Genomic DNA, 113,678 nt, shown 5'->3' on the forward strand with positions numbered 1-113,678 from the left:
CCTGCAGGCACACCGCTCTCCGCTCTATGGCACCTGATCCTCGACAGTTCAGGAACCTAAGCGGGAGCGGCGTGCCGCCTACACAGGCGCGCCCCGCGACCCACGGATCAGTCAGGAGCGCCCACTATGGCTCCATAGTGCTGTCTGCAGCACCCTCAAAACAGCACTATGGAGCCATGACGCGGGTCGGGCGTTCCGCCAGTACCCGGCAGTTGTTTTTTACGATCACCTGCGGGGCTTGTAGCGCGGGGGCGTCCACACCTGTCGGGACCACCGTGAGGCGCCAGTCCGCCGCGCCGGGCCTGCCCGCCGCGATCCAGGCGTCCAGGGCCGCCAGCAGCCGGTCGGCCTGCGCGGCGCCGCCCGGACCGAACACGCGCACGGCCACCGCTCCCGGGCCGGGCCCCGCCGGCTCGTCCGACACCACCGCGGCGAGCCCCGGCTCATCGGCCGGGTCCGTCAACGCCACCGTGCCGCCCGTGGAGCCGAGGGGGAGCAGGTCGTCCGGCAACCCGGTCTCGGGCTCCACCGCCAGCAACCGGCACGTGCCCGCCTCCGTCAGGGCGAGCCACAACCCGAAGCCGTCCCAGACGTCCACCGCGCCCAGCGGGACCGGCGCGGCGCGGCGCTCCCGGGGGTCGGCCAAGGCGGAGGCGACCGCCGCCAGGTCCGGCTGCGGGATGTCGTCCGGGGTCTGGAGCGCGACGCCCAGGTCGTCGAGCAACCGGCTCGCGTCGCCGCCCGCCGCCGCCCCGCGCAGCCGGATGAACGCGCAGCTGCGCACCGAGTCGCTACGCAGCACGCCGTCCGGGCCAAGGTCCAGCGCGACCGACAGCTGGCTGCCGCGCACCGCGAGCGGCAGCAGCAGCCGTCCACCCGGCGCGAGCTGCGCCACCCACTCGGGTCGCACGTCGTCGCTGCCCACCGTGAGCACGATCCGGTCGTACGGGGCGCCGGGCGGGTGGCCGTGGGCACCGTCCGCCGCCACCAGGTCGACGCCGTACAGCTGCGCGGACGCCAGGTGCACGGCGGCGCGGTCGACCAGCTCCTCGTCGATGTCGACGGAGGTGACCGAACCGGCAGGTCCCACGATCCGCGACATCAGCGCGGCGTTGTAGCCCGTGCCGGCCCCGATCTCGAGAACCTGATGGCCGGGCCGCAGGTCCAGCTGCTCGAGCATGATCGCCATCATCGAGGGCTGCGACGCCGAACTGGTGGCCACGCCCTCGGTGAACTGCACGGCGACCGCCTCGTCGACGTAGGCGTCCGGCACGGCGAGTCCCGGCAGGAACAGGTGGCGCGGAACGGCGCGGAACGCCTCTTCCACCGCCGCCGAGCGCACCCGACCCGCCCCGCGCAGGGCGTCGACCATCCGGCTACGAGCCCGCTCGGCGTCCACACCGACGAGTCTGGTGGCCGGAGCGCGCCCCGCCAACCCGGCAGCCGATCGTCAGGGACCCGCCATCGGCACGAGGTCGTCTGCGTGCACGACCTCGCGGCGCTGCTCGGGGGCGAGGTCACGGCTGCGCCTGCCGATGAGCTCGGGGAGCTCGGTGGCGTCGAAGCCCACCACCCCGCGCGCGACGACCACGCCGTACGGCCCGACGAGGTCGACGACGTCACCCGCGACGAAGTCGCCCGAGATGCCGTGGATGCCGGCCGCGAGCAGCGAACGCCTGCGGTCGATCACCGCGGCGACGGCGCCCGCATCCAGGTCGAGTGCGCCGCGCACGTCAGCGGCGTGGCGCAGCCAGAACCTCCGCGCCGACATCCGCCTGCCCGACGGCCGGAAGGCGGTGCCGATCTTCGGGCCGGCCTCCGCCACGTCGAGCGACGCACCGACGTCCTCGGCCGCGGCGAGCAGCACGGGGATGCCCGCCGCGGCGGCCATCGCGGCCGCCGTGATCTTGGTGGCGATGCCACCGGTGCCGAGCGAGCCGGCCCGGGCGCTCACCACCTGCACCGCCTCCAGGTCGGCCGGGGCGTCCACCTCGGACAGCAGCCGGGAGCCGGGCCGGCGTGGATCGCCGTCGTAGAGGCCGTCGACGTCGGAGAGCAGCACCAGGCCCTCGGCGCCGATCAGGTGCGCCACCAGCGAGGCGAGCCGGTCGTTGTCGCCCACCCGGATCTCGTCGGTGGCGACCGTGTCGTTCTCGTTGACGACCGGCAGCACGCCGAGCCCGAGCAGCCGCTCCAAGGTGCGCTGGGCGTTGCGGTAGTGCGCGCGGCGGATCATGTCGTCGGCGGTGAGCAGCACCTGTCCGATCGGCTGCCCGTGCCTGCCGAACGCCGACGCGTACGCCTCCGCGAGCAGCAACTGCCCCACGGCCGCGGCGGCCTGCTGGGTGGCGAGGTCGCGGGGCCGGCGCGTGAGCCCGAGCGGGGCGAGCCCCGCCGCGATCGCGCCCGACGAGACGAGCACCACCTGGCTCCCGCTCTCCCGGCGCGCGGCGAGGGCGTCGACGAGCGCCGAGAGGCGCGCCGGGTCGATCCCCCCGTCGAGGCTGGTGAGCGAGGAGGAGCCGACCTTGACGACGATGCGCCGCGCGGCGGCGAGCCGACGCCGCGCGTTCACCCCACGCCCCCAGACCGCAGCATGGTGGCCATACTCCGGTTGAACCGGAGTATGGCCACCATGCTGCGGTTCGGGGTGGGGGTGCGCCGGGTCATTCGGCCTCGTCCTCCGCCGACCACAGTTCCTCGTCCGTGTGGTGCCTGCGGCGTTCCGCCTTGGCTGTCTTGCGTTCGGCGGCCGACACCCGACCGTTCTGCTCGAGGCGCCGGTCGGTGCCCCGGCCGGACATCATCACCGCCACCCCGGACGGGGTGCTCGGCTCCCAGTCGAACGTGACGTCGCCGATCGTGACCGGGCAGCCCGGCTCCGCGCCGGACTTGGCCAGGGCGTCCTCCACGCCGAGGCGGGCGAGGCGATCCCCGAGGTAGCCGACGGCCTCGTCGTTGTCGAAGGCGGTCTGCCGGATCCAGCGCTCCGGCCGGGCGCCGCGCACGATGAAGCCGCCGGGCAGCTCCGGGTCGGGCTCGACCGTGAAGCCTGCGTCGTCCACGGCCCGCGGGCGCAGCACGATCCGCGTGGGCTCGGCCACCGGCTGGGCCGCCCGGTGGGCGCGGACCTGCTCGGCCATCGCGAACGACAGCTCCCGCAGCCCCGCCCGGGACGCGGTGGAGATCGGCAGCACCGGCCAGCCGTAGCGCTCCCTGAGCTCATCGGCGACGATGTCGGCCAGGTCGGCGGCGTCCGGCACGTCGACCTTGTTGAGCGCGACGAGCCGGGGCCGGTCGGCGAGCTCGCCACCGAGGGCGGGCGTGTACTGGGCCAGCTCGTCCTCGAGCGCCTGGACGTCCGACACCGGGTCGCGGCCCGGCTCGTAGGTGGCGCAGTCGACGACGTGCACCAGCACCGAGCAGCGCTCGATGTGGCGCAGGAAGTCCAGCCCGAGGCCGCGCCCTTCCGAGGCGCCCGGGATCAGGCCCGGCACGTCGGCGACGGTGAACACGTTCTCCCCCGCCGTGACCACCCCGAGCTGGGGCACGAGCGTGGTGAACGGGTAGTCGGCGATCTTCGGTCGCGCCGCGGACAGCGCCGCTACCAGCGACGACTTCCCGGCCGACGGGAAGCCGACGAGCCCGACGTCGGCCATCGAGCGCAGTTCGAGCACCAGGTCGCAGGACTCCCCCGGCTCGCCGAGCAGCGCGAACCCGGGCGCCTTGCGCGCCGAGGAGGCGAGCGCGGCGTTGCCCAGGCCACCACGGCCCCCGGACGCGGCGACGTACCGGGTGTCCGCGCCGACGAGATCGGCGACGATCTCGCCGTCCGGGCCGAACACGACCGTGCCGTCGGGGACACGCAGCTCCAGGTCGTCGGCGTTGGCGCCGGCCCGGAACCCGCCCTGCCCCTGCTTGCCGTTGCGGGCGGCGGCGTGCGGGCGGTGGTGGAAGTCGAGCAGGGTGTGCACCCCGGGATCGACGACCAGCACGACGGACCCACCACGACCGCCGTTGCCGCCGTCCGGGCCGCCCAGCGGCTTGAACTTCTCCCGGTGCACGGAGGCGCAGCCGTTGCCGCCCGCGCCCGCGGTGGCGTGCACCACCACGCGGTCAACGAACTTCGACATCGACTCTCCTCACACGACAACGGCGGGCCACCCCTCGGGCGGCCCGCCGTTGACAGGTTCTGCTGCAGGCCTCAGGCCTGCGCCGGCACCACGTTGACGACCTTGCGGCCCTTCGCGTAGCCGAACTCGACCGATCCCTCGACCAGCGCGAACAGCGTGTCGTCGCCGCCCCGGCCGACGCCGAGACCCGGGTGGAACTTGGTGCCGCGCTGGCGGACGAGGATCTCGCCCGCGTTGACGGCCTGACCGCCGAAGCGCTTCACGCCGAGGCGCTGTGCGTTGGAGTCGCGGCCGTTGCGCGAGCTGGACGCACCCTTCTTGTGAGCCATGGAGGCGTCCTCCTCAGTAGTTGAATGTCACAGCGAGATGCCGGTGACCTGGACCCTGGTGAGGGGCTGCCTGTGCCCCTGACGCTTGTGGTACCCGGTCTTGTTCTTGAACTTGTGGATGCGGATCTTCGGGCCCTTGGTGTGCTCGACCACCTTGGCGGTGACCGAGGCGGCCGAGAGCGCCGCGGCGTCGGTGGTGACGTCGTCGCCGTCCACCAGGAGCACAGCCGGCAGGCTCAGCTCGGCGCCGGGCTCCCCGTCGATCTTCTCGACGGTGACCACGTCGTCGACGGCCACCTTGTACTGCTTACCGCCGGTCTTGACGATCGCGTACATCGACGCACTGCTCCTGAAGCTCGAGGGTCGTGTCACAGGGATTCCCTGCGCGGGCCGCGACTGCTTCGGAGCGCGGCGCTGATTTGCCAGGTTACCCGACGGGTTCGAGGGCCGGTCACGCCGGGTCTCCCTCGGCCTCGGCCGCGGGCGGGCCGGCCGGCCGCGACGCCGCCCTCCGGGCCCGGCGTGGCCGGGCGGGCGGGGTGGGCTCGGGCTGCGGCGGCACCGACACGGGTGCCGCCGCGGGCTCCGCCGCACTCGGCACCGTGAGCACGGCCGCGACGGGCGCGTCGCCGGCAGCGGCCGAAGGGGCACCACCGGTGCGGGTGACGCGGCCACGGCGACGGCGAGGGCGCTCCTCGGGCGCCTCCGCGGCCGCGACCGACCCGGTGTTCGCCTGTTCGGCGCCGGACCGTTCGGGGGCGGCGGCCCCGGGTTGCGCCGACGCGACCGAGCGTTCGACGACCACCTCCTCGACCGCGTCGGCCGCGACGTCCACCGGGCCGGCCGCGGGCGAGGTCTCGACCACGCCGCGGCGGGCGCTGCGCCGCACCCGCCTGTTGGTGGGCGCCGCGGGCTCGTCGGCGGCCGGGGTCTCCGACGCCGGGGCCGGTGCGGCCGGCACCGGGTCGAGCACCGCGGGGGTGACGACCGGGTCGGGGGCACCGACGTCGACGGAGGCATCGGCGGTGACATCGGCCGAGGCATCGACGGAGGCATCGGCGCTGACCGCCTCGGCGTGGCTGCCGTTGCGGGCGCCGTTGCCGTTGCCGTTGCTGGCCACCGCCGGCTCGGGCTTGCGCACGTCGTGACCGTTGCGGTCCTCGCCGTCGCGCCGACCGCGGCCACCGCGGGAGGACCGGCGGCCCTCCCGTTCGGGCCGCTCGGCGCGCTCGGGGCGCTCCTGCCGGCTGCCGCCCGGCGCGGGCTCGGCGTTGACGATCACCCCGCGTCCGCGGCAGTGCTCGCACGGGGTGGAGAAGTGCTCCAGCAGCCCGCCACCGACGCGCTTGCGGGTCATCTGGACGAGCCCGAGCGAGGTGACCTCGGCCACCTGGTGGCGGGTGCGGTCGCGGGCGAGGCACTCGGTGAGCCTGCGCAGCACGAGATCGCGGTTGGCCTCGAGCACCATGTCGATGAAGTCGATGACGATGATGCCGCCGATGTCGCGCAGCCGGAGCTGGCGCACGATCTCCTCGGCCGCCTCGAGGTTGTTGCGGGTGACGGTCTCCTCGAGGTTGCCGCCGGAGCCGGTGAACTTGCCGGTGTTGACGTCGATGACCGTCATGGCCTCGGTGCGGTCGATCACCAGGGTGCCCCCGGAGGGCAGCCACACCTTGCGATCGAGCGCCTTGAGCAGCTGGTCGTCGATCCGGTACTCGGCGAACGCGTCGTTCGGCCCGATGTGCCGGTGCAACCGGTCGGCGAGCTCGGGCGCGACGTGCCCGACGTAGCCCGCGAGCGTGTCCCACGCGTCGTCGCCCTCGACGATGAGGCGGGAGAAGTCCTCGTTGAACTGGTCCCGGACGACCTTGATGAGCAGGTCCGGCTCCTCGTAGAGGAGCACCGGCGCCTTGGGCTTGCTCGGGCCGGTGGTCTCCGCCTTGTCCTTCACGACCTCCCACTGCGCCTGCAGCCGGCGGACGTCGCGCTCGAGGGCCTCCTGGCTCACGCCCTCCGATGCGGTACGGATGATCACCCCGGCCTCGCTGGGGACGATCTCCTTGAGCATGTCCTTGAGCCGCTTGCGTTCGATGTCGGGGAGCTTGCGGCTGATCCCGGCGGCGCCGCCGCTCGGCACGTAGACGAGGAACCGGCCCGCCAGGCTGATCTGGGTGGTGAGCCGGGCTCCCTTGTGACCGATGGGGTCCTTCGTGACCTGGACGAGCACGCTGTCGCCGCTGGAGAGCGCCTGCTCGATCCGGCGCTGCTTGCCGCCGAGCCCCGCGGCGTCCCAGTCGACCTCGCCGGCGTAGAGCACGGCGTTGCGGCCGCGGCCGATGTCGACGAACGCGGCCTCCATGCTCGGCAGCACGTTCTGGACGCGGCCGAGGTAGATGTTGCCGACCAGGGACTTCCCGGTGCTGCCGTCGCGGCCACCGGTGCTGTTGACGAAGTGCTCGACGAGGACGTCGTCCTCGAGCACCGCGATCTCGATGCGGTCGCCGCGCTCGCGCACCACCATCGAACGGTCCACCGACTCCCGGCGGGCCAGGAACTCGGCCTCCGACAGGATCGGCGCCCGCCTGCGCCCGGCGTCGCGCCCGTCGCGGCGGCGCTGGCGCTTGGCCTCCAGCCGCGTGGAGCCGCGGACGCTCTGCACGCCGTCGCCCTCGTCGTCGCGCGCCTCACGCGGCGCCCGCACCTTGGTGACCGTGTTGGGCGGGTCGCCGTCGTCGGCCGGGTCGGCCGAGTCGTCGCCCGAGCCGCGGCGGCGGCGCCTGCGCCTGCGCCTGCGCGAGGAGCCCCCGTCGCCCTGGGCGGCCTCGTCCTGGTCGCCCTCGTCGTCGGGTTCGTCCTCGGTGTCGGCCTCGGCCGGCTCGTCCCCCTCGTCGGAGGTGCTATCCCCCGACTCGCCGGCGCCGTCCTCGGCGGTCTCGTCGTCGGTGCCGTCCACGCCGCGGCCCCGGCCGCGTCCGCGGCGACCGCGCCGCCTGCGCCGGCGACCGCTGCCGTCGTCGGGGTCGTCGCCCTCGTCGTCGGCAGCCGCCGCGGGGGCGGTGTCGGCGGCGGACTCGGCCGCCGGCTCGGCGGCCGGCTCCTCGGCCGGGCGTTCGGCGGGCTCGGCCTGCGCGCGCTTGCGGCTCGGCCGGGTGGGGGCCTGGAACACCGGGGTGGGTGCGGCGAACACCGGCGCCAGCGCGGCGCCGGACTCCGCGGCCGGCTCGCCCTCCTCCGGCTCGCCCGCGTCCTGCTGCTCCTTCTGCGGGTCGAGCGTGGCGGCTACCTGCTCGGCGACCTTCTTGTCGACGCTGGACTGGGCACTGCGCACCTCGACGCCCAGCGAAGCCAGTGCCGCAAGCACTTCGCGGCTGGTACGTGCGAGCCTTCTGGCGAGCGCGTGCACCCGCATCCTTTCGGGGAGATCGTCCAGCGCGGGTACGGTGACATGCCCGCCGGGCGTACCGGCGGGCGTTTCGGTATTCGACATCCAGCTCCTCCGCCCCCGGGCGCCTCCGGTCCGGAGGCGGCCGCGCAGGGGCCACGTGCAGTTCTCTCTCGCCGCGCTGCGCGACGAGCAATCCTCTGGTCTCGCTCCGCCCCGGAGGGCGGTACTCCTCGACGGCGAGCCGGTTGCCGGTTGCCCGGTACGGGCACCGGTGCACCCGGTGCCGGCCCACCGGATCAGGCCCGGGCGGTGACCCGGCCTTCAGCCGAGTGGGTCGGCCAGGTGGCCCTGATGGTCGAGCAGTCCCTGGGCCGTCCGGGTCGCCCTGGCGGGCGATGGCGGCCTGAGGCCCGCGACAACATCGAGTGCACCCAACACGTCGTCGGGTCGAACGGCGGGTGTCGTCTGCCGCACGACCGCCGTCAGTATCGCACAGACTCCCGCCCGATCGGGGGGTATCGGCATCGCGCCACCCGACGGTGCGGCACCTTCCCCGGCCGAATCCCGCACGTGGGCACGTACGAGAGCGGCCCTCACGTCGATCATGCGGCGGCCCGACGGTGTGACGCGTTCGACGACCACCGACTCCCGTTCGAGGAGTGCGGACAGCGCGGCCCGCAGCTCCGCGGGGTCGACCCCGGGCAGCTCGACGACCCAGCTGCTGGCCTCGATCCGCTCCGCCAGCGACGCACCCTCCGCGACGGCGGCCGCGAGCACGTCGAGCCCCTCGGGCAGGGCGGCGTCCAGGGCGGCCACGAGCACCTGCGGGTCGACGGGGCGCGTCAGCCCGATCTCCACGTACTCGGCCTCGCTGGCCGTGCCGGTGGGGGCCGCACCGACCCACGACAGCCTCGGGTGCGGGCTGAACCCGTGCGAATGCGACACCGGCACCCCGGCCCGCCGCACGGCCCGCTCGAAGCTGCGGGCCACGTCGCGGTGGGAGAGGAACCGCAGCCGTCCCCGTTTGGCGAAGCGCAGCCGCACCCGTTGGACGGTGGGCGGGGCGGGGTTGGCGGCCTCCCCCGGGCGGACACGAGCCATGGCGGGAAGTCTAGGCAGCACTCGATGCATGCCGAGCCGGTGGACGGTCGGGGCCGGTTCCGGAACACCCCGCGTCCCGACGCGTGGCGACCGTGACCGTCGAGTGCGGTCACAGAGCCGCACGGATGCGGCCTGAGGACCGCATGCGCTGATCAAGCCTGGGCAGCGCACCCGGTCTCGCACGACGCGACCGTCTGCAGCGGCCTTCAGCGGCGCGAGCGCCGTACCCGCAGCCGGTCGAACGCCGCCGCCAAGATGATGATCAACCCGGTGCTGAGCACCTGCAGGAAGTTCGACAGGTGCAGCAGGACGAAGGCGTTCTGGATCAGCCCGAGGAGTACCGCGCCGAGCAGGGCACCGGTGACGCTCCCCCGCCCGCCCGACAGGCTCGTGCCTCCGATGATCACCGCGGCGATCACGCTCAGCTCGAGCCCGACCGCGGCGTTCGGCTCGGCCACACCGAGTTGCGCGCCGCGGATGAGGCCGGCCAGGCCGGCGAGCAGGCCCACCAGGACCAGGCAGGCCACCTTGATCCGGGCGACGGGGATCCCGGACAGCCGGGCGGCCTCGGGGTTGTCGCCGACCGCCTGGACCTGGTTGCCGAACACCGTGCGGGTCAGCACCAGCTGACCGACGACCGCGATCACCAGCAGGATGATCACCTGCACCGGGACCGGACCGAGAGCACCCTGTCCGAGCGCCTGCAGCGCGGGCGGTCCGTCGACGGGCAACCCGCCCGTGACGAGGAGGGCGAGACCCCGCGCCACCGACAGCATGCCGAGCGTGACGATGAAGGAGTTGACCCGGATCCTCGTGACGACGAGACCGGACACGAGGCCGGCCAGGGCGCCGGCGATCAGGCCGACCGGGATGGCGAGCAGCGACGACGTCTCGGCTGCCACGGTGAAGGCGGTGACGCCCGAGAGCGCCACGACCGACCCGACGGACAGGTCCAGCTCGCCCGCGATCAGGACGAAGGTCATCCCGACCGCGACGATGCCGGTGATCGCGATGGAGCGGAGCAGGTTGAAGAGGTTGGCGCTGGTGGCGAAGTTCGGGTTCCCGATCGCGATGCAGACGGCGAGCGCGAGGATCACCAGCGCCACCCCGAACTCGGGCTTGCGGCCCGTCCGGCGCAGCCAGGAGTCCGCGGTCGGGCCGGTGGCCACCGCGGACCGCGCGTCGATTTCAGTCGTGCTGCTCATGCTGCTTCTTCTCCGAACGACGCGGCCATGATCGATCTGACATCGGTGGGCTCCGGGACCTCCGCCGCGATCCCGCCCCGCCGCATCACGACGACCCGGGTCGCGAGCTCGCCGATCTCCTCGACCTCACTGGAGATCAGCAACACGCCCATGCCCTCGGCGGCGAGGCCGCGGACGACGCCGTAGATCTGGTCCTTCGCTCCGACGTCGATGCCGCGGGTCGGTTCGTCGAGGATGAGCACCCTCGGCCGGGCCATCAGCCAGCGCCCGATCACGGCCTTCTGCTGGTTGCCCCCGGAGAGGCTGGAGATGGGGTCACCGAGCGAGTTGGCCTTGATGCCGAGCCGATCGGCGAGCTCCTCGGGTGTGGGTGCCTGCCCAGCCCCCGTACGCCGCAGGCCTGCCGCCGCGGCGCGCAGGTTCCACCGCACGCTCATCCCGGAGAACACACCCTGCTCGGCGCGGTCCTCGGGGACGAACGCGATCCCCTTCGCGATGGCGTCGCGGGGTCCGCGCCACCGGACCGGTTCACCCAGCACGCGGATCGTGCCGCGGTCGGGCCGGCTGAGCCCGAACAGGCAGCGGGCGACCTCGGTGCGGCCCGCGCCGACCAACCCGGACACGCCGACGATCTCACCGGCCCGCACCTCGAGCGAGACGTCGGAGAACTCGCCGCGGCGGGTGAGCCCCTCGCACTCGAGCAGCGGCTCGTCGGCGGGCCGGTCGGATGCCGGGACGCCGGCCGTCGCCACTCCTGGCCGCCCGCGCCCGGTCACCGACTGGTGGCCCTCCGAGATCGTGGCGATGGCCTCCGCGGGGGTCGTGTCGGCGATCGAGCCCGACCACACGCTGTGGCCGTTGCGCAGGATCGTCGCGCGGTCGGCGATCGCGAACACCTCGCTGATCCGATGGCTGATGAGCACGACCGCGGCGCTCGAGGAGCACAGCCGCCGCACGACGTCGAACAGGCGAGTCGTCTCCGCCGGTGAGAGGGCCGAGTTCGGCTCGTCGAGGAACAACACGCGGGGTTCGGCCGACAACGCCTTCGCGATCTCGACCAGCTGGCGGGACGACACCGAGAGGTCGGCGACCTTGGCGCCGAGGTCCAGGTCGAGGCCGGCCTCGCGCAGCGCGGCGGCCACCTCGGTCCGCCGCCGCCGCGGCCGCCAGGGCCGGTGCCATCCGGAATGTGCCAGCTCGGGGAGGAGCAGGTTCTCCAGCACGGTCAGGCTCGGCGCGAGCGCCGGTTCCTGGTGCACGACGGCGATGCCTGCCTGCGCGGCCTGGTGCGGCCCGGCGAACTGGGCCGGGGCACCGTCGAGGAGGATCTCCCCGCCGTCCGGGGTGATGGCCCCCGAGCAGGCCGCCACGAGCGTGGACTTCCCGGCTCCGTTCTCCCCGAGCAGGGCGTGGACCTCACCGGGGCGGAGCGCGAGGTCGACCCCCGCGAGCGCTGCGACCCCGCCGAACGACTTGCGCAGCGAGCGGACGGCCAGGAGCGGCCCCGTCACTCCGTCCCCTGGGACTCGAGCACCTCGGCGACGTTGTCCTTCGTCATCACCGCGACGTTGACCGGCTGGAAGTACTCGGCGGGCCCCGCCTGGCCGGCAAGCATGTTGAACAGGTCGACGGCGGTGTCGTAGCTGGAGCCGTACGGGTCCTGGCCGATCGCCGCCTGCATCACGCCGGAGCGGATGAGGTCCACGTTCTGCGGGACGAAGTCGTAGGCGACCACCGCGACCTGCCCGGTCCGGCCGCGCTGCCGCACGGCCTGGGCCGCTCCGAAGGGGCCGCCCGCCGTCACGTAGATGCCGCGCAGGTCCGGGTTGGCGGTCATGAAGTCGTTGGCCTGGCTGAGCGCGGTGCCGGCGTCGTCGCCGTTCTCGACGGTGCCCACGACCGGCGAGTCCGGGCACGCTGCGGCGTATGCGTCGACGAAGCCCTGCCGCCGCTCCTCGTGCTGCTGCACGGAGAACGACCCGGTGATGATGCCGACGCTGCCGGTGCACCCGGTGGCCTGGGCCATCGCCGTAGCCGCCTTCGCCCCGGCGTCGACGGCCGGCTGGCCGCGGAAGAACACCGAGCCCGACTCCTGCGAGCAGTTCCCCTCGGCGATGAACGTCGCGACCGGGACCGACGCGGCCGCCCGGCCGATCGCCGGGCACGCCCCGTCGGCGAGCGAGACCACGCCGATCGCGTCATAGCCCTGGCCGACGGCGGAGTTGAGCGCGTTCTCGACGGTCGGGACGTCCATGGTCGCGCCGGCGGTGATGTAGTCGACGGTCACGCCGTGCGCGGAGAGGTCCCGGTTCGCGGCCTCCGCGCCCTGGATGACCGCATCCCAGAACGGGTTGTTGGCGAAGGCGATCAGAGCGATGCGCTTGCCGGGAAGATCCACATCGGCTGGAGTCCGGTGCTCGACCGAGCTCCCCGGGTCGCCCTGGACCACGCCGAGCGCGGGCTGCCCGCCGGAGTCGGCGGCCCGTTGGGCGTCACTGGTGCTGCACCCCGCGGCGGCGACGGCGGCCACTGCCGCGAACGCCACCACACGGATCGTCGATCTCATCGTCCACACAGGCCTCTCCCTCACACGACGTTGTTGAGCGGCCTGCACCGATCGGCGCGACCGGTGGGGTGCGGGGCACCCCGGTCAGCAGATGTTAGCGCTACCGATAGCGCTAACATAACGCGGCGCGCAAACCCGGGCAATCCCTCCGGTCGATCAGCGGGCCGATGCGGCGCTCAGGACGGGCCGGCGGGCCGCCTCACCGGTCCAGCACGTCGAGCGCGGCGGCGCCACCCGCCCAGACGTGCGCGTCCCAGCCGTGGGCCCGCGCCGCCTCGACGTTCTCCACCTTGTCGTCGAAGAACACGACCTCGCCCGGCTCGGTGCCGTACACCGAGTCGGCGTGGGTGTAGATCTGCGGGTCGGGCTTCACCAGCGCGACGTCGGCCGAGAACACGAGATGCGCCACGCCCGCACTCCACTCGGCGGCGCGCACGGCCGCCGCGAGCGGACCGGGGGCGTTGGACAGGACACCGATCCGCTCGTCCCGGCCCTGCAGGTGCGCGAGCAGATCCGCGCTCGCCTGCGGCAACGTCGACCACTTCACCGAGTCCGCCTCCGTGAGCCGGTCCAGCAGCCGCGCCTCCGGCGCGCGACCGAGCGCCGCCAACACGGCCGTCCAGTACTCCTCGGCACTGCCGCCCAGGTCGTAGGCCGCCCGGCCGGACCAGTAAGCCGGGGCGAGCTCGGCCTCGGTGATCCCCAGCTCGGCCGCGAGCAGCGGCATCACCCCGGTCGACGGCACGAGCACCTCGCCGAGATCGAATACAACGGTGCGGGAAGGTTCCACGCCGATCACGGTAGCCAGCGGCGGCAGACCGGTGCTCAGCCCTCGCCCGCCCAGGTCCAGCGGGGAACCTCGCGCAGCGGGTGCAGCTCGTCGTCGGTGCTCGCGTGCGAGTTCTGCATGGCGACGCGGGAGCCGAACTCGACGTGCTCGCGCACGGCCTCCCGGAACGCGGGGTCCGTCGACATCCCGGCCGCGTCGAGCGCGGCCATGTAGAGCTCGACGAACCGCAGGCGCTGCTCCTCGGCGATCTTCAGTCCGCGGCCCCCGCCGGCTACTACCGGGGCGCCGTCTACCACGGCGTCGTACAGCTTGTCCTCGATCCCACCGGGCGCTCCATGAGCGGCCGCTGGCTCGGCCCCGACCGGAGTTTCGAGATCGACTCCGGCCGGTGGTGGCTCCAGCGGGCAGCCTGAGCGGCCGCTGTCCCGCCGTTACCCGGCGTGGTCCGGTTCGAGCACCAGGAACCCGTCCCCCGCCGGCACGAAGCCGGCCCGCCGGTAGAAGGGCGCGCTCCCGGCCGTCGGGGCCAGGAGGAGGCGGCGGTAGCGGCGGGTGTGGGCGTGCTCCACCACCGCGTTGAGGAGGGCGCCGGGCACGCCGCGGTCGGCGAAGGAGGCGAGGACGAAGGCGTTGCCCACGTGCCCGATCCGCCCGCCCCGGGCGCCGGGGCGGGGCATGTGGACGATCTCCAGCACGTTGATCGAGCCGACGGCCGTGTAGCCGCTGCGGGGCGAGCCGACCTCGGCGAGCCAGAACGTGCGGCGCGGCAGCTCCACCCGCCACCACTGCGCGAACGCGGCCTCGAACCCCGGGTCCTCGACCGGGTACCCGAGGCGCTCCTCCAGCCAGGAGCGCCGCAGCCCGGCGAGCACGGCGATGTCGCGTTCGTCGGCCACGCGAATGGCGATCTCCTGCCCGAACTCGGTCCCGGTGACCTCAGCCACCCGCGCCCGCGTTCCCCTGGATGGGGTTCACCACGGTGAGCGGCAGCAGCGTGGTGCCGCTCGGGCCCACCTCGATGTCGGTGCCCGTGGCCGGGCACACGCCGCAGTCGAAGCACGGGGTCCACCGGCAGTCGTCCTGCTCACGCCCGGCGAGCGCGTCCTGCCAGTCGTCCCAGAGCCAGTCGCGCTCCAGCCCGGAGTCGAGGTGGTCCCACGGGAGCACCTCGTCGCGGTCGCGTTCCCGCGTGGTGAACCAGTCGAGCGAGACGCCCAGCGGCTCCAGTTCGGCCGCGGAGGCGTCCACCCAGCGCTGGTAGGAGAAGTGCTCGCTCCACCCGTCGAACCGGCCGCCCTCGCGCCACACCCGCTCGATCACGCGCCCGACGCGGCGGTCGCCCCGCGCGAGCAGGCCTTCGATCAGCGACGGCTCGCCGTCGTGGTAGCGCATGCCGACGTTGCGGCCGAGCTTGCGGTTGCTGTTGACCTTCTCCCGCAGCTTGCGCAGCCGCGCGTCGACGACGTCGGGGTGAGCCTGCGCCGCCCACTGGAACGGCGTGTGCGGCTTGGGCACGAACCCGCCGATCGAGATGGTGCAGCGCACGTCGTTGCGGCCCGACGCCTCGCGGCCGGCGCGGATCACGTTGTGCGCCATGTCCGCGATCTGCAGGACGTCCTCGTCCTCCTCGGTGGGCAGCCCGCACATGAAGTAGAGCTTCACCTGCCGCCAGCCCTGCCCGAACGCCTCGGACACGGTGCGGATGAGGTCGTCCTCGGACACCATCTTGTTGATCACGCGCCGCATCCGCTCCGATCCGCCCTCCGGGGCGAACGTGAGCCCGGAGCGGCGGCCGTTGCGCGAGATCTCCTTGGCGAGATCGATGTTGAACGCGTCGACGCGGGTGCTCGGCAGCGACAGCGAGGTGTTGGAGCCCTCGTAGCGGTCGGCGAGGCCCTTGGTGATCTCCGCGATCTCGGAGTGGTCGGCGCTCGACAGCGACAGCAGGCCGACCTCGTCGAAACCGCTCGCGCGCACGGCGGAATCGACCATCTCACCGATGCCCTGCAACGACCGCTCCCGCACCGGGCGCGTGATCATCCCGGCCTGGCAGAACCGGCAACCCCGCGTGCACCCGCGGAAGATCTCCACGCTCGCGCGCTCGTGCACGGTCTCGGCCAGCGGCACCAGCGGCTGCTTCGGGTACGGCCACGCGTCCAGGTCGCTGGTGGTGCGCTTGGTGACGGTGCGGGGCACGCGCTCGTCGACCGGGGTGACGGAGGCGATCGCGCCGTCGGCGCCGTAACTCACCTCGTACAGCGAGGGCACGTAGCAGCCGTCGACGGCCGCCAGCCGCAGCAGCAGCTCGCGCCGCCCGCCGGGGCGCCCCTCCGCCTTCCACGCCTTGACGACGTCGGTGACCTCGCCGACCACTTCCTCGCCGTCGCCGATCGCCGCGACGTCGACGAAGTCGGCCACGGGCTCCGGGTTGAACGCCGCGTGGCCACCCGCGACCACGATCGGATGGTCCGTCCCCCGATCGGCGGCGTGCAGCGGGATGCCCGCGAGGTCGAGCGCCGTGAGCAGGTTCGTGTAGCCGAGCTCGGTGGAGAAACTCACTCCGAGCAGGTCGAACGCGCCCAGCGGCCGGTGGCTGTCGACGGTGAACGCGGGGACGCCGTGCTCGCGCATCAGCGCCTCGAGATCCGGCCAGACCGCGTAGCAGCGCTCCGCGAGCGAGTCCGGGCGCTCGTTGAGGAGCTCGTAGAGGATCATGACGCCCTGGTTGGGCAACCCGACCTCGTATGCGTCCGGATACATGAGAGCCCACCGGACGGCGGCCGACTCCCAGTCCTTCACCTGCGCGTTCAGCTCGCCGCCGACGTACTGCACCGGCTTCGAGACGCGCGGGAGCAGCGGCTCGAGGTCCGGGAAAATCGACGGTGCCGTCATGTCGGTCCAGGGTAGCCCCGTGCCGGAACGGGCTCCCCCGCGGCCGGGCCGGAGGCGTCAGCCCCAGGCGGCGCGCACCGGGTAACCGGCTGTGCTGATCCGGCGCGCAATGGCCGCGAGGATTATCACGATCGCGATCGCCCCGGCGATCACGACGGCGGCCGGCGGGTCGTTCAGCGCTATGCCGACGATCGCCCACACCGCGCCGACCCCGAACGGCACGACGGCCGTGCCCGAGATCACCGCCCACGACACGATCGCGGTGACGGCGAGGAGCACCACGACGGCGGCGATCGCGGCGAGCGCCCCGGCGCCGGGCAGCCCGACCCAGACACCGGTGGCCGCGGTACCCAGCGGCGTGGCCATGGAGACCCAGCCCGCATAGACCGCGACGGTGCCACGTGCCACGACGCGCTCCACCGTGCTCTCGGCGGGCGCCCGGCTGTACCGGCCGAAGACGAGGGCGATGCTCACCAGCAACCCGATGATCATCAGCTCCGCCAGCGGTAGCCACCGGGACCCGAACGACAGCACCCAGCCGATGTTGAACACGGCCGAGGCCGCCATCCACCACCCCGTGTGACGGTGGATCTGGCGGGCCCGCTGCGCTGGCAGGGCCTGGTAGACCGCGTAGCCGATGAACCCGGCGTAGATCGGCAGCCACACCACGAACGCCCAGTCCGCGGCGAGGAGCGGGCTGGCGTACGCGCGCGCGACCACTCCGACCGCGTCGCCGGCCATCACCGCCACCACGACCTGCGCGATCGCGAGCAGCGCCACCACGACGTTCCGTACGAGATCGGTCCGGGTGGAGCCCGGCGAGAGGACCGTCATGCCGACATTGTCCCTCTCCCCGGGCGGTGCGGGGGGCGATGCGCCCGACCGGATCACGGCGTCACCCGCCCGGTCGTCCACCATCCCCGGAGCACGGCGCAGAACGGCCGCCGCGACGAGGAGCGCCACCCGCATCGCGGGCTACCCCACGAACAACTCGGAGGCCGATGCCCAGGCTTGATCAGCGCATGCGGTTCGCAGGCCGCACCCGTGCGGCTCTGTGACCGCATTCGTCGATCATGGTCGCCACGGGGTGGGCGCCGGGGCGTTCGGCGGAACGCGGCACCCCGGTCGTCGGCCGCGCCGAGCAGCACCTCACGGTCGCGGCAACCGCGCTGGTGTACTGCTCGAGCCGATCATGCGTTACGAGTCGCGCCTCAGCGTGGTCACGGCCGCTGTGGCTGGTCGGATCGATCATGGGTCGCACCGCTGCCGTTCCGGTCGGCGGACTACCTCAGCAGCAGTGCGTCCAGCCGCCGGGCCGCGACGACCACGCCGAACACGATCATCACCGCGAAGTAGGCGAGGTGCCCGAGCAGCCCGACGTGCACGACGCCCGTGGTGAGCCCGCGCATCAGCTCCACGGCGTGGTAGAGCGGTAGGCACTCCACGACGATCTGCAGCCACCGGGGATAGACCGACAGCGGGTAGAACGTGGTGGAGAACAGGAACATCGGCAGGATCACGAGGGTGATCAGGTCGAAGTCCTGCCAGGACCGCATGTACGAGGTGGCGGCCATGCCGACGGCCGCGAACGCGAACGCCACGAGCAGCGCCGCCGGGAGCGCGAGCAGCGCCCAGGGCGAGACCAGGAGCCCGAACCCGCCCATCACCGCGATGAAGCCGAGCGCGTAGAGGCCGCCGCGGATGAGGGCCCAGCCGATCTCACCGAGCGCGATGTCGACCGGGCCGAGCGGGGTGGCGAGCATGGCGTCGTAGATGCGGCCGTACTTCAGCTTGAAGAACACGTTGAAGGTGGAGTCGAAGACCGCGCCGTTCATCGCCGACGCCGCGAGCAGGCCCGGCGCGATGAACGCGGCGTAGCTGATGGGGGCGCCGTCCGGGCCGGGCAGCGTGCCGACCATGGAGCCGAGGCCCTGGCCCATCGCGAGCAGGTAGAACACGGGCTCGAAGAACCCCGAGACGAACGCGAGCCACGCCCGCCCGGACGCCGTGGCCGCGCGCAGCAGCAGCGCGTGCGAACGGCCCGCGTAGCTGCCGGCCGGCAGCAGGAGCCGGACCAGCGCGGCCGTGGCGCCCGCCGGCGGGGCCGCGGCCGGCTCGTCGACAGCGGTCACGGCTGGAGCCTGCTGGTGTAGAGCCGGGTGGCGAGGACCGCACCGAGCACGAGCAGCACCAGCAGGTACGCCGTGTGGCCGACGGCCGCGAGCGGCTGCCAGCGGTTCAGCGCGGCCGCCCGGGCGACCTCGGTGCCGTGCCACAACGGCGACACCCAGGCCACCGGCTGCACCCAGGCCGGGAGCCGCTCGACCGGGAAGAACGTGCCGGAGAAGAGCGTCATCGGGATGACGACGAACCGGAACAACACGCTGAACGCCGCGCCCTCGCTCTCGACGGTGGCCGAGAACGCGGTGACCAGCGCCGCCACCGCCGCGCCGGTGAGCACCGCGACGAGCAGCGACACCACGATCCCGGGGCTCGTCACCCCGCCGAACAGCGCGATCACGACGACGAACACGACGCCGGAGCCGGACATCTTGAGGACCACCCACGTGAGGTGGCCCAGCGCGACCTGCGCCGGCGAGACCGGGCCCGCCGTCATCCCGTGGTAGTGGCGCTGCCACTTGAAGCCGGAGAGCACCGGGTAGGACGACTCGAACGCGCCCGTCTGCACCGCCGACACGGCGAGCAGGGCGGGCGCGAGCCAGACCAGGTAGGGGATGCCGCCGGTGGCCGAAGCGACCCCGGTGCCGCCCTGCACCAGCGACCCGAACCCCACGCCGAACGCCAGCAGGAACAGCAGCGGCTGCAGGACCGACGACACCACCGTGGCCCGCCAGTTGCCCCGGTACCACACCCAGGAGTGCTCGACGACGAGCAGCACGCTGCGCACCGCGCCGGGCGCCCGGCCGGTGGATCGCGCGATGATCTCGGCGCTCATTCCACCAGGCTCCGGCCGGTGAGCCGGAGGAACACGTCCTCCAGGGAGGAGCGGCGCACGAGCGCCGACAGCGGGCGGTGGCCCGCGCTCGCGACCGCGGCCTGGGCGTGCTCGCCGTCGGCGGTGTAGAGCAGCAGCCGGTCGGGCAGCTCCTCGACCCGCTCGACGTGCGGTGCGAGGGCATCGGCCGGCGGCGCCGCACCCGCCGGGAACCGCAGCTCCAGCACCTCGCGCGTGGAGTAGCGCTCGATCAGCTCCACCGGCGAGCCCTCCGCCACGATCAGCCCGCCGTCCATCACGACGAGCCGGTCGCACAGCTGCTCGGCCTCGTCCATGTAGTGGGTGGTGATGATCTGGGTGACGCCCTCGCGCTTGAGCCGGTACAGCCGCTCCCACAGCAGGTGGCGGGCCTGCGGGTCGAGGCCGGTGGTGGGCTCGTCGAGCAGCAGCAGCTCCGGCTCGTTGACCAGCGCCCGCGCGATGGTGAGCCGCCGCTTCATCCCGCCCGAGAGCGGCTCGACCATCGCGTCGGCCCGCTCGGACAGCTGCGCGAACTCCAGCAGCTCCGTGGCCTTGGCCCGCACGTGGGCGCGGGACAGCCCGAAGTAGCGCCCGTACACCTCGAGGTTCTGCCGGACGGACAGCTCCTGGTCGAGGTTGTCGAGCTGCGGCACCACGCCGATCCGGGCCCGGATGCGCGGCCCGTCGGCCGTGGGGTCCATACCCAGCACCTGCAGCTCGCCGGCCGAGCGCGGGGAGACACAGGCGATCATGCGCATGGTGGAGGACTTCCCGGCGCCGTTGGGCCCCAGGAAGCCGAACACCTCACCCCGCGCGACGTCGACGTCGATGCCGCGCACGGCCTCGAACTCGCCGAACCGCTTGCGCAGCCCGCGCGCCTGGACCAGTCCGTCCCCCACGCCCAGCACGCTAGCCGGATTCCCCGACAGGAAGCGTGGACGTTCTACGCCGCCGGTCGGGACCGCCCGTGGAAGGAGCGCCGGTAGGCGTCCGGCGGGACGCCGAGGGCGCGGTGGAAGTGCCGGCGCAGCGTCGCGGCCGTACCGAGGCCGGTGCGCGCGGCGACCTGCTCGACGCCGAGGTCGGTGGTCTCGAGCAGCTCCTGTGCGCGGTGCACGCGCTGGGTGAGCAGCCACTGCAGCGGCGTGGTACCGGTGGCGGCCCGGAACCGCCGGGTGAGCGTGCGCTCGCTCATCCTCGCCGCGCGGGCCAGGTCGGTGACGGTCAGCGGTTCGTGCAGGCGCTCCAGCGCCCAGCCGAGGAGCGCACCCAGCCCGCCGTCCGCATCGGGCGGGATCGGCGCGGGGATGAACTGGGCCTGCCCTCCCGGCCGGTGCGGCGGCACGACGAGTCGGCGGGCGAGCGCGTTGGCGACGGCGCTGCCGTGGTCGTTGCGGACGAGGTGCAGGCACAGGTCGAGGCCCGCGGCCTTGCCGGCGGACGTGAGCACGTCCCCGTGGTCGATGTAGAGCACGTCCGGGTCGACCCGCACCCGCGGGTGGCGGCGGGCCAGCAGCTCGGCGTGGATCCAGTGGGTGGTGGCCCGGCGGCCGTCGAGCAGCCCGGCCGCCGCCAGGACGAACGCGCCCGTGCAGATCGACGCGACCCGCGCCCCGGCCTCGTGCGCCGCCCGGACGGCGGCGACCAGGTCGGCCGGCGGGTCCTGCTCGACGTCGTGGCTCCACGGCACGATCACGGTGTCGGCGGTGACGAGCCGGTCGAGCCCGTGCGGGGTGCTCACCCGGAACCAGCCGCCGACGCCCGCCCCGGGCGGGGCGCAGACCGCGAAGTCGTACCAGGGGTCGGCGAGGCCCGAGCGGTCCATCCCGAAGACGTCGTGGGCGACGGCCACCTCGAGCAGCGAGGAGCCGCCGGTCACGGCGAGGGCGACGGAGTGCGGCATGTCCGGAACTGTACGCATGTTGGCGTTGCCGCCACTCGTGATGCGGGCCGGGGGCGCGGAGCATCCCCGGCGTGGACGAGGTGGACGTGGGAGTGCGGCAGCGGGACCGGGTGTGGTGGGGAGCGGGTGCGGCCGTCGCGGCGGTGGGCTGGGGCGCGCAGCAGTTCGCCCCGCTGCTGCTGATGTACCGGGCGGAGCTGGGCGTGGGCGCCGCGACCGTGCAGGCGGTGTTCGCGATGTACGTCGTCGGGCTGGTCCCCGGCCTGCTGTTCGGCGGTCCCGTGTCCGACCGGTACGGCAGGCGCCCGGTCGTCCTCGCCGCGCTGGCCGCGTCCGCGGTCGCCTCGGGCCTGCTGGTCATCGGCGGTCTGGGCGTCGGGTGGCTCTTCGCCGGCCGGCTCGTCGCCGGGTTCGCGAGCGGGGCCGGCTTCAGCGCCGGCGCGGCCTGGGTCCGGGAGCTCAGCGACGGCGGCGAGCGCGGCCCGCGCCGGGCGACCGTCGCGATGACCGCGGGGTTCGGCCTCGGCCCGCTGGTCGCGGGCGTGCTGGCGCAGTGGGCGCCGGCCCGGACCGTGCTGCCCTACCTGCCGCACCTGCTGCTCACCCTCGCCGTCCTGCCGCTGGTGCGCCGCACCCCGGAGATGCACACCGCGGGCGCGGCCGGCGGCATGCTGCGCATCCCCGAGCTGTCGTCGCGGCGGTTCCGCACCGTGGTCGCGCCGCTGGCGCCCTGGGTGTTCGGCGTGGTGGCGGTAGGCATCGCCTACCTGCCCGGGCTCGTCGGCCCCCGCCTCGGCGGGTACGCGCTGATCTTCTGCACGCTGGTCACGCTGCTCGGCGCCGCCGCGGGGATGGCGGTGGTACCCGTGGCCCGCCGGGTCGCCCGGGGCGGGAGCCGCCGCCTGCTCGCCACGGCGCTGGCCAACGTGATCGCCGGCCTCCTCGTGGCGGCCGGCGCCGCGGCCGCCGCCGACCCGCTGCTCGTCCTCGTGGCGACCGTCGTGCTCGGCGCGGGCTACGGGTGCTGCCAGGTGTGCGGCCTCACCGAGGTGCAGCGCATCGCGGCACCCGGCCGGCTCGCCGGGCTCACCGCCGCCTACCAGGCGATCTCCTACCTGGGGCTCGCCGCGGCCGTCCCCCTGGCGGCCCTCGACCACCTCGTCCCGCCGGCCGTCCTGCTGCTCGGCCTCGCCGCGCTCGCCGCGCTCACGCTCGTGGTGACGACCCGCGCCGCGGGGAGCACCGGACGATGAGCGACGAGGTCGAGGCCGCGCTGGAGCGCGCCCGGGAGATCGCAGGGCTGAACGCGTTCGTCGCGATCGCCGACTCCGTGCCCACGCCGGGACCCACCGGAGGTCCGCTCGACGGCGTCCCGATCGCCGTGAAGGACAGCATCCACGTCGCCGGGTTCCCGTGCACCGGCGGAACGCCCGCCCTGCGGGACTGGCGCCCTGCGGCCGACGCCCCGGTGGTGCGGACGCCGCGGGCCGCCGGTGCCCTGGTCGTCGGGAAGACCGGCATGCACGAGCTGTCGGCCCGGATCACGTCCCACAACCTCGCCTACGGAGCCGCGCGCAACCCGCACGACCCGCGCCTCGTCGCCGGGGGCAGCAGCGGCGGCAGCGCCGTCGCCGTGGCGACGGGTGTCGTGCCGCTCGCGCTGGGCGCGGACACCGCGGGCTCCGTCCGGATCCCGGCCGCCCTCTGCGGGTGTGTCGGGTTCCGCCCCACCACGGGGCGGTGTCCCGGCGACGGCGTGATCCCGCTGTCGGCCACGCGCGGCACGATCGGCCCGATCACCCGCACCGTCGCCGAGGCGGCGCTCGTCGACGAGCTGGTGACCGGAGAGCGGTCCGCTCCGGTGGAGCTCGCCGGACGGCGTCTCGGGTCGGGTCCGGTGGAGCGCGGGTGGCTCGCCGACCAGCTCTGGGGCGAACCGGTCCCGGACACCCACCACGTCGAGATCCTGGAACGGGTGCGGCCGGCGGTCGTGGCGCGGTACGCCGAGTGCATCCGGGGAGACCGGGTCGAGGCGCTGGTGCTGCCCACGACCTCGGCTCCCGGCGCGTCCGATCGGTCAGGACGACGTGGTCGAGATCAACGGCCGTCCCGTCGGCACCCTCGACGCGTACCTGCGCAACACCGATCCGACGGCGTTCGCCGGTCTCCCGAGCATCTCCGTGCCGGCCGGCCGCACGGCGGCCGGGCTCCCGGTGGGGCTGTCCTTCGACGGCCTCCCCGGCACCGACACGACGCTGCTCGCGTTCGCCGCCGCCTTCGAGCGTATCGACACATAGTAGACCGGTCTCTATAGTTCGGCGCGTGCCGAGACGATCAGACACGCGGGAACGCGTGATCCGGACGGCGGCGAGCCTGTTCCGGGCCCAGGGCTACCACGCCACCGGGCTCAACCAGGTGCTCGCCGAGGGCGGCCTGCCGAAGGGCTCGCTGTACTTCCACTTCCCCGGCGGGAAGGAGCAGCTCGCCGTCGAGTCGCTGCGCCTGTCCGGCGAGGAGCTGGGCACCGGGATCGCGGCCGCGCTCGCCTCCACCCCGGAGCCCGCCGCCGCCCTCGAGCGCGTCCTCGCCCTGCTCGGCGAGCACCTCGTCGCCACCGACTTCCGCGAAGGCTGCCCGGTGGCGACGGTCGCGCTGGACGCCGCCGCGCAGAGCGAGCCGATCCGCGCCGCGTGCGCGGACGTCTACGGCTCCTGGCAGGAGCTCGTCGCGCGGCACCTGGGTGCGGCCGGCATCCCCGATCCCGACGGGCTCGCCACCGTGCTCATCGCCGCCGTCGAGGGCGCCATCCTCCTCGCCCGCACGCAGCGGGACGTCACACCACTGCAGACCGTGGGGACGCGCCTGAGCGCCCTGCTCGCACCGGAACGGAGACCGGAATGAGGATCCACCACCTCAACTGCGGCACGATGCGCCCGTTCGGCGGCCGCCTCGTGACCGGGAGCGGCCCACTGTTCGGGACCGCCGAGATGATCTGCCACTGCCTCCTCGTCGAGGCCGGCCACGGGCTCGTCCTCGTCGACACCGGGTACGGCACCGACGACGTCCGGAACCCGGACGCGTCGCTCACCCGGTCGTTCCGGCGGCTGGCGCGGCCGGTGCTCGCGGAGTCCGAGACCGCCATGCGCCAGGTCGAAGGGCTCGGGTTCCGCGCCGACGACGTCACGGACGTCGTCCTCACCCACCTCGACCTCGACCATGCGGGCGGCCTGCGCGACTTCCCGCACGCCCGCATCCACGTGCTGCGCAGCGAGCTGGAGGCGGCGCGCGCCGCCCGGACGTCGAAGGAACGCACCCGCTACCCGCGGGCCCAGTGGGCCCACGGGCCGCAGTGGGTGACGCACGACCCGCAGGGCGACGACTGGTTCGGGTTCACCGCGGTCCGCGAGCTGCCCGGCGTGCCGACGGACATCCGGCTGGTCCCGCTGGCCGGCCACACCGTGGGCCACACCGGCGTGGCCGTGCGCGACGGGGACGGCTGGCTGCTGCACGCGGGCGACGCGTACTTCCACCACGACGAGATGCGCGCCGACACCCCGGCGTGCCCGCCGGGTCTGCGCTACATGCAAGCGCGGATGGAGACCGCACGCGGCCTGCGGCTCGCCAACCAGGACCGGCTGCGCGAGCTCGGGCGCGAGCACGGAGACCGGGTCACGGTCTTCAGCGCCCACGACGCGGTGGAGCTGCGGGCGATGCAGCGGCAGCGGGTCAGTTGAGCCGCAGCTGGAACCAGTGCTCGTCGCGCACGTCGTCGGGTCCCATGCGCAGCGCGTCCGGGAACAGGCCGACCTGCGTCCAGCCCTGCTCGACGTAGAACTCGGGCAGGGTGGTGCCGCCGCGCGCGGAGAGCAGCAGCTGCTCCAGCCCGATCGCGGTGGCGCGCGCGACCGCGGCGTCGAGCAGGGCCGTGCCCCACCCGCGACCCTGCAGGTCGGGGTGCACCATCAGCCGGACGACGTCCGCCCGGTGCCGCATCGTGGCCTTCGCCCCGCGCCGGAGGAAGACGGCGCCGAGCAGGTCATCGCCGGAGCCGAGGGCGATGAGCTCCTCGCGCCCCGCCCGTACGTCCTCGACCACCTGCTCCGCGGACGTCCGGATCTCCTCCTCCGGCGCGTCCGCCACGAACCCGACTGCCCCGCCGGCGCGCGTCACGGCCGTCCAGAGGGTGCCCAGTGATGTCACCGTCTCCGGCCCCACCTCGACGAGGAGGCGGGGCCCGGACGTCACAGGTTCGGGAACCAGAGCTTGATCTCCCGGGCCGCGCTCTCGGGCGAGTCGGAGCCGTGCACGAGGTTGTACTGCGTCTCCAGGCCGAAGTCGCCGCGGATGGTGCCGGGGGTGGCCTTCTCGACCGGGTCCGTGCCGCCGGCGAGCTGGCGGAACGCGGCGATGGCCCGCGGGCCCTCCACCACGGCCGCGAGCACCTGGCCGGAGGTGATGAACTCCAGCAGGTCGCCGAAGAACGGCTTGCCGTCGTGCTCGGCGTAGTGCTGCTCGGCGAGCTCGCGCTCGACGGCGCGCAGCTCGAGCGCGACGACGTCGAGCCCCTTGCGCTCGATCCGGGAGATGACCTCGCCGATCAGGCGGCGCTGCACGCCGTCGGGCTTGACGAGGACCAGGGTGCGTTCAGTCACGCGGACGAGGGTATAGGCGCCTCATGCGGCCACCGGCTCCAGGTCTGCCGCCGCGAACGACACCGCGAACCGCGCGCACCAGATGCTCACGCCGGACAGCTCGGCGAGGTCGACGTCGGGCGGGAGCGGGTAGTTCGAGCTGCCGATGTTGCCCTTGAGAGCGCCGAGGTCGACGTACCGGCCGTCGTCGAAGACTCCCCACCCGTCGCGGCCCTCGATCACCGGGGCATCGGTGATCCACACGTGCAGAGCCGGCCCGTTGCTCGTGCGCAGATCTTCGAGGCGCAGCACCCGGGAGCCGTCCGGGAGCTCCAGGACGACGACGGAGCCGCTGCTGTCGTGCTCGTGGCTGATCAGCTCGCCGCGGCCGAGGACGACCGGCCCGGCAGGCGGTGCCGCGGCTGCGGGCCGCTCGGCGACCGGCGGCGCCTCGTCCACGCGGTCGTCGACCACGAGCTTCCAGGGCTCGAAGACCGCCAGCGCCACCGCGACGAGCACGGCACCGACGGTGAGGAGCGTCCAGCGGAGTGGACGCGTGCGAACGGCCATGGCTCCAGCGTGGCGGACGAAACGCCCGAAAGACCCTTACGGATCGCGGACCTGCTGGCTCGGCAGCTCGCCGCGGGCCATCTTGCCGGCGAGGTCGCGGCGCAGCAGCAGGATCCCGACCCACACCAGCGCGAACACCACGCCCATCACGCCGAGCGCCGGCACCAGCAGCCCGCACGCGATCATCGCCGCCTGCAGCCCGAGCGCGAGCCAGAGCCCCCACGGCCGCCGCTGCAACCCCGCCGCGACGACCATCGCCACGGCGAGCGCAAGGATCACCGCGACGCCGAACGGGGTGGCGCCCTCGCCGAACTTCGAGAGCACGAGCAGGGAGAGCGCCACGACGATCGCCTCGAGCGTGAGCGTGGCGGCGTACACGCCCCGGAGGCCCTTCATCGGGTCCGGCGCCGTCATGCCGGCTCCTTCCCGAAGAGCGTGCGCACCTCGCCCGCGGTGACGACCGAGCCGGTGATCACGATCCCGACCCCCGACTCGCCGCCCTCCTCCGCGAGCTCCCGCGCCTGGTCGACCGCGGCGCCGAGGACCGGCTCGACGCTCACGCGGGCCGAGCCGAACACCTCGACGGCGAGCGCGCCCAGCTCGTCGGGGTCCATGGCCCGCGGCGAGGAGTTGGCCGTGATCACGACCTCCTGCAGCACGGGCTCCAGCTCGGCGAGGATGCCGCGGACGTCCTTCTCGCGCATCACGCCGAGCACACCGACGAGCCGGGTGAAGCGGAACTCGGTGGTGAGCGCGGCCGCGAGCGCGCGGGCCCCGTGCGGGTTGTGGGCGGCGTCGGCGAGCACCGTCGGCACTCCGGCGCCGGCCGCGAGCCGCTCGAGCCGCCCCGGTGAGACCGCGCCGGCGAACGCGGCCCGCACCGCGTCGGCGTCGAGCGGCTGTTGCGGCCCGGCGCCGACCAGCGCCTCGGCGGCGGCCAGCGCCAGCGCCGCGTTGTTGGCCTGGTGCTCACCGTGGAGCGGGAGGAAGAGGTCGTCGTACGTGCCGCCGAGACCCTGGAGCACGAGGCGCTGCCCGCCCACGGCCAGCTCCCGCTCGCGCACGCCGAACTCGACGCCCTCGCGCGCGACCTGCGCGTCGACCTCGACGCAGCGCTCCAAAAGCACGTCGGCCACCGCCTTCTCCTGGGCGGCCAGGACGGCGACGGCGCCGGGCTTGATGATGCCGGCCTTCTCCCGCGCGATGCCGAGGATGTCGGTGCCGAGGTACTCGGCGTGGTCCAGGCCGATCGGGGTGATCACCGCGACCGTGCCGTCGGCGACGTTGGTGGCGTCCCAGCGCCCGCCCAGCCCGACCTCGATCACGGCGGCCTCGACGGGGGCGTCGGCGAAGGCCGAGAAGGCCATGGCCGTGAGCACCTCGAACTTGGAGAGCGGAGTGCCCTCCTTCGCGTCGACCAGCTCCACGAACGGCTTGACGTCCCGGTAGACCTGCACGTACTTCTCGGGCGTCACCGGCCGGTTGTCGATGTTGATCCGCTCGGTGGCCCGCTGCAGGTGCGGGCTCGTGTACCGGCCGGTGCGCAGCCCCACCTCGGTGAGGATGGCGTCGACCATGCGCGCGGTCGACGTCTTGCCGTTGGTGCCGGTCAGGTGCACCACCGGGTAGCCGCGGTGCGGCTCGCCGAGCACGTCGACCAGCGTGGAGATCCGGTCGAGCGAGGGCTCCATGACCGTCTCCGGCCAGCGCCGGTTCAGCTCCTGCTCCACGGCGAGGAACTCCGCGAACCCCAGCGTGGACGACTGGGCGGGCACCACGTCCGGGGTGTCGCCGCCGCGGATGGCGTCGAGGACGTGCGACACCACCGCGTCCTCGGGCGTTTCGATCTCGCCCTCGCCCTCGGGCCGCTCGACGCGCTCGTCACTCACGGGTTCGAGTCTACGAGCCGGGACCGGGTGAAACCCGGGGCGGGCGTCGCGTCCCCAGCACTACCGTTGCCGCATGACGACCCCAGCTGCCTCCCTGCCGGAGCGGCCCACGATCGACGGCCTCGAGCCGCGGTGGGCCGGCCGATGGGACGAGCTGGGCGTACACCGGTTCGACCGCACGCAGCCGCGCGAGGCCGTGTTCGCCATCGACACCCCGCCCCCGACGGTGAGCGGATCGCTGCACGTCGGGCACGTGTTCTCCTACACCCACACCGACGTCGTCGCGCGCTACCAGCGGATGCGCGGGCGGGCGGTGTTCTACCCGATGGGCTGGGACGACAACGGCCTGCCCACCGAGCGGCGCGTGCAGAACCACTTCGGCGTCCGCTGCGACCCCGCGCTCCCCTACGACCCCGCGTTCGAACCCCCCGAGAAGCCGGGCGAACACCAGGTCCCGGTGTCGCGGCGCACCTTCATCGAGCTGTGCGAGCGCCTCACCGAGGCCGACGAGGTGGCGTTCGAACAGCTCTGGCGCCGGCTCGGGCTCTCCGTCGACTGGTCCACGACCTACCGCACGATCGGCCGCCCGGCCCGGGTGGCCGCGCAGCGGGCCTTCCTGCGCAACCTCGCCCGCGGCGAGGCGTACCTGGCCGAGGCACCGACGCTCTGGGACGTCACGTTCCGCACGGCCGTGGCACAGGCGGAGCTGGAGGATCGCGAGCGGCCGGCCGCGTTCCACCGGCTGCTGTTCACCCGCGCCGACGGCACCGACCTGGAGATCGCCACCACCCGGCCGGAGCTGCTGCCGGCGTGCGTCGCGCTGGTGGCCCACCCGGACGACGAGCGCTACCGCCCGCTCCACGGCACGCGCGTGCGCACGCCCGTCTTCGACGCGGAGGTGCCGGTGCTCACGCACCGCGCCGCCGACCCGGAGAAGGGCACCGGCATCGCGATGGTGTGCACCTTCGGCGACACCACCGACGTCCTGTGGTGGCGCGAGCTGCAGCTGCCCACCCGCACCGTCGTGGGTCGCGACGGCCGGTTCCTCCCGGACCCGCCTGCGGGCCTCGACGGCGCGGCGTACGCCCAGCTCGCCGGGGCCACGGTGCACACCGCCCGGGAGCGGGTGGTCGCCCTGCTGCGGGAGAAGGGCCGGCTGGTCGGCGAGCCGGAGCAGATCACGCACGCCGTCAAGTTCTACGAGAAGGGCGACAAGCCGCTCGAGATCGTCACCACCCGGCAGTGGTACGTGCGCAACGGCGGCCGCGACGACGACCTGCGGGCGGCCCTGCTGGACCGCGGCCGGGAGCTCGACTGGCACCCGGCGCACATGCGCGCCCGCTACCAGAACTGGGTCGAGGGCCTGAACGGCGACTGGCTGGTCAGCCGCCAGCGCTTCTTCGGCGTGCCGTTCCCCGTCTGGTACCCGCTCGACGAACACGGCGAGCCCGCGTACGACCGCCCGATCGCCGCGGACGAGGCGGCGCTGCCGGTCGACCCGAGCACCGACGCCCCGCCCGGGTACACCGAGGCGCAGCGCGGCGTGCCGGGCGGCTTCGCCGGCGACCCGGACGTCATGGACACCTGGGCGACGTCGTCGCTCAGCCCGCAGATCGCGGGCGGCTGGTGCACCGACGACGACCTGTTCCGGCGGGTCTTCCCTTTTGCCCTGCGGCCGCAGGCCCACGACATCATCCGCACCTGGCTGTTCGCAACGGTGCTGCGCGCCCACACCGAGCACGGCGCGCTGCCGTGGCGGCACGTCGCGATCTCCGGGTGGATCCTCGACCCGGACCGCAAGAAGATGTCGAAGTCCAAGGGCAACGTCGTCACGCCGATGGCGCTCCTGGAGCAGTACGGCTCGGACGCCGTGCGGTACTGGGCGGCCGGCGCCCGCCCCGGCACCGACGCCGCCTTCGACCCGGCCCAGATGAAGATCGGCCGCCGGCTCGCGATCAAGGTGCTCAACGCGAGCCGGTTCGCGCTCTCCACCGGGGCCGCACCCGGCCACGTCACGGCGCCGCTGGACCGGGCCCTGCTCGCGGAGCTGGCCGACACCGTCGATGCCGCCACCGCCGCACTGGACGACTTCGACCACGCCCGCGCCCTGGAGGCCGTGGAACGGTTCTTCTGGCACTTCTGCGACGACTACCTGGAGCTGGTCAAGGCCCGCGCCTACGGCGAGCACGGGCCGGACGCCGCTGCCTCCGCCCGGGCCGCGCTGGCCACGGCACTCTCGGTGCTGCTGCGGTTGTTCGCGCCGGTCCTGCCGTTCGTCACGGAGGAGGTCTGGTCCTGGTGGCAGGAGGGCTCGGTCCACGTCGCGCCGTGGCCCGACGCCGCCGAGCTCCGCGCGCAGGCCGGCGACCCCGAGGTCCTCACCGCCGCCACCGACGTCCTCACGGCGGTGCGGCGGGCCAAGTCGGAGGCGAAGGTCTCCATGCGCACCGACGTCAGCAGGACGGTCGTGACGGCACCGGAGGCCGTACTCGCCCGGCTCGCCCTCGCCGAGGCCGACGTGCGCGCCGCGGGCCGGATCCAGGAACTCGACGTCCGGGAGGGAGCCTCCCTGGAGGTGGGCGTGAGCCTCTGAGCGATGAGTTCCGGCCCCGGGGACGGTCTCATGTGACGTGAGCGAGGAGAGCCTTGCCCCGGCGGTCGACGCCCTGCTCGACGAACTGGTGGCGTCGGGGGCAGAAGTCGGGCTGCAGGTCGCCGTCATCCGGCACGGGCGGACGATCGTCGACGCGGCGCGCGGCGTGGCCGATCCGCGCACCGGGGCGCCGGTCGAGCCGGGGACGCTGTTCTGGGCCGGTTCCACCGCGAAGGGCGTGGCGTCGACGGTGGCGCACGTCCTCGTCGAGCGGGGTGCTCTCGCCGACGACATGCGCGTCGCCGAGGTGTGGCCCGAGTTCGGGGCGCACGGCAAGGACCAGGTGACCCTGCGCCACGTGCTGATGCACACCGCGGGCGTGCCCGGCCTCCCACCCGACACGAGTGCCGCCGACCTGTGCGACTGGGACCGCATGTGCGCGGTCGTCGCCGACGAGACGCCGTGGTGGGAGCCCGGAGCGGGGTTCGGCTACCACGCCAAGACGTTCGGGTTCCTGCTCGGCGAGACCCTGCGCCGGGCGACCGGCCACCCGATCTCGACCCTGCTGCGCAGCCACGTCACCGGCCCGCTCGGCGTCGGCGACGAGGTCCACTTCGGTGTTCCGCCGCCCCTGCTGCCGCGGGTCGCCCGGCAGGTCGGTTCCACGACGGCGCGGCCGGAGCCCGGGTCGCCGCTCGACCGGGCGATGCCGCCGGGCGTCGTCCCGGACGCCGACTACGCCAACCGCCCCGACCTCCTCACCAGCGACATCCCCGCCGAAGGCACCATGAGCGCCCGCGGCGTCGCCCGCATCTACTCCGCGCTCCTGGAGCACCTCGTGTCGCCCGCCCGACGCACCGAGATCGCCACGGTCGCGTTCACGGGGACGGACCAGGTGATGGGCTTCCCGGCGTCCTGGACGTACGGCTACGCGCCCTTCCGCCCGAGCGGCCACGGCCGGCCCGGCTCGGCGTTCGGCATGGTCGGGTCGAACGGTTCCGCCGCCTTCGCCGACATCGACTCCGGTGTCGCGGTCGCGGTGATGCGCAACCACTTCGCGGCCGGCGGCGTCACCACCGCAGCCCGGATCGACCAGCTGATCGTGGATGAACTGGCATGAAAGGACCCTCGATGGGCACACCGACGACCTCGCTCGACAGCAGGTTCAGCGACCCGGCCGCCACCCCCACCCCGTGGGACGACGCCGCCCGGGTCCTCGAGACCGCCGAGCTGTTCTGGATCACCACGGTCCGGGCGGACGGCAGGCCGCACGTCACCCCGCTCGTCGCGGTGTGGCTGGACGGCGCCATCCACTTCGGCACCGGCGAGTCCGAGCAGAAGGCCCTGAACCTCCGCTCCAACCCCCACGTGATCCTGACGACCGGCAGCAACACCTGGGACCACGGGCTCGATGTGGTGGTCGAAGGTGACGCCGTCCGGGTCGCGGACGACGACACGCTGAAGCGGCTCGCCGACGCCTGGCGCACGAAGTGGGACGGCCGCTGGCAGTACGAGGCGCGCGCCGGGGCCTTCCACCACGAGGCAGGCGAAGCGTTGGTGTACGCCGTGGCCCCCACGAAGGTCCTGTCCTTCGGCAAGGGCACGTTCAGCCACACGAGCCACCGGTTCTGACCCGTTGGGCCTCCGACGGCCACTTCACGATGGGTGCCGACGGGCCATTGTGCGACGGCGCGCTGCTCGTCCCTAGGCCTCTGGCAGGGTCTCCAGTCGCCCCGTCACCCGCTCGATCTCGGCCACCGCGGCCTCCCGGCGCGTCCGGATGCCCTCGACCACCTCGGCCGGGGCCTTCTCCAGGAACTTCGGGTTGCCCAGCTTCTTGTCCGCCTGGTCGAGCTCCTTCTGCGCGGCGGCGAGGTCACGGCCGAGGCGGGCGCGCTCGGCGGCCACGTCGATCGCGCCCGAGGTGTCGATCTCGACGTGGACCCTCCCGCCGGACAGCAGGACGTCCAGGGTGGCGGTGGGGGCGAAGCCGTCGCCGGCGTCGTCGAGCCGGGCGAGCGAGCGGAGCGCGGCGGCCGCGCCACCGGGACCGGCCTCGCCGAGACCCGCGGCGGGCAGGCCCTCCACCCGAGCCGCGACCCGGCGACTGTCCGGCAGGCCCTGCTCGGTGCGGAACCGGCGCACCTCGGTGACCAGCTTCTGCACGTCGGCCAGCCGACCGCTCGCAGCGACGTCCGCCGCGGCGCCCACGCCCGTCGGCCACGACGCGACCACCACGGACTCGCGGCCCGTCAGCGCCGTCCAGAGCGCCTCGGTGACGAACGGGCTGATCGGGTGCAGCAGCCGGAGCAGCGCGTCCAGCACGTGGCCGAGCACCGCACGGGTGCCCGCGGCCGTGCGCTCGTCACGCAGCTGCACCTTGGCCAGCTCGAGGTACCAGTCGCACAGCTCGTCCCACGTGAAGTGGTAGAGGCCCTCGGTGGCCTTGGCGAACTGGAAGTCCTCCAGCAGCGCGTCGGTCTGCTCGGACACCTCGGCGAGGCGCCCGAGGATCCAGCGGTCGGCGTCGGTGCGGTCGGCCTCGGCGGGCAGCTCCAGATCCGGCGACGCGCCGTTCGTCAGCGCGAGCCGGGTGGCGTTCCACAGCTTGGTGCCGAAGTTGCGGGAGCCCGCGACCCAGTCCTCCGACAACGCCATGTCGGTGCCCGGGTTGGCGCCGCGGGCGATGGTGAACCGCAGCGCGTCGGCGCCGTAGCTGTCGACGAGGTCCAGCGGGTCGATCGTGTTGCCCTTGGACTTCGACATCTTCTTGCCGTGCTGGTCGCGGATCAGCCCGTGCAGGAACACGTGCTCGAACGGCGGCTTCCCGTCCATCGCGTACAGGCCGAACATCATCATCCGGACGACCCAGAAGAACAGGATGTCGTAGCCGGTGACCAGCACGGACGTCGGGTAGTAGCGCGCGAGGTCGGGGGTGGCGTCCGGCCAGCCCAGCGTCGAGATCGGCCACTGGCCCGAGGAGAACCAGGTGTCGAGGACGTCCTCGTCCTGGTGCCAGCCCGGGCCCGACGGCGGCTCCTCGTCCGGCCCGACGCACACGACCTCGCCGTCCGGCCCGTACCAGACCGGGATGCGGTGGCCCCACCACAGCTGCCGGCTGATCGTCCAGTCGTGCATGTTGTCGACCCAGTCGAAGAAGCGCTTCTCCAGCTCCTTCGGGTGGATCTCGGTGCGGCCGTCGCGCACGGCGTCACCCGCCATCTTCGCGAGCGGCTCGACCTTGACGAACCACTGCAGCGACAGCCGCGGCTCCACTACCGTGTCGCAGCGCGAGCAGTGGCCGACGGCGTGGACGTACGGGCGCTTCTCGGCGACGATCCGGCCCTGAGCGCGCAGCTCCTCGCGCACGGCCTCACGCGCGGCGAAGCGGTCCATCCCGTCGAAGCGGGTGCCGGAACCGCTGATGACCGCCGCTTCGTCCATGATCGAGGGCATCGGCAGGTCGTGGCGGCGGCCGATCTCGAAGTCGTTGGGGTCGTGCGCGGGCGTCACCTTCACCGCGCCGGTGCCGAACGCCGGGTCGACGTGCTCGTCGGCGACCACCGGGATCTTCCGCCCGACGATCGGCAGCACGATCTCACGGCCGATCAGGTGCTGGTAGCGCTCGTCGTCGGGGTGCACGGCCACGCCGGTGTCGCCGAGCATCGTCTCGACGCGGGTGGTGGCGACGACCACCGAGTCGTCGCCCTCGCCGTAGCGGATGGAGACGAGCTCGCCCTCGTCGTCGTGGTGGTCGACCTCGATGTCCGAGAGCGCCGTGTGGCACCGCGGGCACCAGTTGATGATCCGCTCGGCCCGGTAGGCGAGGCCGTCGTCGAAGAACCGCTTGAACATCGTCTGGACCGCACGGGACAGGCCCTCGTCCAGCGTGAACCGCTCGCGGGTCCAGTCGACGCCGTCGCCGAGGCGGCGCATCTGGCCGAGGATCGCCCCGCCGGACTCGGCCTTCCACCGCCAGACTTCCTCGACGAAGGCCTCCCGGCCCAGGTCGTGGCGGCTGCGCCCGTCGGCGGCCAGCCTGCGCTCCACGACGTTCTGGGTGGCGATGCCGGCGTGGTCCATGCCGGGCAGCCACAGCGCGTCGTAGCCCTGCATCCGGCGCCGCCGGGTGAGGATGTCGATGAGCGTGTGGTCCATGGCGTGGCCGAGGTGCAGGCTGCCCGTGACGTTCGGCGGCGGGATGACGATGCAGAACGGCGGCCGGTCCGACGCGTTGTCGGCCTCGAAGTACCCGCGCTCCACCCACCGCTCGTAGAGCACGCCCTCTACCTCGCCCGGGTTCCACTGGGCGGGCAGGTCGGCGGTGCGCGGTGGGAGGGTGTCGGTCACCTGACGAATTCTACGAGCGACCCACCGGGTGCCCGTGACCGGTCGCGAGCCCGAGCGCGAATCGGCCGGTCGGTCTAACGTCCTGTGGATGTCGGTCATGCGCACGATCTCGGTCGAGCACGTCCTGGAGCGGGGCAAGAACGAGAACCTGAAACGGATGCTGCGCGGGCGCGACCTCGTCGGGTTCGGCGTCGGCATCATCATCGGGACCGGCATCTTCACCCTGGCCGGGGTCGAGGCCAAGGACCACGCGGGGCCGGCCGTCACGCTGTCGTTCGTGATCGGCGCGGTCGTCGCCGCGCTCGCCGCGCTCTGCTACGCCGAGCTGGCGTCCTCGGTGCCGACGGCGGGCTCCGCCTACACCTACGCCTTCGCCACGCTCGGCGAGCTGTTCGCGTGGATCATCGGCTGGGACCTGCTCCTCGAGTTCGGGCTCGGGCTCGCCGTGGTCTCCCGGAGCTGGTCGAGCTACCTGGCGAACCTGTTCGGGCTGCCACAGGTGCTGTTCGGCGAGACGGCGCCGGTCAACATCGGAGCCGTCCTGATCATCGGCGTGCTCACCGTCGTGGCCGTCATCGGCATCCGCGAGTCCGCCCGGCTCACCAACGTGCTGGTCGTGATCAAGCTCGCGGTCTGCGTGCTGATCATCGGGGTCGGGGTGTTCTTCATCGACGCCGCGAACCTCACCCCGTTCATCCCGCCCGCGACGCCCGTCGCCGAGGGCGGCTCGGTGCTCGAACAGCCCGTCGTGGAGGGCGTGTTCGGGCTGCCGGCCACGGCGTACGGCATCGGCGGGATGCTCACCGCGGCCGCGGTCGTGTTCTTCGCCTACACCGGCTTCGAGGCGCTGGCCAACCTGGGCGAGGAGACCCGCCGCCCGGAACGCGACATGAAGGTCGGGCTGCTCGGCGCGCTGGGCGTGTGCGCGGTGCTCTACATCCTGGTCTCGTTCGTGCTGACGGCGATGGTGCCCTACGAGCAGATCGACTCCGGCGCCCCGCTCGCGGGCGCGTTCAACGCGGTCGGACTGCCCTGGGTCGGGGCGCTGATCTCCCTGGGCGCCGTCACGGGCCTGACGTCGGTGATGATGGTGGAGCTCGTCACGATCGGCCGGATCGGGTTCGCGATGGGCCGCGACGGGCTCCTGCCGGCGCCGATCGGCACGGCCCACCCCCGCTTCGGCACCCCGCACCGGATGACGATCATCGGTGCCGTGGTGATCGCGATCATCGCGGCCACCATCCCGATCTCCGAGCTCGCCGACATGGTCTCCATCGGGGCGCTGAGCGCGATGATCATCGTCGCGATCGCGGTTCCCGTGCTGCGCCGCACCCGGCCCGAGCTCGAACGCCCGTTCCGGGTGCCGCTGTCGCCGGTCGTGCCGGCGCTCGCCGCCCTGGCCTGCTTCTACCTCATGCTGAACCTCGACCTGCTCAGCTGGGTGCGGTTCGCCGTCTGGCTGGTCATCGGCCTGGTGATCTACCTGGCGTACGGCAGGCACCACTCGCTCCTGAACCACAGCGACTAGACGAGTCGCCCTGTCAGCACTATGGAGCCGTAGTGCTGTTTAGACGGCCTGCAGATCGCGTTGTGGCTCCATGACGCGCCCACGGTGCCAACTCCCACGCACCTAGGCCGGCAGCAGCACCGCCTGCAGCCGGTCGAAGCCCAGCACGGGCGCGAGCCTGCGCTCCCGGGCCAGGCGCAGGTCCAGCGCGCGGACCTCGCCGCTCGTCGGCTCGTACACGCGCCAGCGGCCGTCGCCCTGCACGCCGACGGCCAGCACGTAGTGGCGCGGCACCAGTGCCCCCACCAGCAGCGGCACCGGCCGGGCGGCGGCGAGTGCCGCCCGGACCTGAACGAGCGCGTCGTCGAGGTCCGCGGCGGACACGTCGTCGACCAGCCGCACGCGGTACGGGCCCGCGGCGGGGGCGTACCGGCGCAACCAGCGGACCATCCCCCACGGGGTCGTGCCCAGCGCCTGAGGCCAGAACCGCGTCGACTGCCGGTGCACCTCCCGCTGCCGGGCGTCGTAGCGCGCGCCGAACCCGATCGCGACGCCCGCCCGCGCCCCGGCGGCCGCCCCGGACCCGGCCGCGGCGGGAGTGGAGGCCCCGGCGCCGTCGAGGCGGGCCGTCTCCGCCGGGTCGGCCCACGCCGCGAGGGCGATGAGCACCGCGCTGCCGCACGTGGTTCCGTCGACCTGGTCGAGGCGCGCGCCGCCCCGCCGTTGCGCGCCGAGCCGGTCGGCGAGCAGCGGACGCCGGCCGGCCGCCAGCGGCCGAACCTGCGCCACCGGTTCCGGCTGCGGACGACGCCGGGCCGCGCGCCCGCCCGAGGAGCCGATCCACCGCGCCATCCCGACCACGGTCCGCATGCCCCCGATCCTCCCCCGGAGGTACGGGTCACGCCACGGCCGGCACGGTGGTCGACCAGAGCTCCTCCCCGCCCTGCCCGCACAGCGTCACGCGCAGCTCGCCGTCCGGCGCGACCTCGACCTCGCCGAAGTGCTGGAACCCCTCCGCCGGTGACGTGCTCGGGACCGGCGGGGCGTGCACGAACGCGGCCTCCGGGCCGAACGTCGGGTCGAGGGGGTTCGGCCCGAACGCGCCCGCGTGCAGGGGCCCCGATACGAACTCCCAGAACGGGTCGAACTCGGTGAACGCCGCCCGCTCCGGGGCGTAGTGGTTGGCGGCGGTGTAGTGCACGTCGGCGGTCAGCCACACGACGCCCCGGACCCGGCGCCTGCGCAGCTCCGACAGCACCCAGGCGAGCTCGGCCTCCCGCCCGCTCGGCGGCCCGGCGACACCGTTCGCGACGGCCTCCCACGCCGTCCCGTCCGGCACCTGCACGCCGATCGGCATGTCGGACGCCACGAACTTCCAGGTCGCCTGCGACGAGGCCAGGCCGTCGACGAGCCAGCGGGCCTGCCGGTCGCCGAGGATGCGTTCCAGGGGGCCGGTGTTCGCGCTGTTGGCGTCCCGGTAGGTACGCATGTCGATCACGAACACCTCCACGTGCGCCCCGTAGGGCATCCGCCGGTACACGCGGCCGTCCACGGCCCGGCGCGGGTCCAGCGGCACCCACTCGTGGAAGGCCCGGAACGCCCGCTCGGCGAGCACGTCCACCCGCTTCTCGGTGTAGCGGTCGTCGGCGAGCACCTCGCCCGGGTACCAGTTGTTGGTGACCTCGTGGTCGTCCCACTGGTTCACCTGCGGGACGACGGCCGTGAACGCGCGCACGTGGTCGTCGAGGAGGTTGTAGGCGAACTGCCCGCGGAACTCGTCGAGCGTCTCGGCCACCTTCAGCTTCTCCGGCGTCACCAGGTTCCGCCAGATGCTCCCGTCGGGCAGCGCGACGGTCTCGGTGAGGGGGCCGTCGGCGTAGACGGTGTCGCCGCTGTGGAGGAAGAAGTCGGGGTCGCGCCCGGCCATCGCGCGGAAGATCTGCATCCCGCCGCGGTCGCGGTCGATCCCCCAGCCCTGCCCGACCACGTCGCCGGACCAGACGAACCGCACGCCCTCGCTACGGGCCGGGGGCGTGCGGAACACACCGGTCAGCGGCTCGCTCGCGACACGGCCGTCGAGGTCCTCGGCCGTGACGCGGTAGTGCACCGTGCGTTCGTGCCCGAGCACCCGCACTTTCCCGGCGAGGCCGGTGTCCGGCGTGAGGACCGGGCCCTCGACCCGGCGTACGTGTTCGAAGCCGGGATCGTCCGACACCTCGACGATCATCCGGGACGGGCGGTCCGCCCGTGTCCAGACGAGGCCGGATCCGCGGACCACGTCCCCGGACTGGACGCCGTGGGTGAGCACGGGCCGGTCGGGCCGGACGAGTCCGGGTGCGGCGAGCGCGCCGACAGCGGCGGCGCGGAGCAGGGTGCGGCGGTCGATCCGGAGGGAGCGCATGGGCCTGGTGTAGTCCAGCCGGGTGAACGGACTCCGGTCCACAGGTGAACGGCGGCGCCCACACTACGGTGCGGACGTGTCCGACCTGACGCCCGGGATCCGGGCCTTCCTCTCCGCCGGAACGCGCACCGGCAAGCTGGGCTACGTGGCCAAGGACGGCCGCCCACTGGTGGCGCCGGTGTGGTTCGTCCTCGACGGTGACGAGCTGGTCTTCAACACCGGGGCGGCCACGCCCAAGGCACGGGCGATCGCCCGGGATCCCCGGGTGGTGCTCTGCGTCGACCTCGCCGAACCGCCGTACGCGTTCGTGCAGGTGCAGGGCACGGCGACGGTTTCCGACGATCCGGACGAGCTGGTGCGGACCGCCACCGCGATCGGCGCCCGTTACATGGGCGCCGACCAGGCGGAGGAGTTCGGGCGGCGCAACGGGGTGCCGGGCGAACTGGTGGTGCGCCTGCGACCGACCCGGGTCGTCGCCGATCTCGACGTGACCGGCTGACGATCCCGGTTTCCGGGTTCAGGCGCGCTCGGTGTCCGCACTCCAGGCGTCGGCGAGCCCGCTGATCTTCCGGGCGTGGTCGCGGGCGGCGACCGCCGGGTCGTCGGCGCGCCCGGCCGCCACGCCGACGAGGAAGGCCGTGACCGGCGCTCCCGGGCGGGAGACGCCGTGGGCCACGTCGGACGTCAGGTCGAGGACCATGTCGACGACGCCCTCGCGGTCGAGGGCGCCCTCGATCCCCAGTTCCCGCACCACGGCGGTGACCCACTCGGACAGGGCGCGTGCATCGCTGCTGTCAGCCACGCCGCGACCCTAGTGTCCCGGATTCAGCCACCGAACAGCGCGGGGATCTTGATCACCAACTGGTAGAGGCCGTACAGGAACGGGATCACGACCCACGCCCATGCCAACCAGGCGATGGGCGGCGGGCCGGTGTGGACCCCGGAGGTGTCGGGCTGCGTGCTCATGCCGCCTTCGCTCCCGTCGTGCCGATGGCCTGCTCCCCGACCGGCTCGTGGAACCGCTCGTTGACCGGCCGGATGAGCTCGTTGCAGATGAAGCCGACCACGAGCAGCCCGATCATGATCGAGAACGCCAGCGTGTACACGGCGGGGCCCTCGCGACCCGCCGCCTCCTGCGCGTCCGCGATCGCGTTCACGATCACCGGCCCGAGCACGCCGGCCAGGGACCACGCGGTGAGCAGCCGGCCGTGGATCGCGCCCACCTGGTAGGTGCCGAAGAGGTCACGCAGGTACGCGGGCACCGTCGAGAAGCCGCCACCGTAGAAGGAGATGATCAGCATCGACGCGACCAGGAACAGCGCCTGGTTGGTGTTGCCCAGCAACGTGATGAGCAGGTACAGCAGCGCACCGACGCCGAGGTACACGCGGTAGATGTTCTTGCGCCCGATGAAGTCGGACGTCGAGGACCAGATGAACCGCCCGAGCATGTTCGCGAGCGAGAGGATCGCGACGAAGCCCGCCGCGGCGGCGGCGATCTGGGTGCCGGCGTCGGGGAAGTAGTCCTGGAAGATCGGCGAGGCCCGCTCGAGGATGCCGATACCGGCCGTGACGTTGAACGTCAGCACGATCCACAGCAGCCAGAACTGCGGGGTGCGGATCGCGTTGTTCGCCGACACGTTCGCGGTGGTGATGAGCGACCCGGTCTTCGCGGTGGTCGGGTTCCAGCCGGCCGGCTTCCAGTCGTCGGCGGGCACCCGCACGAGGAGCCAGCCCACCGACATGAACACCGCGTACACCACGCCGTGGACGAGGAAGGCCAGCGCGACACCGCTCGACTGGGCGTTGTCACCGGTTGCCCCGAACGCGGACAGCATCGACGCCGACCACGGGGACGCGATCAGCGCGCCACCGCCGAAGCCCATGATCGCCAGGCCGGTGGCCATCCCCGGACGGTCCGGGAACCACTTGATCAGGGTGGACACCGGCGAGATGTAGCCGATGCCGAGCCCGATCCCGCCGATCAGCCCGTACCCGACGATGACCAGCCAGTACTGGCCGATCCAGACGCCGAAGGCCGAGACGAGGAACCCGACCGAGAAGCAGACCGTGGCGATGAACATCGCCCAGCGCGGCCCGTTGCGGTCCACCGCCGTGCCGAACACGGCGGCCGACACCCCCAGCATCACGATGCCCAGGGTGAACGGGAGCGCCGTCAGCGTGCCCGCGGCCGGGTTGCCCTCGAGCATCGTGGCGGCGAGCGGGTTCTTGAAGACGCTCCAGGCGTACGCCTGCCCGATCGCGAGATGGATGGACAGCGCAGCGGGTGGAATCAACCACCTGCTCCAGCCGGGCGGCGCGATGATGCGCTCACGTTGCAGGAAACCGACGGTCATGGCAGCTCCCTCGCCACCTCACGGGATGCGACCGCGTGACCCTAGATCAGGGTAGATGCGCGTGCAACTTCATGCGACGACCGGTCGACGAACGGCGGACGAACAGCACACACCGGCACCGGAAATGCCGCGGCGCCGGCCCGCATGGCGCGGACCGGCGACGCGTTGGGGAGTTGCTCCGTGGGTCAGGCGGACCGCTCGCGGCGCTCCCGGCGTGCCGGGGTGCGGGGAACGATCGTCGGGTTGACGTTGCTGCGCACCGTCTGGCCGGATACGACGACCTTCGCCACGTCGTCACGGCTCGGGATGTCGTACATGCAGGGCAGCAGCACCTCCTCCATGATCGCTCGGAGGCCGCGGGCGCCCGTGCCGCGCAGGATGGCCTGGTCGGCCACCGCTTCGAGCGCGTCCTCGGTGAACTCCAGCTCCACGCCGTCCATCTCGAACAGCTTGCGGTACTGCTTCACCAGTGCGTTGCGCGGCTCGGTGAGGATCTTGACGAGGGCGTCCTTGTCCAGCGAGGTGACCGAGGCGACGATCGGCAGGCGGCCGATGAACTCGGGGATCAGGCCGAACTTGATGAGGTCCTCGGGCAGGGTCTCGCCGAAGCTCTCGGCCGGGTCGACCTCACGCTTGGAGCGGATCTCGGCGCCGAACCCCAGACCACGCTTGCCCACCCGGTCGCCGATGATCTTCTCGAGACCCGCGAACGCGCCCGCCACGATGAACAGCACGTTGGTGGTGTCGATCTGGATGAACTCCTGGTGGGGGTGCTTGCGCCCGCCCTGCGGCGGCACGCTCGCGGTGGTGCCCTCCAGGATCTTCAGCAGCGCCTGCTGCACGCCCTCACCGGAGACGTCGCGCGTGATCGACGGGTTCTCCGACTTGCGGGCGATCTTGTCGACCTCGTCGATGTAGATGATGCCGGTCTCGGCGCGCTTGACGTCGTAGTCGGCGGCCTGGATCAGCTTGAGCAGGATGTTCTCGACGTCCTCGCCCACGTACCCGGCCTCGGTGAGCGCCGTGGCATCGGCGATCGCGAACGGCACGTTGAGCAGCTTGGCCAGGGTCTGCGCCAGGTAGGTCTTGCCGCAGCCGGTGGGACCGAGCATGAGGATGTTGGACTTGGCGATCTCGATACCGTCGCCGCTGTCGCCGCCACCGCGGCGTTCGCCGGCCTGGATGCGCTTGTAGTGGTTGTAGACCGCAACCGACAACGTGCGCTTCGTCTGGGACTGACCGACGACGTACTGGTCGAGGAACTCGTGGATCTCCGCCGGCTTGGGCAGCTCGTCGAGCTTGACCTCACCCGCTTCGGCCAGCTCCTCCTCGATGATCTCGTTGCAAAGATCGATGCACTCGTCGCAGATGTAGACCCCAGGACCGGCGATCAGTTTCTTGACCTGCTTCTGGCTCTTCCCGCAGAACGAGCACTTGAGCAGGTCACCGCCGTCGCCGATGCGTGCCATGAGTGCAGACCCCAAATCCTTCTCTGCGCTGCCCCGGCGGGTCCGGGAGGCGCGCTCTCTGGACGGTACCCGTCCGACCCGGTCCCCGGGGAGCTTCGCGTACCGGAGATTCGGCGACGGGTCGGCGGACGGTCGGCGCCGGCCTTCTGACCGGCGCCGACCACGCCTCTCGAATTGTCAGACCGCGGAGAGCTTGCGGCTCTGGATGATCTCGTCGACGATCCCGTACTCCTTGGCCTCCGGTGCCGTGAGGATCCGGTCCCGCTCGATGTCATCGTGCACCTGCTCGGGGGTGCGGTTGGTGTGGTGGGCCAGCGTGGTCTCCAGCAGCCTGCGCATGCGGGAGATCTCGGCCGCCTGGATCTCCAGGTCCGACACCTGGCCGTAGAAGCCCTCGGTGGCGGGCTGGTGGATCAGCACGCGCGCGTTCTGCACGGCGAGGCGGCGCCCCGGCGTGCCGGCCGCGAGCAGCACCGCCGCCGCGGACGCGGCCTGCCCGAGGCAGACCGTCTGGATGTCCGGGCGGATGAACTGCATCGTGTCGTAGATCGCCATCAGCGACGTGAACGACCCGCCCGGCGAGTTGATGTACATGCTGATCTCGCGGTCCGGGTCGGCCGACTCGAGGCACAGCAGCTGCGCCATCACATCGTTCGCGGATGCGTCGTCGATCTGCACCCCGAGGAAGATGATGCGCTCCTCGAAGAGCTTGTTGTACGGGTTGGACTCCTTGACCCCGTAGCTGGTGCGCTCGACGAAGGACGGCAGCACGTACCGCGACTGCGGCATCTCGAAACTCATCGGGTGCTCCCGTTCTGGTTCGCGTCGGGAAGCTCCCCGGCGCGGGAGATCACGTGGTCGACGAAGCCGTACTCGAGCGCCTCCTGCGCGGAGAACCACCGGTCGCGGTCGAAGTCGGCGATGATCCGGTCGACCGTCTGGCCGGTGTGCTCGGCGATGAGCTCCGCCATCTCGCGCTTGTGGCGCTTGAACAGCTCCGCCTGGATGGAGATGTCGGACTCGGTGCCACCCACACCCGCCGACGGCTGGTGCATCAGGATCTGGCAGTGCGGCAGCGCGTACCGCTTGCCGGGCGTGCCTGCCGAGAGCAGGAACTGCCCCATGGAAGCGGCCATGCCCATCCCGTAGGTGGCGACATCGCACGGGATGAACTGCATCGTGTCGAAGATCGCCATGCCGTCCGGCACCGAGCCACCGGGCGAGTTGATGTACAGGGAGATGTCCGATTCGGCGTCCTCACCCGCGAGCAGGAGCATCTGCGCCGCGATGCGGTTGGAGATCTCCGAGTCCACCTGCTGGCCGAGCACGATGATGCGCTGCTGCAGCAGCCGCTCGTACACGGAGTCGGACAGCGTCATCGACGCGGGCGCACCGCCCCGCCGCATCGCCTCTCCGACGAGTCGGTCCGCCGTACGCGGGCCGATGCCTTCTGAGCTCACTGCACCCTGCCTTCTACTGATTCGGCTCGCGTGTCCATCGATGACGACCCTACGCGGACGAACCTCTCATCCGCCGCGTCTGGCCAGGTTGTTCGCTGTGGGCGTGCCGCGGCCTCAGGAGGAGGCCGGCGCCTTCTCCTCGGTGGCGGCCGGGGCGTCATCGCCCGCCTCGGTGGCCTCCTCGGTGGCCTCCGAGGTGGTCTCCTCGGCAGTCTCCGCGTCCTCCGGCTCGTCCTCGCCCAGGACCTCGGACATGTCGACCTCGTTGCCCGACTCGTCGGTGACGCCGGCCGCGCGCACCGCGGCGATGAGCGCCTTGCTGCGCCGCACGTCGGAGTAGATCGCGCCCAGCTGGCCGGCCTCCTGGATGCGCCGCACGAACTCCTCGGGCGGCATCTGGTACTGCTGCGCCTGGAAGACGATCCGCTCGGTGAGCTCCTGGTCGTTCACGGTGGTCTGCTCGCGGTCGGCGAGCGCGTCGAGCACGAGGCGGGTGCGCACGGACTTCTCCGCCGCCTCCTTGGTCTCGGTGTCGAACTCCTCGCGGGTCTGCCCCTGCGAGACGAGGAACTCCTCGAACTTCGCCTCGTCGTGGTCGAAGGGGTGCACGGCGTCGTGCAGCGTGGAGTCGACCTCGGCCTGCACGACCGACTCGGGCAGCGGCACCTCGGTGGCGTCGACGATGGCGTCGAGCACCTTGTCCCGGGCCTGCGTGACCTGCTCCATCTTGCGGGCGCGGCCGAGCCGCTCCCGCAGGTCGGCCGTGAGCTCGTCGAGCGTGTCGAACTCGCTCGCCAGCTGGGCGAACTCGTCGTCGGCGTCAGGGAGCTGGCGCTCCTTGACGGCCGTGACCTTGACGGTGACCTCGGCGTCCTTGTCGGCGAACTCGCCGGCCACGAGCCGGGAGGTGAAGGTGGCCTCCTCGTCCGCGGAGAGACCCTCGATGGCCTCGTCGATGCCGTCGATGAGGCCACCCTGGCCCACCTGGTACGAGAAACCGGTGGTGGTGGCGTCCTCGACGGTCTCGCCGTCGACGCTGGCCGACAGGTCGATCAGGACGAAGTCGTCCTTGGCGGCCGCGCGCTCGACCCCGGTGAGGGTGCCGAAGCGGGCGCGCAGGTTCTCCAGCTGCTCGTCGACGTCGGCGTCGCTGACCTCGACGTCGTCGACGGAGACGGAGATCGACTCGAGGTCGGGCAGGTCGATCTGCGGGCGGACGTCCACCTCGGCCTTGAACGCGAGCTTGTCGCCGTCGGCGATCTCGGTGACCTCGATGTCGGGCCGCCCGATCGGGGTGACGTCTTCCGCGGTGGTGACGGCCTCGCTGTACTTGGCCGGGACCGCGCCGTTGACGACCTCCTCGAGCACGACGCCACGGCCGAGGCGGGCCTCGATGATGCGGGCCGGCACCTTGCCCGGGCGGAAGCCCGGCACGCGGACCTGCTGGGCGATCTTCTTGTAGGCCCGGTCGAAGTCCGGCTTCAGCTCGTCGAAGGGCACCTCGACGTTGATGCGGACTCGCGTCGGGCTCAGCCGCTCGACGGTGCTCTTCACGGTGGGACTACTCCTCCGTTTTGCTGGGATGTGCGCGGGTCGCAATCGACATGGGCCCGCTGGCCACGGACACCCGCGGGCATCCGGCCGGTCGTCCCCGCGAGTCTACGGGTCCGGCCGCTCGGAGCCCGGGCGGGCCGGAACCGGCTGCGTGCGGGCGTCGGCGACGGGGTGGTCCGTTGCGGCGGGCGTAGCGTGGCTCGCGTGGCGGCAAGCCAGGGGGCGGACCGGACCTCCGCGCCGGTGCCCCCTCCCGCGCCGGGCGCGGCCGGGCTGGACGAGGCCACGCTCGTGGTGCGGGCCCAGGAGGGCGACGTCCGGGCGTTCGAGCAGCTCGCCCGCCGGCACCAGGCCGCGCTCTACCGGCTGGCCGTGCGGGTGATGGGCGACCCCACCGAGGCGGAGGACGCGCTGCAGGAGGCGCTGCTCGACGCGTGGCGGCGGATCGAGCGCTTCCGGGGTGAGTCTGCGTTCACCACCTGGATGTACCGGGTGGTGACGAACCGCTGCCTCGCCATGCTGCGCCGGCGCAGGCCGGTGCCGGTCGACCGGGTCGCAGAGGTGGCCGCGCCCGACTCCCCCGAACGTGCGGCCGAGGTCGACGCCGGGATGGTCGCGTTGCGGCGGGAGCTGCGCTCGCTGCGCGCGGAGCTGCGCGTCTGCTGGGTGCTGCGGGAGCTGGAGGGCCTGGGGTACGCCGAGATCGCGCAGATCACGGGCGCGAGCGAGGATGCGGTGCGCGGGCGGATCCACCGCGCGCGGGTGCGGCTGGCGGAGGTGATGCGACCGTGGCGGTGAACCGCGATCCGGTCGATGCGCCCGTCACACCGCTCGCCTGCGGGCGCGATCCCGCCTTGCTGTGGGACCGCGCCGCCGGGGGCGCCCCCCTGGACGCGCACGAGCGGGCCTGCCCGCACTGCCGGGCCGCCTACGCCGATGCCCGGGGCCTCGACGCGGTCGTGCACCGGATGGCCGAGCAGCCGATCGAACCCCCGGGCGCGGTGCTGGACCGGGTGATGTCGGCCGTCGCCACGGACCTGCGCCCCCACGAGCTGCTGACGCTGCCGGCGCCGCACGGTCCCGCCCGGGTGAGCAGCACCGCGGCGGCCGCGGTGCTGCGCAGGGTGGTCGACGGGATGGGCGGCCTGCGGGCCCGCAGCTGCCGCATCGGCCAGCAGGGCATGCCCGGCGCCGCGCCGCACGCCGTCGAGGTCCGCATCTCGGTGGCCGCGCGGTTCGGGGTCGACCTCACCTCGGTCACCGCCCGGGTGCGGCAGATGGTGATCGCCGCGGGCGAGCAGGCCCTCGGGCTGCCCGTGCGGCGGGTGGACATCGACGTCGTCGACCTGTTCGGGGACGACGGGCCGTGACCGGCGACGGCGACCCGGGACCCGTCACGCCGGGCGCGCGGGCAGGACGCAGTCGTCGCAGAGGCCGCCACCGGGAACGCGGTAGTAGAGGCAGCAGCTGAGGCGCCGAAAGGTCCAGACCAGATCGGGGTCGCGCGGAGGGAGCAGTTCCCCCGCACCGGCGAACGAGCCGTGCGCCAGGACCGCCTCCGCCGTGGCGGCGGCCCGGTCGGCCAGCGCGGGCCGCTGCATCAGGAGCATGCGCTTGGCGGCCGCCACCGTGGACGCCGCGTTGCCCCACAGCAGCCGTTCGGACACCGGGACCTGCTCGCGCACGGCGGCGACCAGCGGCGTGAGCAGCCCGTCGAGCAACCCCGGGAGCCGGTCGGCCACGACGAGCGCGGAGGCCCCGGTGCGCGGCGCCCAACCGCCGTCCTCGGCGCGCTGCCAGCCGACGGTGGCCGGGTTCAGCGCGGGTACCGCGCCGTGCAGCACCGCCGCGGCGTAGGGCGCGGAGACCAGCCGAGCCGCGAACCCCTGGAACGCGAGCGACGCCGCCACCCGCTCCTCGCACGCCAGCGCCCCGCCGACGTGCGCGATCCGGTCCCGCACCGGCTCCGGGTCGGCCAGGGGTCGCTCACCGGGCGCGGCGGGGCCGGCGCCGAACGCGAAGAACGGGCCGACGCCGGCGACATCGGCCAGCAGCGAGCGCGCGTCCACACCCGAGAGTGTGGTCCGATCACGCCGCGCGCACGACCGCTCACGGGGCGAGTAGGGTGGGCGCCGCTGCGCGGTCACACCGACGGAACCGGCCGGACACTTTACAGGGAGCGCGGTCGATCTCGCGCGTTCAGGGCCGGTCATGGTGGTCACTGCGGCTCTAAGTGGCGAATCGCCGCTCCGACGTGCGACATTATCTCGGCGAACCGCACCCGCTGACGCGTGCGCGCTCGCATCGTGCGCGAAACCGGCCGGCGTCACACAACGGCGTGAGGTCGTCGTACCGGTGTCCGAGGCCCACCACGTCCGGACGCACGGTGCTGCGTGCTGCGCCCATAGAACACGCCAGACCCAGCGGAGCGGAACGGGGGTCCTCCCCCTTCCCAGGACGTCGACCCCCACCACACACTCGTCCGACCGTCGTCCCGGTGCTGGTGTCGGGGGTGGACCGAGCCGACAACCGACGACCAACTGGAGGCACTCTTGGCTGCGATCTCAGCGGGTACCTCGTCTGCGACTCCACTGAGGGCTGCGCGCTCGCTTCGCAGCGCGCACACCCCTCAGACAAACGTCGGGCTCTACGCCCCGGAGTTCGAGCACGACGCCTGCGGCGTCGCCTTCGTCGCCGACCTCGCCGGTCGCCGCGGCCACGGCATCGTCCGCAAGGCGCTCACGGCGCTGTTGCGGATGGAGCATCGCGGTGCGCGGGGTGCGGAGGTCAACACCGGGGACGGCGCGGGCATCCTGATCCAGGTGCCCGACGACTTCTTCCGGGCCGTCGTGGGGTTCCCGCTGCCCGCAGGGGGCGCCTACGCCGTCGGCACGGCGTTCCTGCCCGTCGACCGGGCCGACGCCGACGCCGCCGTGGCCGAGATCGAGAAGCTCGCCGCCGAGGAAGAGCTGCAGGTGCTGGGCTGGCGCGAGCTGCCCGTCGACCCCGACGCCGCCGACCTGGGCCCGATGGCCCGCGACGCCATGCCGAGCTTCCGCCAGCTGTTCGTCGCCGGTCTGGCCGGGGAGAGCGGCCTCGAGCTGGAGCGCCGCACGTTCTGCCTGCGCAAGCGCGCGGAGCACACCACGGGCGCGTACTTCCCGAGCCTGTCGCCGCGCACCATCGTGTACAAGGGCATGCTCGCCGAGCCGCAGGTCGAGGCGTTCTACCCGGACCTGTCCGACGAGCGCGTCACGAGCGCGCTCGCCGTGGTGCACTCGCGGTTCTCCACCAACACCTTCCCGGCGTGGCCGCTCGCCCACCCGTACCGGTACGTGGCCCACAACGGCGAGATCAACACGCTGCGCGGCAACCGCAACTGGATGGCCTCGCGCGAGGCCCTGCTGGAGTCCGACGTCATCCCCGGTGACCTCGCGCGCCTCTCCCCGATCGTCACCCCGGACGCGAGCGACTCCGCCACGTTCGACGAGGTGCTCGAACTGCTGCACCTGGGCGGGCGGAGCCTGCCGCACGCCGTCCTCATGATGATCCCGGAGGCGTGGGAGAACCACGACGAGATGGACCCGGCCAACCGGGCCTTCTACGAGTTCCACTCCACGCTGATGGAACCCTGGGACGGGCCGGCGCTCGTCGCGTTCACCGACGGCACCCAGATCGGCGCGGTGCTCGACCGCAACGGCCTGCGTCCGGCGCGGTACTGGATCACCGAGGACGGCACGGTCGTGCTCGCGTCCGAGGTGGGTGTGCTGGACGTCGAGCCGTCGGCAGTGGTGCGGAAGGGCAGGCTCGAGCCCGGCCGCATGTTCCTCGTCGACACGGCGGAGGGCCGGATCCTCGACGACGCCGAGATCAAGGGCGCGCTCGCGGCCGAGCACCCGTACGCGGAATGGCTGCACGCGGGGCTCATCCACCTGGAGGAGCTGCCGCCGCGCGAGCGCGAGATCTACGACCACGCCGCGATCACCCACCGGCAGCAGTCGTTCGGCTACACCGAGGAGGAGCTGGGCGTCCTCCTCAAGCCGATGGCCACCACCGGCGCCGAGCCCATCGGCTCGATGGGCAACGACGCGCCGCTCGCCCCGTTCTCGGCCCGCCCGCGGCAGCTGTTCGACTACTTCACCCAGCTGTTCGCGCAGGTCACGAACCCGCCGCTGGACGCGATCCGCGAGGAGCTCGTCACCTCGCTGCAGAGCCTGCTCGGCCCGGAGCAGAACCTGCTCGACGCCACGCCGGCGAACTGCAGGACGGTCGTCGTGCCGTTCCCGGTGCTCGGCAACGACGACCTCGCCAAGATCATCCACATCAACGACGACGGCGAGCTGCCCGGCTTCGCCTGCGTCACGGCCAAGGGCGTCTTCAAGGCCGCCGACGGCGGCGCGGGGCTCTCGCGCCGGCTCGAGGAGATCTGCACCGAGGTCTCCGAGGCCATCGAGGACGGCGCGCGGCTGATCGTGCTGTCCAACCGCGGTGTGACCAAGGACTTCGCGCCGATCCCGTCGCTGCTGCTCACCGGCGCCGTGCACCACCACCTGGTGCGGGAGAAGACCCGCAGCCGGGTGGGGCTCATCGTCGAGGCGGGCGACGCGCGCGAGGTGCACCACATCGCGCTCCTGCTCGGCTACGGGGCGGCCGCGGTCAACCCGTACCTGGCGATGGCCACCGCCGAGGACCTCGCCGCGCGCGGCGACGTCCCCGGCGTCACGCCGGAGCAGGCGGCCCTCAACCTGGTGAAGGCGCTCGGCAAGGGCGTCCGCAAGACGATGTCGAAGATCGGCGTCTCGACGGTCGCCTCCTACACGGGCGCGCAGATCTTCGAGGCGATCGGGCTCGGGTCCGACGTCATCGACTCCTGCTTCGCCGGCACCACGTCGCGCCTCGGCGGCGTCGGGTTCGACGAACTCGCGGAGGAGGTGCTGATCCTGCACCGCCGCGCGTTCCCGGCCGACGAGGTCCGCCCCAACCACCGCACGCTCGCGGTGGGCGGCGAGTACCAGTGGCGCCGCGAGGGCGAGCTGCACCTGTTCAACCCGCAGACGGTGTTCAAGCTGCAGCACTCCACGCGCCAGGGCCGCTACGACACCTTCAAGGAGTACACGCGCGCCGTCGACGACCAGGCGCAGCGGCTGATGACGCTGCGCGGGCTCTTCCGGTTCAAGGAGGGTGTGCGGCCGCCGGTCCCGATCGACGAGGTCGAGCCGGTCGAGGAGATCGTGAAGCGGTTCGCCACCGGGGCCATCTCCTACGGCTCGATCTCCAAGGAGATGCACGAGACCCTCGCCATCGCGATGAACCGCCTCGGCGGCAAGTCCAACACCGGCGAGGGCGGCGAGGACGCCGACCGCTTCACCCTCGACGAGAACGGCGACTCCCGGCGCAGCGCGATCAAGCAGGTCGCGTCCGGCCGGTTCGGCGTCACCAGCGAGTACCTGGTCAACGCGGACGACCTGCAGATCAAGATCTCGCAGGGCGCCAAGCCGGGTGAGGGCGGCCAGCTGCCCGGGGCGAAGGTCTACCCGTGGATCGCGAAGACCCGGTACTCCACGCCGGGCGTCGGGCTGATCTCGCCGCCCCCGCACCACGACATCTACTCGATCGAGGACATCAAGCAGCTCATCCACGACCTCAAGAACTCCAACCCGACCGCGCGCATCCACGTGAAGCTGGTGAGCCAGGTCGGTGTCGGCACGGTCGCGGCGGGCGTCGCGAAGGCCTACTCCGACGTCGTGCTGATCTCGGGCCACGACGGCGGCACCGGCGCCTCGCCGCTGTCGTCGATCAAGCACGCGGGTGGGCCGTGGGAGCTGGGGCTCGCCGAGACCCAGCAGACGCTGCTGCGCAACGGCCTGCGCGACCGGATCGTCGTGCAGACCGACGGGCAGCTCAAGACCGGTCGCGACGTCGTCATCGCGGCGCTGCTCGGGGCCGAGGAGTTCGGCTTCGCCACCGCACCGCTGGTGGTGTCGGGCTGCATCATGATGCGGGTCTGCCACCTCGACACGTGTCCGGTCGGCGTCGCCACGCAGAACCCGGAGCTGCGCAAGCGGTTCGACGGGCGGCCGGAGTACGTCGTCAACTTCATGCGGTTCGTCGCGGAGGAGGTGCGCGAGTACCTCGCCCAGCTCGGCTTCCGCTCGATCGCCGAGGCCGTCGGGCACGCCGAGGCGCTCGACACCGACGACGCCGTGCGGCACTGGAAGACCGAGGGGCTCGACCTCACCCCGATCTTCCACATGCCGCCGCTGCCGCCGGGCACGCCGCGGCACCGGACGAAGCCGCAGGACCACGGCCTGGAGAAGGCGCTCGACAACACGCTGATCCAGCTGTGCGAGGGCGCGCTGTCGTCCGGCGACAAGGTCCGCCTCGACCTCCCGGTGCGCAACGTCAACCGCACGGTCGGCACGATGCTCGGCTACGAGCTCACCCGGCGCTGGGGCGGCGAGGGCCTCCCCGACGACACGATCGACGTCACGCTCTCCGGCTCGGCCGGCCAGAGCTTCGGCGCGTTCGTGCCCCAGGGCATCACGCTACGGCTCGTCGGCGACAGCAACGACTACTTCGGCAAGGGACTCTCGGGCGGGCGGCTCACGCTGCGCCCCGACCCGTCGGCCCCGTTCGCGGCCGAGGAGAACGTCATCGCCGGCAACGTCATCGGCTACGGCGCCACCTCGGGTGAGATGTTCATCCGCGGCGTCGTCGGCGAGCGGTTCTGCGTGCGCAACTCGGGCGCGCTCGCCGTCGTCGAGGGCGTGGGCGACCACGGCTGCGAGTACATGACGGGCGGGCGCGTGGTCGTGCTCGGCTCGGTGGGCCGCAACTTCGCCGCGGGCATGTCGGGCGGTGTCGCGTACGTCATCGACATGACAACCGACCCTCTTTTGGGCAGCCGAGTAAACGGCGAGATGGTGGACATCGACCCGCTCGACGACGACGACCGCGCCTTCCTGCGCGACACCGTCGAACGCCATCACGCCGAGACCGGCTCGGTGGTCGCGCGAGCACTGCTGACCGACTGGGACGACGCCGTCGAACGGTTCGGCAAGGTCATGCCCAAGGACTACAAGCGGGTGCTGGACGCCCGCGCCGCGGCCGAGCGCGACGGCCGCGACATCGACCAAGCAATCATGGAGGCCGCGCATGGCTGACCCGAAGGGCTTCCTGAAGGTCCCCCGCGAGACCCCGACCCGCCGCCCCGTCCCGCTGCGGCTGATGGACTGGCGGGAGGTCTACGAGGAGTTCCCGGACGGCAGGCTCGAGCAGCAGGCCAGCCGCTGCATGGACTGCGGCATCCCGTTCTGCCACCAGGGCTGCCCGCTCGGGAACCTCATCCCCGAGTGGAACACCCTCGTCTACCGCGGCGACTGGCGCGAGGCGATCGAGCGGCTGCACGCCACCAACAACTTCCCGGAGTTCACCGGGACGCTGTGCCCCGCCCCGTGCGAGGCGGCGTGCGTGCTCGGGATCAACAGCGACGCGGTCACGATCAAGCAGGTCGAGCTGCAGATCATCGACCACGCGTTCGAGCAGGGCTGGGTCGCGCCGCAGCCGCCGGTGACGAAGACCGGCAAGACGGTGGCCGTGGTGGGATCCGGGCCCTCGGGGCTCGCCGCGGCGCAGCAGCTCACCCGCGTCGGGCACGACGTCGTCGTGTACGAGCGGGCCGACCGGATCGGCGGCCTGCTGCGCTACGGCATCCCCGAGTTCAAGATGGAGAAGAGCCGCCTCGACCGGCGGCTTTCGCAGATGCGCGCGGAGGGCACCCACTTCCGCGCCTCGGTGGACGTCGGCACCGACGTCACCGCCGACCGGCTGCGGGAGGACTACGACGCCGTCGTGCTCGCAGGCGGGGCCACCGCGTGGCGCGACCTGCCCGCCAAGGGCCGCGAGGCCGAGGGCGTGTACCAGGCGATGGAGTACCTGCCGTGGGCCAACCACGTGCAGCAGGGCGACATCGACGCCCCCGCGATCACCGCCGCGGGCAAGCACGTGGTGATCATCGGGGGCGGCGACACCGGCGCCGACTGCCTGGGCACCGCCCACCGGCAGGGCGCGGCGTCGATCACGCAGCTGGAGATCATGCCGACGCCGCCGGAGAAGCGGACCGAAGGCATGCCGTGGCCGACCTACCCGATGGTCTACCGGGTGTCCTCGGCCCACGAGGAGGGCGGCGAGCGGCTGTTCTCGGTGAACACCACCGAGTTCGTGGCCGACGAGGACGGCAAGCTGGCCGCCCTGCGGCTGGTGGAGGTCACCCGCGACGAGACCGGTCGTTTCGTGCCGGTCGAGGGCACGGAGAAGGAGATCCCCGCCCAGCTCGTGCTCCTGGCCATGGGCTTCGTCGGCCCCGAGAAGGGCAAGCTGCTCGCCGACCTCGGCGTGGAGCTGGACCAGCGCGGCAACGTCGCCCGCGACGCCGACTACATGACCAGCGTCGAGGGCGTGTTCTCCGCGGGCGACATGGGCCGGGGCCAGAGCCTGGTCGTCTGGGCGATCGCGGAGGGCCGCGCGGCCGCGGCGGGGGTGGACGCGTACCTGACGGGTCGCGACGTCCTGCCGAAGCCCATCGCGCCGACGGATCGCCCCATCACCTGAGCCGCTCGGACCGCTACTCGGGGGAGGCGCCCGGCTCGCGGTGAGCGGCGGCGATCTCCGCCATCAGCAACCGAGCGCTCCCGCCGGTGGTCGCCGGCGGGCCGCCGACGCCGCGCAGCCGGCGGAGGAGTCGCGTCTCGCCCACGTCGGCGAGTTCGTTCAGGTCGACGGCGGACGGGCCGCCCGCGAACACCGGATCGCCGGCCGCACCGCCGTGCGGGTGGAGCCGGGCGGCGAGGTCGCGCAGCCGGCGAGCGGGTTCGGTCACCGCGACGGGCAGGTGCGCCAGTGCCGCGAGCCGCCGCCACTCCGCGAGGAACACGACGGCACGGCGCGCCTCCTGCAGCCCGCGGTCGTTGTCGGTGGCTGCCGCCGGGACGCCGCTCAGCGCGTCGAAGACGTCGGCCCGCACGTCCGAGGCGCTCAGGCCACAGAGCGGAACCGTCGCCTCGAAGTGGCGCCCGGCCCGGTCGAGCAGGGCGTGACCCCGCGGGGTGGCGGATCGCCTCTCGACGAGCCGCACCACCAGCCGGGAGCGGGTGTCGGGATCCACGGCCGGCCCGAACGCCGGTGCCCTGACCACCACCGCATCACCGTCCGCGCGGTCGGGGATCCGCACCTCGAGCTCGGCGGCGGCCGGGTCGGCGGCCAGCGCGAAGACCCGCGCGGGCACCTGCCGAGGGTCGATGACGCTCGTCCGTTGCGGGTGTGTGTGGGGCGGCGCCCACGGGGTGGCTTCCGGGCACCGAGCACCGGACGCCTTGCGACCCGCCTCCTCGATCCGGGACGAGAAGCGGCGCCAGGCACGGATGACCGCGGTCAGCTCGCGGTCCGGCCCCGCGACCTCGCCGCGCAGGTCCTTGTACCCGTCCACCAGACGGCAGCAGGCCAGCACGAGTCCACCGGGGATCGGCTCGGACCGTCGCGCGAGCCCGCGCAGGAACGTCGCGAACCCGTTCGACGCCCGACGGGCGAGCTGCAACGCATCGCCGACGAGCAGCGCGCGTGCCTGCCCCGGCGGCAACGTCCGCGCCGCGCTCCCGCGGCTGACGCCCCGTTCCGCATCGACGAGCGACTGGTCCAGCGGAGCCTGCAGCCAGCGGTCCAGCGCGTCGACGAAGGCGATCCGCAGCCAGGGAGCGGCGCTCACGGGATCGACCGCGAAGCCACGCCGCCCGCCGGCGCGGACACGGTCGGCGGCGCCCGCGCCGATCAGGCACCGCAACAGCGGTCCGTCCACATCGGTCACCCCGGGCAACGACACGGATTGCCACCGGTCCGGCGTCATGAGGTCCACGGACACGTGCACACCGGCCGCGAGGTGCACGTCGTACGCCAGGGTGCACGGACCGGACGAGGACTGCGGGATCAGCTGCACGGCATGGCCGGCGCGGGCGTCACCGGCCGATCGCGCAACCGAGACCATCATCGAATCGCCTCACCATCGCAGTCCGAGACGCCGACGTCCGGGACGCAACTCCCTCCCGCGTCCCGGCATCATCGCACCTGGGCGCGCTAACTCCAACAGGCGGAGTCGGCACGCCACCGGCGGGCGTGCTCCCACGCCCGCAGCTGCCCGAGGCGCACTTTCATGCCGGACGCGTCGGCGGTCCCGCACCACCGCGCCGGTGCGGGGCGGTCCGCGAGCCGGTCGAACGCCTCCGCGCACAACCCGCGATACGCGCCGATGTCGATCCACACCGACTTGCTGAGGGCGCCCACGGTCGGATCCGCGAACTGGCGGAGCCGGGTGCTGCGGAGGCAGAGCACGGAGCGCTCGCGGCCCACGGACGTGCCGTCGTCCCATGCCGCGGCACCTGGCGGGAGCTGCGCGAAGACGAACGGGTCGAACTCGACCCAGCACAGGTGTTCGATGCACCCCTCGACGAGCTCGTCCCGAGCTCTCTGCAGACCAGGAGCGAACCTTTTCCGCAGGTCGGTCAGCTCGAACTGCTCACGCCAGACGAGCCGGGTGATCCGGCGCGCCAGCTCTTCGTCGACGGATGCGCCCCGCCGCGCGGGTCGGAGCGCAGCGCGCGCGACGTCCCCGGGAGACGTGGGTTGTCGCCGCGCCACCGGCAGGAGATCGGCGGCCTTGCCGAGATGGTCCCACGCCTCCTGCACCCGCCCCTGCGCCTGCCGCTGCATGCTCAGCGCCACCACCCGGAGCACCACGGCCCACAGGACGAGCTCTCTCGGGCCTGCGCCCGTTCCTGCCGGGCGTTCGGCGCCCGGCCGGAGGATCGCACGCCAGTGGCCCAGCTCCAGGGTGTCGGTCATGGTCTGCAGCACCCGCTGCAACTCCTCGACCGCCCTGCCGGCACACACGTCGCCTACCCGTCGGCCACACGACCGATGAACGACAGAACGTCGGCGGCGTGCCCCACGCAGCTCCGCTGCCCGCCGATCATGATCAGAACACCTTGGGGACTTGCTACGCGCGCGACCACGGATCACCGCCCGTTGCGTGTCTACTCAACTTGGGTAAACTTAGGTGAATATCTACATGAGTTCAGATCGTTATACTAGAGACCGGGCCAGCTTAGAGCAACCTGGAGCCCGTTAAGGTGGAATTTGATGGGGTTGCGGTAAACCCGAGGCAAGACCTCGGTACAGTCCCCCGGAGGTAGTGCGGCCACGAGCCCGCCGGCGGGCGTCATCGATCTTGCGAGGAGGTGACCGATGGCGTTGAAACCCGACCAGGCCGTTCAGCTGGCGCGCAGGCTCAAGGCGCTGCGTAGCGCCCACTGGCCCGACGTGGACCTGACGCAAGCGGAGCTGGCCACCGCGTTCAGCACGGAGAGCAAGGTCGCCCCGGCGACGATCAGCACCTGGGAGTCGACCGGCAGCCCCAAGACGCCGACGGCCGCACGGCTGGGTGCATACGCGCGCTTCTTCGCGACGAGGCGCTCGCTGGAGGGCGGCCCACACCTCGTCCCGGACAGCGAGCTCGCCGAGGACGAGCAGGAGCGGTTCGAAGCGCTCGAGGAGGAACTGCTCGGCCTCCTGCACGCCAAGGACACCCCGCGGCGCAGCACGTTCTCGTTCGAGGCGGGCCCGGTGACCCTCATCTGCCCCGAATCCCCGTCCGGCACGAAGGATCCGCTGGCCCGGTGGACCGACCCCAACTTCACCAAACTGCTCCAGTACGCGGACCTCGACGCGCTGGTCGAGATCCACGGGCACCTGCGCGCGTTCAACCCCACGTTGGAGGTCTTCCACCGGATCACCACCGACGTCCGCTCGGATGACCTCTCGAGCCACGTCATCCTCCTGGGCGGGATCGCCTGGAACAACGTCACGAGGCGGTTCCAGCAGGCACTCGAGCAGGTCCCGGTCACCCAGGTCGAGGATCCGGAGATCGAGACCGGGGAGATCTTCACCGTGGACGGCCGGCGGTTCCTCCCGTCCTGGGAGGATGCCGTGGGCGACAAGGCGCGAGGACCGCTGACCGAAGACGTCGCATTCCTGGTCCGCATGCCGAACCCGTTCAACAGCACGCGCACCCTCACCATCTGCAACGGGATCCACAGTCGCGGTGTGCTCGGCGCGGTTCGCTGCCTGACCGACGCCCGGGTGCGGGACGCCAACGAGGAGTTCCTCGCCGGACGGTTCCCGGACGGACAGTTCGCGCTGTTGCTGCGCGTGCCGGTGGTCGGCGGCGAGGCGCTGTCACCCGACCTGAAGAACGACAACGCCCGCCTGTACGAGTGGGCGCCCACGGAGGGCAGAGGCGAATGAGGCAACCAGGGACGGCGCAGCGGCGCGGCAGAGCCGTCGGCAAGGGTGCGTCGCCTCGGCACCTGTCCTCGCACAGGAACCTGCTGCACGACGTCTCGGCATCTCCGGCACCGTCGGGCGGATCTCGCCGTGGCCGCCCCGATGCGATCATCGTGCCCGCCACGCGCCCGGCGTCCGGGTTGACCGGGCTCATCGAGCTGGCCGCCGACCTGGGGAGCCAGCTCGTCGTGCTGTGCAGCCGGCAGACCACCATCGACCGGGTGGCCGAGCGGGTGAGCAAGGTCAACGGCGCCCGCGCCCTCGCCGTGCAGATCGACGACGGATGCCTGCCGGAGCTCGATTTCAAGACCTCATCCGACGAGTTCGCCGTGGCGAACGGCGGGCGAACGAGCGATCTGAGCCTCAAACGCAACTTCGGCCTGCTGCTGGCCCGGCTCCGCGGCTGGCGCAAGATCATCTTCGTCGACGACGACATCACGCTCCGCAGGACGGACCTCGCCCGGGTCACCGACCAGCTCGACCACCACGAGTTCGCCGGGATGAGTTGTCCGGCTTATCCGGACAACTCGGTCTTCTGCCACGCCCGCCGCCTCGCGAAGCTGCGCCAGGACATCTTCGTGAGTGGTGGGGTGCTGGGGGTGAACGGCAACGACCTGCTGTTGCCGTTCTTCCCGGACGTCTACAACGAGGACTGGTTCTTCTTCGGTGGGGCCGCCGCCCGGCGGAGCCTGGCGAAAGCGGGAGATGCCCGGCAGAAGCCGTACGACCCCTTCGCCGACGCGGCGCGGGCCCGTGGTGAGGAGTTCGGCGACCTCCTCGCCGAGGGCCTCTACGCCCTCATGGAGCGCCTCGGCACGGTGAGCGCGCTCCACGAGGTCATCAGCTGCGCGAACGAGAGCTACTGGTCGAGCTACATCGACGGCCGGCGGGAGGACCTGCGGGACCTGCAGAAGCGGTTGGGTGGCTTCACCGACTCGCTCAGCTGCAGCCCCCACGTGGCGGACGCCATGAGGTCCTTGGACGCCGCCGACCGCCTGTACACGAACGCGATCAGCGCCGAGCGCTGCGTGCAGTTCCTCGATGCGTGGCGGGACGACATCGCGGCGTGGGAGAAGACCTGCATCGACCTCGGCAGCTTCGGCACCACGCACGATTCCATGGACTGGCTGGGCGCCACGACCTGGGCGCAGGTGAGGTGACCTGCGGCCCGGCTCAGATGTCGAGTCGCAGGCGTCGCTCGAACCGCGGCCCGGCCGGGTCGATCGGCTGCCGCTCCCCCGTCGGCACGAACCCCAGCCGGGCGTACGCCTGCCACGCGGCGACGTTGTCCTCCAGCACCCAGAGCATCAAGTGGGTGAGCCCGGCCCGGCGCCCGAGGTCGGCCATGGTGTTGACGAGGATCCGGGACACCCCGCGGCGGCGGTGGGTGGGCGCGACCCACATGGACTCGACGTGATGGGCCTCCGGTGGCCGACCACCGACCAGCCCGACGAGCCCGACCACGTCGAACCGATCGACCGCCACCGCCCAGGCCGCGTCGTCGAACCGCTCCCGCCACTCGCGCTCGCTCCACCGCGACTCGGACCGGTAGCGCGCGATGTAGGCGTGTGGCGAGTCGCCGAGCGCTCGTAACCGGGTCTCCCGAAGCACCAGCCAGTCGGCCCGCGTGAGCACGCGGGTGACGAGTACCGCGTTGGTCATGGGCCCCCACCCGGTACGTCCACCCACACCATCGACGGCGGACCCCCTCCACGTCCCCACCCACGATCCATGACTCGGGACCGGATTGCGAGTTCTGGCGAGGTCAGCGGGGCAGCGTCTCCGGGGCGAAGAGCCAGCTCACGAACGAGACCGCCACGATCACCGCCGTCACGGCGAACGCGGCGGGGTAGCCGCCGGTCTCGGCGACCACGCCGGCGAGCACCGGGCCCGCGACGGCACCGACATCGCCGACCATCTGGAAACCGGCCAGCGTCGTCCCGCCGTCGACGTGGCGGCCCTTCGCCGCGATCACATCCCCGACCGACGCGTTCACCGGCGGGCTCATCAGCCCGGTGCCCGCGCCGGACAGGAGGGACGCGGACAGCAGTCCGATGAGCGTGGTGCTGAAGCCCAGCCAGACCGACGTCACCGCGACGATCGCCGACCCGATCAGGATGGGCGGCCGGCGGCCCCGCCGATCCGCCATCGTTCCGCCGATCAGCAACGTGGCCGCGGTGCCGGCGGCGAACGCGGACAGGGCCGGTCCGGCCCAGCTGCTCGGCTGTCCCAACACCTCGACGACGAACAGCGGCACGAGCGCGATCCGCACCCCGTAGACCGTCCAGCCGTTGACGAAGTTCGCCGCCAGCGCGGCGCGGAAGGCCGGGTGGCGGAGCGCGGCCGTGAAGGTCAGGGACTCGGGACCGGCCCGCTCCGGCGCGGGAGGCGCCGCGACGCGCCCACGCAACAGCAGACCGGTCACGACGAGGGTTCCGAACAGCGCACCGGCATAGATCAGGAATGGCGCGCGCAGGCTCACCGCGACGAGCGCTCCACCCACCACGGGCCCGGCGATGTTCCCGAGCAGGAATCCGGTCGCCCACGCTCCCGACGCCCGGCCCCGCATCTCCGGTGGCGAGATCCTGATCAGCATCGAGGCCGCCGACACGGTGAACATCGTCGAGCCGACACCGCCGATCGCCCGGAAGACCAGCAGCTGCCCGTAGCCGGCGGCGAACGCGCATGCCGCGCTGGACGCGCCCACGATCAACAGCCCGCAGCAGAACACCGGCAGCACCCCGGCCCGCGCCAGCATCCGCCCGCTGATCGGCGCGAACGCGAGCCGGAACACGGCGAACGCGCTCACCACGGCGGACGCGGCGGTGACGCCGACGTCGAACGTCCGGGCGAACACCGGCAGCGCGGGCGCGACGATCCCGTAGCCGATCGCGATCACGAATGCGGCGCAGACGAGCACGCGGACGTCGCGGGGCAGCCGCCTGTTCGGCCGTTGAACGCCGGCGTTCAGCGCTGCCGCCTCACTTCCATGCCGTCGCACAAGGTGTCGTGGTGCCCCCGCGGGACCATCCGCCCACCACCGCGGCAACCTGCCTCAGCCTGGATCGGAACGCGGAATCGGACCCAGGAGGTGCGATGAACAGCCTGTCGCTCGACCGCGAACGTCTCAAGCCCGACCTGCCGCCGCTCGACCACCTGCCCGGACGCGAACCGGACGCCCTGGGCGCGTTCGCGGCGCGGACGACTCCGTGGGGCCGGGTCCAGGTGCCCCTGAGCGTTCCGGTCACCTGCGCCCTCTGGGTCGTCCTCGTCGCGACCGGGGCGCTGAGCGCCTGGCTGATCGCCGTGCTCACCGGCGGCGCGCCCTGCAGCGGCCTCGTCTGCTCCGTCGCCACCCTCGGCAACCCCGGTCTCCTGCTGGTCCTCTCCGGTTCCTGCGCCACGACCCTGCTGGTCGCGGCCACGATCACCCGCTGGCTGACGCGCGCCGGCGCCCCGGAGCTCGCCGCGGTCGTCGTCGCTGCCGTCGCCGGAACCGCGTCGCTGCTCGGGGTCGTGGCCGTGCTCGTCCTCGCCGCGGGGGTGATCGGGCTGGTCGTCTTCGTGCTGGCCCTGGTCGCCGACCGATTCTGAGATGGAGAACCCGTGCTCGCACCCGACATCCGGCCCGCCGCCTCGTGCGGCGAGCTCACGCAGCTCGCAGGCAGCGTCCGCCGGAACTGGCCGCACCTGCCCGCTCCCATCGCACTCGAGTGGAGTGACCTCCCGGTCGTCGCCATGGACCGGGGCACCCCCTGGCTCTACGGACCGGCCGACCGCGACCCGCTGATGGGCGCGGGTGGGCCGGCGGCGCTCCCTCGCGGGCAGCGCCGGCGGCTCGAGGAGGTCGCCGCCTCGGGGCCGCGCTTCCAGGCGGTGGCGATCGCCCACGAGCTGGACCCCGACGGACCCGCACGTTCGCTGCTGCCGTTGCTGCGGAACGGCCCTCGGACGTGCACGGACGAGGTCGCGCGGGAGCTGGTCGGTCCGGCGCCCGCACACCCGGGGGTGGTGCGGGCCGCCGGGCTGCTCGACTCGCTGTGCAGTGGTGCCGCGCCGGCCGCCGCCGCTCGCGCTCTCGACGCGCTGCTCGACCCCATCGTGTTCGGTGTCCTCGCGACCGCACCGCTCGTCCGCGGAACGCCGAGCCTGTGGTTCCCGATCGCGGTCTGGCGGTGGTGAGCGATGCTCCAGCGATCCGCCGAGTCGCGGTCCACGCAGCAGGTACCGCTGCCGATCCGCGCCCGCCGGCTGCTCTGGGTGGTCGCGACGCTGGACGTCATGGCCGCGTCGTGGATGATCGCCGCAGGCGACTGGCTGGACCGCTACTCGCGGGTGACCTCGGTCGTCACCCTCGGCGGCCACCACGTCGTCGTGCTAGGGCTGGCGCTGGCCGGCTTCGCGATCCTCGCGGTGCTGGCTCCGTTGACGAACGGGTTCGCCATGGCGAACGGCGTCCACCTCGTCGCGCTGTCGATCGCCGGTGTCGCCTCGGTGGCGGCGTTCGCGGGCATGCTCTCCGTGGCCGCCCTCGTCGCGGGCGTCGCGGGGTTGATCTCGGTCATCGGGCGGGCGCTCATCCGTTGACCCGCTCGTACGAACGGCACTCTCGTCCCGCTCTATCGGACGAGCGTGCCGTTCGTGCAGCGGGGCGGCGGCGGAGGCGCTCCACCAGCGCGAAGGCGCCTCCTGTCAGCGCGCCCATGGCGATGCCGGCCACCAGTCCGCGCAGCGGATCGCCCCCGGTGATCGGGCCCAGCAGCAGGCCGACCGCCATCATGTAGCCGGACCACAGCGCGGAGCTGGCGAGCGAGCAGGGCAGGAACCGGCGCGGCGCCAGGCCGTAGCGGCCGGCGGCCGTCGTGCTCACCAGCCGGCCGGCCGGCACGAACCGCGCTCCGACGATCGTGACGGCGGGCCGGCGCGCGATGTTGCGCTGCACCCAGCTCGCGATGCCGCTGCTCCCCGGGCGGGCGAGGCGGCGCGAGGTGCGCCCGAGCATGAAGAGCAGGTGGTCGCCCGCCACCGATCCCGCGAACGCGGCGGCGAGGAGCCCGAGCGCCAGCGGCACGTCGTGCCGGCCGATCGCGACCGCGGACGCCGTCATCAACAGTGGCTCGCTCGGCACCACCGGGAACGGCCCGTCCAGCGTCACGAGCAGCGCCAGCGCCGGCAGCAACCATGCGCTGTGCAGCAGCAGTGCGACGTCCATCCCGCCCCCTCGATCAGGTTCGAGGGTGGTCGGCGGGGGCCGTTGGATCAGTAGCGCAGACACCCCGATCGCACCGGGGGTTGTCCCCACCCGGCGAGCGCTACGGTGACGCCGAGCGCCGGACGGGTGAGGCGTTGCGGTGGCGTTATCCGACCGTAACGGCAGCGTGTGCCCGAGGGGTTGACGCCTACCCCTGTTAGCGCTCACATTGGGTCGCCCGCCCCAGGCGGGACCCACGTTCGGTTCGGGGCAGGCATCTCGAGGAGGAGACGTGTACAGGAAGCTCGGATTGGTCGCCGCGGGCGCCGCCATGGCGCTCGTGCTGGCGGCCTGCGCCGGCGGCGGCGCCGGTGGGGGCGGCGGCGACGCAGGTGGGGACGCCCAGCAGCAGCCGGGAGACCTGCTCGTCGGCGTGGCGATGCCCACGCAGACCTCGGAGCGGTGGATCGCCGACGGCAACTCGGTCAAGCAGCAGCTCGAGGAGGCCGGGTACCAGGTCAACCTGCAGTACGGGAACGACGACATCCCGACGCAGTCGCAGCAGATCGACCAGATGATCACCCAGGGCGCGGACGCGCTGATCATCGCCGCGATCGACGGCACCGCCCTCACCAGCCAGCTGGAGACCGCGAAGTCCCAGAACATCCCGGTCATCTCCTACGACCGGCTGATCCGCAACAGCGCGAACGTCGACTTCTACGCCACGTTCGACAACCGCCAGGTGGGCGTCGCGCAGGCCGAGGCGCTCCTCACGGGGCTCGGCATCAAGAACGCCGACGGCTCGCCGGGCTCGGCCACCGGACCGTTCAACATCGAGCTCTTCGCCGGCTCCCTCGACGACAACAACGCCTTCTACTTCTACAACGGCGCGATGTCGGTCCTGAAGCCGCTGATCGACAACCGCACGTTGGTCGTCAAGAGCGGCCAGACCGAGATCGATCAGATCGCGATCCAGCGCTGGCTGCAGGAGACCGCCCAGAAGCGCATGGAGGACCTGCTGACCGCCGCCTACAACGACGGCACCAAGATCAACGGTGTCCTGTCGCCCTACGACGGGATCTCCCGGGGCATCATCACCGCCCTGCAGAACGCCGGGTACGGCCCCACGACCGACAGCGGCGCCAACCCGATGCCGGTGGTCACCGGGCAGGACGCGGAGATCGCCTCGGTCAAGCTGATCTCCGACGGCGTGCAGAGCTCCACGATCTTCAAGGACACCCGCAAGCTGGCGGAGCAGGGTGTCATCGCCGCGAAGGCGTTCCTCTCCGGCACCCAGCCGGAGGCCAACGACACCACGACGTACGACAACGGGGTCAAGGTCGTCCCGTCCTACCTGCTGCCGGTCGTGACCGTCTACAAGGACAACATCCAGTCCGAGCTCGTCGACACCGGCTACTGGACGGCCCAGGAGGTCGCCAACGGCCAGGCCGGCTGACCCGGGAACCCGAGCGCGGCGGGCCCCGGCTGCGGATGCTGCCGGGGCCCGCCGAACCACGCAGGATCCTCGGCGGCCCCGAGAGAGCGAAGAGGTCCATGGACGACTACATCCTGGAGATGCGCGGCATCACCAAGACCTTCCCCGGCGTCACCGCACTGGCCGATGTGAACTTCGCGGTGCGGCGGGGCGAGATCCACGCGATCTGCGGTGAGAACGGCGCCGGCAAGTCGACGCTGATGAAGGTGCTCTCGGGCGTCCACCCGACCGGCGACTACGAGGGCGAGATCGGCTACGACGGCGCGCCCGTCCGGTTCTCGGGCATCCGGGACAGCGAGCAGGTCGGCATCGTGATCATCCACCAGGAGCTCGCCCTCGTCCCACACCTCTCGATCGCCGAGAACATCTTCCTGGGCAACGAGCGCAGGGGCCGCAGCGGCCTCATCGACTGGAACAAGACGAACGCCGAGGCCACCCGGCTCCTCGCCGAGGTCGGCCTCGCGGAGAACGCCGTCGCCCCGGTCGGGCAGCTCGGGGTCGGCAAGCAGCAGCTCGTGGAGATCGCCAAGGCCCTGTCGAAGGACGTGCGCCTGCTGATCCTCGACGAGCCGACCGCCGCGCTGAACGACAACGACTCGGCCCACCTGCTCGACCTGCTGCGCTCCCTGAAGGAGCGCGGCATCACCTCGATCATGATCTCGCACAAGCTCAACGAGATCGTCAGCATCGCCGACCGCACCACCGTCATCCGCGACGGCCGGACCGTCGAGACCATGGACATGAGCGATCCGGACGCCACACAGGAGCGGATCATCCGCGGGATGGTCGGCCGCGATCTCGACAGCTTCTACCCCGAGCGGGAGTCGGAACCCGGCGAGGAGGTGCTGCGCGTCGAGGACTGGACCGTCTGGCACCCCACGCAGGAGCGCACGGTCGTCGAGGGTGCGAACCTCACCGCGCGGGCGGGCGAGGTCGTCGGGATCGCCGGGCTCATGGGCGCCGGCCGCACCGAGCTCGCGATGAGCATCTTCGGGCGGTCCTACGGGCGCAACATCACCGGCAAGGTCTTCGTGCACGGCAAGGAGGTGCGCACGCGCACCGTCGCCGAGGCGATCGAGAACGGCATCGCCTACGCCACGGAGGACCGCAAGCGCTACGGGCTCAACCTCATCGAGGACATCCGGCGCAACGTCTCCGCCGCGGCGCTCGGCAAGCTCTCCTCGCGCGGCTGGGTCAACGGCAACGAGGAGATCAAGGTCGCCGAGGAGAGCCGGCGCAACCTCAACATCAAGGCGCCCAGCGTCATGAGCGTCGTGGGCAAGCTCTCCGGCGGCAACCAGCAGAAGGTCGTGCTGTCGAAGTGGCTGTTCACCGACCCGGACGTGCTGATACTCGACGAGCCGACCCGCGGCATCGACGTCGGCGCCAAGTACGAGATCTACCTGATCATCAACCGGCTCGTCGCGGCGGGGAAGGCCGTGGTCGTGATCTCGTCCGAGCTGCCGGAGCTGCTCGGCGTCTGCGACCGCATCTACACGCTGTCCGCGGGCCGGATCACCGGTGAGGTGCCGGTGCGCGAAGCGACCCAGGAGAACCTGATGGCCCTCATGACCAGGGAGCGGGAGTCCGCAGCATGACCAGGACCGCACCCCCCGAGGAGAAGGCGTCCGAGGGCGCCACCACGTCGGTCGCGCTGCACACCGGCACCAGCAACATCCGCGAGCTGCTCACCCGCAACCTGCGGCAGAGCGGCATCTACGTCGCCTTCGTGGCGATCCTCGCGCTGTTCGCGATCCTCACCGACGGCGTCTCGCTCAGCCCGATCAACATCACGAACATCATCCTGCAGTACTCCTACATCCTCGTGCTGGCGATCGGCATGGTCATCGTGATCATCGCCGGGCACATCGACCTGTCGGTCGGGTCGGTGGTGGCGCTCACCGGCGCGATCTCGGCGGTCCTCGTCATCCAGCACGGCATGCCGTGGTGGGTGGGGATCATCGCCGCGCTGGCCGGCGGGGTGGTGATCGGCGCGTGGCACGGGTTCTGGGTGGCCTACGTCGGCATCCCGGCGTTCATCGTGACCCTCGCCGGCATGCTGCTGTTCCGCGGCCTCACCCAGCAGGTGCTGGGAAACATCTCGCTCTCCCCGTTCCCCGCGGAGTACCAGGAGGTGGCGACCGGCTTCCTCAACGGCCTCTTCGGCGGCCCGGGATACGACGTCTTCACGCTGGTCATCGGGGCGATCGCGGTGGCGGGCTACGCGGTGAGCGGCTTCCGCACCCGGCTGGCCCGGGTCACCTACCAGCAGCCGGTCGAGTCGTTCCCGCTGTTCGTTGCGCGGATCGTGCTGGTCGGCGTGGTCGTCATGTACTTCGCGTGGCAGCTCGCCAACGCCCGCGGCCTGCCCGTCGTGCTCATCATCCTGGCCGTGCTGGTGATGGCCTACGGCGTCGTGACGCGGCGCTCGGTGTTCGGGCGGCAGGTCTACGCCATCGGCGGCAACCTGTCGGCCGCGACGCTCTCCGGTGTCAAGGTCCGGGCCGTCAACTTCTGGATCTTCGTCAACATGGGCGTCCTGTCCGCCGTGGCCGGGATCATCTTCTCCTCCCGCTCCAACGGCGCCCAGCCGGGCGCGGGCAACATGTTCGAGCTCGACGCGATCGCGGCGGCGTTCATCGGCGGCGCGGCCGTGACGGGTGGCGTCGGCACCGTCGTCGGCGCCGTCGTCGGCGGCCTGATCATGGCGGTCATGAGCAACGGCATGCAGCTCATGGGCATCGAGCAGCCGATCCAGTCCGCGGTCAAGGGCATCGTGCTGCTCCTGGCCGTCGCCTTCGACATCTACAACAAGCGGCGGGCCGGGGCCTCGCGCTGAGCTCGGTGGCGGGTGTCCACTCGGAGGCCCACCAGCAATTCCGCGCCTTACCGCGGCGATCACCAGGGCCCAAAGCCCATGATCGGCGATTGGGCGCGTTCTCGTGCCGATTCCGCCCGTTTTCGCGCCGAAGCCTCGATCAAGTCCGCGAAACCGGCCTCCGGAGGCCCGGCAAGCCGGAGCATGCTGCTGCCCCTACCCCGGCAGCACGATCCGGTAGTCGAAGTCCCCGCCGTCCGGCGCGACGATCTCCAGGTCGTCCGTCATCACCCGGTGCAGGCGCAGCGTCGCGACCGTCGGCGGGTCGTGCGGCGCGCGAGCGGCGGCGGAGAACTCGCAGCCCGGTCCGAGCTCCAGCCGGACGGCGAGCCCGGCGTCGTTCACGACCTCGGCGCTGCGGCCGTCCGGGGCCACCGTGGCGGTCTGCCGCCTCCCCTGCATCGCGGCGGCCCAGAGGTCCACGCAGAACTCGTTCGCGACGCGGTGGCCCGGGAGGGTGCCGGCGTAGGAGACGTGCACGACCCGGCCGTCCAACCGCACGGTCTTGCGGAACCGGCCGAACGCCTCGACGTCGTGCTCCACCACGCCGCGCTCGCCGGCGCATTTGGCCCGGTGGTCCTCCGCGAGCCTCGCTTCGAGGTCGGGGAGGTTGTCCGGCGCGTCCTCCGGCGGGCTGCCCTCGCCGTACTCGAAGGTGACGGCCACCGCGTCCGCATTCTCGACCTCGTCGTAGGCGTTGAAGTTGTCCGGGTAGTACCAGTCGAAGGCGGCGTCGCCCGCCGGGCTGGTGCCGGTGGTGCCCCGGCTCGGGTCGACGTCGCAGGCGACGTAGCCGTGGTTCGGGGTCCACACGGTGTTCTGCAGCACGATGCCGTCGCACTGCACCCCGCTGTCGGACGGCCAGTCCATGTCGAGGAACTGGTAGGCCTTGCACGTCCCGCTCACCGAGTACGGATGCCCGTCGGCCATGCAGAACAGGTGGGTGATCCGGCCGCCGTTGCGGTCGAGAACCACCAGCGCCTGCGCGTTGTGGAGCACGACGCTGGGCAGCGGGTCGTGGTCCCAGTGCAGCCCCGGCGCCCGGCGCCACGCGGGCGGCGTGTCGCGGTCGACGACGTCCTCCAGCTGCGCCACGCGGCCGACGACGGGCCCGGCGTCGCGGAACGCCCCCTCCGGCCCGCGCTGCGCCCATGCCGCCCAGACCGCGGCGGCGAGGTAGACGTGGGTGTTGCGCAGCTGCAGCGACTCCGCCACCACGAAGTCCTCCGCCTCGACGCCCCCGGGCTCGTTCTCGGGCACCCGGGCGCGTTTCGACCACTGCGACTCGTGCAGGTTGAGGGTGAAGTACAGCCGGGCGAGGTCGAACAGCTGGTTCCGGCAGTCGGCGGGCCAGGCCGCGATGGCCCGCTCGGCCCGCTTCGAGACCGCCTCGAGGTCCTCCCCGAGCCACGCCACCCGCGTCCGCGCCCACGCCGCGTACCACGTGTCGAACGCGAGCCCGAAGTCGTGGCCCGCCACCGGGTCCAGGTGCAGGCGCCACTCCTTCTCGATGTACGGGTCCGACGCGCGCACCAGGTCGAGGTCGCCGACGCAGTCCGCGTCGCCGAGGTCGTCGGTGGTGACCACCTGCACCCACGGGTGGGCGGCGAGCCACGACAGCGTCGCCTGGTAGCGCTGGTTGAACTGCAGCTCGGCGCCGTGGTAGACGCCGTCGAACCAGCCGTTGCCGCTCGCCTTGTCGGCGTCGTCGGAGTAGACGAGGAGGTTGCCGCGCCGCAGCTGCGGCTGCGCGGCCAGCTCGATGAACTTGCGCCGCAGGTCGTACGCCACCTTGCCGCGGTCGGCGTCGCGGTCGTCGGCCCCGAGCAGCTTGTCCTTCATCTCCGGGTCGATGAACAGCACCTTGAGCCCGCTCGTGCGGTCGCGCCACAGGTACTGCCAGCTCACCCACCGGCCGTCGGTCTCCCGGCCCATCGGCGGGGCGGCGTTGCGGACGACGGTGGCGGTGTCCTCCTCGCCGTTCTCGCGGTGCCCGCCGTCGACGACGAGGAACTGCATGCCCGCCTTCTGCAGCGCCTGCACGACGTTGGGCCGGTCGGTGACGATCCGCGAGTCCGGGTAGTAGACGGGCCGGGTCTCCCCGAGGATCTCGCGCATCGCGTCGGAGCCGAGCGTGATCGCGTCGAGGTTCGTCGCGGCCGTGTAGTAGGGCAGCCGGTGCGCCCCGAACCCGGCGACGACCGGCACGAGGAGGCCGTCGCGGACGTCCTGGCGCATCTGCCGGAGGTCCTCGGGGCAGTCGTGGGCGAGGAGGTCGAGCAGCCCGCCGTTCATCGCCCACATCTGCGGGATCCCGTAGTGGCGGTGCGAGTCGAGGGTGAACGCGTACCCGTCGCCGGTGTTGCTCTCCTTGCTGCCGGGCCGGCTGCTGTAGCTCGCGGCGGGATCCCGCATCGTCACCTGCGCATAGGTGCGCGGCGTGGGGTAGTCGTCGTCGGCGGTGGCGAACAGGTCGTTGAGGCCCTGGATCGCGAAGTTGACGAACACGACCCGGGCGCTCCCGACCTCCGCGCGCTCGGCCAGGTCGACCTCGACGGCCCTCCCGTGGTGGGTGACGACCACCGGCGGCAGGTCATCCCCCGTGCGCGGCACGGCCACCGTGACCGAGTCGGCCGAGAGGTCGACGAGCGGCAGCGGGTCGGGCTGCGGCGCGCGCAGGTCGATCATCCGGTCGCCGATCTGCACGGCGAGGTCGGGCCGGTCCTGCCGGTGGGCGAACAGGTCCACGACGTCGACGCGGATCTCGTCGCGGTCGGGGGTGCGCCGGTGGTAGAGCACCCACGCGTCGAGCGCCGCGCCGGGCTGCGGGATGAAGATGCGCCGGATGTCGTCGCGGGTGAAGTCGGGGGCGACCGCGACGGTGGTGTAGGTCGCGGAGGTGACCTGCTCGCCCGGGGACGAGGTCACCTCGAGCGAGTAGGTGATCCGCGCCCCCGCCGGCACCGCCGGTAGCCGTGCCTCCAGGTACTGGGCCCCGCTGCGCAGCGCCTCGTCCAGGCCCGCGTAGTAGGGCAGGTGCTCGAAGCGGAACTGGCCCTGGGCCCGCATCTGGTGGCGCATCCAGTCGGCGAAGCCCTCGCGGATGTGGCGCATCCGGGCCCGGGTCGACCACGGTCGCCCGTCCACCTCGGCCTGCAGCCGGTAGGCGACGATCGGCGCGCGGCTCTCGATGCGGAACGGGAGCAGGACGTCCAGGGCGTCCGGGGGCCCGGCGAGGACGCGGGGATAGGCATCGGGCGCGAAGTGGACGATGCCGGCGTTCATTGCGTCTCCCCCTCGGGCGTTGCGACCCCGCGGGAGTCGCTCGCGCCGCGTGTCCGGTCCGTTACGCGCTGAGCGCATGAGCTGCACATCATTGACGCGGCCGCACCGTGGCCGCAACGCTTCTTCCCGGGATTTCGACTCCGGAAGGTGGAGTGGCGACAGCGGTGACCTACGGCGCGAGCACCCGGGACCCGGACGTGGTGCTGCACGTACTCGGCGATTTCACGGTTACCGTCGATAACCAGTTGATCACTCTCGGTGGCCCCCGGCAGAAGGCGGTGCTCGCGCGCATCCTGTCGGGCGCCGACGAGCCGGTCTCCGCCGAGCAGATCGTGGACGACGTCTGGGGCGAACGGTCCGCCGGGTCCACGGTCGCCTCCGTCCACGCCTACGTCTCCCGGTTGCGGAGGCTGCTGGGCGGCGCGGCGATCCCGCGGCTGGCCGGGCGGTACCAGATCGACCGCGGCGTCGTCACGGTCGACGCCGACCAGTTCGCCGATGACGTGTCGCGTGGCCGGGCGGCTCTCGCCCGTGGAGCGGACGACGCGGCGGCGGCCGTCCTCGAGGTGGCCCTCGCCCGGTGGCGCGGCCCCGCCGCGTTCGGCCCGATGCGCGAGGCGCATTTCCTGGCCCCCATCGCGACCAGGTGGGAGGAGCTTCGCGTGCTGGCCGCGGAGGCGCTGGCCGACGCGAACGCCCGCTGCGGACGGGCCGGTGACGACGTCGCCCTCCTGCACGAGCTGGCCGAGCAGGACCCGCTGCGGGAGTCCGTGGCCATCCGGCTGGTCAGGGCGCTGTACGCGGCCGGACGGCAGGCTGATGCGCTGGCGGCGTTCGAGCGGTGCCGCCACTCGCTCGCCGAGCAGCTCGGCGTCGACCCGACACCCGAGCTGCGCCGGGTGCACGCGGCCGTGCTGGCCCAGGAGCCGCTCCCCACGGCCGTCGCCTCGGTGCTCCCGACCAACCTGCCGCCGCGGAACCGTTCCTTCGTGGGGCGGGAGGACGTCCTCGGCCGGCTCGGCAACGTCCTGGACGACGACGCACGCCGCCCGCGGGCGGTGGCGCTGGTCGGCCTGGCGGGCGTCGGGAAGACCGAGCTGGCGCTGGAGCTGGCGCACCGCCGGCGCCGGAGCGGACGGGTCGCATGGTGGGTCCCGGCCGAGGATCCGGCGGGCACCGCCACCGGGCTCGCCGATCTCGCGGCGGCGCTGGGCATCGCCGCGTTCGAGCGCGGAGAGGACACCCACGCGGCGCTCTGGGCCGAGCTCGACCGGGCTCCGGGCTGGGTGCTGGTGTTCGACAACGCGGACGACCCCGCCCTGCTGGAACCGTTCCTGCCCGCCGCCCGGCACGGCGACGTCGTGATCACCTCGCGCAACCCGGCGTGGCGGCGGCTCGCCCGGCCGGTCACCGTGGCCCCGCTGAACAGGGCGGAGTCCGTTCGCTACGTGGTGGACCGCACCGGTGACGCCGACGCCGAGGCCGACACGCTCGCCGACCAGCTCGGGGACCTTCCGCTCGCGCTGGAACAGGCGTGCGCCTACATCGAGCAGACCGGGATGTCGGTGCCCGACTACGTGGAGCTGTTCCGCGAACGGCGGGAGAGCCTGCTGCTGCGCGATCCCCTCGACTCGCGGCCGACGGTCGCCACGACGTGGGGCCTCGCCTTCGACCGGCTGCACCAGCGGTCGCCGCGAGCGGCCGGGCTCCTCGAGGCGATGGCCTTCCTCGCCCCGGACGCGGTCGGCCTCGCGACGCTGCGCGGGCTCGGCCCGGAGGCCTTCGCCGACGAGCTCGACCTGCACGACGCGCTCGCGGAGCTGTTGCGGTTGTCGCTGGTCGACCGCGAGGCAGGCGCCGTGCGGATGCACCGGCTGGTGCAGGACGTCGTACGGGCCCGGATGCCGACCGGCGTGCGGCGGTGGCGGCTCGTCGAGGCTGCCCGCGCGTGCACGGGAGCGGGCTCCGAACCCGACGACGTCGCACCGCACCTGGTGTGCGTCGCCGCGCACGCCGAGGAGCTCGCCACCGTGCCCGACGGGCTGGTGGAGGCGCTGGCCGGGCTGGCGCACCGGCAGGCGACGCGGGCGCTCTACCCGGCCGCACAGCGCGTCCTGGAGGCGGCGTTGCGCCTGCAGGACGGGGCGGGCGACGCCGTGCTGCGGGGACGGCTCATGTGCCAGCTCGGAGAGGTGCTCGACGCCGCCGGGCACCTCGGGCCCGCCCTCGACCTGCACCGGCGTGCGGTGCAGGTCCTGGACTCGACCCTCGATCCCGACGACGTCGTCCTCGCGCACGCCTACAACCGCCTGGGCCACGTCCTGAACTGCGCCGACGACGCGCTGGCCGCGATCGAGGCCCACGAGCGTGCGCTGCTCGCCCTGCAGAAGGCCGCGCGGGACGACCTCGTGCCGCCGGTGCTCGTCGACCTCGGCTACACGCTGTGGGCCGCCGGGCGGCTCGGGCCGGCGGGCGACGCCCTGCGGGCGGGCCGGGAGCTGCTGGAGGGCCAGGACCGGCGCGAGGGGCGGGACTGGGCCCACGCCACCGCGGGGCTCGGTCTCGTCGAGCAGGACGGCGGCAACCTGGAGGAGGCGGTGGCGCTCCAGCGCACCGCGCTCGACGTCTTCGTCCACGCCTGCGGCACCGACCACCCGGACACCGCTCAGACCCTGGACAAGCTCGGCTACGCGCTGCGGCTCTCGGGCCGGGCCGGCGAGGCGGTCGCGGTGCACCTGCGCGCCGTGCGGCTGCTGGAGCGCGTGCTCGGCACCGACGACTCGCGCGTGGCGATGACCCTCACGAACCTCGGCCTCGCCTACGCCGACGCGGGCCGGGGGCGCGACGCGGTCGAGGCGCAGGCGCGGGCCCGGCGGGTCTTCCGCGCGGCGCTCGGGCCCGAGCACGCGAGCACGCTGCTGGCCGGCAGGCGGCTCGCCGTCGCGCTCGCCGCCGGCGGGAACCACTTCCGCGCCCGGAAACTGATGAGCGCCGTCCTCGAGGTCACCGGGCAGCGCATGGAGGGCAACCCCGCCGAGCGGGCCCGGGTCGAGGCGGACGCGGCACGGGTGTTCGGTACGGACACGGTCTAGTCCATTGCAAGGTCGCTGCAAGCGCGACCCGTAACCGTGTACCTCCCGCATGCACTGGGGAGGCAGCCATGTTCAGCCCCGATCCGGTCGCGCCCGCGCCACCGAGCACCGCCCAGCTGGTCAGAGACGCGTGCGACCGGCAGCCCGGCGCATGGCGGGAGCTCGCGTCGCGGTACGAGGGCCTCGTACGCGCCGTCGTGGGCTCCTACCGGCTCCAGGAGGCGGACTTCGCGGACGCCGTCCAGAACACCTGGCTGCGCGCCCTCGAACGGCTCCACACCGTGCGCGACCCCGACAGCCTCGGCGGCTGGCTCACCACGGTCGCCCGGCGCGAGTGCCTCGCACTGCTGGCGCGGTCGCGCCGGGAGACGCCCACGGGGGTCGAGGAGGACCGGCTCGTCGTGGAGGCCCCCGGCCCGGAGGCGGTGGTACTGGCCGAGGAGGCCCGCCGCGCCGTCGTCGACGCGGTCACGGAGCTGCCGGTGAAGCCGCGCGCGCTGGTCAGCGTGCTGTTCTCGACCCCCGAGCCCAACTACGCCGAGGTGTCCCGGCTGATGGGGCTGCCGATCGGCAGCATCGGACCGACCCGGCAGCGGGCGCTGCGGACGCTGCGGTGCGGGCTCGCGCGGGCGGGCCAGGACCTCTGCGCGAGCTGACGGTTCAACGACCGCGGAACCAGGCGTTCGCGGCCGGGCCGAACATCAGCGCCAACGCGGAGAACACGCCGACGACGTGCGCGATTCGCAGGCCGGCGGCCACGAGCGCGGGCGCGTCGGCCGTCACGAGGAAGAGGCCGGGCGATCCACCGGCCAGCAGCCAGGAGATCGGTTCGATCACGAGCGAGATCGTGCCGATTCCGCCGAGGAGCACGGCCACCGTCCAGCGGACGGCGTTCCGGCCCGTGCGCAGCGCGAGCACCAGCACGGCGAGCACGGCGTAGATCCCGAAGCGCGTGGCGAGTTCGCCGGCCGTGGGCGGCGCGGGGAGGAGCAGGTGGACGAGGGCCTCGACGGCCCCGGCGGCGATGGCGCCGAGCCAGAGCAGGACCGAGAGCTGGACGGTGGGCGGCGCGGTGCGCACGGCAACGGAGGTCATGCCTGGAGTGTTCGCCGGAACGTGGCCCAGAACCGCCCGGCGCACCCCCGCACCGGGACGGGGGAAAGCCCCAACCGCCGAGACTTCACGCGGGGGCTCGCCGACGGCGATGCGGCGGCGAGCATCAGCTGCCGGCGAGCCGCTCCACGACCGGGGCGAACTGCTCGAGGAACGAGCCGTTGACGCTCACGTAGGACACGCCGTACGCGTCCCGGCGCCGCCGCAGCTCGTCGGCCATCTCGGCGGGCGTGCCACGCACCAGGGTCTGCGAGTCGTGGGCGACGAGGGTGGCGTGGTCCGCGCCGATGAACTTCTGGGTCCACGGCGGGATCTCGTCGTCGCCCACGGCGAACAGGTTCATGGAGATCTCGATGTCGCCCGCCCGCTCCCCCGCGGCCTCGCGCAGCTGGGTGGCCATCCCGGCGAGGTGGTCGCGCCCGGCGAGCGGGGGCGCGGCGAGCGTGACGATGTCGGCGGTGCGGCCCGCGAGCGCGAGCGCCTTCGGGCCCCCCGCGGCCACCAGCACCGGCGTGTGCCGGTCGCCGTCGAGCTCCCGCAGGTGCTCGATCGACTCGGCCACGTCCCGCAGCCGCTCCCCCGCGGTGCCCCAGGGACGGCCGAGCGCCTCGGCGAACCGCCGCGCCTCCGGGCGCCCGGTCCCGATGCCGAAGTCGAAGCGGCCCTCGGTGAGCACCGAGAGCGAATGCCCGTCCCACGCGGCGGCCCGCGGCGACCGCAGCGGGCTCGCCAGCACGAACGTGGCCACTCGCAGGGTGGTGGTCGCGCAGGCCGCCACCGCGAGCGACGGGAACGGCGAGAGCAGCTGCAGGCCGTCCGGCATCAGCAGGGTGGAGTAGCCGAGCTCCTCCACCCGCTTCGCCGTGGCGCCCCACTGCCGTCCACCGCCCTCGGGCGTCGCCACCACCCCGAAGCGGAACTTCTGCTCGGACATCCCCCACCTCCAGAACGATTACAACTCTGAACGATTACTTGGAGGGTACCGTTCTGGCGCTGTACGGTCTACCCGTGCCACTGGAGAACCCGCCCGGATCGGCCTTCCTCCTCGCCGCGGTCGGCGCGCACGCCGCCGCGCGTTTCGGCGAGCGCGCGGCCGAGCTCGACCTCACGCCCCCGCAGATCGGCCTGCTCGGGCTCATCTCGGCGTCGCCGGGGCAGAGCCAGCAGGCCGTGGCCCAGGTGCTGGGCATGCCACCCAGCCGGCTCGTGGGCCTGGTCGACGCGCTCGCCGACCGCGCGCTCGTCGAGCGCAGGCGCAACCCGACCGACCGGCGCCTCCACGCGCTGCACATCACCGACGCGGGACGGGCCGTGCTCGGCAAGGTCGGCGCCATCGGCCGCGCGCACGACGACGCGCTCTGCCGCAGCCTCGACGCGGCCGAACGCGAGACGCTGCGCGGCCTCCTCTCCCGCATCTCCGCCGACCAGGGCCTGCGCCCGGGCATCCATCCGGGCTACCGCAACGTGTAGCCGGACCACATGTCTCTCATCGACTGATGTGGCCGCACCATAGGGCGGTTCGGACGTCCCGGACGTAGCGTCCAGCGGCATGACCTCCGCCCCGTCGCCGCCGCTGGCCGGGCGCCGCGCGCTCGTCACGGGCGCGGCGTCGGGGATCGGAGGCGCGCTGGCTCGGCGGCTCGCCGCCGACGGGGCGCAAGTGGTGGCCGTCGACCGGGACGAGCACGGGCTGGCCGTGCTCGCGCGGGACGCGAGCGTGGAACCCAAGGTGTGCGACCTGTCCGACCTCGCCGCCGTCGACACGGTGCCGGCCGACGTCGACGTCCTGGTCAACAACGCCGGGCTGCAGCACGTCGCCCCGATCCCCGAGTTCGACCCGGACCGGTTCTCGCTGATCCTGCGCGTGATGCTGGAGGCGCCGTTCCGGCTGGCCCGCCGCACGCTGCCACACATGTACGCCCGCGGCTGGGGCCGGGTCATCAACATCTCGAGCGTGCACGGGCTGCGCGCGAGCCCGTTCAAGGCCGCGTACGTCAGCGCGAAGCACGGCCTCGAGGGCCTGTCCAAGGTCATCGCACTCGAAGGCGCCGAGCACGGCGTCACGAGCAACTGCCTGGACCCCGCCTACGTGCGCACGCCGCTGGTCGAGCGGCAGATCGCCGACCAGGCCCGCATCCACGGGATCGACCCCGGTGCCGTGCTGGAGCGGGTGCTGCTCGCGCCCGCCGCCCTGAAACGGCTCGTCGAGCCGGGGGAGGTGGCCGAGCTGGCCGCCGTGCTCTACGGGCCGGCGTCGGCGTCGATCACCGGAGCGTCGCTGTCGATGGACGGCGGCTGGACCGCCCACTGATACGGAAACGGAGACACCGTGGTCACCGACGGACAACCCCGCGCCAACATCATCAGGGTCGTGGCGGCCAGCATGGCCGGCACGGCCGTCGAGTGGTACGACTTCTTCCTCTACGGCGTTGCGGCGGCCGTCGTGTTCCCGGCGGTCTTCTTCCCGTCGAGCGACGCGGCGGTCGGCACCCTGCTCGCGCTCGGCACGTTCGCGATCGGGTTCATCGCGCGGCCGCTCGGCGGCCTGGTGTTCGGCCACTACGGCGACAAGCTGGGGCGCAAGAAGCTGCTGGTGATCAGCCTCGTGTCGATGGGGGCGGCGACGTTCGCGATCGGGCTGCTCCCCGGGTACGCCACCATCGGGATCGCGGCGCCGCTGCTGCTCGTGGTCCTGCGCCTCGTGCAGGGCTTCGCGATCGGCGGGGAGTGGGGCGGGGCCGTGCTCATCGTCTCCGAACACGGTGACCCGGCGCGGCGCGGCTACTGGGCCAGCTGGCCGCAGGCCGGGGTGCCGGTCGGCCAGCTGCTCGCCAACGCACTGCTGTTCCTGCTCGCCGCGGTGCAGAGCGAGGCGGCCTTCCAGTCGTGGGGGTGGCGGATCCCGTTCCTGCTCTCCGCGGTGCTCGTGCTGATCGGCCTCTACATCCGGCTGTCGATCGAGGAGTCGCCGGTCTTCCGGGCGGCCCAGGCCCGCGCCGCGGAGCGTGCGGCGGAGGGCGAGCGGGAGGTCATGCCGATCGTCGACGTGTTCCGCCGCTACCCGCGCGAGGTGTTCACCGCGATGGGCGCGCGCTTCGTCGAGAACGTCTCGTACTACATCTTCACGATCGTCATCACGACCTACATGACGAAGCGGCTCGGGCTGCCCAGCTCCTTCGTGCTCGGCGCGGTGCTCATCGGCACCGCCGTGCACCTCGTCGTCATCCCGGTGTGGGGCGCGCTGTCGGACCGCTTCGGGCGCAAGCCGATCTACCTGGTCGGCGCCGCGGGCGTCGGGATCTGGGGGTTCGCGTTCTTCGCACTCATCGACACCGGCAGCTTCGCCCTCACGACGCTCGCCGTGATCGGCGGGCTCGTCTTCCACGCCGCGATGTACGGGCCGCAGGCCGCGTTCCTGTCCGAGCTCTTCGGCACGAAGGTCCGCTACTCGGGCACGTCCGTCGGCTACCAGCTCGCATCCGTCGTGGCGGGCGGACTCGCACCGATCATCGCCGTGGCGCTCTACACCTCGTTCGACAGCGGGTACGCCGTGGCGATCTACGTCGCGCTCAGCGCGCTGCTCACGATCGTGGCCGTGGCGACCTACGGCGAGACCCGCCACCGCGACCTCGCCGAGGACCACGCCGTGGAACCCGCCCGCTGATCTCGGCCGATGGCATCATCACCGCCGTGTCGCACACGGCGCTGGAGCTGCTGCGCCTGCTCGCCCAGGACGCGCCCGCCGAACGCATCGAGGAGCAGGCGCGGGTGCTCGCGGCGACCGACCCGGAGACCGGCGCGGTCGCACGCGAGCTCGCCCTGCGCGTCCGGGCCGGGATCGACGCACACCGGCGCCGGGAGACCGAGCTGTCGGCGCTCGTCGACATCGCCCGCGACCTCGCGTCCCTCCCGGAGCCGGGCGGCGTGCTCGACACGATCGTGCGCCGCGCCCGCAGCTTGCTCGGCGCCGACGTCGCGTACCTGACGCTGGCCGATCCGGAGCGCGGCGACACGTTCATGCGCGCCACGGACGGGTCGATCTCCGGCCGGTTCCAGACGCTGCGGCTGCCGCTCGGCGCGGGCCTCGGTGGCCTCGTGGCGCAGACGCGGCGGCCGCACTGGACCGCCGACTACCCCGCCGACGCCGGCTACGACCACACCGCCGAGATCGACGCGGCCGTGGACGAGGAGGGGATCGTCGCGATCTGCGGCACTCCGCTGCTCGTCGAACGGGAGTTCGTCGGGGTGCTGTTCGCCGCGCACCGTTCCCGGCGCCCGTTCACGCGCACCGAGGTGGCGCTGCTGGGCTCGCTCGGCGCGCTCGCCGCCGTCTCCCTCGTGCAGGTGCGCCGCGCCGCCGAGACGGCCGACGCGCTCGCGGCCCTGTCCGACGCGCACGCCGGGATCGAGCAGGCCGCCGCGGCGCACGACCGGTTCGCCGAGGTCGTGCTCTCCGGCGGCGGGGTCGACGACATCGCCGCCACCCTCGGCGAGCTGCTGGGCCGCTGGGTGGCGGTGCTGGACGTCGACGACCAGCGGCTCGCGGCCCACGGCCCGGTGCCCGACGGCCTGGCGGAGCTCCCGGCGGTGCGGCGGGCGGCCGACGCGGCCCGGCTGGTGGGTGCCGGCGACACGTCCGCGGTGGCGGTCCGGGCCGTCGGCCAGCGCCTGGGCACCCTCGTGCTCGGCGGTCGCGCCGCGCTCGACGACGGGCAGGTCCGCACGGTCGAGCGCGCGGCGACGGTGACGGCGCTGGTGCTGCTGTTCCGGCTGCGCGAGGCGGAGGCCGACCAGCGGGTGCGCACCGACCTGCTCGCCGACCTGCTGACCCGTCCGGCGGGCGAGCTGGACCCCACGTTCGTGGAGCGCGGCCGGCTGCTCGGGCTGCGGCTGCGCACCCCGCACGTCGTCGCGGTGTGCCGGGGCGGTCGTGGCCTCGGGCACGGCCTCGCGGGCCGGCACGACGGGTGGGCGGTCGCGGTCGTGCCTGGGCGCGACCCCTCCGCGGTGGCCGACGACCTGGCCCGACGCTCGGGGCGAGATGCCGGCGCGGTCGGTGCGGCAGGCCCCGTCGTGCCCGCCGCGGGTCTGCGCGACGCGTTCGCCGACGCCCGCCGCACCGCCGACGCCCTCGCCGCGCTCGGCCTCGCCGCGGGCTCGGCCCGCGATCTCGGGTTCGCCGGGCTGGTCACCGGTGCCACCGCGGACGTGGAGGGGTACGTCGAACGCGTGCTCGGGCCTGTCGCGGCCCACGACGCCCGCCGCGGCACCGACCTGCTGGCCACCCTGGAGGCCTACTTCGCCGCCGGGGCGAGCCCGACCCGCGCGGCCGGCACCCTCCACGTCCACGTGAACACGGTGGCCCAGCGCCTGGAACGCGTGGCAGCGCTCCTGGGCGACGACTGGCAGTCACCGGATCGCGCCCTGGAGCTGCAGCTGGCCCTGCGCCTGCGCCGCCTCCGGTCCGGGTGAGGTCCTCGGCGCGTTGCAGCGCGGCGACGCGCTGCCTCGCGCTGGATGGTTCCCGCCGGTCGTTCGGCGGCTACCGTTCGGCGCCGATCTCGTCACAAACCGATCACCGATCGTGATCGCCCACTCGACGGACGGGACAGATCCATCCGCAACCCGCCCATGGGTGGTGCGTTGAGCCCGATGACCGGGGCCGGCGGAACGGGGAGCCTCCGCCGGCTTCGGTTGATCTTCTTGTCGGGGGCTCAGCGCAGGCGGAACACCGGGTAGCCGGGGGCGATCCCGAGCAGGGTCTCGTCGGACGCGGTGTGGTCGACGCCGTCGAAGAACACACCCACCTCGAACTTCCAGCGCCGCAGGTAGGCGCGCAGGATCTCGGGCTTGTCGGCATCGGCCAGCTCGTCGGCGGCGAAGACCTCGGCCCGTCGGCCGAGCCGCAGCTCCCCCGTCCCGCCTGCGGCCCGCAGGTTGCGCACCCACTGCGTGTGGCCCCGCGGGGCCACCAGGTACCGGGCGCCGTCGTGCGTGAGCAGGTTGACCGGCACCGTGCGCCATTCGCCACTGCGCCTGCCCCGGACCGCGAGTACCCGGGAGCCCCAGATGCTCAGCCCGCGGGCGGTGAGCCAGCTGACGGCGGAGTTGAACAGTCCGGCTCCGCGGCCGGCCTCGACGTAACGCGGGTTGGCGCTCATCACGATCTCCTGATCCGATTCGAGAGCAGTGCTCTTGTTGGAGATGAGTGCACCAGAGTGCGTGCTCCATGTCAAGAGCAGTGCTCTCGTTTCGCGACGAACCTCAGGAGGCGACGGGGACCCTGTTGCGACGCACCTTCGCCACGAGCGCGAAGCCCGCCGCCGTGACCAGCGCCATCGCCACCCCCGCGAACAGGCTGAGCAGCGGGTCGCCCCCGGTGACCGGGCCGAGCGCCAGGCCGATCAGCAGCATGTAGGCGCTCCACGCCGCCGAGCTCACGATCGTCCACGGCAGGAAGCGCCGCACCGGCAGGCCGAAGAGGCCGGCGGCGGCCGTGCTCACCAGGCGCCCACCCGGGATGAACCGCGCACCGACCAGCACGATGCCGGGGCGCCGCAGCATGTGCTTGCGCACCCACGACGACACCTCGTGCTCGGTGTCGAAGGTGCGCGACACGAGCCTGTGCGAGCAGCGGCCGAGCCAGAAGACCACGGCGTCGCCCAGCACCGAACCGGCCAGGGCGGCGAGGAAGAGCCCGAACACCATCCCCACGTCACCGCCGCCGATCGCGGTGGTGGCCGCGGACATCAGGATCGTCTCGCTCGGGAGGACCGGGAACGGCGCGTCGACCGCGATCATCACGACGAGGAGCGGCAACAGCCACGAGCTGCGCAGCACCGCGTCGCACACGGCCAGGACGTCCAAGTCGATGTCCTCTCGGTCGCGCTCGCCCGAGAGCGGGGGCGGGGAGCCCGTCCAGCCTTCCAGATCCCGCCCGACGCCGTCAGTGCGGTCCCCGTCACTCCGTCGCGCGACGAGGACGGCGCAGGCCGGGAAGTCGATCTACGCTCGCCGCGTCCGCCGCCCGTCCAGGAGTGATCCGTGATCCTTCGCCGCATCATCGTGCTCGGCGCCGCCGCCACGGCACTGGCGCTCGTCGGCGGTCCGGCGCACGCCGCACCGGCCGCCGGCGCCCCGATCACGCCGGGCGCGCTGATGATCAGCCCCGTGGACGAGCACGTCACGAGCTCGTGCACGGCGGCGTTCGTCTTCGCCGGCGGCGCCACGACCTACCTCGGTTACGCGGCACACTGCGCGGGGGCGAGCGAGTCGATGGGGCTCTCCGGGTGCGAGGAGCCGACGCTCCCGCTCGGCACCGACGTCACGATCGTGGGAAACGACGGATCCCGCGCGTCCGGCGATCTCGCCTACACCTCGTGGGGGACGATGCAGCAGCGTGGCGAGTCGGATCCCGACCTGTGCCTGCACAACGACTTCGCCCTCGTCGAGCTGAAACCGGCCGACGCCACGCGGGTGGACCCCACCGTGCCCGTGCTCGGCGGCCCGACGGGGCTGGACTCGGACGGCACGGTGCCCGGCGAGCCGGTGGCCAGCTACCAACCGCAGATCGGCCCGACGAGCGTCAAGCAGGGGCGCAGCCTCGGCACGAGCGGCGGCGGGCTCGCCCACCGGGTCGAGACCACCCCGCCGGGGCGCCCCGGCGACTCCGGCAGCGGCTACCTCGACGGCGACGGCCGCGCCTTCGGCGTGCTCTCCACGCTGTTCACGGACGGCAGCGCCACCAACGGCGTGACCGACCTCGCTCACGCGCTCGACTACGCCAACACCTTCGGCGGGATCGGCCGGGTGGCGCTGGTGCCGGGCACGGAACCGTTCCGGCTACGCGACTGAGGGGTCAGGAGGACAGGAAGCCCTCCACCAGCGGCGAGAGCACGTCGGTGCGGAGCAACAGCTCGGTGTGCCGCGTCCTCGGAAGCACCGCGAGCCGGGCGTCGGGGATGAGCTCGAGCATCTCGGCGGCGTGCTCGATGCGCACGAAGTCGGTGTCGCCGATCACGAGCAGCACGGGCGCGGCGATGCGCCGCATGTCGTCGGCGGTCCACCCCGGCGCGGTGTGCACGACGCCGTTCAGCTTCGCGGCGAAGGCCTCCCAGCCGTCCGGGTGCGGGGCCACGCGCCGGTACTCCCGTTCCATCTCGGCGAACTCCGCCGGTGTGGGCATGCGCACCGAGCCGGGCTCGGAGAGGTCGTGGTAGCCCTCCGGCCGGTACTGCGTCGCGGCGAGGACGAGCCGGTCGACCCGGTTCGGGTGACGCAGGCCGATCTCGACCGCCACCAGGCCGCCGAGGCTGAACCCGAACACGTCGGCCCGCTCGATGCCGAGGTGGTCCAGCAGCGCGGCGACGTCGTCGGCGAGGTCCGGGTAGGTCGGCATCCGGTCGATGTCGGCGGTGCGGCCGTGCCCCTGCAGCTCCACCGCGATCACCCGGTGGGAGGCCGCGAGCAGGGGAATCAGCGCCCCGAACGATATGTCGATCGTGTGCAGGCCGCCGTGCAGCAGCACCAGCGGGTGGCCGTTGCCGTGCTCCTCGTAGTAGAGGTCGAGTCCGTTGACGGATGCGATGGTCATGCCCTACCGACCGCGATGCGCCTCCGGACTCATCGGAACTCGTCCACCTTCTTCCGCGCCCACTGCGCGAGCTCCCCGACCGATGAGTTCCACCGTGCGCCCCGGTCCTACCCCCGACAGCACGAAAGCGCCAGCTTCGGAGGAACCGATGACCACCGCCGCCCCGACCCGCTCCCGAGCCGCCCACCGCGCCCTGTGGGTCCTGCAGATCCTGCTGGGCGTCTTCTTCGTCGTGGCGTCGGCCGCACCGAAGTTCTGGGGTGACCCGTACGCCGTGCAGATCTTCACCGAGATCGGCGCCGGGCAGTGGTTCCGCTACGTCATCGGCGCCGTCGAGCTCGCCGGTGGCATCGGCCTGATGGTGCCGCGGCTGGCCGGGCCGGCGGCCGTCGGCCTGATGGCCCTGATGGTCGGGGCGGGCTACACGCAGGCGGTGGTGCTGGGTGCGCCGGCGATGGTCCTCACCCCGGTCATCTTCTTCGTGCTGGCCGCCGCGATCGCATGGGGCCGTCGCGACTCGATCGCCGCTTGGCTCCCGGGACGGGACCGCTGAACCGGACCGCGAAATCGAGAAACGGGCACCCCGGCCGGGGTGCCCGTTTCTCGACACGCATTTCCGGAATGCGGGTCAACGTTTCGCCGTCGCCTCGCACTTGATCGGGGCGTCGCCGACGGTCGGGTCCGACGAGCCGGTACCGAGGACGCCCAACAGGTTACCCAGCCCGAGCGTGGCGGTGACGTCCGGACAGACGTTCAAACCGTTCAGCACGTTGAGGTCACCGAGGTTGAGCAGGCCGTCCTGTGGCGCGTCGTCACCGGTGATGACCTGTTCCGAATCCTCGTCGCCCTCCGGCGACTCACTCGCGTTGGCGAGCGGGGCGAGCGCCAGCACGGCCGCCAAGCTCGCGGATACGACGATTCCTGCTTTCTTCCACACCTTCGTCTCCTGAATGGGTGAATGTGTGCGGTCGTAACTGACAGAAGGAACGCTAACCGCGCCTCCGCCGCCCCTACCACGGGTGTCCCACCATCGTGTACCCGAATCGAGGCCCCGCGTTTGCCGCTCGACCGACCAGGGAAGCGGAATCACTTCCGACACTCTTCGTGATCAACTCCTTCGGATTCCCCGGAATTCCGCCGGCCCACCATCACGCTGCGTGGCGGACGGGCTCCCCTCCGCGCGAGCGATCTTCCCGGCGCGTCCGGGTGATCACGAACCGCCGAGCTCGGCCCGCCTCCGGCGCAGGAACGCCCGCTCGGCCTCGTTGCCGGCACCGTCGAGCGCGGCGTCGTACGCCCGGCCCGCCTCCGCGGCACGGCCGAGCCGGCGCAGCAGATCCGCCCGCACGCCGTGGAACAGGTGGTGGTCGCCGAGGTCCAGCGCGTCGACGAGCCGCAGGCCCGCGGCGGGCCCGTCGACCTCGGCCACGGCGACGGCCCGGTGCAGCGCCACCACGGGACTCGGCGCCACCGCGAGCAGCTGGTCGTAGAGCACGACGATCTGGCGCCAGTCCGTCGCCTCCGCGTCGGGGGCGTCGCTGTGCACGGCGTTGATCGCGGCCTGGATCTGGTACGGCCCCGGCCGCCCGCGGCGCAGGCACTGCCGGACCAGCGCCTGGCCCTCGGCCACGAGCCCGCGGTCCCACCGCGAACGGTCCTGGTCGGCGAGCAGCACGAGGTCGCCGCTCCCCGTGGTGCGGGCGGGCCGCCGGGACTCGACGAGCAGCATCAGCGCGAGCAGGCCGACGGCCTCCGGTTCGTCGGGCATCAGCTCGACGAGCACCCGGCCCAGCCGGACGGCCTCGGCGCACAGGTCGTCGCGGACGAGCCGCTCACCCCCGCTGGCCGTGTAGCCCTCGTTGAACACGAGGTAGACGACGGCGAGCACCGCGCGCAGCCGGTCCGGCAGCTCCGCCTCGTCCGGCACGCGGTACGGGATCCGGGCCTTGCGGATCTTGCCCTTCGCCCGCACGATCCGCTGCGCCATCGTCGGTTCGGGCACCAGGAACGCGCGCGCGACCTCGGCCGTCGTGAGGCCACCGAGCAGCCGCAGCGTCAACGCGACCTGGGCAGCGGTGCCGAGCGCGGGGTGGCAGCAGGTGAAGATCAGGCACAGCCGGTCGTCGCGCACGGCGAGCTCCTCGTCCGGCTCGTCGCTCCCGGGGTGCAGGAGGGCTGCCTGCGCGTGCCGGTCCGCGCGGGACGCCTCGCGGCGGAGGCGGTCGATCGCCCGGTTGCGGGCGGTGGTGATCAGCCAGCCGGCCGGGCTGGGCGGCAGGCCGGTCTCCGGCCAGCGCTGCACCGCCGTGGTGAAGGCGTCCTGCACCGCCTCCTCGGCGACGTCGATGTCGCCGAGGACGCGGGTCAGCACCGCCACCGCCCGCCCGTACTCGCGGGTGAAGACGCGCTCGATCTCGGCGGTGGAGAGCACGGCCCGTCAGCAGGTGCCGAAGTGCAGCGGCCGCACCTCGATGGGGAGCGTGATCGCCCGCGCCAACTTGCGGCCCCACTCCAGCGCGACGTCGAGGTCGGGCGCCTCGATGATCGTGAAGCCCCCGAGGTGCTCCTTGCCCTCGGCGAACGGGCCGTCCGTGACGAGCACCTCGCCCTCCTGGGCCCGCAGCACGGTGGCCGTGCCGGGGTCGTGCAGGCCGGCGGCGAACACCCACGCCCCGGCGGCGCGCATCTCCTGGTTCACCGCGTCCAGGTCCCGCATGATCGGGTCGAGGACCTCGGGCGGCGGCGGGTCGCCGGCGGGCTGGTAGATGCTGAGCATGTATCGGGTCATCGTCTCTCCTCTTCCTGGTGGTTCACCCTCCACACGAACGGCCGCTCCCCGGATCGACAGATCCTGTCGGACTCCCTCACTACTGTCCGCCCCCGTGACCGAGCCTGCCTTCCTCACCTCCACCCGGGCGTCCTACGACGCCGTGGCCACCGACGCTGCCGAGCGCTGGAAGGACGAGCTGGCCGGCCAGCCGCTGGACCGGGCCGTCCTCGCCACGTTCGCCGAGCTCGTGCTCACCGCGGGCGGCGGGCCGGTCGCCGACATCGGGTGCGGCACCGGCCGCGTCACCGGCCACCTGCACGGCCTCGGCGTCGACGTCTTCGGGATCGACCTGTCCCCGGGAATGCTGGAGCTCGCCCGCCGCGACCACCCGGGGCTGCGTTTCGACGTCGGCTCCATGACCGCCCTGGACGTGCCGGACGCCGCCCTCTCCGGCGTCATGGCGTACTACTCGACGATCCACGTCCCCGACGACCTGCTGCCGCGGGTGTTCGCCGAGTTCCACCGGGTGCTGGCGCCCGGCGGCCACGCGCTGCTCGCGTTCCAGGTCGGCGACGAGCCCCTGCGGATGTCCGAGGCGTGGGGCCACGAGATCTCCCTGGTGTTCCACCGCCGTCGCCCCGAGCAGATGAGCGCGCTCCTCGCCGCCGCGGGCCTGCCCGTCCACGCCCACGCGGTGCGCGAGGCCGGCGCGGGCGAGCGCACCCCGCAGGCCTACCTGCTGGCCCGCAAGCCGCCCACCGGCGGATGATGCCGCCCATGGACGCCGACGAGGCCGCTCCGTCGGATGATCGCCCGCCACACACCAACTGTGGTGCTCGCACATCAACTCCAGTTGGTGTGCGAGCACCGAAGTTGGTGTGTCACGCGCCGGCCGGCAGCAAGCCCTCCGGGCTGACAACGCCCCTATCCGAGCTGTGCCAGCAAGGCTTGCGTGGCGTTGCGTTCGGCCTGCGCGTCGAGGTCATCCCATGCCGCGACGGCACCGGCCAGCGCCGCGCGGTCGTTGTGGAGGCGCCCGCGGGCACGGGTGAGGCAGGCCCTCGCCCACGCGTTCTCCTCGGCGTACGGGGTGGCGGCCGCCATCCGCGCTTCGGCGTCGGGCAGCCGGGCCGCGACGGCCAGTTCTGCGCCCGCCGCTCGTGCGTAGGCCAGGTAGGGGTCGAGCGGGTCGTGGACGGCGAAGGCCCTGCGGACGAGCAGGTCTGCGTCGACCTGTGGGTGGTGGACGGCGAGGCTGGCGTCCACGAACGCGGCGACGGCAGCCGTGCCGAGTGCGCAGCCGGCCGCTGTGCTGAGCGCGTTGCCGGCCACCTGCGCGGCGCGGGACCGCCACAGCGCGACCGATCGGGACTTCTCGAGCATGGCGCCGGCCAGCACGGTTGTGCACACCGCGGGCAGCATCCACAGCGGCGCCGGGCGACCGGCCCGTTCCCACCGGTCCCACATCCGCTCGGCGTGCCCGATCGCGTCGTGGAACCGTCCGGTCAGTGCGAGGGGCACGACCATGCGACTCGCGGTGATGTGGGTGTCGCGCAGCAGATCGTCGTCGATACCCGCCTGCGCCGCGGTCATCGCGCTGCGCAGGTCTCCGGCCATGATCGCGTAGATGCAGGCCCGGCCGTAGGTGTTGCAGATCTCGGGCGCGCAGTAGGGGTCGTTGCGGTCCATGGCCGCCAGCAACTGCAGGCGCTCGCGGGTGATGCGGTTGGCGTCGCGCAGCCGTCCGGCGAGCAGCGCCGCGGTCGCCGCAGCACACAGCGCTGAGCTGACGAGTACGGGATCGCTGGTCGCCCGGGCGGCGGCGACGGCGGCCGCGGCGAGCTCGGGGTCGGGCGCACCCTGGTTCGGGCCGGCCAACCACGATCGGGCCACGGCGATGCACGCGGCGACCTCGGGGTCGTTGCCGGGTGCGACTGCGACGGCGGCGCCGAGGAGGCCGCGCAGGTGCTCACGCGGAACGGGTGTCTCGAACGCCTCGGGGAACCGGCAGGCCGTCTCGACCGCGCGGGCCAGGTCGATGACCCGGCCACGGTCGTCGCCGGCCCGCTGCGCGTGCTCGGCCGCCTCCAGCAGCAGTTCGTAGACGTGCTGGTTGGAGGTGGTGCTCACGTGGGCGCACCCGGCGCCCGCCCGCAGAGCACGTGCCGCCACGGCGGCGCTGGTCGCGACCGCGGCGGCGGTGCGGTGGTGCGCGAAGGACTCCAGGAGGTGCCGGCGCGCGAAGGTCAGGTGCGCCAACGCGCTCGCCAACCGGTGCGTCTCCTCGTCCGGACCGCCGGCCGCGGTCAGCGCGGCCCGCAGGTCCGGGGCGATGGCATCGAACTCCTCCCGCCATCCGTGATCATCGAGCCGGCCTTCCACAGCGCTCGCCGCGTCGGCGGCCCAGCGAAGGTGCCGGGCCTGCGTCTTGTCCTCCTCGCCGGCGGCGGACAGCTGCGCGATCGCGAACGCGCGGACCGTCTCCAGCAGGCGCCAACGGCTCACCGAGCCGCGCACGTGCACCACGAGGCTCTTGTCCACCAACCGGCCCAGCTGGTCGGCCACGCGGGCGCGGTCCCCGCCGACGGCGACGGCGGCGTCGATGTCGAAGGCTCCGACGAACGCCCCGAGCCGCCGGAACAGCGCTTGCTCGTCCTCGTCGAGCAGGTCGTAGCTCCAGGACAGGACCGCGTGCAGCGATCGATGCCGCTTCTCGCCGCCCCGCCCACCCGAAAGCAGCCGCAGCGCGTCGTCGAGCGCGGCGAGCAGTCCCGTGGGGCCCAGGGACGCGCCCCGGGCCGCGGCCAGCTCGATCGCCAGGGGTAGGCCGTCGAGGCGCGCGCACAGCGTGGCGACCCCGGCGGGTTCGGCCACGAACCGGGGGTCGGCGGCCAGCGCCCGCTCGCAGAAGAGCCGCTCGGCGTCCGAGCCCAGCGGCAGCGAGTCGACCGGCACGCTGTGCTCGGCCGGGATGCCCAGCCGCTCACGGCTGGTCACCAGCACGTGCACGCCCGGGCAGGCGGCCAGGACGCGGTCGACGAACTCGGCCGCCTCGTCGATCACGTGCTCGCAGTTGTCCAGTACGAGCAGGAACCGCCCGGTGCCCAGCCGCGCCGCGATCGCCTCGTCCAGCGGCTGGTGGGAGCCCTCGGTCACCCCGAGCGCGGTGGCGACGGCCCTGGCCACGAACCCGGCACGCACCGGCACCAGGTCCACGAACGCCCCGCCGGACGGGAACAGCGCGACGGAGTCCTCCGCGGCCACTGCGGCCAGGCGGGTCTTGCCCACGCCGCCCGGGCCCTGCAGCGTGACCAGCCGAACGTCCTCGATCGCCGCGGCGACGGCCGCGCGCTCGGCGTCGCGGCCGATGAACGTCGTGGCGAACACGGGCGGGCCGGTCAGACGGCCCTGCTCGCGCACCCCTGAACGGGCCAGCTCGGCCAGCGCCCACCGGTCGGCCACCCCGTACTTGCGCAGCAGCGACGACACGTGGCTTTCCACCGTGCGCACGGAGATGTGGAGCCGGTTCGCGATCTGCGCGTTGGACAGCCGCGCACCGAGCGCGGTGAGCACCTCGGCCTCCCGCTCGGAGATCCGTTCCGCCGGCATCGGCCCCCTTTCCGTGGCGTCGTCCGTGGTGGTCTGCGGGCGCCACGGATGTGCGCAGGCCGCCTCCCGGCGGACGCTCGGAGCATCCACCAGAGACGAGGACGCCATGAGCACCCTAGCGATGTGTCGCACCGCAGAACTCGACGAACTGGTCATCGCGGTGCGCGCAGCGATGGCCCGCAGTGCCGGTTGGAGCGACACCGCGAGCCGGGTGGCTGCGGCGCTGCGCGAGAACCTGCCAACGCCTGACCTGATCCCCGCGGACCTCCTCGACGGTGAGCCGGGCTCCTACCGCAGCCGCCGCCTGCACGTCGAGCCGGACGGTTCGTTCTCGATGGTGGCGATCGCGTGGCAACCCGGGGCGCTCACCCGCATCCACGACCACGTCACGTGGTGCGTGTTCGGCGTCCTGGCCGGGGTCGAGCACGAGGACCTCTACACGCTCGCCGACGACGGCACGACCCTGAGCGAGGCCGGCAGCACCCGGAACCCGACCGGTTCCGTCAGCGGTTTCGCCCCGCCCGGCGACATCCACCGGGTTCGCAATGCCGCCGGCACCACCGCCGTGTCCCTGCACGTCTACGGCACCGACCTGAACCGCATCGGCTCCAGCGCTCGCCGCTACTACGACGTCCCGATCCGTCCCACGGACCACCGAAGCTGACAGCAGACATGAAGGAGATGGAGAACATGCGAAAGCTCGTCGTCCAGCAGTGGGTGACCGTCGACAACATCGCCGCGGAGGAGGACGGCGGGCTCAGCTTCGTGTCGGGTGAACCGTTCGACGACGAGGTCACCGACGACCCCTTCAAGAACAACCTGATGGGCTTCATCGACTCGGTCGACACGATGATCCTCGGCGCCAACACCTACAACCAGACCAAGGACTACTGGCCGCACGCCGCCGACCAGGGCGAGTACGGCGAGAAGCTCAACGAGCTCAGCAAGTTCGTCGCATCGTCGAAGTTGCGCGACGCCCCCTGGGGCGACTTCCCCGCCGCGACCGTGACGCGCGACCCGGCAACCACCATCCGCGAGCTCAAGGAGCAGAGCGGCAAGGACATCTGGCTGTGGGGGAGCCTGACGCTCATGCGCTCCCTGCTGGACGCCGGCGTCGTCGACGAGATCCGGATGCTGGTCTGCCCGGCGTCACGCGGCAAGGGAACGCGCATCTTCGGGGATCGGCAAGACCTCGGGCTGGTCGAGGCGACGGGGTTCGAGAACGGCGTGGCACTTCTGCGCTATGAGATCAAGAAGTAGGCGGGGAACCACGATGACGATTCAGCGGATGGACAACGTCAGCATCATCGTCGACGACCTCGAGGCTGTTGCTGCGTTCTTCGTGGAACTGGGCATGGAGGTGGAGGGAAAAGCGCTGGTCGAGGGGCCCTGGGCGGCACGTGTCGTCGGGCTCGACGACCAGCGGTCCGACGTGGCGATGATGCGGACCCCGGACGGCCACGGCCGGATCGAGCTGGCGAAGTACCACACACCGAAGGCGATCGCCGGCGTGCCGGCGGACGCCCCGATGAACACGCTGGGCATTCGCCGCATCATGTTCGCGGTCGACGACATCGACGACGTCATCGCCCGCCTGCGCACCCACGGCGCCGAACTCGTCGGCGAGGTGGTGCAGTACGAGGACACCTACCGGCTCTGCTACCTCCGCGGCCCCGAGGGCATCGTCGTCGCACTGTCCGAGCAGCTCGGCTGAGGCGCGCTCACCTCGCCGCCTCGGCGGCCGCCCAGGGCAGGAAGCCGTCGAGGAACCGCTCGGTGGCCGGCATGAAGTGGCTCCCGTAGTGGTGCATCGGGTCGAGGGTGGCGACCACCAGGGTGCCCGGGGTGCTCACGCGGTCGACGTAGAGCAGCGCCTCCCCGGTGGGCAGCGTGACCAGCACCTCCGCGCCGTCGGGCGGGGTGAGCACCCCGTGGTAGTGCCAGGCGCAGTCCCGCAGGGTGAGGTGGTCGAAGAGGGGGTGCTCCGGGTCGGGGGTGCGCAGCCCGAGGTCGGCGCCCGGCTCGAGCCACCACCAGAAGTTCGTCGGCCGGTGCTCCCAGCGGACGCCCGGCAGGAACGCCGGCACCGGTTCCCCACCGGAGAAGGCGAACACGGTGCCGCCGGCGTCGAGCAGGTCGGAGATCGGGCCCGCGGCGGCCCACAGGGCGTCGTGGTGCAAGCGCTCGGGGATGATGAGGCCGTCGAGCTCGGTGAGATCCGCGTCGGCCAGTTCGGGCAGGTAACGCAGGCCGCCGGAGACGTGCGTCGCGTACTTGGGGGTGGTCAGCGCGCGGTGGTGCGGCGCGGAGCCGCCGTAGACCGCGGCGAGGCCGCCGCCGCTCGCGGAGAGCGCGCCACCGGCGGGCTGATCGGCCGGCCCGCGTGCGCCCGCCACCCGCCGTGCCCGCGCCTCACCCCGCGCCCACTCGACGAGCTGGCCGGTGAGGCGGCTCGCGGTGTTGCCGGAGCCGTCGTAGCCGAGCAGGTCGCCGCTCGCGTGCACGACGATGGTGCCGCGCGTCGACGCGCGGTCGACGTAGGTCACCGGCTCGCCACCCGCGAGCCGCACGAGCACCTCGGCCCCCGGCGGAAGCGGGTGGTGCCCGCGGGCGAAGAACCCGGCGACGCCGCGCCGGAACGTCAGGTCGTCGGGCTCGACGCCGGCGAAGATCGGGTGCTCGGCGATCCAGCCGACCCGGTAGGCCTCGAGCGACGGGCGCGGCAGCGGGACGAACGCCGACGCACCGGGCAGCCAGTCGCGGTGCAGCTGCCCGCCGAACAGCAGCACGCCACCGCCGTCGAGGTAGTCGCGGATCACGCCGCGGTGGCGGGCGAGGTGCTCCTGGTCGGCGGTGGCGGGGACGACGAGCAGCGCGAAGCGGCTCAGGTCGCTCCGGTCGATGGCGTAGCAGTCCACCCGGTCGCCGAGGTCGGAGCGGCCGGGGGCGCGGATGTCCATGTCGAGCAGCGCGACGTCGCGCACGGTTCCTCCTGTGGTCGAACGGCGGAAGGTCAGCGGTGGAAGGCGGCAGAGACGAGCGCCGCGGTGTGGTCGGCCCGGGGTGCGGCGAGGACGTCGGCGGTCGGCCCGCTCTCGACCACCCGTCCCCCGCTCATCACGACCAGCCGCGCGCAGCCGTGCTGGGCGAGCGCGAGGTCGTGGGTGATGTGCAGGACGGCGACGCCCCGTTCGGCGGCCAGGCGCCCGATCAGGTCGACCAGGTCCCGGCGCAGGGAGGCGTCCAGCATCTGGGTCGGTTCGTCGGCCAGGATCAGCCGGGGTTCGCAGACCAGCGCCCGGGCGAAGGCGACGCGCTGGCGCTCCCCGCCCGAGAGCTCGTGGGGGAAGCGGCCCAGGTGGCGGCGGTCCAGCCCGACGGCGGCCGCGGCCTCCGCGGCCCGGTCGGCCCGCGCGGCCCGGTCGCCGATCCGGTGGACGACCAGCGGCTCCGCGATCACCTCCGCGACGCGCATCGTCGGCGGCAGCGACGCGTACGGGTCCTGGAACACCAGGTGCAGCGTCCGCCGGATCCGGCGGAGCGCGGCTCGCCCGGCCCCGACGACATCGGCGCCGGCGACCCGGATGCTGCCGCGGTCCGGGCGCACGAGGCCGGCGGCCGCCCGGGCCACCGTCGACTTCCCGGCACCGGACCCGCCGACGAGGCCCACGACCTCCCCCGGCGCGACCGTGAGACCGACGTCGGTCAGGGCGGCGACCCGGCCGGACCGGCCGCGGTAGGTCACGGTCAGCCCGGCGACGTCGAGGGCCGCGGTCACCGGGCCACCAGCCGCGGCGCGGACTCGACCAGCAGGCGCGTGTACGGGTGCCCCGGGGCGCCCACGCCCCGCGCCGCCGGCCCGACCTCGACCAGCCGGCCGGCCTGCATCACGGCGATCCGGTCGGCAATCGACTCGATCATCGGCAGGTCGTGCGTGACGACGAGCAGGGCGAGGCCGAGCCGGCGGCGCAGCCCGTCGAGCAGGTCGAGGACCTCGGCCTGGACCACGACGTCCAGGCCGGTGGTGGGCTCGTCGGCGATCACGACGGCGGGCTCGTTCGCCAGCGCCATCGCGATGACGACCCGCTGGCGCATCCCGCCGGAGAGCTGGTGGGGGTGGTCGCGGCCCCGCCGCGGATCGATGCCGACGAGCTCGAGCAGCTCGGCGGCGCGCTCCCGGGCGGCGACCCGCCCGACCCTGCGGTGCACGCGCACCGCCTCGACGAGCTGGGCCTCGATCGTGTGCACCGGGTTCAGCGCGCTCATCGCCTCCTGGGGGACGAGCGCGACCCGGTTCCCGCGCATGCGGCGCAGCTCCCCGGGCGGCAGCGTCGCGAGGTCCCGGCCCTCCACCCGGACGGCGCCGCCGGCCGTCACGCCCGGCGGGAGCATCCCGACGGCGGCCGCCGCCAGCGTCGACTTCCCGCTCCCCGACTCCCCGACGAGCCCGACCAGCTCACCCGCGGCCACGTCGAGGTCCACCCCGTCGACCGCGCGCACCGGGGTGCCGCCCGGGTAGGTGACGTGCAGGCCGTCGATCGCGAGCGGCGGGCCGTCCGCCTGCGCGACGAGCCGGAGAGAGGCGGCCGGCCGCGGCGTCGCCCGGCGAGCCCTCAGGGACGGCCGCGCCCGCTCCTCGAACGCGTGCCCGAGCAACGCGAACGCCAGCACCGTCAGCGCGATCGCGAGCCCCGGCGGGAGCACCCACCAGATCCAGGCGTCGGTGAGGAAGGCGCTGCGGGCGTGCGCGAGCGACAGCATGGTGCCCCAGCTCTTCGCCGTGATGTCGCCGAGGCCGAGGAACGCGAGCGACGCCTCGAGCAGGATCGCGGTCTTCGTGGCGAGCACGAACTGCGGCACGACCAGCGGCGCGACGGCGGGGAGCAGGTGGCGCGGCACCACGTACCAGGGGCCCGCGCCCATCGCGCGCAGCGCCTGGATGTGGTCGCGTTCGCGCAGCGACAGCACCTGCGCGCGCAGCTCGCGGGCCACTCCGGCCCACATGACGGCGGAGATGACGAGGATCTGGGTGCCGAGGCCGGGCCCGGCGAACACCCCGATCACGATCGTCAGGGGCAGGGCCGGCAAGGCGAGGACGACGTCGACGAGGCGCATCAGGAGCGGGTCGAGCGGGCCACGGGCGTACCCCGCCGTCACGCCGACCGCCGCCCCGATGACCGTCGCGGCGAGGGCGGCGGCCAGTCCGACCAGCAGGGACACGCGGGCGCCGTACACGAGCTCCGAGAGCAGGTCGTGCCCGACGTCGTTCGTGCCCAGCAGGTGCGCCGCCGACGGCACCGAGAACGGCCGCCCCGCCCGCTCGCTCGGGTCGTACGGCGCGAGCAGCGGCGCCGCGACCGCCACCAGCACGAGGGCGGCGAGGATGCCCAGGCCGGTGGCGGCCGTCCCGCGGCTCACGACGCCGCCCCCGCCGACGCGCGCCGCACCCGCGGGTCCAGCAGCGGGTAGGTCAGGTCGGCGAGCACGTTGGCTGCCACGATCCCGATCGTGACCAGCAGGAACGCCCCCTGCAGCAGCGGGTGGTCGCGGGCGGTCACGGCGTCGAAGATCAGCCGGCCGAGGCCCGGGTAGGCGAAGACGGTCTCCACCACCACGGCGCCCGAGAGCATCGTGCCCAGCACCATCGTGACGTTCGTCCAGACCGGCAGCAGGGCGGTCCGCAGCGCGTGGTGCAGGGCGACCCGGCGCTCCGGCACCCCCTTCACGTGCGCGAGCCGGACGAACGGCTCGTCGAGCACCGTGACCATCGCGGCCCTCGTGAGCAGGAAGAACCCGCCGAACGTGGCGAGCGCGAGCGTCGTGGCGGGCAGGACCGTGCGCTGCACGGCGTCGGCGAGCCAGGCCCCGTCCCCGACGCCGACGGCCACTCCGCCGTAGGACGGGAACCAGCCCAGCCCCACGGAGAACACCGCGATCAGGATCATCCCGATCCAGAACGCCGGCATGGAGTCGAGGACGAGCACCGCCGCGACCACTCCGGTGTCGCGGCGCCTGCCCCGGTGCCAGGCCGCCCACGCACCGAGCGCGACGCCGGCCAGGAGCGCGAGCAGGGTCGAGACCCCGACGAGCGCGACCGTCCACGGCAGGTACTCCGCGAGCACGTCCACCACCGGCCGGTTGAACTGCACCGAGCGCCCGAGGTCGCCGTGCAGCAGGCCGGCCCAGAACGTCACGTACTGCACGGGCAGCGGCTGGTCGAGGCCGTAGCCCGCCCGCACCTGCTCGACCGCCTCCGGCGACAGGCCGAGCGCGTCACCGCCGTAGAGGTACTGCACCGGGTCGCCCGGGGCGAGGTGCGGCAGCAGGAAGTTCAGCGTCGCCGCCACCCACAGCACCAGCACGTACTGGCCGGTTTTCGCGGCGACGGCCCGCAGCGCCGTCGTGCCCCGCGCCGTCACGACCCGGGGACGACGATCGCGCCGGCCCGCACCGCGACGTCACGCGGCAGCAGCGACCACTTGTGGACGATCCCGAACCCCGGCGACTCCGCCCAGCCGGCGAACGCCTCCGGCCAGAACGCCCAGTACTCGTCGGGGTAGTACAGCGGGATCGACGTCGGCTGCTCGTTGAACATCCGCTGCATCTCGAACGCCACCGCGCGCCGGTCCTCGACCGTGGTGGTGGCCTTCCAGCGCTCGAACAGCGCGTCCCACTGCGGGTACGGGATCTCCGGCGCGTCCCAGAGGTAGCCGGAACGGTGGGACATGATGAACTGCGTCGGGTCGGCCACCCCGTGCGCGGTGATGCTGCTGACCTGCAGGTCGAAGTCCCGCGAGGTGGACAGGTCGGCGAACGACCCGGCGTCCACCGCCTCCGCGGTGGCGGCGACACCGACCTGACCGAGCTCCTCGGCCACGATCTCGGCCGCGCGGACCTGCGTCGGCTCCACCCCGGACGTCACGATCGTGTACCGCAGCGGGCCCGCCGGACCCTCGCGCACGCCGTCCCCGTCGCCGTCGACGTAACCCAGCTCGTCGAGCAGCGCGCGGGCCCGGGCCGGATCCGTCGGCGTGGAGAGCGTCGGGTCGGTCCACGGCGAGTCCGGGTGCGGGTAGCCCCGGTCCGCGCGACGCCCCTGCCCCAGGTAGACGACGTCGAGCAGCTCCTGGCGGTCGACCGCGAGGCCGATCGCCTGCCGGAAGCGCGGCTGGTCGAACGGCGCGCGCTCGTAGTTGAGGCGCAGCTCGGGGAAGCGCAGCGGGCGGGTCTGGATCATGCCGACGTCCGACGAGCCGGAGAACTCGTCGATGAGCTCGGGTGAGACGGGCCGGAACGCGGCGTCGATCTGGCCGGCCCGCAGCGCGGTGAAGGTGGCCGACGGGTCCGCGATGATCGGCATCACCAGCTCCCGGACGACCGGCGCACCTGCGAAGTAGTCCGGGTTGGCCTCGAAGCGGTAGCCCGTGGTCGGGTCGAACTCGACCAGCCGGTACGGGCCGGTGCCCACCGGCAGCGCGTCGGAGTTCTTCGCCTCGGCCGGCGGCACCTTCGACCAGATGTGCTCGGGGAGGATCGGCAGGTCGGCGAGGGTGACGGGGCCCAGGTCGGGGCACGGGAAGGCGCAGGTGAACCGCACCTCGTGCGGGTCGAGCACCTCGACGGAGGAGACGTCGGGGATCTCGTTGATGTGGTGCGTGAAGCGCCCGGTCGGGGCGTCGTGGGCGTAGTGGAAGGTGAAGGCGACGTCCTCGGCGGTGAACGGCACCCCGTCGTGCCAGCGCACGTCGTCGCGCAGCGACACCTCCCACGTGCTCGGGTCGACCATCCGCACCTCGGACGCGAGCCACGGCTGCGGCTGGTCCACGTACGGCGACGGCGCGAGCAGCTTGTCGTAGACCAGCTCGCTGATCTGCTCCTGGAACGAGACGAACACGTTGAGCGGGCCACCGACGGCCGCCGGCACGGCGATCGTCAGGCGCTCGGCCGTGGTGGGGCCCGCACCGGCGGCCGGCACCGCGCTCCCCGCGCAGCCGCTCGCGACGAGCACCGCGAGGACGGCCGGAACGAGGCGGCGCCACGTTCGGTAGGTCGACATTCCGTCACGCTCCGATTATGGAAAGTTAGGCTTACCTACTTCAATGCATGGTGACCCTAAGTTGTGGATGCTCCACCCACAAGGTCGCCCCGGTGGGAGCACCATGGCTGCATGTCCCCGGCCGTCGTCCCGCTCACCGAGATCGACCCCGCGAGCCTCACGGAGGTCGGGGGCAAGGCCGCCGGTCTCGCCGAGCTGATCCAGGCCGGTGAGCGCGTTCCGGAGGGCTTCTGCATCACCACCGAGGCCGGTGAGCTCGCAGGCGACCTGCGCCGGCAGATCGTCGAGGCCTACGAGCTGCTCGGGTCCGGCGCCGTCGCCGTCCGGTCCAGCGCCACGGCCGAGGACCTGCCGCACGCCAGCTTCGCGGGCCAGCACGAGACGGTCCTGAACGTCCGCGGCGCCGACGCGCTGATCGACGCGGTTCGGCGGTGCCGGGAGTCGCTCGGGAGCGAGCGCGCGGTCGCGTACCGGGAGGCGGGCGGCTTCGGGGACGCACTGGTCAGGATGGCCGTCGTCGTCCAGCGGATGGTCGACCCGGCCGCAGCGGGCGTGCTGTTCACGGCCAACCCGATCACGGGCACGCGCACCGAGATGGTCGTCGACGCCGTCGCGGGCCTCGGGGACGTCGTCGTCGACGGGAGCGGCGCCGCCGACCACTACCTGCTGACCGGCCGGCCGGACGAGCACGCGGACGGGTGCCTCGACCCGGCACGGCTCGCACAGCTGCGCGAGGCCGGCGAGCGGGTGCAGCGGCGGGCCGGGTCACCGCAGGACATCGAGTTCGCGTTCGACCGCGACAGCACGCTGTGGCTGCTCCAGTCCCGGGCGATCACGACGCTGTTCCCGCTGCCCGTGTCGCCGAGGCCCGGACCGCGCGTCTACTTCGAAGCCGGTCACATGCAGGGCATGTTGCGGCCGTTCACGCCGATGGGCATGTCGGTGATGCGGGTGGCCACAGCGCAGTACTTCCGGTCCATCGGCATCCCGGCCGACCCGTTCCTCGGCCATCCCGGCATCGTCGACATCGGCGGGCGGATGTACCTCGACCTCACCGCGTACGTGCGGTACAAGGCCGTGCGGGCGAAGCTGCCCGCCAGCATGAAGATCTACGGGCCGCGGGTGGAGACGGCGCTGCGCCGGGTGCTGGACGATCCGCGGTACGCGCCGCTGCCCGGCCGGCCCTACCGGCTGCGCGTCGCGATCGCGGTGACGGCCCGGGTGGCACCGGGACTGGTCGCCGGGTTCGTGAGCGCGATGGCGAACCCGGCGAGAGCCCGGACGCGGGCGTTTCGCGCCGCCGCCGAGGTGAAGCGCGGGTCCCGCGCGCCGGACGGCCTCCGCACCGCCGAGCGCCTGCGCTTCGCGGCCGGGCTCCAGGGCTCGTTCATGAGCACCGGCATGGCGGAGATGCTGCCGCCGCTCTACGCCTCGATGCTCTCGCGGGCGGCCGCGATCGGCCTGCTCAAGAGCATCGCCACCGAGAGCGAGGTCGACGAGACGCTGCGCGGGATGCCGCACAACGTCACGACCGAGATGAACCTCGGCCTGTGGCGGCTGGCGGCCGCCGCGGGCGAGCACCGCGACCTGCTGCTGAACACGCCGCCCACCGACCTCGCCGCCCGCTACCTCGAGGGCGACCTGCCCGAGTTCGGGCTCGACGGGTTCCTGCGCGCCTACGGGCACCGGGGCGCGGCCGAGATCGACGCCGGCGTCCCGCGCTGGGCCGAGGACCCGGCTCCGGTGTTCGCCGCGCTCGCCGGCTACCTGCGGGTCACCGACCCGGAGCAGGCCCCCGACCTGCGCTTCCGGCGCGCGGCGGCGGAGGCCGTCGCGAAGATCGACGAGCTCGTGGCGAGAGCGCGCCGCACGCGGCCGGTGCGGGCCCGGCTGGCCGGATTCCTGCTGCGCCGCTCCCGTGCCCTCGCCGGCCTGCGCGAGCTGCCCAAGTTCGCCTGGCTCTACGCGTTCGTCGAGATGCGCAGGCAGCTCCTCGCAGCCGGGGCCGAGCTGCGGGACCGCGGCGTGCTCGACAGCGCGGACGACATCATGTTCCTCGACTTCCGGGAGGCCCTCGCCGCCACCGGGTCCGGCGGCGCCGGGCTCCGCGGCCGGATCACCGCCCGGCGCGCCGAGTACGACCGGGAGATGCGGCGGCGCAGCGTCCCCGGGCTCCTGCTCTCCGACGGGACCATCCCCGAAGCGCTGGCGCCCGACACGCCCCACGCCGACGGCACCCTGGTCGGCATGGCGGCGGCACCGGGCACGGCGACCGGCCGGGCCCGCGTGATCCTCGATCCCGCAGGGGCGCACGTGGAACCCGGCGAGATCCTCGTGGCACCGACCACCGACCCCGGCTGGACGCCGCTGTTCATGACGGCGGGCGGCCTGGTCACCGAGACCGGGGCGGCGATGGCGCACGGGCCCACGGTGGCCCGCGAGTACGGCATCCCGGCCGTCATCTGCCTCCGGGACGCCACCCAGCTGATCACGACCGGACAGTTGATCACCGTCGACGGCGCGGCGGGGACGGTGACGGTGGATCAGGAGGACGTGGTGACCTTCCACAGGTAACCGTCCGGGTCGCCGAAGTAGCCGAAGTAGCCCCAGCCGACGGCGGCCGGCTCCTTGACCACGGTGCCGCCTGCGGCCACCGCCCTGCGCATGACCTCGTCCACCACCTCTCTCGACTCGGTGATGAAGTGGAGCGAGACGCCGCGGAACCCGGATCCCGCAGCGGGGACACCCGCGTCCCGCGCCGCCGCGTCCCATTCGTACAGCGCCAGCTTCGAGGACCCCTCCCCCAGGTTGCACATGACGTAACCGGGGTGGTCCTGCTCGATCTCGCAGCTCATGCCGTCCGCGTAGAACTCCTTGGCGCGAGCGACGTCCTCGACGCCGAGCATGATCGCGCCGGCCTTCAGTCCGATGTCCATGGCGCTCAAGCGTTGTGGAGGCCCGCCGCGGGTGCTTCTCGATTCCTGACCGGTCCGGGACGCGTGGCGGCCCAGCCGTTCTCGAGCAGGGCGAAGACCTCCCCGATGGCGCGCTCCCGGTCGGGACGATGCGAGGTCAGCTCCCGCGCTTCGAGGGCGAACCGGGCCAGCGCCGCGCACGCGACGTCGTCCTCGGGCGCCCCGGCTTCGTCCGCGATCGCCCGCGCGAGCGCCGTCTCGTGCCGCAGCCACATCCGGTGGGAGTAGGCGCGCAGCGCCGGGGTGTCCTCGACCATGCGCAGGAACCGCTCCAGCTCCGCCGCGTCCCGCCGAGGCCGCACGAGGTGGGCGTGCAGCGCCTGCGGGACCGACTCGCCGGGCGCCCGCTCGCGCACAGCGGCGACCAGCGCGTCCTCGACGTCCTGGTCCTCGTCGAAGACCAGCGCCTCCTTGCACGGGAAGTGCTTGAACAGGGTCGTCACGGACACGTCGGCCTCGTCGGCGACCTCCTTCACGCCCACCTGGTCGTAGCCGCGCGCCAGGAACAGGCGGAGGGCCGCGTCGGCCAGCGCCTTGCGGGTCTGGGCCTTCTTCCGCTCGCGGCGGCCGCTGGGCTGGGTCACCAGCCCACCCTACCGTTAAGTTAACTCGATACATAAGTTTAGTCATTGCACTTTCGGAGCGGCTGTGCTCTTCTGGGGCGGTGACCACCCCACCTCGGATCGCCATCGCCGGAGCCGGCCTCGGCGGCCTCCTCTGCGCCCGCGTGCTCCAGCTCCACGGGCACGCCGTCACCGTGTTCGAACGGGAACGCTCGCCCGACACGCGCCCGCAGGGCGGCACCCTCGACATGCACGCGGACAGCGGCCAGGTCGCGCTGCGCACCGCGGGCCTGCTGGACGAGTTCACCGCCCTCGCCCGCCCCGAAGGCCAGGAGTGGCGGCTGCGCGACCCGGAAAGCGGCGCCCTGCAAGCGCAGGAGGACGCCGAGTTCAGCGGCGGGCCGGAGATCGACCGCGGCCAGCTGCGAGGCCTGCTCCTGGACTCGCTGGCCGACGGAACCGTTCAATGGGGCCGCGGGGTCGACCGCGTACACCCGCGAGGCCCCCGCGTGGAGTTCCCCGACGGCACGGGCGAGGACTTCGACCTGGTCGTCGGCGCCGACGGCGCGTGGTCCCGCGTGCGCGGCGCGGTGTCCCCGGCCGAGCCCGCCTACAGCGGCGTCACGTTCGTGGAGACCTGGCTGGAGGAGGACCGCCATCCCGAGGTCGCCCGGCTCGTCGGCAACGGCACGATGGCCGCCACGGTTCCCGGCACGGGGCTGTTCGTGCAGCGCAACAGCGGCGGACACATCCGGATCTACCTGGCCCTGCGCACGCGCGAGGACTGGCCCGCCGCGGCCGGGCTGGACCTCGAGGACGAGGCCGCCACCCGTACGCACCTGCTGTCGCAGCTCGACGGCTGGCACGAGAGCCTGCGCGACTTCATCCGCCACAGCGACTCGGGCTTCGTCAACCGGCCCCTGCTGGTGCTCCCCGCACCGCACATGTGGGAGCACGTGCCCGGCGTGACGCTGCTCGGCGACGCCGCACACCTGATGCCACCGCTGGGCGTGGGCGCCAACCTCGCGATGCTCGACGGTGCGGAGCTCGCCACCGCCCTCGCCGCGGAGCCCACCGTGGACGACGCGGTGCGCGCCTACGAACGCGTGATGCTGCCGCGGTCGGCCGAGATCGCGAAGGAGTGCTCGGAGGGGCTCGACCACCTACTGCCGGCGGCGTGACGGTTGCGACGAGCAAGGAACGAGGATCCGCGAAACCTATGGCGTAGCTCACGTCGACCGTGACCAACCGGACGGTTGTTGCGAGCGGTCTCCCCTTCCAGAGCGGATGTTCGCCTGGCGGAGGCGCAACGGCGATGCGGCTTGCCGGACGGCACCGTTGCAGCGCTCTGCCTCGCGCGACTATCGGGGGGTAGTTGGACATGGGATGGATCAACATCGCGATCGGGGTGCTGCTTCTGGCGCTCGCCCTGGTCGACCCGCTGTCGCTGTGGCGCGCGACCAGGGGGTGGACGTATCGAGATCCCGAGGCCAACGAGCCTTCGGATGATGCCCTCTCGCTGGGCCGGGCGGGCCGCGCGGTCGGGGGAGTGCTCTCGATCGTGCTGGGCATCTACGTCAACGGGGGCTTCGACCACACCGAGGATCCGCACGCCGCCGCCCAGCAGATCGCCGCTGCCGTCCGGGCCGGCGGCCCGGTGGATGTGACCATCTACGACGATGACGGATCGGAATTCGTGTTCGACCTGGACTCCAGGTTGGACTCGGCACTGGAGGACGCGCGACCAGCGGCCGCGCTCGAGATCGACGGCGCCACGAGGGGTGCCGGCTATGCCGATTACACGCTGCGGGACGGCGGTAGGAAGAAGTTCTGTCTCGCGGTGACCGAGACGGGTCGCTCGGAGCGGAAGGAACCCGCAACGGGATACGCGGCCACGCCTGGCGTCGATGTTGCGATACAGGTCGGCCTGACCGACGGCGGCTGCAGGAGTCGGCGGTCGGCCGGCCGGTAGCGCGAGTCCGCGGATGGCGAGAGGCGCTCCCCCTCCTGCCTCAGTACCGTGACTTCGGATGACCGAGATCGAGATCACGGCGGACCTGGTCCGCGACCTGCTGCGGGAGCAACATCCCGACCTTGCAGGGCTGGCCATCCGTGAGGTGATGGGCGGCTGGGGCAACCAGATGTGGCGTCTCGGGGACGAGCTGGCCGTGCGAATGCAGCGCATGGACCGCACCCCGGATCTCCAGCTCAAGGAGCGGCGATGGCTACCTGTACTGGCCCCGCGCCTGCCGCTCCCGGTGCCGACCCCGGTGCGGTTCGGCGAACCGTCGGAGCGCTTCCCCAAGCACTGGACCGTGATGACGTGGGTTCCCGGCGAGCCGCTCGACCACGGCTCGATCAGCCGCGGCGCCAACGCGGCCGACACTCTGGCGGGTTTTCTGCGGGCGCTCCACGTGGAGGCGCCCGCCGAGGCGCCGATCTCCAGGGACCGCGGTGCCCATCCCAGGAACTGCGCGGACGGCTTCCAGAGCTTCTTCCAGGCCGTCGCCCTCGACGACATCGCCGCCGACGTCCGGGCCGTCTGGGACGACGCCGTTGCGGCCAAGGCATGGGAGGGCCCACCGGTGTGGGTGCACGGCGACCTCCATCCCGCGAACGTCGTCGTCTCGGACGGAACGCTCTCGGGCATCGTCGACTTCGGTGACATGTTCGCCGGCGATCCGGCGTGGGACCTCGCCGCCGCATGGGTGCTGCTACCCGCGGGCACGGCCTCGCGGTTCTTCGACGTGTACGCGCATGCGGACGAGGCGGCGATCCGGCGCGCCCGCGGGCTGGCCGCTATGAAGAGCCTCTTCCTGATGCTCATGGGGCAGAACGGGGATCGGGGCCTTCCCGGCGCCAAGCCTCACTGGGGACCTGCGGGTCGGGCGGCGCTTGATCGCGTCCTGGACGGTTTCGGTGATGGGCGAGCGGATCAAGGCAGGTTGCGCGGGTCGACGGCGACAGCGCGGTCATCCGGTCCGGCCGTGATGTGACGGGCGAGGTGCGCATGCCCAAGGGGCGCGGCGAGGGCACGAACACCGCTCACGCGGGTTCCGATGGTCGGCGGCAACCACCGTTGCGCCTGGTAGAAGGCTTGGAGCGGGCGACGGGAATCGAACCCGCGTAGCCAGTTTGGAAGACTGGGGCTCTACCATTGAGCTACGCCCGCATACCCTTGAGGCTACCCGACCACCCGCCCGACCTCGGAGCCACCCGGTATCCGGTGTCCCGCCGCGCAGAGCGCCGCTTAGACTCGCTCCGAACGGGGTGTGGCGCAGCTTGGTAGCGCACTCGCTTTGGGAGCGAGGGGCCGTGGGTTCAAATCCCGCCACCCCGACCAGATCAGGGCCGGTCCGGAGGATCTTCCGGGCCGGGCCGACCCGCTGCGTGTAGCAGCAGTCTGCGCCCACCGTGCAGTTCGAGGTCGAGCACGGCCATCAGCACCTGCCGATCGTCGAGTGCCGGGTCAGGCGGGCGGCGCCACCGCCCGGACTGCCCCCGCCGCGCACATCGTCGCGGCACCGCACACATGCCCGACCCTGTGTGCGGATCTCGGACGGTGTGTGCGGCCACCCGGCTCGCCGGAGCGGGCCTTTCAGGGCCGGCTACGCGGGAGGCAGGCCGAAGAGGCCGCGCGGCTTGCGGTGATGCGTCCCGCGGAACGGGCGGTTCACCGTCTCCTTCACGAACCACCACGCGTCCGCCTCCGAGTCCGCCCAGCCGTGCGCCGACTTGCCGCCGTCGAGAACGACGGTCCAGCGGTACCGGCCGCTGCGCGCACTGAAGTTCACCGACGCCCGACCCTGCGCCCGCGCGATCTCCAGCCGCGCGTCCGCCTCGTCCGCCGCCTCGCCCATGGCGCAACCGCCTCCCGGGATCGCCGTCCACCAGAACGTCACGGGGCAACAGTACGTCAAACCATGACATCTCGTGTAGTCACGCGCATTATCGCGTTAGATCGACGACTCGTGCGTCAGACCGTGCCTAGCCTGCGGGTATGCCCGGCAAGTCCGACTACCTGACGACGCCGCAACTCGCGGCGGCTCTCGGGCTGTCTCTGCGCTCGGTCCAGCGGTACCACCAGGACGGGAAGATCCAACCGGAGTACACGACTCCGGGGGGCCAGCACAGGTGGAACCTGGAGAACGTCCTGGCCCAGCTACGCGAGTTCCGCCCTCACGCAGACTGACCTCGCACTTCACACGAAGCCGTGCCGGACGAGTCGTGGTCGACCACCACCGCTACGCCGCCGAACGATCTTCCGGGCCCTCAGCGGGTGCCACCCCGAACTCGAGCACCGTCCGCCCATCTGCCACCGGGGCCGCGCCGTCGAGCCGCAGCCCGCACTCGGCGGCCAGCCCGGCCAACCCGTCGACCGTCCGTTCCCGCCCGCCGAAGCACATGAGCATGAACAGGTCCATCGCGGTGCCCGCCGACCCCGCGCTCTCGATCACCACCACGGTGCCGTCCGGTGCGGCGGCGCGCTGGCAGCCGGCGAGGATCGCGCGGGCGTGGTCGTCGTCCCAGTCGTGGAGGATGTCGGACAGGAGGTAGGCGTCGGCACCCGCGGGCAGCGGGTCGAAGAAGCTGCCCGCGACGGCGCTCGCGCGGTCGTCGAGTCCGGCTGCCGCGAACCGCCGGGTGGCGGCGGTGGCGGTCGGGGTCAGGTCCAGGACCCGCCCGCGGAGGTCGGGATGCGCGTGCAGGATCGCGGCGAGCACCATCCCGTCTCCCCCGCCGACGTCGAGCACCTCGGAGAAGCGGCTCCAGTCGAAGCGTTCGGCGATCTGCGCGGCCTGCACCTGGAACCGCCAGTTCATCTGGGCGTCGAACGAGTGCCGCAACGGCGGGCTGGCGTCCAGGTCCGACCAGAAGTCGCGGCCGTACCGCCGCTCGTAGCCGGATGTACCGGTGGTGATCGTTCCGAGCAGTTCGACGAAGGCGAGGTCGGCGCGCCCGCCGGCGCAGTTGATGTCGAGCAGGGGCTTGACGCCTTCCGGGGCGTTCTCGCTCATCTGGGCGCCGAGGTCCGTGGGCCGGTAGTGGCCGGACCCGGGATCGTGGTCGAAGACCCCGACCGTGACCAGGTGATCGAGCAGGCTCCGCAGGGCTGGTGCCGAGGTTCCGGTCTCGGAAGCAAGGTGCTCCGCCGTCGCTCCCCCGTTCCCCGCCAGCTCCACGAGGCCGAGCGTCGCGGCCACCCGGACCGCCATGGGAGTGGCCAGATCGGCCAGGGCCCTGATCGACTCCACGACCCGAACCTAGCTCCGGTCAACTGGGCGGGCTCCTACGCCGTACACGCCACATGATCGCTGGAAATGGTGTGAGGGCGTCAGATCTGTCGCTCTCACACCGGAACTGGCGATCATCACTCCCCCAGCGGCGCGCAGCCATGCCCGCACCCGGCCAGGCGGGCGGCGGCACGAACCATGTCGGCGAACGACGCCAGCGCCCCGCACAGGTACGGGTAGCCGGCCAGGGCGTCGCGCAGTTGGTCGGCGTAGCCGGCCGCGACCGTGTCGTAGGAGGTTCGGGTGTCGACCAACCAGGAGTCCGCCTCCACGTCCCGGGACCGTAGGCGTCGACCACGACGGCGCCCGGCCGACGGACCGCGAGGGGGTTCGATCCGTCGACCGGGCTGGCACAGAAGTGCCCGAACCGGGCGGCTCGCACACCTCGCCACGTTCGCTCGAACCGGTGTGTTGTGCGTTCCGGCACCGGGGCGGGGATGTCCGGGTCCCGGGCCGCCACCCGTGATCCCCGGGTCGTACCCGTACCGCACCCGGGTCACAACCACGCCATCCCGCGGCAGCGTGCCGATCGTGGCCACTACGTCGAGCACACCGAGCCGCCCGTCAGACGCCCGCCTCGATCCGCTGCGGCTGTACGGGAGGGCCGACGAGTGCGCCCGCCTGGAGCTGCTCCTGCGCGATCCGACTCCCCTGCGCGTGCTCGGTGAGAGCGGGATCGGGAAGAGCGCCCTGCTCGAGCACGTGGCCCGGCGCGCGACCGGGTACGAGGTGCTGCGGGTGCGCGGCGGCCCGGCCGAACGGGAGCTGCCCTACGCCGGGCTGCACCTGTTGTGCGCGCCGCTGCTGGGGAGCCTGCAGGCGCTGCAGCCGTCCCAGCGGGACGCGCTCACCACGGCGGTCGGGCTGACCGCCGGCCCGCCGCCGGACCGGTTCCTCGTCAGCCTCGCCACGCTGAACCTGCTCACCCACCACGCCGGGACCCGACCGGTGTGCTGCATCGTCGACGACGCGCACCTGCTCGACCGCCCGTCCGCACAGGTGCTTGCGTTCGTGGCCCGACGCACCGAGCACGGCCTCCCGATCCTGCTCGCCGAACGCGAACGGCGGCCCGCGGCCGAGCTCGACGGCCTGCCCGAGATGCGCCTCAGAGGGCTGCCGAGCAGCGACGCGCGAGCCCTGTTGGCAGCGACCACCCCCGGCAGGATCGACCCCGCCGTCGCGGAGCGGATCCTGATCGAGGCCCGAGGCAACCCGCGGGCGCTCGTCGAGGCCTTCGACGGCGGCAGCGTCGACGAGCTCGCCGGCGGGTACGCGATCCCCGCACCGCACGCAGGTTGCCGCGAGACCGACCACAGCTGTGTCCGGCGCGCGCAGCAGGTACCCGCCGACGCGCGGCTCCTGCTCCTCACCGCCGCTGCCGATCCCACCGGCGACCCGGCCGTGGCGTGGCGGGCCGCGGCGACGCTCGGCATCCGGCCCGGCGCCGCCGAGGCCCTGGAGGGGCAGGATCTGCTGGTGTTCGGTCCGCGGATCGTGTTCACGTGCCCGCGGTTGCGGGCGGCGGTGTACGCGTCCGCCCCGCGCGCCGAGCTCCGCGCGGCTCACCGGGCACTCGCCGACGCCGAGGGGAACGCCGACCGCAAGGCGTGGCACCGCGCGCTGGCCACCAGCGCCATCGACGACGACGTCGCAGCCGACCTCGAACGGCACGCCCCGACCGCCCAGGCCCGCGGCGGCATGGCGGCCCGCGCCGCGTTCCTGGGGCGAGCGGCCCTGCTCACCTCGGACCCGGTGCAGCGGGCGCAGCGGGCGTTGGACGCCGCGGAGGCGCAGCACGACTCGGGCGCCCCGCACGCCGCCGAACGCCTGCTCGCGATCGCCGAGATCGCGCCTCCGGACGAGGCGCGGCGGGCGAGGGTGGCGCTGCAACGAGCCCGGATCGCGTTCACCACGCGCCGCGACCACACCGCACCCGGGGCCCTGCTCGACGCGGCACGGCGCATCGAGCCGCACTCACCCGTGCAGGCGCGGGACGCCTACCTGGAGGCGCTCGTGGCGGCGCTGCTCGCCGGCGACCTCCTCACGTCGCCGACCCTCGCCGACGTGGCACGCGCTGCCCGGGCCGTCCCGGCCACGAGACCGGCCCATCCGACCGACCTGCTCCTCGACGGCCTGGCCACCCGGGCGCTCGACGGCTACCGCGCCGCCGTCGCACCCCTCACCGCAGCGATCGAGACGTTCCAGGTCGCAGACCTCGACCCGGCGGCGGAACGCTGGCTGTGGCTGGCCGGGTGCGTCGCCGCCGACCTGTGGGACGAGCAGGCGTGGAGCGCACTGGCGTCCCGGCGAGCGGCCCACACCGGCATCGACGACGTGCCGACGCCGGCCAACGCACCGGCCCACCTCGCGGTCGCCGACATGCATCGCGGCGAGTTCGACGCCGCCCGCGCCGCCCTCACGCACGCCGACGCGCGGGCCTCGGCCACCGGCGCCGCACCGGTGCGCCACCCGTCCCTGCTTCTCGCGGCGTGGGAGGGCCGGTACGGCGTCCTCCACGACGTGCTGCCGGCGGCGCGCCAGGACGCCGTGCACCGCGGCGACGGCATCACCCTGACGGCCGCGAGCCTCGCCGAGGCGGTCGTGCACAACAGCATGGGCCACTACGACCAGGCGCTCGCCGCGGCTCACGACGCCTGCCGGTCCGAGCAGCTCGGCCTGCGCGGATGGGCACTGGTCGAGCTCGTCGAAGCGGCGGTGCGCAGCGGGCATCACGAGGCCGCGGCCCGGGCCGCCACCCGGCTCGGCGGCCGCACCGACGCCGCGGGCACCGACTGGGCCCTCGGCGTCCAGGCGGCGGCTCGGGCCCTGGTCGCCACCGGGCAGGCCGCGGAGCCGCACTACCTGGATGCGATCGACCGGCTGGGCCGGACCGGTGTCCGGATCCACCTCGGCCGCGCCCAACTGCTGTACGGCGAGTGGCTGCGCCGCCAGAAGAGGCGCATCGATGCACGGCCGCCCCTGCGGGCAGCCCAGGAGCTCTTCGCGTCCATCGGCGCGGAGGCGTTCGCCGACCGGGCCCACCGGGAGCTGCTCGCCACCGGTGAGAAGGCGCGCAAACGCGGCGTCGACACCTGCCGTCAGCTGACGCCACAGGAGTCCCGGATCGCCTACCTGGCGCGCGACGGGCTGTCCAACCCCGAGATCGCCGGCCGCCTGTTCGTCAGCCCCCGCACCGTCGAGTACCACCTGCACAAGGTCTTCGTGAAGCTCGTGATCACCTCGCGTACGGAGCTGCACCTGGTGCTGGACGCCGCCCCGGACCCGCGACGAGCGGCTCCACGGCGCCTCGCGTCCGTCGTGATGTCCACGGGCGATCAGCCGGCGGCGGGGTAGCCGGGACTGGGCAGTGCCGCTGGGGAGTCGCCGGAGCCGACCGGGCCGGCATCGGTGGAACGTCGCCATCGTGTGCGAGCCCGCACGCCCGACCAGCACGCATCGACCCGGGAAGCGAGATGCCCATGCCTGACGACCAGCCGATGTCCATGACGTCCATGGGGCGCGGAGGCCACCTGTACCTGCAGACCAACGAGATCCGCAACGCGATCATCCGCTACGTCCGCGCCCCCGACGGCACCCTCACCGAAGCGGAGCGCGTCCTCACCGGCGGCGCGGGCTCCGGCGTGTTCAAGCCGATCAGCGGCCAGGCCAGCGCCCCCAACGCGTTCGAGGGCGCCGCGAGCGTCATCCTCACCCCGGACCGGCGGTTCCTGTTCGCCACCAACGGCGGTGACAACTCGGTGTCGAGCTTCGGCGTCGGCGCGGAGGGCAAGCTGACGCTGATCGACGTCAAGCGCACCGGCAACGTCGTCGACGGGGCGAGCGGCACCGCGAAGTCGCTCGCCTACGCTGCCGCCTCCGGCACCCTGTACGTGCTGCACTCGTTCGGGCCCGACCACCTGCGGGCCATGTCGGTCGACGCGGACGGCAACCTCACGCCGCGCCCCGAGCGCTACACCGCCAACACGATGGACAAGCCGGGGCGGGTCCCGACCATGGTCGTGCTCACACCGGACGGCAAGCACCTGATCGTCGGCACCACGTTCGACCAGCTGCCGACCGCGAACCCCGACGGTTCGCCCATCCTGTGGGTCGAGGGCCCCGACGGTGCGCCGAAGTCGATCGCGTCGAACGCGCCCGACCCCGACGGTCTGGTCGTGTTCGCCGTGCGGCCCGACGGTGCGCTCGGCGAACCGTCCTTCCAGGACGCCGGCTGCGGCTCGCCGTTCTACCCGGCGTTCCTGCACCACCGCCCCGACCACTTCGTCATCGGCGCCGCGGTCGGTGACGGCATCGTGCTCGCACGCATCGACGCCGCCGGCAAGGTCACCACCGGTCCGCTGGTGGAGATCGACACCAGTGCGGGCAAGCCGAGCGAGCTGTGCTGGCTCGCGGTCTCACCCGACGACGGGTTCGTCTTCGCGACGAACTTCGGCTACAGCAACGTCTCCAGCTTCCGCCTCGACGGCAACGTGGTGTCGGTCGCCGAGGACCCCGCGTGCCCGAAGGTGCCAGGGGACGGCACGTTCCGCGCGCTCAACGGGACGGTGAGCAGCGGGCCGAGCGACAACTGGCTGTCCCCCGACGGGTCGTACCTGTACCAGATCTACGGGAACGCCTCGAAGCTCGTGGGCTACGCGGTGCAGCCGGACGGCGCTCTCCGGGAGGTCACCAGCGCGCCGATCCCGTACAACAGCCCGCAGGGCCTGGCCGGCTTCTGAGCTGGATAGCAGATCGCAGCCCGACCGCACTTCCGGGGAGCCACCGCCGCGGCGAAGCAAGGCGGGGGCTCCCCGGGGAAAGCGCAGCCACTTTCATGCAACGTCGTTGCGTGAAAAGCTTTGCTGCAATAGGGGTCAGGCGGGCGCTCGGAGTTCCGCCAGGCCCTGGACGTCGACGGACATCAGGTCGCCGCGCTCGATGATCGCCATCAGCAGGCCCCCGCAGTGCGGGCAGCGCAGCACCGTCCCGGCGGTGCGGTACACCCTGGCCTGCGCGAGCGTGCCGGACCTGCCGCAGTGGGCGCACGTGCCCAGGGCCGCGGTCATGTCCAGCCCGAACGTGTTGTGCAGCAGACCGGCGACGGAGTTGCCGTCCAGTTCGTTCATGGGTTCTCTCCGATCCCGCCGAATCGTTCGGTCCGGATGCGTGCCGGGTCGTGCCCGATGCCGACGAGCAGCTCGGCGGCGGTCTCGACGAACGCCGTCGGCCCGCAGACGTAGACGAGGGGGTCGGCGTCGGGGGGCCAGCCGGTCTCCACCAGCATCTCCCGGTCGATGCGGCGGGCGTAGCCGTTCCAGCCGGGCGGCCGGGTGCGGGTGTAGGTGATGCTGATGTCGATCTCGTCGGAGGTCGCCATCCGCATCAGTTCCTCGCGGTAGATGAGGTCGGTGGCGTCGCGGGCGGAGACGAGCAGGCGGACGGGCACCGCGCTGCGGATGGATCGGTGGTGGCGCAGCATCGAGCGGAACGGGACGATGCCGGACCCGCCGGCGATGAGCAGCAGCGGCCCGCCCATCGGCTCCTGCCACACGAAGTAGCCGCCGACCGGTCCGCGCAGCTCCAGCTCGTCCCCCGGACGCAGCTCGTCGACGAGGTAGGGCGAGACCTCCCCGTCGTCGAGGCGTTCGACGGTGAGCTCGATGTTCGCATCGTCGGGTGCGGAGGCGATCGAGTAGCTGCGCTGCGCCTGGTAGCCGTCCTCGGCGGTCAGCCGGATGTCCGCATGCTGGCCTGCGCGGTGCCGGCGCCAGTCGGGGACCCGCAGCCCGACCGTCCGGACCCGCGGGGTCTCGTCGACGGTGGTGACGACGGTGCCGGTCTGCCAGTTCAGTCTCCGGAGTAGCGCTGCTCTTTCCATGGGTCCCCGTAGTTGTGGTAGCCGTAGCGCTCCCAGAAGCCGGGCACGTCCTCGAGGCGCATCTCGAGCCCGCGCACCCACTTCGCGCTCTTCCAGAAGTACAGGTGGGGTACGAGCAACCGTGCCGGTCCGCCGTGCTGCGGGTCGAGGGGTGCGCCGCCGAAGTCGCGGACGATCCACGCCTTGCCGCCGGTCAGGTCGGCGATCGGCACGTTCGTGGTGTAGCCGCCGTCGCAGACGGCCGTGGCATAGCCGGCGCTGGTCTGCACGTGGGCGAGCAACGTGTCCAGGGAGATGCCGGTCCACGTGGTGTCCAGCTTCGACCACTTGGTCACGCAGTGGATGTCGACCGTGAAGGTCTGGCTCGGCAGCGCGAGCAGCTCGTCCCAGGTCCACGAGACCGGTTCGGCGACGGCGCCGCGGATGCCGAACGTCCA

Annotated in this window: 103 protein-coding genes, 2 tRNA genes and 1 pseudogene (1 of these 106 running past the window's edge); 42 read left to right on the forward strand and 64 right to left on the reverse strand. The window is 72.8% G+C overall.

Features of this window, described 5'->3' with window-relative positions; genetic code table 11:
• Positions 1–166: 166 nt before the first annotated feature.
• From ACU436_RS30015 to ACU436_RS30105, 19 genes are all read right to left on the reverse strand, one after another.
• Positions 167–1,399, reverse strand: coding sequence for a methyltransferase domain-containing protein (locus tag ACU436_RS30015; protein ID WP_459030368.1), 1,233 nt, complete (start codon positions 1,397–1,399; stop codon positions 167–169).
• Positions 1,400–1,450: 51 nt separating this feature from the next.
• Positions 1,451–2,575 (reverse strand): glutamate 5-kinase, encoded by a 1,125-nt coding sequence (gene proB / locus ACU436_RS30020; protein ID WP_459030369.1) that lies wholly within the window; start codon positions 2,573–2,575, stop codon positions 1,451–1,453.
• 91 nt (positions 2,576–2,666) lie between these two features.
• Positions 2,667–4,133: a GTPase ObgE gene (gene obgE / locus ACU436_RS30025; protein ID WP_459030370.1), complete on the reverse strand. Its 1,467-nt coding sequence runs from the start codon at positions 4,131–4,133 to the stop codon at positions 2,667–2,669.
• Positions 4,134–4,204: 71 nt separating this feature from the next.
• A complete protein-coding gene (rpmA, locus tag ACU436_RS30030; protein WP_075950519.1) occupies positions 4,205–4,462 on the reverse strand; it encodes a 50S ribosomal protein L27 in 258 nt (85 codons plus the stop codon).
• Positions 4,463–4,489: 27 nt separating this feature from the next.
• Complete coding sequence (rplU, locus tag ACU436_RS30035; RefSeq protein WP_459030372.1) at positions 4,490–4,798, reverse strand: 50S ribosomal protein L21; 309 nt, start codon at positions 4,796–4,798, stop codon at positions 4,490–4,492.
• 115 nt (positions 4,799–4,913) lie between these two features.
• Positions 4,914–7,949, reverse strand: a complete 3,036-nt coding sequence (locus ACU436_RS30040; protein WP_459030373.1) for a translation initiation factor IF-2 N-terminal domain-containing protein — start codon at positions 7,947–7,949, stop codon at positions 4,914–4,916.
• A gap of 219 nt (positions 7,950–8,168) precedes the next feature.
• Entirely contained in the window at positions 8,169–8,948 is a 780-nt protein-coding gene (locus tag ACU436_RS30045; protein WP_459030374.1) for a TIGR03936 family radical SAM-associated protein, read from the reverse strand.
• Between the two features lie 206 nt (positions 8,949–9,154).
• On the reverse strand, positions 9,155–10,153 hold the full coding sequence (locus ACU436_RS30050; protein WP_459030375.1) for an ABC transporter permease: 999 nt from the start codon (positions 10,151–10,153) through the stop codon (positions 9,155–9,157).
• Positions 10,150–11,664, reverse strand: coding sequence for a sugar ABC transporter ATP-binding protein (locus tag ACU436_RS30055; protein WP_459030376.1), 1,515 nt, complete (start codon positions 11,662–11,664; stop codon positions 10,150–10,152). Before ACU436_RS30055 ends, ACU436_RS30050 begins: the two co-directional genes overlap by 4 nt.
• On the reverse strand, positions 11,661–12,698 hold the full coding sequence (locus ACU436_RS30060; protein WP_459030377.1) for a sugar ABC transporter substrate-binding protein: 1,038 nt from the start codon (positions 12,696–12,698) through the stop codon (positions 11,661–11,663). Before ACU436_RS30060 ends, ACU436_RS30055 begins: the two co-directional genes overlap by 4 nt.
• A 220-nt stretch (positions 12,699–12,918) precedes the next feature.
• Positions 12,919–13,509 carry an HAD-IA family hydrolase gene (locus ACU436_RS30065; RefSeq protein WP_459030378.1) on the reverse strand — a complete coding sequence of 197 codons (591 nt, stop codon included), beginning with the start codon at positions 13,507–13,509 and terminating at the stop codon, positions 12,919–12,921.
• A gap of 35 nt (positions 13,510–13,544) precedes the next feature.
• Entirely contained in the window at positions 13,545–13,805 is a 261-nt protein-coding gene (locus ACU436_RS30070; protein WP_459030379.1) for a globin family protein, read from the reverse strand.
• 135 nt (positions 13,806–13,940) lie between these two features.
• Positions 13,941–14,453: a GNAT family N-acetyltransferase gene (locus ACU436_RS30075; protein WP_459030380.1), complete on the reverse strand. Its 513-nt coding sequence runs from the start codon at positions 14,451–14,453 to the stop codon at positions 13,941–13,943.
• Positions 14,446–16,401 carry a TIGR03960 family B12-binding radical SAM protein gene (locus tag ACU436_RS30080; protein WP_459030381.1) on the reverse strand — a complete coding sequence of 652 codons (1,956 nt, stop codon included), beginning with the start codon at positions 16,399–16,401 and terminating at the stop codon, positions 14,446–14,448. Before ACU436_RS30080 ends, ACU436_RS30075 begins: the two co-directional genes overlap by 8 nt.
• Positions 16,402–16,458: 57 nt before the next feature.
• Positions 16,459–17,235: a hypothetical protein gene (locus ACU436_RS30085; protein ID WP_459030382.1), complete on the reverse strand. Its 777-nt coding sequence runs from the start codon at positions 17,233–17,235 to the stop codon at positions 16,459–16,461.
• Between the two features lie 449 nt (positions 17,236–17,684).
• Positions 17,685–18,533 carry an ABC transporter permease gene (locus tag ACU436_RS30090; protein ID WP_459030383.1) on the reverse strand — a complete coding sequence of 283 codons (849 nt, stop codon included), beginning with the start codon at positions 18,531–18,533 and terminating at the stop codon, positions 17,685–17,687.
• Entirely contained in the window at positions 18,530–19,357 is an 828-nt protein-coding gene (locus tag ACU436_RS30095) for an ABC transporter permease (protein ID WP_459030384.1), read from the reverse strand. The genes ACU436_RS30090 and ACU436_RS30095 overlap by 4 nt, the downstream gene beginning before the upstream one ends.
• A complete protein-coding gene (locus ACU436_RS30100; RefSeq protein ID WP_459030385.1) occupies positions 19,354–20,277 on the reverse strand; it encodes an ABC transporter ATP-binding protein in 924 nt (307 codons plus the stop codon). Before ACU436_RS30100 ends, ACU436_RS30095 begins: the two co-directional genes overlap by 4 nt.
• Before the next feature lie 44 nt (positions 20,278–20,321).
• Complete coding sequence (locus tag ACU436_RS30105) at positions 20,322–21,299, reverse strand: helix-turn-helix domain-containing protein (protein WP_459030386.1); 978 nt, start codon at positions 21,297–21,299, stop codon at positions 20,322–20,324.
• 53 nt (positions 21,300–21,352) lie between these two features.
• Here ACU436_RS30105 and ACU436_RS30110 point away from each other — a divergent pair, with 53 nt between their 5' ends.
• The 5 genes and pseudogenes from ACU436_RS30110 to ACU436_RS30130 all read left to right on the forward strand — a co-directional run bounded on the left by ACU436_RS30110 (position 21,353) and on the right by ACU436_RS30130 (position 25,015).
• Entirely contained in the window at positions 21,353–22,534 is a 1,182-nt protein-coding gene (locus ACU436_RS30110) for an MFS transporter (RefSeq protein WP_459030387.1), read from the forward strand.
• A pseudogene (locus ACU436_RS30115) lies at positions 22,531–23,121 on the forward strand (amidase); the annotation flags it as partial. The gene ACU436_RS30110 and the pseudogene ACU436_RS30115, both read left to right, overlap by 4 nt.
• Before the next feature lie 247 nt (positions 23,122–23,368).
• On the forward strand, positions 23,369–23,578 hold the full coding sequence (locus tag ACU436_RS30120) for an amidase family protein (protein ID WP_459030672.1): 210 nt from the start codon (positions 23,369–23,371) through the stop codon (positions 23,576–23,578).
• A gap of 25 nt (positions 23,579–23,603) precedes the next feature.
• On the forward strand, positions 23,604–24,182 hold the full coding sequence (locus tag ACU436_RS30125; RefSeq protein WP_459030388.1) for a TetR/AcrR family transcriptional regulator: 579 nt from the start codon (positions 23,604–23,606) through the stop codon (positions 24,180–24,182).
• Positions 24,179–25,015, forward strand: coding sequence for an MBL fold metallo-hydrolase (locus ACU436_RS30130; protein WP_459030389.1), 837 nt, complete (start codon positions 24,179–24,181; stop codon positions 25,013–25,015). The genes ACU436_RS30125 and ACU436_RS30130 overlap by 4 nt, the downstream gene beginning before the upstream one ends.
• On the opposite strand, the gene ACU436_RS30135 is transcribed toward ACU436_RS30130, so the two are convergent.
• Genes ACU436_RS30135 through ACU436_RS30155 form a run of 5 tightly spaced genes read right to left on the reverse strand, consistent with a single transcriptional unit; the run spans position 25,008 to position 28,371 of the window.
• Entirely contained in the window at positions 25,008–25,526 is a 519-nt protein-coding gene (locus ACU436_RS30135) for a GNAT family N-acetyltransferase (RefSeq protein ID WP_459030390.1), read from the reverse strand. The genes ACU436_RS30130 and ACU436_RS30135 overlap by 8 nt on opposite strands.
• Positions 25,523–25,933, reverse strand: a complete 411-nt coding sequence (gene ndk, locus ACU436_RS30140; protein ID WP_459030391.1) for a nucleoside-diphosphate kinase — start codon at positions 25,931–25,933, stop codon at positions 25,523–25,525. The genes ACU436_RS30135 and ndk overlap by 4 nt, the downstream gene beginning before the upstream one ends.
• Before the next feature lie 21 nt (positions 25,934–25,954).
• Complete coding sequence (locus tag ACU436_RS30145) at positions 25,955–26,482, reverse strand: DM13 domain-containing protein (protein ID WP_459030392.1); 528 nt, start codon at positions 26,480–26,482, stop codon at positions 25,955–25,957.
• A gap of 36 nt (positions 26,483–26,518) precedes the next feature.
• A complete protein-coding gene (locus tag ACU436_RS30150) occupies positions 26,519–26,896 on the reverse strand; it encodes a DUF4233 domain-containing protein (protein WP_459030393.1) in 378 nt (125 codons plus the stop codon).
• Positions 26,893–28,371 (reverse strand): bifunctional folylpolyglutamate synthase/dihydrofolate synthase, encoded by a 1,479-nt coding sequence (locus tag ACU436_RS30155; protein ID WP_459030394.1) that lies wholly within the window; start codon positions 28,369–28,371, stop codon positions 26,893–26,895. Before ACU436_RS30155 ends, ACU436_RS30150 begins: the two co-directional genes overlap by 4 nt.
• Positions 28,372–28,444: 73 nt before the next feature.
• On the opposite strand from ACU436_RS30155, the gene valS reads away from it, so the two are divergent.
• From valS to ACU436_RS30170, 3 genes are read left to right on the forward strand one after another with little or no spacing between them, the layout of a single operon-like run.
• The gene (valS, locus tag ACU436_RS30160; protein ID WP_459030395.1) at positions 28,445–30,964 is read left to right on the forward strand and encodes a valine--tRNA ligase; all 2,520 of its coding nucleotides are present in this window, start codon (positions 28,445–28,447) and stop codon (positions 30,962–30,964) included.
• A gap of 37 nt (positions 30,965–31,001) precedes the next feature.
• On the forward strand, positions 31,002–32,084 hold the full coding sequence (locus ACU436_RS30165; protein ID WP_459030396.1) for a serine hydrolase domain-containing protein: 1,083 nt from the start codon (positions 31,002–31,004) through the stop codon (positions 32,082–32,084).
• Between the two features lie 11 nt (positions 32,085–32,095).
• Positions 32,096–32,596: a pyridoxamine 5'-phosphate oxidase family protein gene (locus tag ACU436_RS30170; RefSeq protein WP_459030397.1), complete on the forward strand. Its 501-nt coding sequence runs from the start codon at positions 32,096–32,098 to the stop codon at positions 32,594–32,596.
• 72 nt (positions 32,597–32,668) lie between these two features.
• Here ACU436_RS30170 and ACU436_RS30175 read toward each other — a convergent pair whose 3' ends face one another.
• Complete coding sequence (locus ACU436_RS30175; RefSeq protein WP_459030398.1) at positions 32,669–35,314, reverse strand: valine--tRNA ligase; 2,646 nt, start codon at positions 35,312–35,314, stop codon at positions 32,669–32,671.
• Between the two features lie 88 nt (positions 35,315–35,402).
• On the opposite strand from ACU436_RS30175, the gene ACU436_RS30180 reads away from it, so the two are divergent.
• Positions 35,403–36,842, forward strand: a complete 1,440-nt coding sequence (locus ACU436_RS30180) for an amino acid permease (protein WP_459030399.1) — start codon at positions 35,403–35,405, stop codon at positions 36,840–36,842.
• Positions 36,843–36,944: 102 nt separating this feature from the next.
• Here ACU436_RS30180 and ACU436_RS30185 read toward each other — a convergent pair whose 3' ends face one another.
• Both ACU436_RS30185 and ACU436_RS30190 read right to left on the reverse strand, forming a co-directional pair.
• Positions 36,945–37,691: a hypothetical protein gene (locus ACU436_RS30185; protein WP_459030400.1), complete on the reverse strand. Its 747-nt coding sequence runs from the start codon at positions 37,689–37,691 to the stop codon at positions 36,945–36,947.
• A 28-nt stretch (positions 37,692–37,719) separates the two neighbouring features.
• The gene (locus ACU436_RS30190; protein WP_459030401.1) at positions 37,720–39,222 is read right to left on the reverse strand and encodes an alkaline phosphatase D family protein; all 1,503 of its coding nucleotides are present in this window, start codon (positions 39,220–39,222) and stop codon (positions 37,720–37,722) included.
• 76 nt (positions 39,223–39,298) lie between these two features.
• Between ACU436_RS30190 and ACU436_RS30195 the strand changes: the two genes are divergently transcribed.
• On the forward strand, positions 39,299–39,721 hold the full coding sequence (locus tag ACU436_RS30195) for a PPOX class F420-dependent oxidoreductase (RefSeq protein ID WP_459030402.1): 423 nt from the start codon (positions 39,299–39,301) through the stop codon (positions 39,719–39,721).
• Positions 39,722–39,739: 18 nt separating this feature from the next.
• Here the strand turns inward: ACU436_RS30195 and ACU436_RS30200 are convergent, their stop codons facing one another.
• The 7 genes from ACU436_RS30200 to tig form a co-directional block, all read right to left on the reverse strand.
• Positions 39,740–40,024 carry a DUF6457 domain-containing protein gene (locus ACU436_RS30200; RefSeq protein ID WP_459030403.1) on the reverse strand — a complete coding sequence of 95 codons (285 nt, stop codon included), beginning with the start codon at positions 40,022–40,024 and terminating at the stop codon, positions 39,740–39,742.
• A 23-nt stretch (positions 40,025–40,047) separates the two neighbouring features.
• Positions 40,048–40,188, reverse strand: a complete 141-nt coding sequence (locus ACU436_RS30205; protein WP_459030404.1) for an MFS transporter small subunit — start codon at positions 40,186–40,188, stop codon at positions 40,048–40,050.
• The gene (locus tag ACU436_RS30210; RefSeq protein WP_459030405.1) at positions 40,185–41,576 is read right to left on the reverse strand and encodes an OFA family MFS transporter; all 1,392 of its coding nucleotides are present in this window, start codon (positions 41,574–41,576) and stop codon (positions 40,185–40,187) included. Before ACU436_RS30210 ends, ACU436_RS30205 begins: the two co-directional genes overlap by 4 nt.
• 185 nt (positions 41,577–41,761) lie before the next feature.
• A complete protein-coding gene (gene clpX / locus ACU436_RS30215) occupies positions 41,762–43,045 on the reverse strand; it encodes an ATP-dependent Clp protease ATP-binding subunit ClpX (protein WP_459030406.1) in 1,284 nt (427 codons plus the stop codon).
• Positions 43,046–43,222: 177 nt separating this feature from the next.
• Entirely contained in the window at positions 43,223–43,846 is a 624-nt protein-coding gene (locus tag ACU436_RS30220; RefSeq protein ID WP_459030407.1) for an ATP-dependent Clp protease proteolytic subunit, read from the reverse strand.
• Complete coding sequence (locus ACU436_RS30225; RefSeq protein WP_459030408.1) at positions 43,843–44,451, reverse strand: ClpP family protease; 609 nt, start codon at positions 44,449–44,451, stop codon at positions 43,843–43,845. The genes ACU436_RS30220 and ACU436_RS30225 overlap by 4 nt, the downstream gene beginning before the upstream one ends.
• Positions 44,452–44,619: 168 nt before the next feature.
• On the reverse strand, positions 44,620–46,059 hold the full coding sequence (gene tig, locus ACU436_RS30230) for a trigger factor (protein ID WP_459030409.1): 1,440 nt from the start codon (positions 46,057–46,059) through the stop codon (positions 44,620–44,622).
• Between the two features lie 204 nt (positions 46,060–46,263).
• Between tig and ACU436_RS30235 the strand changes: the two genes are divergently transcribed.
• Both ACU436_RS30235 and ACU436_RS30240 read left to right on the forward strand, forming a co-directional pair.
• Entirely contained in the window at positions 46,264–46,857 is a 594-nt protein-coding gene (locus ACU436_RS30235; protein ID WP_459030410.1) for an RNA polymerase sigma factor, read from the forward strand.
• The gene (locus ACU436_RS30240) at positions 46,848–47,429 is read left to right on the forward strand and encodes an Asp23/Gls24 family envelope stress response protein (protein ID WP_459030411.1); all 582 of its coding nucleotides are present in this window, start codon (positions 46,848–46,850) and stop codon (positions 47,427–47,429) included. The genes ACU436_RS30235 and ACU436_RS30240 overlap by 10 nt, the downstream gene beginning before the upstream one ends.
• A gap of 24 nt (positions 47,430–47,453) precedes the next feature.
• Here ACU436_RS30240 and ACU436_RS30245 read toward each other — a convergent pair whose 3' ends face one another.
• Positions 47,454–48,128 (reverse strand): (2Fe-2S)-binding protein, encoded by a 675-nt coding sequence (locus ACU436_RS30245; RefSeq protein ID WP_459030412.1) that lies wholly within the window; start codon positions 48,126–48,128, stop codon positions 47,454–47,456.
• Between the two features lie 522 nt (positions 48,129–48,650).
• Here ACU436_RS30245 and gltB point away from each other — a divergent pair.
• Positions 48,651–53,222: a glutamate synthase large subunit gene (gene gltB, locus ACU436_RS30250; protein ID WP_459030673.1), complete on the forward strand. Its 4,572-nt coding sequence runs from the start codon at positions 48,651–48,653 to the stop codon at positions 53,220–53,222.
• Positions 53,215–54,669, forward strand: coding sequence for a glutamate synthase subunit beta (locus ACU436_RS30255; RefSeq protein ID WP_459030413.1), 1,455 nt, complete (start codon positions 53,215–53,217; stop codon positions 54,667–54,669). Before gltB ends, ACU436_RS30255 begins: the two co-directional genes overlap by 8 nt.
• Before the next feature lie 13 nt (positions 54,670–54,682).
• Here the strand turns inward: ACU436_RS30255 and ACU436_RS30260 are convergent, their stop codons facing one another.
• Positions 54,683–56,098 (reverse strand): hypothetical protein, encoded by a 1,416-nt coding sequence (locus ACU436_RS30260; protein WP_459030414.1) that lies wholly within the window; start codon positions 56,096–56,098, stop codon positions 54,683–54,685.
• A gap of 86 nt (positions 56,099–56,184) precedes the next feature.
• The gene (locus ACU436_RS30265; RefSeq protein WP_459030415.1) at positions 56,185–56,961 is read right to left on the reverse strand and encodes a hypothetical protein; all 777 of its coding nucleotides are present in this window, start codon (positions 56,959–56,961) and stop codon (positions 56,185–56,187) included.
• A 390-nt stretch (positions 56,962–57,351) separates the two neighbouring features.
• On the opposite strand from ACU436_RS30265, the gene ACU436_RS30270 reads away from it, so the two are divergent.
• Positions 57,352–58,410 (forward strand): XRE family transcriptional regulator, encoded by a 1,059-nt coding sequence (locus tag ACU436_RS30270; protein WP_459030416.1) that lies wholly within the window; start codon positions 57,352–57,354, stop codon positions 58,408–58,410.
• A gap of 152 nt (positions 58,411–58,562) precedes the next feature.
• The gene (locus ACU436_RS30275; protein WP_459030417.1) at positions 58,563–59,609 is read left to right on the forward strand and encodes a hypothetical protein; all 1,047 of its coding nucleotides are present in this window, start codon (positions 58,563–58,565) and stop codon (positions 59,607–59,609) included.
• Positions 59,610–59,622: 13 nt separating this feature from the next.
• Here ACU436_RS30275 and ACU436_RS30280 read toward each other — a convergent pair whose 3' ends face one another.
• Both ACU436_RS30280 and ACU436_RS30285 read right to left on the reverse strand, forming a co-directional pair.
• Positions 59,623–60,111, reverse strand: a complete 489-nt coding sequence (locus ACU436_RS30280; protein WP_459030418.1) for a GNAT family N-acetyltransferase — start codon at positions 60,109–60,111, stop codon at positions 59,623–59,625.
• A 103-nt stretch (positions 60,112–60,214) separates the two neighbouring features.
• Positions 60,215–61,369 carry an MFS transporter gene (locus tag ACU436_RS30285; protein ID WP_459030419.1) on the reverse strand — a complete coding sequence of 385 codons (1,155 nt, stop codon included), beginning with the start codon at positions 61,367–61,369 and terminating at the stop codon, positions 60,215–60,217.
• A gap of 176 nt (positions 61,370–61,545) precedes the next feature.
• Here ACU436_RS30285 and ACU436_RS30290 point away from each other — a divergent pair, with 176 nt between their 5' ends.
• The 3 genes from ACU436_RS30290 to ACU436_RS30300 are packed head-to-tail and all read left to right on the forward strand — an operon-like array spanning position 61,546 to position 63,036.
• Complete coding sequence (locus ACU436_RS30290; protein ID WP_459030420.1) at positions 61,546–62,043, forward strand: hypothetical protein; 498 nt, start codon at positions 61,546–61,548, stop codon at positions 62,041–62,043.
• A gap of 12 nt (positions 62,044–62,055) precedes the next feature.
• Positions 62,056–62,631: a hypothetical protein gene (locus tag ACU436_RS30295; RefSeq protein WP_459030421.1), complete on the forward strand. Its 576-nt coding sequence runs from the start codon at positions 62,056–62,058 to the stop codon at positions 62,629–62,631.
• 3 nt (positions 62,632–62,634) lie between these two features.
• Positions 62,635–63,036 (forward strand): hypothetical protein, encoded by a 402-nt coding sequence (locus tag ACU436_RS30300; protein WP_459030422.1) that lies wholly within the window; start codon positions 62,635–62,637, stop codon positions 63,034–63,036.
• On the opposite strand, the gene ACU436_RS30305 is transcribed toward ACU436_RS30300, so the two are convergent.
• Positions 63,026–63,661, reverse strand: a complete 636-nt coding sequence (locus ACU436_RS30305; RefSeq protein ID WP_459030423.1) for a DedA family protein — start codon at positions 63,659–63,661, stop codon at positions 63,026–63,028. The genes ACU436_RS30300 and ACU436_RS30305 overlap by 11 nt on opposite strands.
• Positions 63,662–63,971: 310 nt before the next feature.
• On the opposite strand from ACU436_RS30305, the gene chvE reads away from it, so the two are divergent.
• The 3 genes from chvE to mmsB all read left to right on the forward strand — a co-directional run bounded on the left by chvE (position 63,972) and on the right by mmsB (position 67,974).
• Complete coding sequence (chvE, locus tag ACU436_RS30310) at positions 63,972–65,096, forward strand: multiple monosaccharide ABC transporter substrate-binding protein (RefSeq protein WP_459030674.1); 1,125 nt, start codon at positions 63,972–63,974, stop codon at positions 65,094–65,096.
• A gap of 98 nt (positions 65,097–65,194) precedes the next feature.
• The gene (mmsA, locus tag ACU436_RS30315) at positions 65,195–66,733 is read left to right on the forward strand and encodes a multiple monosaccharide ABC transporter ATP-binding protein (RefSeq protein ID WP_459030424.1); all 1,539 of its coding nucleotides are present in this window, start codon (positions 65,195–65,197) and stop codon (positions 66,731–66,733) included.
• Positions 66,730–67,974 carry a multiple monosaccharide ABC transporter permease gene (mmsB, locus tag ACU436_RS30320; RefSeq protein WP_459030425.1) on the forward strand — a complete coding sequence of 415 codons (1,245 nt, stop codon included), beginning with the start codon at positions 66,730–66,732 and terminating at the stop codon, positions 67,972–67,974. The genes mmsA and mmsB overlap by 4 nt, the downstream gene beginning before the upstream one ends.
• A gap of 195 nt (positions 67,975–68,169) precedes the next feature.
• On the opposite strand, the gene ACU436_RS30325 is transcribed toward mmsB, so the two are convergent.
• A complete protein-coding gene (locus ACU436_RS30325) occupies positions 68,170–71,298 on the reverse strand; it encodes a hypothetical protein (protein ID WP_459030426.1) in 3,129 nt (1,042 codons plus the stop codon).
• Positions 71,299–71,450: 152 nt separating this feature from the next.
• On the opposite strand from ACU436_RS30325, the gene ACU436_RS30330 reads away from it, so the two are divergent.
• Both ACU436_RS30330 and ACU436_RS30335 read left to right on the forward strand, forming a co-directional pair.
• Positions 71,451–74,390: a BTAD domain-containing putative transcriptional regulator gene (locus ACU436_RS30330; RefSeq protein WP_459030427.1), complete on the forward strand. Its 2,940-nt coding sequence runs from the start codon at positions 71,451–71,453 to the stop codon at positions 74,388–74,390.
• A gap of 68 nt (positions 74,391–74,458) precedes the next feature.
• Complete coding sequence (locus tag ACU436_RS30335) at positions 74,459–75,046, forward strand: RNA polymerase sigma factor (protein WP_459030428.1); 588 nt, start codon at positions 74,459–74,461, stop codon at positions 75,044–75,046.
• A 4-nt stretch (positions 75,047–75,050) separates the two neighbouring features.
• On the opposite strand, the gene ACU436_RS30340 is transcribed toward ACU436_RS30335, so the two are convergent.
• Both ACU436_RS30340 and ACU436_RS30345 read right to left on the reverse strand, forming a co-directional pair.
• Complete coding sequence (locus ACU436_RS30340; protein WP_459030429.1) at positions 75,051–75,485, reverse strand: hypothetical protein; 435 nt, start codon at positions 75,483–75,485, stop codon at positions 75,051–75,053.
• A 124-nt stretch (positions 75,486–75,609) separates the two neighbouring features.
• Entirely contained in the window at positions 75,610–76,437 is an 828-nt protein-coding gene (locus tag ACU436_RS30345; RefSeq protein WP_459030430.1) for an LLM class flavin-dependent oxidoreductase, read from the reverse strand.
• A 74-nt stretch (positions 76,438–76,511) separates the two neighbouring features.
• On the opposite strand from ACU436_RS30345, the gene ACU436_RS30350 reads away from it, so the two are divergent.
• The 4 genes from ACU436_RS30350 (at position 76,512) to ACU436_RS30365 (ending at position 80,975) form a co-directional block, all read left to right on the forward strand.
• A complete protein-coding gene (locus tag ACU436_RS30350; RefSeq protein ID WP_459030431.1) occupies positions 76,512–76,973 on the forward strand; it encodes a MarR family winged helix-turn-helix transcriptional regulator in 462 nt (153 codons plus the stop codon).
• 79 nt (positions 76,974–77,052) lie between these two features.
• Complete coding sequence (locus ACU436_RS30355) at positions 77,053–77,814, forward strand: 3-hydroxybutyrate dehydrogenase (protein WP_459030432.1); 762 nt, start codon at positions 77,053–77,055, stop codon at positions 77,812–77,814.
• Positions 77,815–77,886: 72 nt separating this feature from the next.
• The gene (locus ACU436_RS30360; protein ID WP_459030675.1) at positions 77,887–79,167 is read left to right on the forward strand and encodes an MFS transporter; all 1,281 of its coding nucleotides are present in this window, start codon (positions 77,887–77,889) and stop codon (positions 79,165–79,167) included.
• A gap of 26 nt (positions 79,168–79,193) precedes the next feature.
• Positions 79,194–80,975 (forward strand): helix-turn-helix domain-containing protein, encoded by a 1,782-nt coding sequence (locus ACU436_RS30365; protein ID WP_459030433.1) that lies wholly within the window; start codon positions 79,194–79,196, stop codon positions 80,973–80,975.
• A 242-nt stretch (positions 80,976–81,217) separates the two neighbouring features.
• On the opposite strand, the gene ACU436_RS30370 is transcribed toward ACU436_RS30365, so the two are convergent.
• Positions 81,218–81,664, reverse strand: a complete 447-nt coding sequence (locus tag ACU436_RS30370) for a nitroreductase family deazaflavin-dependent oxidoreductase (protein ID WP_459030434.1) — start codon at positions 81,662–81,664, stop codon at positions 81,218–81,220.
• A 103-nt stretch (positions 81,665–81,767) separates the two neighbouring features.
• Positions 81,768–82,370: a DedA family protein gene (locus tag ACU436_RS30375; protein WP_459030435.1), complete on the reverse strand. Its 603-nt coding sequence runs from the start codon at positions 82,368–82,370 to the stop codon at positions 81,768–81,770.
• A gap of 177 nt (positions 82,371–82,547) precedes the next feature.
• Between ACU436_RS30375 and ACU436_RS30380 the strand changes: the two genes are divergently transcribed.
• Entirely contained in the window at positions 82,548–83,357 is an 810-nt protein-coding gene (locus tag ACU436_RS30380; RefSeq protein ID WP_459030436.1) for a serine protease, read from the forward strand.
• 4 nt (positions 83,358–83,361) lie between these two features.
• Here the strand turns inward: ACU436_RS30380 and ACU436_RS30385 are convergent, their stop codons facing one another.
• Positions 83,362–84,096 carry an alpha/beta fold hydrolase gene (locus ACU436_RS30385; protein WP_459030437.1) on the reverse strand — a complete coding sequence of 245 codons (735 nt, stop codon included), beginning with the start codon at positions 84,094–84,096 and terminating at the stop codon, positions 83,362–83,364.
• 148 nt (positions 84,097–84,244) lie between these two features.
• Between ACU436_RS30385 and ACU436_RS30390 the strand changes: the two genes are divergently transcribed.
• Positions 84,245–84,649 (forward strand): DoxX family protein, encoded by a 405-nt coding sequence (locus ACU436_RS30390; protein WP_459030438.1) that lies wholly within the window; start codon positions 84,245–84,247, stop codon positions 84,647–84,649.
• Between the two features lie 75 nt (positions 84,650–84,724).
• On the opposite strand, the gene ACU436_RS30395 is transcribed toward ACU436_RS30390, so the two are convergent.
• From ACU436_RS30395 to ACU436_RS30405, 3 genes are all read right to left on the reverse strand, one after another.
• Positions 84,725–85,033, reverse strand: coding sequence for a hypothetical protein (locus ACU436_RS30395; RefSeq protein ID WP_459030439.1), 309 nt, complete (start codon positions 85,031–85,033; stop codon positions 84,725–84,727).
• Positions 85,034–85,306: 273 nt separating this feature from the next.
• Positions 85,307–86,527 carry an RNA polymerase sigma factor gene (locus ACU436_RS30400; protein WP_459030440.1) on the reverse strand — a complete coding sequence of 407 codons (1,221 nt, stop codon included), beginning with the start codon at positions 86,525–86,527 and terminating at the stop codon, positions 85,307–85,309.
• A 6-nt stretch (positions 86,528–86,533) separates the two neighbouring features.
• Positions 86,534–86,884 carry a YciI family protein gene (locus ACU436_RS30405; RefSeq protein ID WP_459030441.1) on the reverse strand — a complete coding sequence of 117 codons (351 nt, stop codon included), beginning with the start codon at positions 86,882–86,884 and terminating at the stop codon, positions 86,534–86,536.
• A gap of 94 nt (positions 86,885–86,978) precedes the next feature.
• Between ACU436_RS30405 and ACU436_RS30410 the strand changes: the two genes are divergently transcribed.
• A complete protein-coding gene (locus ACU436_RS30410; RefSeq protein WP_459030442.1) occupies positions 86,979–87,635 on the forward strand; it encodes a class I SAM-dependent DNA methyltransferase in 657 nt (218 codons plus the stop codon).
• A gap of 155 nt (positions 87,636–87,790) precedes the next feature.
• Here ACU436_RS30410 and ACU436_RS30415 read toward each other — a convergent pair whose 3' ends face one another.
• Complete coding sequence (locus tag ACU436_RS30415) at positions 87,791–90,475, reverse strand: ATP-binding protein (protein ID WP_459030443.1); 2,685 nt, start codon at positions 90,473–90,475, stop codon at positions 87,791–87,793.
• 106 nt (positions 90,476–90,581) lie between these two features.
• Here ACU436_RS30415 and ACU436_RS30420 point away from each other — a divergent pair, with 106 nt between their 5' ends.
• Genes ACU436_RS30420 through ACU436_RS30430 form a run of 3 tightly spaced genes read left to right on the forward strand, consistent with a single transcriptional unit; the run spans position 90,582 to position 92,189 of the window.
• Entirely contained in the window at positions 90,582–91,139 is a 558-nt protein-coding gene (locus ACU436_RS30420; protein WP_459030444.1) for a cysteine dioxygenase family protein, read from the forward strand.
• Between the two features lie 26 nt (positions 91,140–91,165).
• Positions 91,166–91,735 carry a dihydrofolate reductase family protein gene (locus ACU436_RS30425; protein WP_459030445.1) on the forward strand — a complete coding sequence of 190 codons (570 nt, stop codon included), beginning with the start codon at positions 91,166–91,168 and terminating at the stop codon, positions 91,733–91,735.
• 13 nt (positions 91,736–91,748) lie between these two features.
• Entirely contained in the window at positions 91,749–92,189 is a 441-nt protein-coding gene (locus ACU436_RS30430) for a VOC family protein (RefSeq protein WP_459030446.1), read from the forward strand.
• A gap of 7 nt (positions 92,190–92,196) precedes the next feature.
• Here the strand turns inward: ACU436_RS30430 and ACU436_RS30435 are convergent, their stop codons facing one another.
• Genes ACU436_RS30435 through ACU436_RS30455 form a run of 5 tightly spaced genes read right to left on the reverse strand, consistent with a single transcriptional unit; the run spans position 92,197 to position 98,531 of the window.
• Positions 92,197–93,459, reverse strand: a complete 1,263-nt coding sequence (locus ACU436_RS30435) for a hypothetical protein (protein WP_459030447.1) — start codon at positions 93,457–93,459, stop codon at positions 92,197–92,199.
• A gap of 29 nt (positions 93,460–93,488) precedes the next feature.
• Positions 93,489–94,253 carry an ABC transporter ATP-binding protein gene (locus ACU436_RS30440; protein ID WP_459030448.1) on the reverse strand — a complete coding sequence of 255 codons (765 nt, stop codon included), beginning with the start codon at positions 94,251–94,253 and terminating at the stop codon, positions 93,489–93,491.
• Positions 94,250–95,893 (reverse strand): dipeptide/oligopeptide/nickel ABC transporter permease/ATP-binding protein, encoded by a 1,644-nt coding sequence (locus tag ACU436_RS30445; RefSeq protein ID WP_459030449.1) that lies wholly within the window; start codon positions 95,891–95,893, stop codon positions 94,250–94,252. Before ACU436_RS30445 ends, ACU436_RS30440 begins: the two co-directional genes overlap by 4 nt.
• Positions 95,890–96,894, reverse strand: coding sequence for an ABC transporter permease (locus tag ACU436_RS30450; protein WP_459030450.1), 1,005 nt, complete (start codon positions 96,892–96,894; stop codon positions 95,890–95,892). Before ACU436_RS30450 ends, ACU436_RS30445 begins: the two co-directional genes overlap by 4 nt.
• Positions 96,891–98,531 (reverse strand): ABC transporter substrate-binding protein, encoded by a 1,641-nt coding sequence (locus ACU436_RS30455; RefSeq protein WP_459030451.1) that lies wholly within the window; start codon positions 98,529–98,531, stop codon positions 96,891–96,893. Before ACU436_RS30455 ends, ACU436_RS30450 begins: the two co-directional genes overlap by 4 nt.
• A gap of 111 nt (positions 98,532–98,642) precedes the next feature.
• Here ACU436_RS30455 and ACU436_RS30460 point away from each other — a divergent pair, with 111 nt between their 5' ends.
• Positions 98,643–101,105 (forward strand): PEP/pyruvate-binding domain-containing protein, encoded by a 2,463-nt coding sequence (locus ACU436_RS30460; RefSeq protein ID WP_459030452.1) that lies wholly within the window; start codon positions 98,643–98,645, stop codon positions 101,103–101,105.
• Here the strand turns inward: ACU436_RS30460 and ACU436_RS30465 are convergent.
• Together ACU436_RS30465 and ACU436_RS30470 are read right to left on the reverse strand one after the other, a co-directional pair.
• Entirely contained in the window at positions 101,075–101,467 is a 393-nt protein-coding gene (locus ACU436_RS30465; RefSeq protein ID WP_459030453.1) for a VOC family protein, read from the reverse strand. The genes ACU436_RS30460 and ACU436_RS30465 overlap by 31 nt on opposite strands.
• Positions 101,468–101,472: 5 nt before the next feature.
• Positions 101,473–102,090, reverse strand: coding sequence for a TetR/AcrR family transcriptional regulator (locus ACU436_RS30470; protein ID WP_459030454.1), 618 nt, complete (start codon positions 102,088–102,090; stop codon positions 101,473–101,475).
• Between the two features lie 80 nt (positions 102,091–102,170).
• Here ACU436_RS30470 and ACU436_RS30475 point away from each other — a divergent pair, with 80 nt between their 5' ends.
• The 3 genes from ACU436_RS30475 to ACU436_RS30485 all read left to right on the forward strand — a co-directional run bounded on the left by ACU436_RS30475 (position 102,171) and on the right by ACU436_RS30485 (position 105,065).
• Positions 102,171–103,250 carry an FAD-dependent oxidoreductase gene (locus ACU436_RS30475; RefSeq protein ID WP_459030455.1) on the forward strand — a complete coding sequence of 360 codons (1,080 nt, stop codon included), beginning with the start codon at positions 102,171–102,173 and terminating at the stop codon, positions 103,248–103,250.
• A gap of 200 nt (positions 103,251–103,450) precedes the next feature.
• Positions 103,451–104,041, forward strand: a complete 591-nt coding sequence (locus ACU436_RS30480; protein WP_459030456.1) for a hypothetical protein — start codon at positions 103,451–103,453, stop codon at positions 104,039–104,041.
• Between the two features lie 58 nt (positions 104,042–104,099).
• Positions 104,100–105,065: an aminoglycoside phosphotransferase family protein gene (locus tag ACU436_RS30485; RefSeq protein ID WP_459030457.1), complete on the forward strand. Its 966-nt coding sequence runs from the start codon at positions 104,100–104,102 to the stop codon at positions 105,063–105,065.
• 102 nt (positions 105,066–105,167) lie between these two features.
• On the opposite strand, the gene ACU436_RS30490 is transcribed toward ACU436_RS30485, so the two are convergent.
• Positions 105,168–105,241: transfer RNA gene (locus ACU436_RS30490), tRNA-Gly, on the reverse strand.
• Between the two features lie 94 nt (positions 105,242–105,335).
• Here ACU436_RS30490 and ACU436_RS30495 point away from each other — a divergent pair.
• Positions 105,336–105,412 (forward strand) — tRNA-Pro (locus ACU436_RS30495).
• A 265-nt stretch (positions 105,413–105,677) separates the two neighbouring features.
• Here ACU436_RS30495 and ACU436_RS30500 read toward each other — a convergent pair.
• A complete protein-coding gene (locus ACU436_RS30500) occupies positions 105,678–105,971 on the reverse strand; it encodes a hypothetical protein (RefSeq protein WP_459030458.1) in 294 nt (97 codons plus the stop codon).
• Positions 105,972–106,069: 98 nt separating this feature from the next.
• Here ACU436_RS30500 and ACU436_RS30505 point away from each other — a divergent pair, with 98 nt between their 5' ends.
• Entirely contained in the window at positions 106,070–106,261 is a 192-nt protein-coding gene (locus tag ACU436_RS30505; protein ID WP_459030459.1) for a MerR family transcriptional regulator, read from the forward strand.
• A 52-nt stretch (positions 106,262–106,313) separates the two neighbouring features.
• Here the strand turns inward: ACU436_RS30505 and ACU436_RS30510 are convergent, their stop codons facing one another.
• Complete coding sequence (locus tag ACU436_RS30510; protein WP_459030676.1) at positions 106,314–107,285, reverse strand: methyltransferase; 972 nt, start codon at positions 107,283–107,285, stop codon at positions 106,314–106,316.
• Positions 107,286–107,440: 155 nt separating this feature from the next.
• Complete coding sequence (locus tag ACU436_RS30515) at positions 107,441–107,635, reverse strand: hypothetical protein (RefSeq protein ID WP_459030460.1); 195 nt, start codon at positions 107,633–107,635, stop codon at positions 107,441–107,443.
• 259 nt (positions 107,636–107,894) lie between these two features.
• Between ACU436_RS30515 and ACU436_RS30520 the strand changes: the two genes are divergently transcribed.
• Together ACU436_RS30520 and ACU436_RS30525 are read left to right on the forward strand one after the other, a co-directional pair.
• Positions 107,895–110,717, forward strand: a complete 2,823-nt coding sequence (locus ACU436_RS30520; RefSeq protein ID WP_459030461.1) for a helix-turn-helix transcriptional regulator — start codon at positions 107,895–107,897, stop codon at positions 110,715–110,717.
• Positions 110,718–110,842: 125 nt separating this feature from the next.
• On the forward strand, positions 110,843–112,102 hold the full coding sequence (locus ACU436_RS30525) for a lactonase family protein (RefSeq protein ID WP_459030462.1): 1,260 nt from the start codon (positions 110,843–110,845) through the stop codon (positions 112,100–112,102).
• 135 nt (positions 112,103–112,237) lie between these two features.
• Here ACU436_RS30525 and ACU436_RS30530 read toward each other — a convergent pair whose 3' ends face one another.
• The 3 genes in view from ACU436_RS30530 to ACU436_RS30540 are tightly spaced (each overlapping or abutting the next) and all read right to left on the reverse strand, a layout consistent with a single transcriptional unit that may run on beyond the window.
• Positions 112,238–112,489 (reverse strand): DUF6510 family protein, encoded by a 252-nt coding sequence (locus ACU436_RS30530; RefSeq protein WP_459030463.1) that lies wholly within the window; start codon positions 112,487–112,489, stop codon positions 112,238–112,240.
• The gene (locus ACU436_RS30535; RefSeq protein ID WP_459030464.1) at positions 112,486–113,241 is read right to left on the reverse strand and encodes a ferredoxin reductase; all 756 of its coding nucleotides are present in this window, start codon (positions 113,239–113,241) and stop codon (positions 112,486–112,488) included. The genes ACU436_RS30530 and ACU436_RS30535 overlap by 4 nt, the downstream gene beginning before the upstream one ends.
• Positions 113,211–113,678 carry the 3' portion of a sulfite oxidase-like oxidoreductase gene (locus ACU436_RS30540; RefSeq protein WP_459030465.1) on the reverse strand. 138 nt of this gene lie beyond the right edge of the window, so only the last 468 of its 606 coding nucleotides appear in the window; its start codon lies off the right edge, out of view; its stop codon occupies positions 113,211–113,213. Before ACU436_RS30540 ends, ACU436_RS30535 begins: the two co-directional genes overlap by 31 nt.

This window comes from Pseudonocardia wallangbongensis (assembly GCF_054486945.1).

Bases quoted from the DNA above. Each gene is read 5' to 3' on its own strand.
- obgE (WP_459030370.1), bottom strand. From the start codon at position 4,133: ATGTCGAAGTTCGTTGACCGCGTGGTGGTGCACGCCACCGCGGGCGCG.
- rpmA (WP_075950519.1), bottom strand. From the start codon at position 4,462: ATGGCTCACAAGAAGGGTGCGTCCAGCTCGCGCAACGGCCGCGACTCC.
- rplU (WP_459030372.1), bottom strand. From the start codon at position 4,798: ATGTACGCGATCGTCAAGACCGGCGGTAAGCAGTACAAGGTGGCCGTC.
- ACU436_RS30040 (WP_459030373.1), bottom strand. From the start codon at position 7,949: ATGTCGAATACCGAAACGCCCGCCGGTACGCCCGGCGGGCATGTCACC.
- ACU436_RS30045 (WP_459030374.1), bottom strand. From the start codon at position 8,948: ATGGCTCGTGTCCGCCCGGGGGAGGCCGCCAACCCCGCCCCGCCCACC.
- ACU436_RS30050 (WP_459030375.1), bottom strand. From the start codon at position 10,153: ATGAGCAGCACGACTGAAATCGACGCGCGGTCCGCGGTGGCCACCGGC.
- ACU436_RS30080 (WP_459030381.1), bottom strand. From the start codon at position 16,401: ATGACGGCACCGTCGATTTTCCCGGACCTCGAGCCGCTGCTCCCGCGC.
- ACU436_RS30085 (WP_459030382.1), bottom strand. From the start codon at position 17,235: ATGACGGTCCTCTCGCCGGGCTCCACCCGGACCGATCTCGTACGGAAC.
- ACU436_RS30095 (WP_459030384.1), bottom strand. From the start codon at position 19,357: ATGAGCGCCGAGATCATCGCGCGATCCACCGGCCGGGCGCCCGGCGCG.
- ACU436_RS30105 (WP_459030386.1), bottom strand. From the start codon at position 21,299: ATGCGTACAGTTCCGGACATGCCGCACTCCGTCGCCCTCGCCGTGACC.
- ACU436_RS30130 (WP_459030389.1), top strand. From the start codon at position 24,179: ATGAGGATCCACCACCTCAACTGCGGCACGATGCGCCCGTTCGGCGGC.
- ACU436_RS30145 (WP_459030392.1), bottom strand. From the start codon at position 26,482: ATGGCCGTTCGCACGCGTCCACTCCGCTGGACGCTCCTCACCGTCGGT.
- ACU436_RS30150 (WP_459030393.1), bottom strand. From the start codon at position 26,896: ATGACGGCGCCGGACCCGATGAAGGGCCTCCGGGGCGTGTACGCCGCC.
- valS (WP_459030395.1), top strand. From the start codon at position 28,445: ATGACGACCCCAGCTGCCTCCCTGCCGGAGCGGCCCACGATCGACGGC.
- ACU436_RS30170 (WP_459030397.1), top strand. From the start codon at position 32,096: ATGGGCACACCGACGACCTCGCTCGACAGCAGGTTCAGCGACCCGGCC.
- ACU436_RS30180 (WP_459030399.1), top strand. From the start codon at position 35,403: ATGTCGGTCATGCGCACGATCTCGGTCGAGCACGTCCTGGAGCGGGGC.
- ACU436_RS30185 (WP_459030400.1), bottom strand. From the start codon at position 37,691: ATGCGGACCGTGGTCGGGATGGCGCGGTGGATCGGCTCCTCGGGCGGG.
- ACU436_RS30190 (WP_459030401.1), bottom strand. From the start codon at position 39,222: ATGCGCTCCCTCCGGATCGACCGCCGCACCCTGCTCCGCGCCGCCGCT.
- ACU436_RS30205 (WP_459030404.1), bottom strand. From the start codon at position 40,188: ATGAGCACGCAGCCCGACACCTCCGGGGTCCACACCGGCCCGCCGCCC.
- ACU436_RS30210 (WP_459030405.1), bottom strand. From the start codon at position 41,576: ATGACCGTCGGTTTCCTGCAACGTGAGCGCATCATCGCGCCGCCCGGC.
- clpX (WP_459030406.1), bottom strand. From the start codon at position 43,045: ATGGCACGCATCGGCGACGGCGGTGACCTGCTCAAGTGCTCGTTCTGC.
- ACU436_RS30220 (WP_459030407.1), bottom strand. From the start codon at position 43,846: ATGAGTTTCGAGATGCCGCAGTCGCGGTACGTGCTGCCGTCCTTCGTC.
- ACU436_RS30225 (WP_459030408.1), bottom strand. From the start codon at position 44,451: ATGCGGCGGGGCGGTGCGCCCGCGTCGATGACGCTGTCCGACTCCGTG.
- ACU436_RS30255 (WP_459030413.1), top strand. From the start codon at position 53,215: ATGGCTGACCCGAAGGGCTTCCTGAAGGTCCCCCGCGAGACCCCGACC.
- ACU436_RS30260 (WP_459030414.1), bottom strand. From the start codon at position 56,098: ATGATGGTCTCGGTTGCGCGATCGGCCGGTGACGCCCGCGCCGGCCAT.
- ACU436_RS30270 (WP_459030416.1), top strand. From the start codon at position 57,352: ATGGCGTTGAAACCCGACCAGGCCGTTCAGCTGGCGCGCAGGCTCAAG.
- ACU436_RS30280 (WP_459030418.1), bottom strand. From the start codon at position 60,111: ATGACCAACGCGGTACTCGTCACCCGCGTGCTCACGCGGGCCGACTGG.
- ACU436_RS30290 (WP_459030420.1), top strand. From the start codon at position 61,546: ATGAACAGCCTGTCGCTCGACCGCGAACGTCTCAAGCCCGACCTGCCG.
- ACU436_RS30300 (WP_459030422.1), top strand. From the start codon at position 62,635: ATGCTCCAGCGATCCGCCGAGTCGCGGTCCACGCAGCAGGTACCGCTG.
- ACU436_RS30305 (WP_459030423.1), bottom strand. From the start codon at position 63,661: ATGGACGTCGCACTGCTGCTGCACAGCGCATGGTTGCTGCCGGCGCTG.
- chvE (WP_459030674.1), top strand. From the start codon at position 63,972: ATGGCGCTCGTGCTGGCGGCCTGCGCCGGCGGCGGCGCCGGTGGGGGC.
- mmsA (WP_459030424.1), top strand. From the start codon at position 65,195: ATGGACGACTACATCCTGGAGATGCGCGGCATCACCAAGACCTTCCCC.
- mmsB (WP_459030425.1), top strand. From the start codon at position 66,730: ATGACCAGGACCGCACCCCCCGAGGAGAAGGCGTCCGAGGGCGCCACC.
- ACU436_RS30325 (WP_459030426.1), bottom strand. From the start codon at position 71,298: ATGAACGCCGGCATCGTCCACTTCGCGCCCGATGCCTATCCCCGCGTC.
- ACU436_RS30335 (WP_459030428.1), top strand. From the start codon at position 74,459: ATGTTCAGCCCCGATCCGGTCGCGCCCGCGCCACCGAGCACCGCCCAG.
- ACU436_RS30340 (WP_459030429.1), bottom strand. From the start codon at position 75,485: ATGACCTCCGTTGCCGTGCGCACCGCGCCGCCCACCGTCCAGCTCTCG.
- ACU436_RS30345 (WP_459030430.1), bottom strand. From the start codon at position 76,437: ATGTCCGAGCAGAAGTTCCGCTTCGGGGTGGTGGCGACGCCCGAGGGC.
- ACU436_RS30355 (WP_459030432.1), top strand. From the start codon at position 77,053: ATGACCTCCGCCCCGTCGCCGCCGCTGGCCGGGCGCCGCGCGCTCGTC.
- ACU436_RS30360 (WP_459030675.1), top strand. From the start codon at position 77,887: ATGGCCGGCACGGCCGTCGAGTGGTACGACTTCTTCCTCTACGGCGTT.
- ACU436_RS30370 (WP_459030434.1), bottom strand. From the start codon at position 81,664: ATGAGCGCCAACCCGCGTTACGTCGAGGCCGGCCGCGGAGCCGGACTG.
- ACU436_RS30385 (WP_459030437.1), bottom strand. From the start codon at position 84,096: ATGACCATCGCATCCGTCAACGGACTCGACCTCTACTACGAGGAGCAC.
- ACU436_RS30390 (WP_459030438.1), top strand. From the start codon at position 84,245: ATGACCACCGCCGCCCCGACCCGCTCCCGAGCCGCCCACCGCGCCCTG.
- ACU436_RS30405 (WP_459030441.1), bottom strand. From the start codon at position 86,884: ATGACCCGATACATGCTCAGCATCTACCAGCCCGCCGGCGACCCGCCG.
- ACU436_RS30415 (WP_459030443.1), bottom strand. From the start codon at position 90,475: ATGCCGGCGGAACGGATCTCCGAGCGGGAGGCCGAGGTGCTCACCGCG.
- ACU436_RS30420 (WP_459030444.1), top strand. From the start codon at position 90,582: ATGAGCACCCTAGCGATGTGTCGCACCGCAGAACTCGACGAACTGGTC.
- ACU436_RS30425 (WP_459030445.1), top strand. From the start codon at position 91,166: ATGCGAAAGCTCGTCGTCCAGCAGTGGGTGACCGTCGACAACATCGCC.
- ACU436_RS30430 (WP_459030446.1), top strand. From the start codon at position 91,749: ATGACGATTCAGCGGATGGACAACGTCAGCATCATCGTCGACGACCTC.
- ACU436_RS30455 (WP_459030451.1), bottom strand. From the start codon at position 98,531: ATGTCGACCTACCGAACGTGGCGCCGCCTCGTTCCGGCCGTCCTCGCG.
- ACU436_RS30460 (WP_459030452.1), top strand. From the start codon at position 98,643: ATGTCCCCGGCCGTCGTCCCGCTCACCGAGATCGACCCCGCGAGCCTC.
- ACU436_RS30465 (WP_459030453.1), bottom strand. From the start codon at position 101,467: ATGGACATCGGACTGAAGGCCGGCGCGATCATGCTCGGCGTCGAGGAC.
- ACU436_RS30480 (WP_459030456.1), top strand. From the start codon at position 103,451: ATGGGATGGATCAACATCGCGATCGGGGTGCTGCTTCTGGCGCTCGCC.
- ACU436_RS30485 (WP_459030457.1), top strand. From the start codon at position 104,100: ATGACCGAGATCGAGATCACGGCGGACCTGGTCCGCGACCTGCTGCGG.
- ACU436_RS30505 (WP_459030459.1), top strand. From the start codon at position 106,070: ATGCCCGGCAAGTCCGACTACCTGACGACGCCGCAACTCGCGGCGGCT.
- ACU436_RS30510 (WP_459030676.1), bottom strand. From the start codon at position 107,285: ATGGCGGTCCGGGTGGCCGCGACGCTCGGCCTCGTGGAGCTGGCGGGG.
- ACU436_RS30525 (WP_459030462.1), top strand. From the start codon at position 110,843: ATGCCTGACGACCAGCCGATGTCCATGACGTCCATGGGGCGCGGAGGC.
- ACU436_RS30530 (WP_459030463.1), bottom strand. From the start codon at position 112,489: ATGAACGAACTGGACGGCAACTCCGTCGCCGGTCTGCTGCACAACACG.
- ACU436_RS30535 (WP_459030464.1), bottom strand. From the start codon at position 113,241: ATGGAAAGAGCAGCGCTACTCCGGAGACTGAACTGGCAGACCGGCACC.